Source organism: Pseudoxanthomonas sp. SE1 (assembly GCF_029542205.1).
GTDB lineage: Bacteria > Pseudomonadota > Gammaproteobacteria > Xanthomonadales > Xanthomonadaceae > Pseudoxanthomonas_A.
This window is the reverse complement of sequence record NZ_CP113783.1, coordinates 1,395,189-1,506,115: the sequence shown is the minus strand read 5'-3', so window position 1 is coordinate 1,506,115 and position 110,927 is coordinate 1,395,189. Positions and strand designations below refer to the sequence as shown.

At 66.3% G+C, this 110,927-nt stretch carries 131 protein-coding genes and 7 tRNA genes (2 of these 138 cut by a window edge); 86 read left to right on the top strand and 52 right to left on the bottom strand.

Translation table 11 applies throughout. The features are described from left to right. From OY559_RS07130 to OY559_RS07090, 9 genes are all read right to left on the bottom strand, one after another. Nucleotides 1–1,425: the 5' portion of a peptidyl-prolyl cis-trans isomerase gene (locus tag OY559_RS07130; RefSeq protein WP_277729358.1), read on the bottom strand. The gene continues 552 nt to the left of window position 1, outside the view; 1,425 of the gene's 1,977 nt are visible here — the first part of the coding sequence; the start codon lies at nt 1,423–1,425; its stop codon lies off the left edge, out of view. A gap of 167 nt (nt 1,426–1,592) precedes the next feature. Next, nucleotides 1,593–1,669 (bottom strand) — tRNA-Asp (locus OY559_RS07125). A gap of 84 nt (nt 1,670–1,753) precedes the next feature. Then, a tRNA-Val gene (locus tag OY559_RS07120) sits at nt 1,754–1,828 on the bottom strand. Nucleotides 1,829–1,866: 38 nt separating this feature from the next. Further along, a complete protein-coding gene (locus OY559_RS07115; protein WP_142123983.1) occupies nt 1,867–2,139 on the bottom strand; it encodes a non-specific DNA-binding protein Hbs in 273 nt (90 codons plus the stop codon). A 217-nt stretch (nt 2,140–2,356) separates the two neighbouring features. Next, complete coding sequence (lon, locus tag OY559_RS07110; protein WP_343228773.1) at nt 2,357–4,813, bottom strand: endopeptidase La; 2,457 nt, start codon at nt 4,811–4,813, stop codon at nt 2,357–2,359. A gap of 183 nt (nt 4,814–4,996) precedes the next feature. Then, complete coding sequence (gene clpX / locus OY559_RS07105) at nt 4,997–6,280, bottom strand: ATP-dependent Clp protease ATP-binding subunit ClpX (RefSeq protein WP_277729357.1); 1,284 nt, start codon at nt 6,278–6,280, stop codon at nt 4,997–4,999. Between the two features lie 127 nt (nt 6,281–6,407). Beyond that, a complete protein-coding gene (clpP, locus tag OY559_RS07100) occupies nt 6,408–7,034 on the bottom strand; it encodes an ATP-dependent Clp endopeptidase proteolytic subunit ClpP (RefSeq protein ID WP_277729356.1) in 627 nt (208 codons plus the stop codon). A gap of 76 nt (nt 7,035–7,110) precedes the next feature. Continuing rightward, nucleotides 7,111–8,403, bottom strand: coding sequence for a trigger factor (gene tig, locus OY559_RS07095; protein WP_277729355.1), 1,293 nt, complete (start codon nt 8,401–8,403; stop codon nt 7,111–7,113). A gap of 239 nt (nt 8,404–8,642) precedes the next feature. Further along, nucleotides 8,643–8,728, bottom strand: a tRNA-Leu gene (locus tag OY559_RS07090). 318 nt (nt 8,729–9,046) lie between these two features. On the opposite strand from OY559_RS07090, the gene OY559_RS07085 reads away from it, so the two are divergent. The 3 genes from OY559_RS07085 to OY559_RS07075 are packed head-to-tail and all read left to right on the top strand — an operon-like array spanning nt 9,047 to nt 10,915. Next, nucleotides 9,047–9,604, top strand: a complete 558-nt coding sequence (locus OY559_RS07085; RefSeq protein WP_277729354.1) for a hypothetical protein — start codon at nt 9,047–9,049, stop codon at nt 9,602–9,604. 35 nt (nt 9,605–9,639) lie between these two features. Next, nucleotides 9,640–9,885, top strand: coding sequence for a hypothetical protein (locus OY559_RS07080; RefSeq protein WP_277729353.1), 246 nt, complete (start codon nt 9,640–9,642; stop codon nt 9,883–9,885). 19 nt (nt 9,886–9,904) lie between these two features. Beyond that, nucleotides 9,905–10,915, top strand: a complete 1,011-nt coding sequence (locus OY559_RS07075; protein ID WP_277729352.1) for an SOS response-associated peptidase family protein — start codon at nt 9,905–9,907, stop codon at nt 10,913–10,915. 11 nt (nt 10,916–10,926) lie between these two features. On the opposite strand, the gene OY559_RS19740 is transcribed toward OY559_RS07075, so the two are convergent. From OY559_RS19740 to OY559_RS06920, 31 genes are all read right to left on the bottom strand, one after another. After that, nucleotides 10,927–11,733, bottom strand: a complete 807-nt coding sequence (locus tag OY559_RS19740; RefSeq protein ID WP_343228772.1) for a glycine-rich domain-containing protein — start codon at nt 11,731–11,733, stop codon at nt 10,927–10,929. A gap of 11 nt (nt 11,734–11,744) precedes the next feature. Continuing rightward, nucleotides 11,745–12,548, bottom strand: coding sequence for a hypothetical protein (locus OY559_RS07065; RefSeq protein ID WP_277729350.1), 804 nt, complete (start codon nt 12,546–12,548; stop codon nt 11,745–11,747). A gap of 4 nt (nt 12,549–12,552) precedes the next feature. Next, nucleotides 12,553–15,225, bottom strand: coding sequence for a hypothetical protein (locus OY559_RS07060; RefSeq protein ID WP_277729349.1), 2,673 nt, complete (start codon nt 15,223–15,225; stop codon nt 12,553–12,555). Next, nucleotides 15,212–15,421, bottom strand: coding sequence for a hypothetical protein (locus OY559_RS07055; RefSeq protein WP_277729348.1), 210 nt, complete (start codon nt 15,419–15,421; stop codon nt 15,212–15,214). Before OY559_RS07055 ends, OY559_RS07060 begins: the two co-directional genes overlap by 14 nt. 13 nt (nt 15,422–15,434) lie before the next feature. Further along, on the bottom strand, nt 15,435–16,004 hold the full coding sequence (locus tag OY559_RS07050) for a hypothetical protein (RefSeq protein ID WP_277729347.1): 570 nt from the start codon (nt 16,002–16,004) through the stop codon (nt 15,435–15,437). 20 nt (nt 16,005–16,024) lie between these two features. Then, on the bottom strand, nt 16,025–17,101 hold the full coding sequence (locus OY559_RS07045; RefSeq protein ID WP_277729346.1) for a phage BR0599 family protein: 1,077 nt from the start codon (nt 17,099–17,101) through the stop codon (nt 16,025–16,027). Next, a complete protein-coding gene (locus OY559_RS07040) occupies nt 17,091–18,269 on the bottom strand; it encodes a hypothetical protein (RefSeq protein WP_277729345.1) in 1,179 nt (392 codons plus the stop codon). The genes OY559_RS07045 and OY559_RS07040 overlap by 11 nt, the downstream gene beginning before the upstream one ends. Beyond that, nucleotides 18,266–20,845 (bottom strand): tape measure protein, encoded by a 2,580-nt coding sequence (locus tag OY559_RS07035; RefSeq protein ID WP_277729344.1) that lies wholly within the window; start codon nt 20,843–20,845, stop codon nt 18,266–18,268. The genes OY559_RS07040 and OY559_RS07035 overlap by 4 nt, the downstream gene beginning before the upstream one ends. Further along, nucleotides 20,845–21,009: a hypothetical protein gene (locus tag OY559_RS07030; RefSeq protein WP_277729343.1), complete on the bottom strand. Its 165-nt coding sequence runs from the start codon at nt 21,007–21,009 to the stop codon at nt 20,845–20,847. The genes OY559_RS07035 and OY559_RS07030 overlap by 1 nt, the downstream gene beginning before the upstream one ends. Nucleotides 21,010–21,023: 14 nt before the next feature. Then, nucleotides 21,024–21,440: a DUF6631 family protein gene (locus OY559_RS07025; protein WP_277729342.1), complete on the bottom strand. Its 417-nt coding sequence runs from the start codon at nt 21,438–21,440 to the stop codon at nt 21,024–21,026. Next, the gene (locus tag OY559_RS07020) at nt 21,440–22,186 is read right to left on the bottom strand and encodes a phage tail tube protein (protein ID WP_277729341.1); all 747 of its coding nucleotides are present in this window, start codon (nt 22,184–22,186) and stop codon (nt 21,440–21,442) included. The genes OY559_RS07025 and OY559_RS07020 overlap by 1 nt, the downstream gene beginning before the upstream one ends. Before the next feature lie 35 nt (nt 22,187–22,221). Next, nucleotides 22,222–22,617, bottom strand: coding sequence for a hypothetical protein (locus tag OY559_RS07015; RefSeq protein ID WP_277729340.1), 396 nt, complete (start codon nt 22,615–22,617; stop codon nt 22,222–22,224). A gap of 37 nt (nt 22,618–22,654) precedes the next feature. Further along, nucleotides 22,655–22,981, bottom strand: coding sequence for a hypothetical protein (locus OY559_RS07010; RefSeq protein ID WP_277729339.1), 327 nt, complete (start codon nt 22,979–22,981; stop codon nt 22,655–22,657). Continuing rightward, nucleotides 22,978–23,769: a hypothetical protein gene (locus OY559_RS07005; RefSeq protein WP_277729338.1), complete on the bottom strand. Its 792-nt coding sequence runs from the start codon at nt 23,767–23,769 to the stop codon at nt 22,978–22,980. The genes OY559_RS07010 and OY559_RS07005 overlap by 4 nt, the downstream gene beginning before the upstream one ends. Beyond that, complete coding sequence (locus OY559_RS07000; protein WP_277729337.1) at nt 23,766–24,059, bottom strand: hypothetical protein; 294 nt, start codon at nt 24,057–24,059, stop codon at nt 23,766–23,768. Before OY559_RS07000 ends, OY559_RS07005 begins: the two co-directional genes overlap by 4 nt. Further along, nucleotides 24,059–24,505 carry a hypothetical protein gene (locus OY559_RS06995; RefSeq protein ID WP_277729336.1) on the bottom strand — a complete coding sequence of 149 codons (447 nt, stop codon included), beginning with the start codon at nt 24,503–24,505 and terminating at the stop codon, nt 24,059–24,061. Before OY559_RS06995 ends, OY559_RS07000 begins: the two co-directional genes overlap by 1 nt. A 9-nt stretch (nt 24,506–24,514) precedes the next feature. Then, a complete protein-coding gene (locus tag OY559_RS06990) occupies nt 24,515–24,859 on the bottom strand; it encodes a hypothetical protein (protein WP_277729335.1) in 345 nt (114 codons plus the stop codon). Between the two features lie 9 nt (nt 24,860–24,868). Next, nucleotides 24,869–25,393, bottom strand: coding sequence for a glycoside hydrolase family 108 protein (locus OY559_RS06985; protein WP_277729334.1), 525 nt, complete (start codon nt 25,391–25,393; stop codon nt 24,869–24,871). Continuing rightward, a complete protein-coding gene (locus OY559_RS06980) occupies nt 25,390–25,680 on the bottom strand; it encodes a hypothetical protein (protein ID WP_277729333.1) in 291 nt (96 codons plus the stop codon). Before OY559_RS06980 ends, OY559_RS06985 begins: the two co-directional genes overlap by 4 nt. 79 nt (nt 25,681–25,759) lie before the next feature. After that, entirely contained in the window at nt 25,760–26,116 is a 357-nt protein-coding gene (locus OY559_RS06975; protein WP_277729332.1) for a DUF2190 family protein, read from the bottom strand. A gap of 60 nt (nt 26,117–26,176) precedes the next feature. Next, nucleotides 26,177–28,459: a ClpP-like prohead protease/major capsid protein fusion protein gene (locus tag OY559_RS06970; RefSeq protein ID WP_277729331.1), complete on the bottom strand. Its 2,283-nt coding sequence runs from the start codon at nt 28,457–28,459 to the stop codon at nt 26,177–26,179. Continuing rightward, nucleotides 28,456–29,997, bottom strand: a complete 1,542-nt coding sequence (locus tag OY559_RS06965) for a phage portal protein (protein WP_277729330.1) — start codon at nt 29,995–29,997, stop codon at nt 28,456–28,458. The genes OY559_RS06970 and OY559_RS06965 overlap by 4 nt, the downstream gene beginning before the upstream one ends. A gap of 38 nt (nt 29,998–30,035) precedes the next feature. Beyond that, entirely contained in the window at nt 30,036–30,260 is a 225-nt protein-coding gene (locus OY559_RS06960) for a DUF6148 family protein (RefSeq protein ID WP_277729329.1), read from the bottom strand. A 62-nt stretch (nt 30,261–30,322) separates the two neighbouring features. After that, nucleotides 30,323–30,619, bottom strand: a complete 297-nt coding sequence (locus tag OY559_RS06955; RefSeq protein ID WP_277729328.1) for a Mor transcription activator family protein — start codon at nt 30,617–30,619, stop codon at nt 30,323–30,325. Further along, the gene (locus tag OY559_RS06950) at nt 30,616–32,712 is read right to left on the bottom strand and encodes a phage terminase large subunit family protein (protein WP_277729327.1); all 2,097 of its coding nucleotides are present in this window, start codon (nt 32,710–32,712) and stop codon (nt 30,616–30,618) included. Before OY559_RS06950 ends, OY559_RS06955 begins: the two co-directional genes overlap by 4 nt. Next, nucleotides 32,709–33,227: a terminase small subunit gene (locus OY559_RS06945; RefSeq protein WP_277729326.1), complete on the bottom strand. Its 519-nt coding sequence runs from the start codon at nt 33,225–33,227 to the stop codon at nt 32,709–32,711. The genes OY559_RS06950 and OY559_RS06945 overlap by 4 nt, the downstream gene beginning before the upstream one ends. Before the next feature lie 398 nt (nt 33,228–33,625). Continuing rightward, nucleotides 33,626–35,032, bottom strand: a complete 1,407-nt coding sequence (locus tag OY559_RS06940; protein ID WP_343228781.1) for a virulence-associated E family protein — start codon at nt 35,030–35,032, stop codon at nt 33,626–33,628. Continuing rightward, a complete protein-coding gene (locus tag OY559_RS06935) occupies nt 35,029–36,033 on the bottom strand; it encodes a CHC2 zinc finger domain-containing protein (protein WP_277729324.1) in 1,005 nt (334 codons plus the stop codon). Before OY559_RS06935 ends, OY559_RS06940 begins: the two co-directional genes overlap by 4 nt. 68 nt (nt 36,034–36,101) lie before the next feature. Further along, nucleotides 36,102–36,287 (bottom strand): hypothetical protein, encoded by a 186-nt coding sequence (locus OY559_RS06930; protein ID WP_277729323.1) that lies wholly within the window; start codon nt 36,285–36,287, stop codon nt 36,102–36,104. 246 nt (nt 36,288–36,533) lie between these two features. Beyond that, nucleotides 36,534–37,100 (bottom strand): DUF8585 domain-containing protein, encoded by a 567-nt coding sequence (locus OY559_RS06925; RefSeq protein ID WP_277729322.1) that lies wholly within the window; start codon nt 37,098–37,100, stop codon nt 36,534–36,536. Then, a complete protein-coding gene (locus OY559_RS06920; protein ID WP_277729321.1) occupies nt 37,097–37,447 on the bottom strand; it encodes a hypothetical protein in 351 nt (116 codons plus the stop codon). Before OY559_RS06920 ends, OY559_RS06925 begins: the two co-directional genes overlap by 4 nt. A 270-nt stretch (nt 37,448–37,717) precedes the next feature. Between OY559_RS06920 and OY559_RS06915 the strand changes: the two genes are divergently transcribed. The 22 genes from OY559_RS06915 to OY559_RS06810 all read left to right on the top strand — a co-directional run bounded on the left by OY559_RS06915 (nt 37,718) and on the right by OY559_RS06810 (nt 50,111). Continuing rightward, the gene (locus OY559_RS06915) at nt 37,718–38,464 is read left to right on the top strand and encodes a LexA family transcriptional regulator (RefSeq protein ID WP_277729320.1); all 747 of its coding nucleotides are present in this window, start codon (nt 37,718–37,720) and stop codon (nt 38,462–38,464) included. Nucleotides 38,465–38,489: 25 nt separating this feature from the next. After that, a complete protein-coding gene (locus OY559_RS06910; protein WP_277729319.1) occupies nt 38,490–39,140 on the top strand; it encodes a hypothetical protein in 651 nt (216 codons plus the stop codon). A gap of 195 nt (nt 39,141–39,335) precedes the next feature. After that, entirely contained in the window at nt 39,336–39,740 is a 405-nt protein-coding gene (locus OY559_RS06905) for an Lcl C-terminal domain-containing protein (RefSeq protein ID WP_277729318.1), read from the top strand. 35 nt (nt 39,741–39,775) lie between these two features. Beyond that, on the top strand, nt 39,776–39,994 hold the full coding sequence (locus OY559_RS06900; protein WP_277729317.1) for a hypothetical protein: 219 nt from the start codon (nt 39,776–39,778) through the stop codon (nt 39,992–39,994). Next, nucleotides 39,994–40,194: a hypothetical protein gene (locus tag OY559_RS06895; RefSeq protein WP_277729316.1), complete on the top strand. Its 201-nt coding sequence runs from the start codon at nt 39,994–39,996 to the stop codon at nt 40,192–40,194. The genes OY559_RS06900 and OY559_RS06895 overlap by 1 nt, the downstream gene beginning before the upstream one ends. Then, nucleotides 40,191–40,460, top strand: coding sequence for a hypothetical protein (locus OY559_RS06890; RefSeq protein WP_277729315.1), 270 nt, complete (start codon nt 40,191–40,193; stop codon nt 40,458–40,460). The genes OY559_RS06895 and OY559_RS06890 overlap by 4 nt, the downstream gene beginning before the upstream one ends. 270 nt (nt 40,461–40,730) lie before the next feature. Beyond that, a complete protein-coding gene (locus OY559_RS06885) occupies nt 40,731–40,925 on the top strand; it encodes a hypothetical protein (protein ID WP_277729314.1) in 195 nt (64 codons plus the stop codon). Continuing rightward, nucleotides 40,922–41,221: a hypothetical protein gene (locus OY559_RS06880; protein ID WP_277729313.1), complete on the top strand. Its 300-nt coding sequence runs from the start codon at nt 40,922–40,924 to the stop codon at nt 41,219–41,221. Before OY559_RS06885 ends, OY559_RS06880 begins: the two co-directional genes overlap by 4 nt. Beyond that, a complete protein-coding gene (locus tag OY559_RS06875; RefSeq protein WP_277729312.1) occupies nt 41,218–41,385 on the top strand; it encodes a hypothetical protein in 168 nt (55 codons plus the stop codon). The genes OY559_RS06880 and OY559_RS06875 overlap by 4 nt, the downstream gene beginning before the upstream one ends. 1 nt (nt 41,386) lies before the next feature. Beyond that, nucleotides 41,387–41,668: a hypothetical protein gene (locus OY559_RS06870; protein WP_277729311.1), complete on the top strand. Its 282-nt coding sequence runs from the start codon at nt 41,387–41,389 to the stop codon at nt 41,666–41,668. Beyond that, a complete protein-coding gene (locus OY559_RS06865; RefSeq protein ID WP_277729310.1) occupies nt 41,665–42,225 on the top strand; it encodes a nucleoside triphosphate pyrophosphohydrolase family protein in 561 nt (186 codons plus the stop codon). The genes OY559_RS06870 and OY559_RS06865 overlap by 4 nt, the downstream gene beginning before the upstream one ends. 241 nt (nt 42,226–42,466) lie before the next feature. Next, the gene (locus tag OY559_RS06860) at nt 42,467–42,691 is read left to right on the top strand and encodes a hypothetical protein (RefSeq protein WP_277729309.1); all 225 of its coding nucleotides are present in this window, start codon (nt 42,467–42,469) and stop codon (nt 42,689–42,691) included. Beyond that, nucleotides 42,688–42,876, top strand: a complete 189-nt coding sequence (locus tag OY559_RS06855; RefSeq protein WP_277729308.1) for a hypothetical protein — start codon at nt 42,688–42,690, stop codon at nt 42,874–42,876. The genes OY559_RS06860 and OY559_RS06855 overlap by 4 nt, the downstream gene beginning before the upstream one ends. After that, nucleotides 42,861–43,088, top strand: a complete 228-nt coding sequence (locus OY559_RS06850) for a hypothetical protein (protein WP_277729307.1) — start codon at nt 42,861–42,863, stop codon at nt 43,086–43,088. The genes OY559_RS06855 and OY559_RS06850 overlap by 16 nt, the downstream gene beginning before the upstream one ends. A 10-nt stretch (nt 43,089–43,098) precedes the next feature. Continuing rightward, entirely contained in the window at nt 43,099–43,707 is a 609-nt protein-coding gene (locus tag OY559_RS06845; RefSeq protein ID WP_277729306.1) for an Lcl C-terminal domain-containing protein, read from the top strand. 36 nt (nt 43,708–43,743) lie between these two features. Further along, the gene (locus OY559_RS06840; protein ID WP_277729305.1) at nt 43,744–44,169 is read left to right on the top strand and encodes an Lcl C-terminal domain-containing protein; all 426 of its coding nucleotides are present in this window, start codon (nt 43,744–43,746) and stop codon (nt 44,167–44,169) included. Between the two features lie 26 nt (nt 44,170–44,195). Beyond that, nucleotides 44,196–44,636, top strand: a complete 441-nt coding sequence (locus OY559_RS06835; protein WP_277729304.1) for a four helix bundle protein — start codon at nt 44,196–44,198, stop codon at nt 44,634–44,636. 29 nt (nt 44,637–44,665) lie between these two features. Further along, nucleotides 44,666–45,994, top strand: coding sequence for an RNA-directed DNA polymerase (locus OY559_RS06830; protein WP_277729303.1), 1,329 nt, complete (start codon nt 44,666–44,668; stop codon nt 45,992–45,994). Next, on the top strand, nt 45,991–48,000 hold the full coding sequence (locus OY559_RS06825) for a ParB/RepB/Spo0J family partition protein (RefSeq protein WP_277729302.1): 2,010 nt from the start codon (nt 45,991–45,993) through the stop codon (nt 47,998–48,000). The genes OY559_RS06830 and OY559_RS06825 overlap by 4 nt, the downstream gene beginning before the upstream one ends. Before the next feature lie 99 nt (nt 48,001–48,099). Continuing rightward, nucleotides 48,100–48,540 carry a hypothetical protein gene (locus OY559_RS06820; RefSeq protein WP_277729301.1) on the top strand — a complete coding sequence of 147 codons (441 nt, stop codon included), beginning with the start codon at nt 48,100–48,102 and terminating at the stop codon, nt 48,538–48,540. A 216-nt stretch (nt 48,541–48,756) separates the two neighbouring features. Next, on the top strand, nt 48,757–48,963 hold the full coding sequence (locus tag OY559_RS06815) for a hypothetical protein (protein WP_277729300.1): 207 nt from the start codon (nt 48,757–48,759) through the stop codon (nt 48,961–48,963). Further along, nucleotides 48,960–50,111 carry a site-specific integrase gene (locus OY559_RS06810; RefSeq protein WP_277729299.1) on the top strand — a complete coding sequence of 384 codons (1,152 nt, stop codon included), beginning with the start codon at nt 48,960–48,962 and terminating at the stop codon, nt 50,109–50,111. The genes OY559_RS06815 and OY559_RS06810 overlap by 4 nt, the downstream gene beginning before the upstream one ends. On the opposite strand, the gene OY559_RS06805 is transcribed toward OY559_RS06810, so the two are convergent. The 3 genes from OY559_RS06805 to OY559_RS06795 form a co-directional block, all read right to left on the bottom strand. Further along, nucleotides 50,112–51,014 carry an AbiTii domain-containing protein gene (locus tag OY559_RS06805; RefSeq protein WP_277729298.1) on the bottom strand — a complete coding sequence of 301 codons (903 nt, stop codon included), beginning with the start codon at nt 51,012–51,014 and terminating at the stop codon, nt 50,112–50,114. A 115-nt stretch (nt 51,015–51,129) separates the two neighbouring features. Beyond that, nucleotides 51,130–51,205 (bottom strand) — tRNA-Lys (locus OY559_RS06800). A gap of 162 nt (nt 51,206–51,367) precedes the next feature. Further along, nucleotides 51,368–52,087 carry a hypothetical protein gene (locus OY559_RS06795; protein WP_277729297.1) on the bottom strand — a complete coding sequence of 240 codons (720 nt, stop codon included), beginning with the start codon at nt 52,085–52,087 and terminating at the stop codon, nt 51,368–51,370. A gap of 207 nt (nt 52,088–52,294) precedes the next feature. Between OY559_RS06795 and OY559_RS06790 the strand changes: the two genes are divergently transcribed. The 50 genes from OY559_RS06790 (at nt 52,295) to OY559_RS06545 (ending at nt 89,952) form a co-directional block, all read left to right on the top strand. Continuing rightward, nucleotides 52,295–52,492: a hypothetical protein gene (locus tag OY559_RS06790; protein ID WP_277729296.1), complete on the top strand. Its 198-nt coding sequence runs from the start codon at nt 52,295–52,297 to the stop codon at nt 52,490–52,492. Nucleotides 52,493–52,834: 342 nt separating this feature from the next. Continuing rightward, on the top strand, nt 52,835–53,299 hold the full coding sequence (locus OY559_RS06785) for a phage regulatory CII family protein (RefSeq protein WP_277729295.1): 465 nt from the start codon (nt 52,835–52,837) through the stop codon (nt 53,297–53,299). Then, nucleotides 53,296–53,490 (top strand): hypothetical protein, encoded by a 195-nt coding sequence (locus OY559_RS06780; protein WP_277729294.1) that lies wholly within the window; start codon nt 53,296–53,298, stop codon nt 53,488–53,490. Before OY559_RS06785 ends, OY559_RS06780 begins: the two co-directional genes overlap by 4 nt. Beyond that, entirely contained in the window at nt 53,487–53,840 is a 354-nt protein-coding gene (locus OY559_RS06775; protein WP_277729293.1) for a hypothetical protein, read from the top strand. Before OY559_RS06780 ends, OY559_RS06775 begins: the two co-directional genes overlap by 4 nt. A gap of 5 nt (nt 53,841–53,845) precedes the next feature. Next, nucleotides 53,846–54,475 (top strand): tyrosine-type recombinase/integrase, encoded by a 630-nt coding sequence (locus OY559_RS06770; RefSeq protein ID WP_277729292.1) that lies wholly within the window; start codon nt 53,846–53,848, stop codon nt 54,473–54,475. Next, entirely contained in the window at nt 54,472–54,699 is a 228-nt protein-coding gene (locus OY559_RS06765; RefSeq protein ID WP_277729291.1) for a hypothetical protein, read from the top strand. Before OY559_RS06770 ends, OY559_RS06765 begins: the two co-directional genes overlap by 4 nt. 22 nt (nt 54,700–54,721) lie before the next feature. After that, the gene (locus OY559_RS06760) at nt 54,722–54,979 is read left to right on the top strand and encodes a hypothetical protein (RefSeq protein WP_277729290.1); all 258 of its coding nucleotides are present in this window, start codon (nt 54,722–54,724) and stop codon (nt 54,977–54,979) included. Nucleotides 54,980–54,981: 2 nt separating this feature from the next. Then, the gene (locus tag OY559_RS06755) at nt 54,982–55,182 is read left to right on the top strand and encodes a hypothetical protein (RefSeq protein WP_277729289.1); all 201 of its coding nucleotides are present in this window, start codon (nt 54,982–54,984) and stop codon (nt 55,180–55,182) included. Continuing rightward, nucleotides 55,179–55,397, top strand: a complete 219-nt coding sequence (locus OY559_RS06750; protein ID WP_277729288.1) for a hypothetical protein — start codon at nt 55,179–55,181, stop codon at nt 55,395–55,397. Before OY559_RS06755 ends, OY559_RS06750 begins: the two co-directional genes overlap by 4 nt. A gap of 1 nt (nt 55,398) precedes the next feature. Continuing rightward, on the top strand, nt 55,399–56,064 hold the full coding sequence (locus OY559_RS06745; RefSeq protein WP_277729287.1) for a J domain-containing protein: 666 nt from the start codon (nt 55,399–55,401) through the stop codon (nt 56,062–56,064). Then, nucleotides 56,064–56,420 carry a hypothetical protein gene (locus tag OY559_RS06740; RefSeq protein ID WP_277729286.1) on the top strand — a complete coding sequence of 119 codons (357 nt, stop codon included), beginning with the start codon at nt 56,064–56,066 and terminating at the stop codon, nt 56,418–56,420. The genes OY559_RS06745 and OY559_RS06740 overlap by 1 nt, the downstream gene beginning before the upstream one ends. Continuing rightward, nucleotides 56,404–56,754 carry a hypothetical protein gene (locus tag OY559_RS06735; protein ID WP_277729285.1) on the top strand — a complete coding sequence of 117 codons (351 nt, stop codon included), beginning with the start codon at nt 56,404–56,406 and terminating at the stop codon, nt 56,752–56,754. The genes OY559_RS06740 and OY559_RS06735 overlap by 17 nt, the downstream gene beginning before the upstream one ends. Nucleotides 56,755–56,756: 2 nt before the next feature. Continuing rightward, nucleotides 56,757–57,032 (top strand): hypothetical protein, encoded by a 276-nt coding sequence (locus tag OY559_RS06730; protein ID WP_277729284.1) that lies wholly within the window; start codon nt 56,757–56,759, stop codon nt 57,030–57,032. Between the two features lie 125 nt (nt 57,033–57,157). After that, nucleotides 57,158–57,796, top strand: coding sequence for an ASCH domain-containing protein (locus tag OY559_RS06725; protein ID WP_277729283.1), 639 nt, complete (start codon nt 57,158–57,160; stop codon nt 57,794–57,796). Then, the gene (locus tag OY559_RS06720; protein ID WP_277729282.1) at nt 57,793–58,080 is read left to right on the top strand and encodes a hypothetical protein; all 288 of its coding nucleotides are present in this window, start codon (nt 57,793–57,795) and stop codon (nt 58,078–58,080) included. Before OY559_RS06725 ends, OY559_RS06720 begins: the two co-directional genes overlap by 4 nt. A 135-nt stretch (nt 58,081–58,215) precedes the next feature. Next, nucleotides 58,216–61,020 carry a toprim domain-containing protein gene (locus OY559_RS06715; protein WP_277729281.1) on the top strand — a complete coding sequence of 935 codons (2,805 nt, stop codon included), beginning with the start codon at nt 58,216–58,218 and terminating at the stop codon, nt 61,018–61,020. After that, the gene (locus OY559_RS06710) at nt 61,013–61,276 is read left to right on the top strand and encodes a hypothetical protein (RefSeq protein ID WP_277729280.1); all 264 of its coding nucleotides are present in this window, start codon (nt 61,013–61,015) and stop codon (nt 61,274–61,276) included. Before OY559_RS06715 ends, OY559_RS06710 begins: the two co-directional genes overlap by 8 nt. Further along, nucleotides 61,273–61,980 (top strand): HNH endonuclease family protein, encoded by a 708-nt coding sequence (locus OY559_RS06705; RefSeq protein ID WP_277729279.1) that lies wholly within the window; start codon nt 61,273–61,275, stop codon nt 61,978–61,980. The genes OY559_RS06710 and OY559_RS06705 overlap by 4 nt, the downstream gene beginning before the upstream one ends. After that, nucleotides 61,977–62,303 carry a hypothetical protein gene (locus OY559_RS06700; RefSeq protein ID WP_277729278.1) on the top strand — a complete coding sequence of 109 codons (327 nt, stop codon included), beginning with the start codon at nt 61,977–61,979 and terminating at the stop codon, nt 62,301–62,303. The genes OY559_RS06705 and OY559_RS06700 overlap by 4 nt, the downstream gene beginning before the upstream one ends. A gap of 10 nt (nt 62,304–62,313) precedes the next feature. After that, complete coding sequence (locus OY559_RS06695; RefSeq protein ID WP_277729277.1) at nt 62,314–62,658, top strand: DUF4031 domain-containing protein; 345 nt, start codon at nt 62,314–62,316, stop codon at nt 62,656–62,658. Next, on the top strand, nt 62,655–62,942 hold the full coding sequence (locus OY559_RS06690) for a hypothetical protein (protein ID WP_277729276.1): 288 nt from the start codon (nt 62,655–62,657) through the stop codon (nt 62,940–62,942). The genes OY559_RS06695 and OY559_RS06690 overlap by 4 nt, the downstream gene beginning before the upstream one ends. 9 nt (nt 62,943–62,951) lie before the next feature. Beyond that, nucleotides 62,952–63,290 (top strand): hypothetical protein, encoded by a 339-nt coding sequence (locus OY559_RS06685; protein ID WP_277729275.1) that lies wholly within the window; start codon nt 62,952–62,954, stop codon nt 63,288–63,290. A 42-nt stretch (nt 63,291–63,332) separates the two neighbouring features. Next, the gene (locus OY559_RS06680; protein WP_277729274.1) at nt 63,333–64,280 is read left to right on the top strand and encodes a hypothetical protein; all 948 of its coding nucleotides are present in this window, start codon (nt 63,333–63,335) and stop codon (nt 64,278–64,280) included. Further along, nucleotides 64,273–65,847 carry a hypothetical protein gene (locus OY559_RS06675; RefSeq protein ID WP_277729273.1) on the top strand — a complete coding sequence of 525 codons (1,575 nt, stop codon included), beginning with the start codon at nt 64,273–64,275 and terminating at the stop codon, nt 65,845–65,847. Before OY559_RS06680 ends, OY559_RS06675 begins: the two co-directional genes overlap by 8 nt. Before the next feature lie 9 nt (nt 65,848–65,856). Then, nucleotides 65,857–67,263, top strand: coding sequence for a hypothetical protein (locus tag OY559_RS06670; RefSeq protein ID WP_277729272.1), 1,407 nt, complete (start codon nt 65,857–65,859; stop codon nt 67,261–67,263). A gap of 6 nt (nt 67,264–67,269) precedes the next feature. Then, nucleotides 67,270–67,509, top strand: coding sequence for a hypothetical protein (locus tag OY559_RS06665; RefSeq protein ID WP_277729271.1), 240 nt, complete (start codon nt 67,270–67,272; stop codon nt 67,507–67,509). A gap of 1 nt (nt 67,510) precedes the next feature. Further along, the gene (locus tag OY559_RS06660; RefSeq protein ID WP_277729270.1) at nt 67,511–68,554 is read left to right on the top strand and encodes a hypothetical protein; all 1,044 of its coding nucleotides are present in this window, start codon (nt 67,511–67,513) and stop codon (nt 68,552–68,554) included. Between the two features lie 4 nt (nt 68,555–68,558). After that, complete coding sequence (locus OY559_RS06655) at nt 68,559–68,768, top strand: hypothetical protein (RefSeq protein WP_277729269.1); 210 nt, start codon at nt 68,559–68,561, stop codon at nt 68,766–68,768. 11 nt (nt 68,769–68,779) lie between these two features. Further along, the gene (locus OY559_RS06650; protein WP_277729268.1) at nt 68,780–69,163 is read left to right on the top strand and encodes a hypothetical protein; all 384 of its coding nucleotides are present in this window, start codon (nt 68,780–68,782) and stop codon (nt 69,161–69,163) included. A 103-nt stretch (nt 69,164–69,266) separates the two neighbouring features. After that, the gene (locus OY559_RS06645) at nt 69,267–71,867 is read left to right on the top strand and encodes a phage protease (protein WP_277729267.1); all 2,601 of its coding nucleotides are present in this window, start codon (nt 69,267–69,269) and stop codon (nt 71,865–71,867) included. 63 nt (nt 71,868–71,930) lie between these two features. Then, entirely contained in the window at nt 71,931–72,500 is a 570-nt protein-coding gene (locus OY559_RS06640; RefSeq protein ID WP_277729266.1) for a hypothetical protein, read from the top strand. A gap of 8 nt (nt 72,501–72,508) precedes the next feature. Beyond that, nucleotides 72,509–73,141, top strand: coding sequence for a hypothetical protein (locus OY559_RS06635; protein ID WP_277729265.1), 633 nt, complete (start codon nt 72,509–72,511; stop codon nt 73,139–73,141). After that, the gene (locus OY559_RS06630; protein WP_277729264.1) at nt 73,141–73,632 is read left to right on the top strand and encodes a hypothetical protein; all 492 of its coding nucleotides are present in this window, start codon (nt 73,141–73,143) and stop codon (nt 73,630–73,632) included. The genes OY559_RS06635 and OY559_RS06630 overlap by 1 nt, the downstream gene beginning before the upstream one ends. Further along, the gene (locus OY559_RS06625; RefSeq protein ID WP_277729263.1) at nt 73,629–74,084 is read left to right on the top strand and encodes a hypothetical protein; all 456 of its coding nucleotides are present in this window, start codon (nt 73,629–73,631) and stop codon (nt 74,082–74,084) included. Before OY559_RS06630 ends, OY559_RS06625 begins: the two co-directional genes overlap by 4 nt. A gap of 11 nt (nt 74,085–74,095) precedes the next feature. Further along, nucleotides 74,096–74,281 (top strand): hypothetical protein, encoded by a 186-nt coding sequence (locus OY559_RS06620; RefSeq protein WP_277729262.1) that lies wholly within the window; start codon nt 74,096–74,098, stop codon nt 74,279–74,281. Nucleotides 74,282–74,358: 77 nt separating this feature from the next. Beyond that, nucleotides 74,359–75,291, top strand: coding sequence for a hypothetical protein (locus tag OY559_RS06615; protein WP_277729261.1), 933 nt, complete (start codon nt 74,359–74,361; stop codon nt 75,289–75,291). A gap of 85 nt (nt 75,292–75,376) precedes the next feature. Then, nucleotides 75,377–75,748 (top strand): hypothetical protein, encoded by a 372-nt coding sequence (locus OY559_RS06610; protein ID WP_277729260.1) that lies wholly within the window; start codon nt 75,377–75,379, stop codon nt 75,746–75,748. Then, complete coding sequence (locus tag OY559_RS06605) at nt 75,634–76,119, top strand: DUF1799 domain-containing protein (RefSeq protein ID WP_277729259.1); 486 nt, start codon at nt 75,634–75,636, stop codon at nt 76,117–76,119. Before OY559_RS06610 ends, OY559_RS06605 begins: the two co-directional genes overlap by 115 nt. A gap of 3 nt (nt 76,120–76,122) precedes the next feature. Continuing rightward, nucleotides 76,123–80,841: a tape measure protein gene (locus OY559_RS06600; protein ID WP_277729258.1), complete on the top strand. Its 4,719-nt coding sequence runs from the start codon at nt 76,123–76,125 to the stop codon at nt 80,839–80,841. 314 nt (nt 80,842–81,155) lie between these two features. Then, nucleotides 81,156–84,170, top strand: coding sequence for a hypothetical protein (locus OY559_RS06595; RefSeq protein WP_277729257.1), 3,015 nt, complete (start codon nt 81,156–81,158; stop codon nt 84,168–84,170). Nucleotides 84,171–84,180: 10 nt separating this feature from the next. Further along, nucleotides 84,181–84,828, top strand: a complete 648-nt coding sequence (locus OY559_RS06590; RefSeq protein WP_277729256.1) for a hypothetical protein — start codon at nt 84,181–84,183, stop codon at nt 84,826–84,828. Continuing rightward, nucleotides 84,825–85,022, top strand: coding sequence for a hypothetical protein (locus OY559_RS06585; protein ID WP_277729255.1), 198 nt, complete (start codon nt 84,825–84,827; stop codon nt 85,020–85,022). Before OY559_RS06590 ends, OY559_RS06585 begins: the two co-directional genes overlap by 4 nt. 13 nt (nt 85,023–85,035) lie before the next feature. Further along, nucleotides 85,036–85,338, top strand: a complete 303-nt coding sequence (locus tag OY559_RS06580; RefSeq protein WP_277729254.1) for a hypothetical protein — start codon at nt 85,036–85,038, stop codon at nt 85,336–85,338. Next, on the top strand, nt 85,338–87,317 hold the full coding sequence (locus OY559_RS06575; protein WP_277729253.1) for an SPRY domain-containing protein: 1,980 nt from the start codon (nt 85,338–85,340) through the stop codon (nt 87,315–87,317). The genes OY559_RS06580 and OY559_RS06575 overlap by 1 nt, the downstream gene beginning before the upstream one ends. A 2-nt stretch (nt 87,318–87,319) precedes the next feature. Then, the gene (locus OY559_RS06570) at nt 87,320–87,541 is read left to right on the top strand and encodes a hypothetical protein (RefSeq protein ID WP_277729252.1); all 222 of its coding nucleotides are present in this window, start codon (nt 87,320–87,322) and stop codon (nt 87,539–87,541) included. Next, entirely contained in the window at nt 87,535–88,314 is a 780-nt protein-coding gene (locus OY559_RS06565; RefSeq protein ID WP_277729251.1) for a hypothetical protein, read from the top strand. Before OY559_RS06570 ends, OY559_RS06565 begins: the two co-directional genes overlap by 7 nt. 46 nt (nt 88,315–88,360) lie before the next feature. Beyond that, the gene (locus OY559_RS06560; RefSeq protein ID WP_277729250.1) at nt 88,361–88,822 is read left to right on the top strand and encodes an N-acetylmuramoyl-L-alanine amidase; all 462 of its coding nucleotides are present in this window, start codon (nt 88,361–88,363) and stop codon (nt 88,820–88,822) included. A gap of 4 nt (nt 88,823–88,826) precedes the next feature. Beyond that, on the top strand, nt 88,827–89,213 hold the full coding sequence (locus OY559_RS06555; protein WP_277729249.1) for a hypothetical protein: 387 nt from the start codon (nt 88,827–88,829) through the stop codon (nt 89,211–89,213). Between the two features lie 2 nt (nt 89,214–89,215). Next, on the top strand, nt 89,216–89,539 hold the full coding sequence (locus tag OY559_RS06550; RefSeq protein WP_277729248.1) for a hypothetical protein: 324 nt from the start codon (nt 89,216–89,218) through the stop codon (nt 89,537–89,539). Beyond that, nucleotides 89,536–89,952 carry a hypothetical protein gene (locus tag OY559_RS06545; protein ID WP_277729247.1) on the top strand — a complete coding sequence of 139 codons (417 nt, stop codon included), beginning with the start codon at nt 89,536–89,538 and terminating at the stop codon, nt 89,950–89,952. Before OY559_RS06550 ends, OY559_RS06545 begins: the two co-directional genes overlap by 4 nt. A 190-nt stretch (nt 89,953–90,142) precedes the next feature. Here the strand turns inward: OY559_RS06545 and OY559_RS06540 are convergent, their stop codons facing one another. Next, entirely contained in the window at nt 90,143–90,382 is a 240-nt protein-coding gene (locus OY559_RS06540; RefSeq protein WP_277729246.1) for a hypothetical protein, read from the bottom strand. Between the two features lie 558 nt (nt 90,383–90,940). Here OY559_RS06540 and OY559_RS06535 point away from each other — a divergent pair. The 3 genes from OY559_RS06535 (at nt 90,941) to OY559_RS06525 (ending at nt 94,357) form a co-directional block, all read left to right on the top strand. After that, nucleotides 90,941–92,008 carry a tyrosine-type recombinase/integrase gene (locus OY559_RS06535; RefSeq protein WP_277729245.1) on the top strand — a complete coding sequence of 356 codons (1,068 nt, stop codon included), beginning with the start codon at nt 90,941–90,943 and terminating at the stop codon, nt 92,006–92,008. A gap of 448 nt (nt 92,009–92,456) precedes the next feature. Then, nucleotides 92,457–92,789, top strand: coding sequence for a hypothetical protein (locus OY559_RS06530; RefSeq protein ID WP_277729244.1), 333 nt, complete (start codon nt 92,457–92,459; stop codon nt 92,787–92,789). Continuing rightward, the gene (locus OY559_RS06525; protein WP_277729243.1) at nt 92,786–94,357 is read left to right on the top strand and encodes a recombinase family protein; all 1,572 of its coding nucleotides are present in this window, start codon (nt 92,786–92,788) and stop codon (nt 94,355–94,357) included. The genes OY559_RS06530 and OY559_RS06525 overlap by 4 nt, the downstream gene beginning before the upstream one ends. Here OY559_RS06525 and OY559_RS06520 read toward each other — a convergent pair. From OY559_RS06520 to OY559_RS06510, 3 genes are all read right to left on the bottom strand, one after another. Continuing rightward, nucleotides 94,346–94,422 (bottom strand) — tRNA-His (locus OY559_RS06520). The genes OY559_RS06525 and OY559_RS06520 overlap by 12 nt on opposite strands. A 36-nt stretch (nt 94,423–94,458) precedes the next feature. After that, nucleotides 94,459–94,535 (bottom strand) — tRNA-Arg (locus tag OY559_RS06515). A gap of 56 nt (nt 94,536–94,591) precedes the next feature. Further along, nucleotides 94,592–94,668 (bottom strand) — tRNA-Pro (locus tag OY559_RS06510). A 148-nt stretch (nt 94,669–94,816) separates the two neighbouring features. Here OY559_RS06510 and OY559_RS06505 point away from each other — a divergent pair. After that, a complete protein-coding gene (locus tag OY559_RS06505) occupies nt 94,817–95,581 on the top strand; it encodes a Bax inhibitor-1/YccA family protein (protein ID WP_343228770.1) in 765 nt (254 codons plus the stop codon). Nucleotides 95,582–95,626: 45 nt separating this feature from the next. Here the strand turns inward: OY559_RS06505 and OY559_RS06500 are convergent, their stop codons facing one another. The 5 genes from OY559_RS06500 to grxC all read right to left on the bottom strand — a co-directional run bounded on the left by OY559_RS06500 (nt 95,627) and on the right by grxC (nt 101,283). Continuing rightward, nucleotides 95,627–96,970, bottom strand: a complete 1,344-nt coding sequence (locus tag OY559_RS06500) for a Na+/H+ antiporter NhaC family protein (RefSeq protein ID WP_277729242.1) — start codon at nt 96,968–96,970, stop codon at nt 95,627–95,629. A gap of 117 nt (nt 96,971–97,087) precedes the next feature. Continuing rightward, nucleotides 97,088–98,920, bottom strand: coding sequence for a sodium:solute symporter family protein (locus OY559_RS06495; RefSeq protein WP_277729241.1), 1,833 nt, complete (start codon nt 98,918–98,920; stop codon nt 97,088–97,090). Nucleotides 98,921–99,016: 96 nt separating this feature from the next. Continuing rightward, entirely contained in the window at nt 99,017–100,024 is a 1,008-nt protein-coding gene (locus OY559_RS06490; RefSeq protein ID WP_277729240.1) for an isocitrate dehydrogenase, read from the bottom strand. 579 nt (nt 100,025–100,603) lie between these two features. Further along, complete coding sequence (locus tag OY559_RS06485) at nt 100,604–100,996, bottom strand: carboxymuconolactone decarboxylase family protein (protein ID WP_277729239.1); 393 nt, start codon at nt 100,994–100,996, stop codon at nt 100,604–100,606. Continuing rightward, nucleotides 100,993–101,283 (bottom strand): glutaredoxin 3, encoded by a 291-nt coding sequence (gene grxC / locus OY559_RS06480; RefSeq protein ID WP_277729238.1) that lies wholly within the window; start codon nt 101,281–101,283, stop codon nt 100,993–100,995. Before grxC ends, OY559_RS06485 begins: the two co-directional genes overlap by 4 nt. 188 nt (nt 101,284–101,471) lie before the next feature. Between grxC and OY559_RS06475 the strand changes: the two genes are divergently transcribed. From OY559_RS06475 to OY559_RS06445, 7 genes are all read left to right on the top strand, one after another. After that, nucleotides 101,472–103,112, top strand: a complete 1,641-nt coding sequence (locus OY559_RS06475; RefSeq protein WP_277729237.1) for a M48 family metalloprotease — start codon at nt 101,472–101,474, stop codon at nt 103,110–103,112. A gap of 100 nt (nt 103,113–103,212) precedes the next feature. Next, a complete protein-coding gene (gene phoB / locus OY559_RS06470) occupies nt 103,213–103,902 on the top strand; it encodes a phosphate regulon transcriptional regulator PhoB (RefSeq protein WP_277729236.1) in 690 nt (229 codons plus the stop codon). Nucleotides 103,903–104,218: 316 nt separating this feature from the next. After that, nucleotides 104,219–105,559, top strand: coding sequence for a phosphate regulon sensor histidine kinase PhoR (gene phoR / locus OY559_RS06465; RefSeq protein ID WP_277729235.1), 1,341 nt, complete (start codon nt 104,219–104,221; stop codon nt 105,557–105,559). Next, a complete protein-coding gene (gene ppk1, locus OY559_RS06460) occupies nt 105,556–107,643 on the top strand; it encodes a polyphosphate kinase 1 (protein WP_277729234.1) in 2,088 nt (695 codons plus the stop codon). Before phoR ends, ppk1 begins: the two co-directional genes overlap by 4 nt. Nucleotides 107,644–107,714: 71 nt before the next feature. After that, nucleotides 107,715–109,244 (top strand): exopolyphosphatase, encoded by a 1,530-nt coding sequence (ppx, locus tag OY559_RS06455; RefSeq protein ID WP_343228769.1) that lies wholly within the window; start codon nt 107,715–107,717, stop codon nt 109,242–109,244. Between the two features lie 167 nt (nt 109,245–109,411). Further along, complete coding sequence (locus OY559_RS06450) at nt 109,412–110,668, top strand: sensor domain-containing phosphodiesterase (RefSeq protein WP_277729233.1); 1,257 nt, start codon at nt 109,412–109,414, stop codon at nt 110,666–110,668. 51 nt (nt 110,669–110,719) lie between these two features. Further along, a protein-coding gene (locus OY559_RS06445) for an aldo/keto reductase (protein ID WP_277729232.1) crosses the window boundary here: on the top strand, nt 110,720–110,927 show its 5' end (the start). The gene runs 761 nt beyond the window's last position; the window shows 208 of its 969 coding nt (coding positions 1–208); it begins with the start codon at nt 110,720–110,722; its stop codon lies off the right edge, out of view.

Below are 110,927 nucleotides of genomic sequence, written 5' to 3'. Positions count from 1 at the left end.
CGTGTCCGAGAAGGCGGCACGGAGCACTGCCGGTACGGTCGCGATGCCCTGGGGATCGGTGCGGGAGAACGGACCGACCTTCTGCAGCGGCAGCCCCGTGGCCTGCGCGGCGGGGGCGAGCGCGGTCGGATTCTTCAGCGTTTCATTGACCACGCGGCCCGCCAGGTCGTTGAACGCGCGATCGCGCTCACTGCTGGCTTCTTCAGCCGCCAGTTCGTCGCGCACTTCCTCGAAGCTGCGTCCGGTACCGCCCGTGACCTGCTTCAACTGCAGCACGTGGTAACCGAAATCGCTCTTCACCGGCCCGCGAATCTCACCGGCCTGCATGGCGAACGCGGCATCCTCGAAGGGCTTCACCATCGAACCGTCCTTCGCGAACGGCGGCAGTTCGCCCCCCATGTCCTTCGAACCCGGGTCCTCGGAATTGGCGCGCGCCAGCGCCGCGAAGTCGGCGCCCTCACGCGCCTGCTTGGCCAGCGCAGCCGCCTTCTCTTCCGCCTTCTTCTGCGTAGCCGCATCGGCAGTCGCGTCGGCCGCAATCAGGATGTGGGCGACCACGCGCTGCTCGGGCGAAACGAAACGCGACTTCTCCGCGTCGTAGCGCTTGCGCAACGCGGCCTCGTCGGCCACCGTCGCGACCGGCAGCGCGGCACCATTGATTTCCAGATACTCCAGCGAGACCTGCTCCGGCTGCTTGAAGTCGTCCTTGTGCCCGTCGTACCAGGCCTTGATATCCGCATCGCTGACGGGCGTGGCGTCCTCGGCCGCCGGCGGCAACAGGGCAATGCCGATGTCGCGCGTTTCGCCCAGCAACTTCCACATGCGCTCCTGTTCGCCCTCGGTGACGAAGTCGGAATCGCTGATCGCCTGGGGCACCAGCATCATGCGCAGCCGTTCGCGCTGGTCTTCCTGGAACTTCAGCGGGGAGATCGCAGGCACCTGCGACGACAGCAGCATCTGGTACTGCTCCTGGCTGAACTTGCCGTCGATCTGGAACGCGGGCTCGCTCAGGATCATCTTCTGCACGGCTGCATCGCCCACGACGATGCCGGCGCGCTTCGACGCCAGCGCCAGCACCTTCTGGTCGATCAGTTGCTCAAGCACCTTGCGCTTGTTGTCGACGCTCTCGAATTCGCGCGGATCGAACGCCTCACCCTGGGCCTGGCGCTGCTGCTGGCGCGCCTGCTCGAATGCGGCGCGGAACTCGTCCTGGGTGACTTCCTCGCGCTGCCACAGCATCGAAACCGGCCACCATTGCGGTGCCGTCTCCCACCATGTCGGCGGTGCTTCGACCAAGGCCACGTCGCTGGCGGTGCCACCGGTCATGTACTCGTTCACGCCGACGAAGGCGAACGGAATGATCAGCAGACCCAGGATCAGGCTGGCGACCCAGCCGGTGGTTTTGTCGCGGAGTTTCTGCAGCATGTGTGCACGGGGCTCGGATTCTTTCAGCCGCGAAGTTTAGCGTGCCGGGACAACGGCGTCTCGCCACCTGGCGGATCCCCCCGCCGGGGGAGCACCTTCCCGGCCACACTGCGGCGTGACATGTACAGAAAGCAGAAAGCCCGCTTTCGCGGGCTTTCCGGGTGTAATGGCGGAGTGGACGGGACTCGAACCCGCGACCTCCGGCGTGACAGGCCAGCATTCTAACCGACTGAACTACCACTCCGCGCTGAGAGGAACATTGTAAGACGATTTGCGCAGTTTCCGCTAGACCGTCCTGCAAATTTTTTAACCTTGCATCGCCCCGAAGTGGTGGGTGCTGAGGGTTTCGAACCCCCGACCCTCTCCGTGTAAGGGAGACGCTCTACCGCTGAGCTAAGCACCCCAGGTGCATCACGCACCCTGCCATCGGCAGCGAGTCGATTAGTTTACGGCATCCTTCAGGGCTTTGCCAGCCTTGAAGGCCGGGTTCTTGGACGCCTTGATCTTGATGGTGTCGCCGGTCTTCGGGTTGCGGCCCGTGCGTGCTGCGCGCTTGCGGACCTGGAAGGTGCCGAAGCCGACCAGCGTCACGGTGTCGCCCTTCTTGAGGGCCTTGGTGATGCTGGAGATGACGGCGTCGACGGCACGGCCAGCTTCGGCCTTGGACACTTCGGCTTCGTCGGCGACGGCATCGATCAATTCGGTTTTGTTCATTGAGTAACTCCCTTTGCGGCACAACCGCGGAATGAGTAACCGGAACCTCGGGGCTCGCTCGCCGCACGGGAACCGGTCGTTATATCCACACGCAGTAAGGCATCGCCCCATGCGCGCGGGTGTCGTCGTTATACCAGTGCAAAAAAAGCCACGCAACCGGAAAACCCAGTAATGACGCGGGTTTCGGGGCGATTCGAGCAGCCATCCGTCGCGTCGTTCAGTGCTTCACGTCCGGTTGTTGCGACCCCTTGCCGCTTTCCTTCTCGGCCGTCGGCACCGTGCGCTCGCCGCCGCCATCGGCCGGGACCGGCGCCAGCGGGCGCTCCAGCGCCAGGTCCAGCACTTCGTCGATCCACTTCACCGGCACGATCTTCATGCCCTCGGTGACGTTGGCGGGGATATCCGCGAGGTCCTTCTTGTTCTCGTCCGGAATGATCACGGTGGTGATGCCGCCACGCAGCGCCGCGAGCAACTTCTCCTTCAGGCCGCCGATCGCGGTGACGCGTCCGCGCAGCGTGATCTCGCCGGTCATGGCGACGTTGGCGCGGACCGGATTCTTGGTCAGCGCGGACACCAGCGCGGTCGCCATCGCGATGCCGGCGCTGGGTCCGTCTTTCGGCGTGGCGCCATCCGGCACATGCAGGTGCACGTCGTGCTTCTGCAGGAATTCCGCATCCACTCCCAGGCTGGCGGCGCGACTGCGCACCACCGACAACGCGGCGGAACCCGACTCCTTCATCACGTCGCCAAGCTGGCCGGTCAGCATCATGCCGCCCTTGCCAGGCACCAGCGCAACCTCGATCTGGAGCAGGTCGCCACCGACTTCAGTCCAGGCCAGGCCAGTCACCAGGCCGATCTCGTTCTGCTCTTCCGCGCGCCCGAAATCGTAGCGGCGCACGCCGGAGTACTTTTCCAGGTTCTTCGACGCGACCTGCACCGTCGCCACTTTCGTCGGCTTCTTCTTCGCCAGCGCCTTGGCCCCGCCCAGTGCGATCTCCTTCACCACCTTGCGGCAGATCTTGGCGACTTCGCGCTCCAGGTTGCGCACGCCCGATTCGCGGGTGTAATAGCGGACCAGATCGCGGATCGCGCTTTCGGCGATCTTCAGCTCGTCCGCTTTCAGGCCGTTGGCCTTCAGCTGCTTCGGGACAAGGTAACGCTGCGCGATGTTGACCTTCTCATCCTCGGTGTATCCCGGGATGCGGATCACTTCCATGCGGTCCAGCAACGGGCCGGGGATGTTCAGCGAGTTCGACGTGGCGACGAACATCACCTCGGACAGATCCAGGTCCACTTCCAGGTAATGATCGTTGAACGCGTTGTTCTGCTCGGGATCGAGCACCTCAAGCAGGGCCGACGAAGGATCGCCGCGGAAGTCCATCGACATCTTGTCGATCTCGTCCAGCACGAACAGCGGATTCTTGCTGCCGGTCTTGTTGAGGTTCTGCACGATGCGGCCCGGCATCGACCCCACGTAGGTGCGGCGATGCCCGCGGATCTCGGCCTCGTCGCGCACGCCGCCCAGCGACATGCGGACGAACTTGCGATTGGTCGCCTTCGCGATGCTCTGGCCCAGCGAGGTCTTGCCCACGCCCGGCGGGCCGACCAGGCACAGGATCGGGCCGCGCAGCTTCTTCACCCGCGACTGCACCGCGAGGTACTCGAGGATCCGCTCCTTGACCTTCTCCAGACCGTAGTGGTCGGCGTCCAACGTGTCCTGTGCGACCTTCAGGTCCTTGCGCACCTTGGTGCGCTTGTTCCACGGCACGCCCAGCACCCAGTCCAGGTAGTTGCGCACGACGGCGGCTTCGGCCGACATCGGCGACATCTGCTTGAGCTTGTTGAGTTCGTTGCGCGCCTTGGTCTCCACCGGCTTGGGCATGCCCGCCTCGGCGATCCGTCGCGCCAGGTCCTCCAGTTCGTTGGGCGCTTCGTCCAGCTCGCCCAGCTCCTTCTGGATGGCCTTCATCTGTTCGTTGAGGTAGTACTCACGCTGGCTCTTCTCCATCTGCGACTTCACGCGGCCGCGGATGCGCTTCTCCAACTGCTGCACGTCGATCTCGCCGTCGACGAAACCGACCAGCAGTTCGAGCCGTTCACCGACCTCGATGGTTTCCAGCAATCGCTGCTTGTCGCTGAGACGCACACCCAGGTGCGCGGCGATGGTATCGGCCAGCCGACTGGGTTCGTCGATGCCTGCCAGCGTCTGCAGCAGTTCGGGCGGCAGCTTGCGGTTGGTCTTCACGTACTGCTCGAACAGGCCCATCAGCGAACGCGCGACCGCCTCGATCTCGCGCGGCTCGCGCCCGTCGGTGGAGTCGATCTCCTCGCCCTGTCCGTACAGCGCGCCGTCGCGTTCGTCCACGTTGGAAACGCTGATGCGCGCCGTGCCCTCGACCAGCACCTTGATCGTGCCGTCGGGCAGCTTCAGCAGTTGCAGCACCTGTGCCAGGGTGCCGACCGTGTACAGGTCGGCGGCAGCGGGATCGTCGGTTTCTGCGGACTTCTGCGCGAGCAGGATGATGCGTTTGTCGGCTTCCATCGCCTGTTCCAGCGCACGCATGGATTTGTCGCGCCCGACGAACAGCGGGATGACCATGTGCGGAAACACCACCACGTCGCGTAGCGGCAGGACCGGCAGGTCGAGGGTTTCAGTCTGGGGATGGCGGGGCATGGGGGCTCCAGCGAAGTGCGGAATACGGGGCGTCGAAACACCAATGGGGCCGTTATGGGGCCATCGGCATCGGGATGCAATAGCGGGCCGGAAACCGCAACAAAAGCAGTGGGTTGGAATCGGGGCGCGAAAAATGAACAGGCGCCACGAGGGCGCCTGTCGTCGACCGCATCGCGGGGCCGGTCACTCGGCCGCCGCGACCTTCGCTGCGGGCGGATTCTGGTAGATCAGGTACGGCTCGGACTTGTGCTCGATGACCGATTCGTCCACGACCACCTTGCTGACGTTCTCCAGCGACGGCAGTTCGTACATCGTATCCAGCAGCACCGATTCGACGATGGTGCGCAGGCCGCGCGCACCGGTCTTTCGCTTGAGCGCCTTGCGAGCGATGGCGGACAGGGCGTCCGCGCGGAATTCCAGCTCCACGCCTTCCATCTCGAACAGTTTCTTGAACTGCTTGGTGATGGCGTTCTTCGGCTCGGTCAGGATCTTGACCAACGCGGTCTCGTCCAGTTCCTCCAGCGTCGCGACCACCGGCAGACGGCCCACGAATTCGGGAATCAGGCCGAACTTGATCAGGTCTTCCGGCTCGACCTCCGACAGCACCTTGCCGATTTCCGGCTTCTTCTCCGAGCTCTTCACCTTGGCGCCGAAGCCGATGCCGCTGGCCTCGGTGCTGCGCTGCTGGATGATCTTGTCCAGACCGGCGAACGCGCCGCCGCAGATGAACAGGATGTTCTTCGTATCGACCTGCAGGAATTCCTGCTGCGGATGCTTGCGCCCGCCCTGTGGCGGAACGCTGGCCACGGTACCTTCGATGAGCTTCAGCAGCGCCTGCTGTACGCCCTCACCCGATACATCGCGGGTGATCGACGGGTTCTCGCTCTTGCGCGAAATCTTGTCGATTTCGTCGATGTAGACGATGCCCTGCTGCGCCTTGTCGACATCGTAGTCGCACTTCTGCAACAGCTTCTGGATGATGTTCTCCACGTCCTCGCCCACGTAACCGGCTTCGGTCAGGGTGGTGGCGTCGGCGATGGTGAACGGCACGTTGAGCAGGCGCGCCAGCGTCTCGGCCAGCAGGGTCTTGCCGGAACCCGTCGGGCCGGCCAGCAGGATGTTCGACTTGGCCAGTTCGACCTCATCGTTCTTGCTGCGGCTCTCGATGCGCTTGTAGTGGTTGTAGACCGCCACCGCCAGCGTGCGCTTGGCGCGGTTCTGGCCGATCACGTACTGATCCAGGACTTCCAGGATCTCGCGCGGTTTGGGCAGGTGGCTGCGGGCCGACTGCGCCTTCTCCTCCAGCTCCTCGCGGATGATGTCGTTGCACAGTTCCACGCATTCATCGCAGATGAACACGCTGGGACCCGCGATCAGCTTGCGCACCTCGTGCTGGCTCTTGCCGCAGAACGAGCAGTACAGGATTTTGGTGCTGTCGCCGGAACGGCCCTGACGATCTTCGCTCATGCTGGTAATACTCGGTCGCTCAACCTGCCCTCGGGGGCTTGCGGTCGGAGAATAGCACACGGCCCAGGCGTGTCAGCCGGGCCCGTGAACAGGGGATTCGTGCCGTAAAAGCGGGCAATCCGGGGAATCAGGCCGACTGGATGGAGTCGTCCGGGCGACGCTCCAGCACCTGGTCGACCAATCCGTAGGCCTGGGCATCGGCCGCGCTCTTGAAGTTGTCGCGCTCGGTGTCGCGCTCGATCGTCTCCAGCGACTGCCCGGTGTGCTTGGCCAGGATTTCGTTCAGCCGGGCACGCAGGGTCAGGATCTCGCGGGCATGGATGTCGATGTCCGTCGCCTGGCCCTGGAAGCCACCCAGCGGCTGATGGATCATCACCCGCGAGTTCGGCAGCGCATACCGCTTGCCCTTCGCGCCCGACGCCAGCAGCAGCGCGCCCATGCTGGCCGCCTGGCCCACGCAGATGGTGCTGACGTCCGGCTTGATGTACTGCATGGTGTCGTAGATCGCCATGCCCGCCGTCACCACGCCGCCCGGCGAATTGATGTACAGGCTGATGTCCTTCTCGGGATTCTCCGCCTCGAGGAAGAGCATCTGGGCCAAGATGACGTTCGCCACGTGGTCATCCACGCCGCCGACAAGGAAGATGACGCGTTCCTTCAGCAGGCGGGAGTAGATGTCGTAGGCGCGCTCGCCGCGGCTGGTCTGTTCGACCACCATCGGCACCAGGTTGAGGGCTTTGGTTTGGATGCTCATTCGGTTATCGCGCCTGTCGTTCGTGGAAAGGTCCGGCCTAGGATAGCCGGACCTTCTGTCCGGACGGGTGCCCGGCTCAGTTGCGGATGGCTTCCTGGAAGGAAAGCGTCTGCTCGGTGTGCTGGGCGCGTTCGGCGATCCAGTCGATCACCTGCTCTTCCATCACACGGCCCTGCAGACTGTTCATCAGTTGGGGATCGTTGCGGTACAACTCAATGACCTGCTCCGGCTCCTCGTAGGTCGAGGCGATCAGGCGCAGCGTCTCGTTCAGGCGCTTGGGGTCCAGGCGCAGCTGGTTGCGGCGGGCCACCTCGCCCACCAGCAGGCCAACCAGCACGCGCTTGCGCGCTGCATCCAGGAAGCCTTCGTGTGCGTTGTCGGGGACCTGCACCTGCTGGCCCTGGCGGCGAGCCTGCTCGGCCGCCTGCTGGACCATCGCGCGCGCCTCGTTCTCGACCAGGCGCGGCGGCATTTCGACGTGCGAGTAGACGGCGATCAGCTGCTCGCCGACCTCGCGGCGCAGGCGGGTCATCAGGGCACCCTTGAGTTCGCGCTCCAGGTTGCTGCGGATATCGGCGCGGAACTGCTCGGCATCGCCGCTCTTCACGCCAAAGCTGCGGATGAACTCGCGATCCACCTCGGGCAGTACCGACTCGGCCACCTCGGTGACCTTGACATGTACGTCGACCTGCTTGCCCGCCAGCGGCGGTACGCGCCAGTCGGCGGGGAACGTGACCGACACCGTCTTCTCGTCGCCCTTGGCAAGGCCCACGAGCGCCTGCTCGATCTCGCCGAACATCACGCCCGACCCGATCAGGGTGGCACCCTTCTCGATGCCCTCTGCCGGCATGCGCTCGTCACCGGCCTGCGACCAGGTTTCCAGCGCCACGCGATCGCCTTCCTTCGCGCCGCGCTCGACCACCTGGAACGTGCGCCGCTGCATGCGCAGGTTGTCGACCATCTGGTCGATGTCGGCGTCGGTCACTTCGGCGGCATGGCGGATCACGGTCAGCTTGGAGACGTCGACGTCGCCGAAGTCCGGCACCACTTCGAACGTGGCCACGAAATCCAGCTCGCCCTCGCCCTGCTTCTCGATGCGCGGATTGCCGGCCAGCTGCAGTTCCTGTTCGCGCACGGCGTTATTGAACGTCTCGCGGAGCAGGCCGTCGAGGGCCTCGGCGCGGACCTGGTCGCCATAACGCTGCTCGATGACCTTGGCAGGCACCTTGCCGGGACGGAAACCCTTGATGCGCGCGGTGCGCGACAGTTCGCGCAGGCGGCCGCCGATGTGGGTGTCCAGGCGCTCAGCCGGCAGGCTGAAGCTCATGCGGCGTTCGAGGTTGCCGACCGATTCGACCGAAACTTGCATACTCACTGACTCCTGCGGCCACGGCACAGCCGGGGCGATGTTGATAATCCGGGACGCCAGGGACAAGAACGCAAGGCCCGCCCGGCGGAACTTCATAGTTTCGCTGATTCCGGGGCAGGCTGCCAGCGGGGCGGGCGTTTCCGTGCTGAAGACGCGGTTCGGCCGAACGGCCCCAGGCGGGGCGACGGCACGACAGGGGCCGGCAGGTGACCGCCCCTGCCTTCGAGAGGGGCGGCGCATGGTGCGAAAGGAGGGACTCGAACCCTCACGGGGGTTACCCGCTGGAACCTAAATCCAGTGCGTCTACCAATTCCGCCACTTTCGCAGGTCGGTGCATTGTAGCCGGCACCCTGCTCACGCCGGCAACAAAAAAGCGCCCGGGGTGACCGGGCGCTTCGGGTTTGGTGGGCCGTCAAGGATTCGAACCGCGCCACCGTATCCCCGAACCGCCATGATCCGCGAACGCGCCGCAGCGCGCCCGGACGCCTGGCATTACGAAAAAGAAAACGCCCGGCGTAGGCCGGGCGCTTTCGGGTTTGGTGGGCCGTCAAGGATTCGAACCTTGGACCTATTGATTAAGAGTCCGCCGCGCTCACCCGGCAGTTCAAGGACTTGCGGGCACTACTTTTACGGATATGGCTCCGTGGAACGCCTGCTGTGGCGGCATCCGCTGACAACTTTTACGGAGGCCAGCGGGCCACCACATTCCGACCTGGGCACACTTGTGCCCAATCCGGGTATGGTCCCCGCCATGGACCGAGACCCCCCAAACCCCTACCGCGACATGACCCTGCGGGAGCTCCACCAGGTCATGAACGAGCGCGCCGGCGAGCTACTCAAGGGCGCTAACGTTAGCAGGCGGGACCTCGCCTACCTGCTGCTCGCCGCGGCCTTCCCGCTGGCGACGGGGGAGAACCGGCCGGGGTCACCTGCGCACCGGGTCCGCCAGGGCGCCGACATCGCCGATGCCTTCTGGCCCGAGCTCCAACAGGACTTTCGGGCGGTGATGCACTTGACCTTTGAGCATGCGCGGGAGGCCGCCCAGCTCACCTGGGAGGATCTGCACCGGTACGGGGAGACGCTCTTGGCCCAAGGCGCCCCGAGTTACTGGGGCACGGAGACGGAAGAAGATCTCCGCCGCTCCCTGCAGCAGCTGCAGGCCGCTAAGGCGCTGAAGGCAAACCTCTGGCGGGCGCCTTGACGCCATGCCCACCGCCCGCCGGTATAGTCCGCGCCATGGACATCCAGAGCATCGTGGACGAGCGCCTGAACGGGCCCGAGTGGCTGGCCTTCCTTGAAGGGTTGTGCATCGCGATCGCCGACGTTTCTGCAGGGGCGCCGGCCTTCCAGCGCGCCGTCGACATCGCCAAGGCGCCTCTGTTCGAAGGCGTGACAGAAGAGGACGGCGAATTGCTCGAGGCGGCGGTGATGGCCGAGCTCGAAGCACGGAACGTGCTGGACGAATACACCAGGGAGCTGTGACCCCATGTGCTATTCCGCCATGATCCAGGCCGACTACGACAAGTTCTGCCGCCATCACGGGGCGATCATGAGCCTGGAGGACTTCGCGGCGAACGTGTGGGCTGCGCCTGACCGGCAGCGCAAACGGACGACCCGCCGCCGGATGCCCAAGGCGATTGAGGACTGGTTCCTGCGGCCCCAGCGCGAGGGCCTGGGACAGGAGATCGGCTTGGCAATCCGCGACGCGCGTGCAGAGGAGATGGCTGAACACGCCACCGACCTCGCTGGCCAGCGCGAGCGCCTGGCCATCAACGAAGCGAAGCTGGCGACCAAGCCGACGAAGACAGCCTCTGAGGAGGTCCGGAAGGCCAGCAACAAGATCGCGCAGATCGAACGCTGGATCACCGACGCCGAGCGCGTGCAGCAGCTGCCGCGCGATTTCCGGTTCTTCCCGCAGTGGTGGGTGCCGGTGATGGTCATGGAGGACGATCAGCTCGTGGTGAAGCCCATGCGCTACCAGCTCCGCAAGCCGGGCCTGCCGGCCTCGGCCGACTGGATCGAGGGCAAGACGCTGCCTAGCGGCAAGAAGTCCCCCCGGCGGCTCAGCGGTACGTACAACGCCAGGCGCGACAACCTCACGCGCTACTGGAAGAGCCAGTTCGGCCATAAGCACGGCGTCCTGGTCATCGACAGCTTCTTCGAGAATGTCTCGCTGCACAAAGCCGAGGGGCGCCCACTGGCGCCAGGGGAACCCCACCTAGGCGTCGAGATCCAATTCACGCCCGAGCCCCGCGAGCCGATGCTGATCGCCTGCATCTGGGATCACTGGCAGGGTGCCGAAGAAGCCCCCTTCGACAGCTTCGCCTTCATCACGGATGACCCGCCGCCAGAGGTGGCCGCCGCCGGTCACGACCGCATTCCGATCCGCCTGCAGATGGACAACTTGATGGCGTGGTTGACGCCACAGGGGCGGTCCCTGGAAGAGCTACAGGCCATCCTCGACAATCGCCCCGAGGCGTTCTACGGCCACACGATACCGAAGGCTGCTTGATACGGCTTCGGTTAAGACCACCGCACGATGACGATGCCGGATGCCCCGTTGCCCCCGCGCGTGCCGCCACCGCCGGAGCCACCGCCACCACCGCCGGTGTTCGCAGTGGCATCACCGCCGTTGCCTGAAATCGAGCCACTCCCGCCACCACCCAGGCCGCCGACACCTGCCACGCCGCCATTGCGGCCACCTCCTCCGCCACCACCAACCGCCGCGGGTGCTCCGACGGCAATGGCGTCACCCCAGCCGGCCGTCACCAGGTCAAGGCCAGCGCCACCGGCTCCACCATTGCTATTCCCGGTAGTGTCAGCGCCCACCCCCAACTTGCCGCCGCCCCCCGCGCCTGGCCGATTGGCCTGTCCGTTGGCTGCCACGCCCCCCGCGTTTCCTTCTCCGGGCGTGCCCGCACCGCCACCGAGGACGCCACCACCATAGGCTGCAGTGCCGCCACCAGACCCGCCGTTCCGGCCAGATTGCCCGCCTCCTGCTCCGCCGCCGGTGGCGCTCTGGGCCCCGAAACTACTGGCGCCCCCGTCACCGGTGACTCCGGTGATACCCGTCGAGCCAGCCCCACCAGCGCCCACGGTGATCGAGACGTTACCGGACACTGCCAACGCCAGAACCTCGCGCACGCCACCTGCACCACCCCCGCCACCACCGTTGGGAGAGATGTGGCCACCACCACCTCCGCCCGCCACCAGGAGCACATCAACAGTCGAGGGCGAGCCCGCTGCCGCCCAGTTCCATGTCCCTGATGCAGTGAAGACTTGATAGTTGGTCAACGGCGGATCCACCGACACGGCCGATGCCCCGAACATGCCGGCAAGCATCACGCAGCCTCCATCTTTCCGATCAGGCGCCACGTGTTCGTAGCCACCTTGCGCAAGCTGCAGCCGGCATTCTGTCCCTTCAACTTCAGCGTGTCGTCAGCGTCGTAGAGGATCGTGACGCCTGAATCCGCCACGATCGTGGTCTGTCCCGCCCCCTGTTGCCAGACCTCCAGCGCGATGCCAACCGGAAACGCCACGGAACTGTTCGGTGGCACGGTGAAGTTGTTGGCGGAGGCAACATCCATCTGGACCACCCTGTCCTCCAGCACTGGCGTATAGCTGGCAGATTCGGTCCTGATGGCAGGAATGTGTTCACCGCTTGTGACATCGGCTTGCTGGATGGTTACGACCACCGCAGCGTCGTCTGAGAACGTGCCAGCGCTCGCGAAATGGCTCACCGAGATCTTGCCGTAGCCGGCCGCATCCACTGCCCCCAGGACGTCCCATTCTTGCCACACATCAAGGTCGCCAGCGTCATACAGGTACAGCTTCCCGCCGGCCGACAGCGTCGTCCACAGCGCACTGTGATCACCGCTATCGACATCGACATCGTCGATGAAGATCATCGTGGAATCTGCCTGGATCGCATTGTTCCAACGCAAAACCCCCGCGCCCGGATCCGCGTCACTGGTAGATCCAATGTCTGCAATGAAAGAGGCCAGCGACAGCGCGATTGCACCGCGCGGCAGGTTGCCCAGGTGAGAGAGGGGCAGGCGGGCATTGGCACCCTGCGCGTTGACTACGGGCAACATCCACCAGGGGCGCACAGTGCCTGGGCGGGGTAGCTCTGAGATTTTTGTCATGTCGTTATCCCAAAATGAAAGCGGTGCCGGTCTCGGCGTGAAGCAGTTCACCGCTTTCCAACTGCAATGGCTCTGCAGCTGCAGTCGTGTACGTGAACTGGCGAACGTGCATTTGATAGCTGGCCAGGCCCTCGCGCTCGGATTCGAGCTCAAGACGAACAATCCCATCGCCGCTCGGCGTGACCGCTATGGATCCACTCGCAAACCCTGATTGCGTGTCATCCAGGACGCCATTGAGGTAGGTGCGCAGGGTGTACGTCGTGCCTGGCTCAGGCCCGATGCCCGCCGCCTCACTGTCGATCAGTTGATCGGCCTGCAGCAGCCGGTCGCGATCCACGAAGGTCACTGTCAGTTCGCCGAACAGGTAAGTCGGCGCAACCTCCGCATTCACCCGGAACTGCGCTGGTGGGTACGGCCTATGGACCCGGCCCGCCACGGTGCAGGTCAGCGTGGGCGCTTGCGCAGGCGGCTGCACCTGGGTGGATGTCCGTGTCAGCAACTTGGCGTTGACGGTTTCTCCGTCCGCGTAGGCACGCCCGTCGACCGCATGCCACTGATCGTATCCATACAGCATGGTGCCGGCCGCATGGGGCACTGGGACGGTGTCGGCCACACCCCGCGCCAGTGTGATCTGCCCCGTCTCCGGATCAAGCGCGTCAAGGCGGCACTCCTCGTTCTCCCACAGCAGGCGCTGCCCGACCTCCAGTAGCGCCAGCCGTGCGCCAGCTGCCACGGTGAACGTGGTATCGAGGTAGCCCGCCGCCTCTTCAAGCGTGAATCCGGGACACCAGTTGCCGAAGGTTCCTTCGCCGTAATCTTCGCCGACGGCCCGCGTGTAGAGGGCGAAGTCCAGCCCGACACTGGGCGGCGTAGCGAAAGCACCGATATAGCCGATGCCATCTGGCAGAGCCTGCATGTCGGCATTCGATAGTGTGGCCACCAACTCCACATAGGGCAGCTCGATGAGCCGTTGCTGCGGTGATCCGCGTGGTGCGGGATCCGGATCGATCGGTGGCTGCGGCAAGATGTAGGACGTCCCCGGCATCGCGTAGACGTCCTGGACCGACACCAGTCGGATGGCACCGGAGCGCAACGTTCCGGCATCAATGTCACCCACCATGCACACCATGTCCGCAATTCCTCGGCGAGGCGCCTGCAGCCGGAAACGGCCACCAATGCGCCACGCATAGGGCGTGCGGTTGCATACCAGCCGGTGGCGCTTTGGCAGCTGGGCTTTCGCATCCAGTTCGCGCTGAGCAACGCGCAGGGCGAGCGCCTCGACTGGGATCTCAGGAAACTGGAAAGTCTCGGAGTTGACGGCACCGACGGCATGGATGGCTCCCTGTGCTTCCACCGGCGCCGTGCTACGCGTCTCCTTCCGCACCGGATCAAACCACGCCACGCTGACCTGATTGGTGGCGTCGTCAAGCGTCCCCGGCTCCTCCTCGAACTCCAGGATATCGTCATCGGTCAGGACAGGCAGATCGCCCAGAACGTAATCATCACGGATGATGTCCAGGTACCACAGGCCATCGACCCGGCTTCGGGAGCATCGAGCGCCGATCACATTGCAGATGCGCTGGCGAAACTCCTCGATCGTTTCCCGGTCCACGTTGTACTTCGTGCACAAGCCGAAGCCTTCATCGAACAGCCGATCCGCAGAAGCAACGAAGCTGGCTTCGTTGATGGTCTCCGGCGGCTCGCCCTGCATGCTACTGGCCACCAGACTGTCATAGATGATGTGGGCTGGATTCATGCCCCAGAAGCGGCTGTCGGCTGGCGGCACGAAGAGTTCAACGCTGAAAGCATCTCCCTCGCTGTGAAGCAGGGCCAGCCACTTGTCGGTCCTGATCGCCTCAAGCTCGCCGGGAAGCACGATGACATCATCGAGCGTGGCGCGATCACGGATGGGGCCTTGCAGATCAGTGCGACCGGATGCGACAAGCAGGGCATCGAGGGCCGCCTGGTCCGCGGGATTGCCGACCCAACCGGCATCGTGCACCAAGTCACCCCCCGGATGCGTTAGCCGCCACCTGGACGGATTGGTGGCGGGCACCAGTGCCCCATCCCCGGGAACCACCCGCATGTGGATGACGCCGGACACCGGTCGCAGCGTCGACGAGATGGCGATCGGAAGATGCCACAGGGATGGCGGACTTGCGCCCAGCGTGAAGCCATGATGGAAGACGATCTCCTCCGGTAAAGACTCACCATCCATCAGGATCGGCGCCTTTTCCGGATACCAGCAATCCCCTTCGGACCCATCGCCAACGGTGTTGTCCCAACCGCGGAGGATTCGCCGAACTTTGAATGAAGCGGGCTTTGGGTAGGGATTCATCGCGCCGTAGCGCCCACCCTTGAACAGGAGGGACGCCAGCCCACGCCATGCCGGCTGCATCGGACCCAGATGCTTGGCCAAGTAGGCACTCGGCTGCTGGGCAGGCTCACCCATCATCACATCGCAGTGACCGGCAATGCCGCCTTCGGACTTCTCTCCGCCCCAGAGATTCATGGCGTCGACGTAGATCTGGCCGGATTCGGTCTGCTGGCCGCGCCACGCCGTTCGGTCGCCGCCCCGGAACTCCAGGAACGCGTCGAGCGGGCCCTGGCCCAGCGCGAAGTGCATCAGAGGTCGGTACCAATAGCCGATCGTTTGTGGCTTCTTACTGCTGCTCACGAGCGACCTCCTCGCGGGCCCAGCGCGCCAGTGCCTGCGCCATGCCGCAGCCGGTGCCCTCGAAGATCGAGGCAGGCAACCCGCTTCGAACAAACGCGCGGAAATCCAGCCCGTGGCGCTCAAACCAGAGGCGCGCTCCCGGCGCACAGAAGCCTGCACTGCGCGTGAAGTACGGCACGCTGCGCAGGTGCGCCATGGTCACGATGACGTCAGGGGCTGTCGGGATCAAATTCGCCCTCATCCGGATAGTGGTTGCCGCCGCCGAGCGGATCGTCGACGTCGTTCAGGCCCGACAGATTCCATTCGTCGTCGAGCCAGGATTCGATGGGATTGGTAGTGCCGGGCAGCAGGCCTGGCTTCCACTTTTTGCTGCCCTTGCTCTTGATGGCCTCAGTGCCGAGGTTCTTCCAGCCCAGGATGAAGCTGTCATCGACCCAGACTTCACCGTAGATGCGGTCGTAGGCTGTGCCGTCTTCGACGTCGGGCACCTTGCCTTCCTGCGGCTTTGCCTGCTCGACTTTCGGCCGCATGGCATAGCTGATCGCCAGCGACACCACAAAAATGATGATCTGAATGATGATCGTCGCGCCGCCGTCAGCACGCACGGTGTCGCCATATGCATCCGAGGAGGCGTACCGCGTGGCGGTGTGCACGAGCACGGCACCGATCGCCACGGAGATGGAACAGGCAATGAAGAAGACGTACCAGCGCAACTGGTCGTGGTACTTGTCCATCACCCAATAGCGCATCAGCCAGCCAGCGTGACTCAGGCGGCTCATGCAATGACGAGCAGGCCGACTTACCATACCGGCATGCCCCCCATCGGGTTCTTCACCGGTTTGTAGGGTGCGCCACCGTAGTTCTCTTCATTTCCAAAGAGCTCGCAAGCCGCCCAGTTGTGAGCGCAACCGACGTATGCGGTCCCCTGCAGGCCATCGACGAAGTCAAGGGACCCATACAGCACAGTGATGCTGTCGGCGCTCCACGCCTTGATCGAACGCCGCTCGAGCAGGCCGTCCTCGTTCGTCCACTCGAACCAGCCACCGCGCAGTGAGAAACCCTCGGGGACGTCCGCTCCGAATGCGTCCGCCGTCAGGGTGGTGCCGCTGGCGGCGGTCAGCGTCGCGGGATAGCCCCAGCGCGGCAGCGTGGTCACGACGACCTCCGTGTCCACCGGCATGTCGGCCGTACCATCGAGCGTCAGTACGGTGCCGGCCTGCGACAGCACGGGGATGACGTGAAGTTCGTCCTCCTCGTCGGTCCACTCCAACTGCACGATCGGGCGCTCCGGGTCGGCGAACTCCGGAGCCGTCACGGTGTCGCCCGCGACGGCGGTGAGGGTGGCAGTGATCCGCATCGGGCCCATGTGCAGGTTGCACATGCCCAGGCCCATGGAGCCCAGCGCCTTCCAGCAGGCACGCTGCCCGCGCTTCTGCATCCCCGTGCGGCGGCCCGAGCTGCGCGTCGGCTCGCACAGCAGCTCCAGCGTGGTGCCGTTGAACTTCGGCGAGACCACGCGTCCGGTCCACTCCACGATCGGCGCATCGTCGCCACGGTGCATCGCCAGGCAGCTGACGAAGATCCGATCACTGGGCGGGAACGGGCGCCATGTGCTTCCGAAGTCCTGCGTGACCGGATACTCGTCGGCTTCCGGATCCAGCAGGTACGGCATCGTGATGGTCACGTTGTTGCGCGGGGACTCGGAGCTGTCGCGCAAAGCGGTGCGCGAGATCGGGACCGCCTGGAACGTCTCGCCGCCGATGACCTCGTCGCGCTCGAGATTGCCGAAGCGCCAGATCAAACCCTGTCGCTGGAAGATGAAGAGGTGGAACGGCTTGCCGGTCCAGCGGCCGCGCTCGAGCAGGTCAAAGGGCATGGACTTCACCCCGGAACGTCAGCTCGCACTGGACGGTCTGCCAGTCGAAGTGCCGCAGTACGTTGATGTCCGCGTCCTGCCGGCTGAGCACCAGGTACGACACCAGGGCCACCGCGCTCGCGGTGAAGCCGGTGGCAATGGGTGCGTCCAGGGTGAGGCGGTCCACGGTTGGGGTGTGGGCCACCGCCGCCGTGATACGCCGGTACAGCACGCTGCCGTCGACCAGCTCGATGCGGAGGTCGCGGCGATTGCTGGCCAGCGGGAACGCGGACGGCAGCGGGCCCTCCACGTCCAACGTCGTGGCGCCGTTGGCGACACTGGCAACCACGCGCAGATCCTGCGCCCACGTCGGCACCCAGATGGGCGCCCAGCGGCCACCCAGCGCGTACAGCAGCGCACGGAAGGCCACCACCTCGTCGGCGTCGGTCAGGGCGAACTGCAGCACTTGACGGTCCCGGGCTTGGCCCACCAGATCCGCGACGGCCGGGGGCGCCACCCCCTCATCGAAGGCGACCAGCGCATGTTCCGGCGACCACGTGGGATCGGCGGTCCATACCGGCCGCCACTCCAGCACCGGATACCCACGGTAGACCGCATCCCCGAAGTCCGCCTCCCCATCCAACGGCTCATCGAGCCGGAACTGCACCTGGTAGAGCCCGGTGGCGTCAGCCGTGAAGCGGCCCAGACCCACCGCGCCCGTCAGACGCCCCAACCGGACAGGCGTGATGCGCGTGCCGGTGGGCCAGGCGCGCTCCGTGGGCTCTGCCAGGCCGATCGTGTCGCCCACGGCTGAAGCCACCTGCACGACCTCGATGTCGCGCACGCCCTCGCCCTGCAGCAAGGCGTAGCCACCCTCCGCATAGCGCGCATGCGCCGTGGGCGCCTCCAAGGCCTCGGCGCCCATCACTGCATCCGCCGTGGTGCGCGCCGCATCGTTCGGCAGTGGCACGTACCAGCGGCCTCCTCCGTGGTGCCAGAGCATGCTCTCCAGCCAGCGGCGCGCTTCGCCCGCCTCCAGACCCTCGAACCGCAACAGCACGCGCGGGAAGGCGCGCAGGCGCCGTGTCTGGTCCGGACCGGTCTCGGCAGACAGTGCGTCGGTCTCCCACTCCAACTGCTCGGCCATCTCGCCGCCGACGGGAAACGCCCAGGCCACCGGATCGGTCACGTGGTGCCTCCCTGATTCAGGCCGCCCCAGTGATCGCGCACGATGGTCAGCACCGCCTGCGTGCCGGCCGCCGACTGCAGCGCATCCGCGATCGCGTTGTCCCCGATCGCCACGATGGGCGTGGTGACCAAGCCTTGGCGGTTGCCGGAACGGGCGGCGTCGAGTTGTGCAGTCAGCGCCGACTCCTGCGCCTTCGTGCGGATGGTCTCGCCACGCTCAAGGATGGCCGGGATCTCGTTGTTGGCCAGGCCTGCGACGCCACCGCCGTGGTACCGCGGAGCATGGCCGAAGACCATCGGATTGATGTTGTTCCGCGTCATCTGGAGGCGCCCGGCGATACCTCCCCCGTGCGCCGCGGGTGCGGAGCCACTGGCACCACCGAAGGCCGACAGCGCGGCGCGGATGGCGCGCAGGGCCAGCTCCTGGGCGATCATCTGGGCCACGCCGGCGGCGAAGCTGCGCACCATGTCCGCGAAGGCCTCTTTGAACGACTTCGTGCCCTCCACGAGGTCGCTGATGAACTGGCCGAACGAGCTCTCCGCCTGGTCTTCCATCTTCATGCGGAATTCCTGCATGGACATGGTGACGTCGGCGATGTTGCCGTCCAGGCTGGTCAGGAACGCCAGCACGCTGGGATCCTTCGTTTTTTCGTAGAAGGCAGCCACGGCGGCACGCAGCTGGGTCAGCTGCTCGAGTGACTTTGCGCGCACGGCCTGCAGACGCCGCTCGCCCTCGGCCGCGCCCAGCGTGCGGGCATCGACCTGCGCGGAGACCGAGCCTTCGGTGGCCTGCAGGTTGCCCAGCACGTCCGAGGCGCGGGTGCGGAAGTCATCCAGTTGCGCTTTGGTGACGTTGCGCTCGATCAGGTTGCGGACGATCGCTTTGCCGGATTCGTCGCTGGCCGCCTCCAGGCGCTTGAACAGGTCCTTGTATTCCTGCTCCAGCCGGAGCCGCGCCGCCTCGCCGGTCTTGCCGTCGAGCTCGAGCAGTTCCAGCTTCACGGCCTCCAGCTGCTTGGCGAGATCGGCCTCGGCGGCCGCCTGCTCGCGTGCCGTTGTGGTGCCCAGCGCGGCGCGATCGCGCTGCAGCTTGACGATTTGCTCCTCAAGGTTGCGGCGCTGGCCAGCATCCTTCGTGACCGCCATTTCGTTGCGGGCCTGCTGGATCTCCAGATCGATCGCCTGCTCCTGCAGGCGCTGGCGCTCAGCGAAGTAGTCCTTCAAGCCGACTTCGTGGCCGGCATAGAGGCGGTCCAGTTCGGCCAGGGCGCGGGTGACCGAGTCACGCAACAACGCGTTTGATTCAGCAATCCGCTTTTCTGTGCCGCCGCCGTCGCGCCCAGCCGTCGTAGTGCTCACCTCCCCCGTGGGGCGATACCGGCGGCCATTGCCGGGGCTGGAGCTGCCGTTCTCACGGATGTCCAGAATCCCTTGGATCCTTCGCGCTTCGTCGACCATCTGGTCGTAAGCGCGCGTGTCACGTCCGCCACTGAGGCGCTCCAGGATGTTGCCCTGCTCCTTCCGCCATTCCTTGCCCGCATCGATATTGGCCTGCAGCTGCGTCAGGCGCTCCCGAAGACCAGCGTCCGACGCCCGATCGAGGGTGACGCTACCGCTCGCGATTCGCGCAGTCTCGATCAAGTCACCAACGCGGGCCGCCGCCTTCACGCCAGCGCCGGCGATCCTGGTAAGCAGCGTGATGAAGCCTTGGAAAGCTTGCACGGTGGCCGGATCGCTAAGCGTACCGGCCAAGCCGCTGATGGCGTTGGCCAGGTCACCAGAGGCGCCGGTAGCTTCATCGGCACCCCCAACGAGGGCGAGCAGCGAAGTCTTGAGCTGCTGTGTCGCGCGCGAGACCGTGAGTGGTAGGCGCGTGAACTCCTCTTGGATCGCATCGGCGCTCTTTTCCAGCGCATCTAGGAGGTCCTGCGTCGATACCTTGCCGTCGTTGACGAGCTTGCGGACTTTGCCGAACGACACCCCAAAATGATCGGCCAGTGCCTGCACTAGGCGTGGTGCCGTCTCGATAAGCGTGTTGAACTCTTCAGCGCGCAGCACGCCGCCTGCGATGGCTTGCGTCAACTGGGTGATGCCTCGGTCGGCCTCCTGAGCGCCAGCGCCTGAGACCTGAAACGTTTGGCCGATCGTCTCAGTCAATGCGAGAATCTGATTCTGTCCAAGACTGGTCGACTGGGACAGGCGAGCGTAGAGTCCTGCAACGGAATTCCACTCGGAAGACGTCCGTTGCGCGATCTCGTAGGTGCCGCGGTACGCGCCCTCGAAGGCCTGCTGGTCTTTCGTTGCCAGGCGCAGGCGAGCGGAGAGGTTGGCCGCCTGATCGGCAAGCTCGGCGTACGTCTTTACCGCGCGAAGCGCGCCGTAGACCGTAACGATGCCGGCCAGCTGGTTCCGCACCGACTTGAGCCCGGATGCCCAGCGCGAGTCGTCCGGGGCAGCGCGAGCGCTGGCCTTCTGCACCTTCGCGAGTTCGCCCCGGAGTAGTGCCATCCCCTGCTTCAGGTCTGCCAGATCGGCGGATACCCTGACTCGCAACGATGCGCCCGAATTGGTTGCCATCACCCCTCCAGCTGCTTCATGAACGCGCCGAAGCTGTTCTTGTCATAGGTGGTTGCGCGCATCACATTCCCCATGTCGACCAGCTGTCGACGATGGGCGCGCTGCGCGGCGTCGCTGAACTTGCGGAACTGTCCGAGCGTGTAGCCCCGGATCTCGCCCAGCACGTGACCGTGCTGGATCAGGAGTTGGAAGGCGTCGGCCCAGCCCCAAGGGATGTCGCCCACCGGCCGCCCAGGAGCGGCACGATTCGATGGGTAAAAAAATCGCGGTTGACCTCCAGCACCTTCGCCGCGAGATCGAAGAACTCCGCCACGTTTCCGCCCCGCACCCAGTCGGCCTCGCGATCGATGCACACCGCGACCGCCCGGCAGGCGGATTCGGCGTGTTCTTCCACGAGGCTGAGCACGCCCTCCAGGAAGGCCACCTCGGCGCCCTCCCCGCTCAACCACGGCGCGTCCAGCAACGCATTGATCACCGGTCGCGCCTCACGTACCAGGCGAGGCACCGCGCCGATGGTGAGCGGTCGCACTTGCAGCCGCTCACCCCGGTAGGCCACCTCGACAGCCGCAGGCTCCAGTACGTCAAGGTCATCCATCAGAGGGACACCGCTTCCCACGTGAAGTACTGCGACAGGCCCACGCCCTTCGTGGTATCGGCCAGCAGCGCACCGCCCGCCGTGCCTGCGCCGTACTCCTCACCGAGCAGACCCAGCTGCTCCAGCACGCCACCGCTGACGCGGTGCGCGCGCACACGCACGGGCTTGCCGCTCTGCGCCTCATTCAGGCCGAGGAACAGCATCTCGTACTGCTTGGCGGAATTGACGAAGGCCTGGGTGACTTCCTGCGCCACGTTGGTGTACGTGACCTGGATGTTCGCCGCACCGGCCACCGGTGCCGGGATGGTGCTGCCGGTCGGAATGAAGATGCCGCCGTCCTGGAAGGTGTAGTCGGTGTCCTCGACGTAGGCAGTGCCGCCGCCGGCCGGCTCAACCGTCGTCAATGCCGAGGCGATCTTCTCGAACGGCGTGAAGCCGCCCTTGTAGGCCACCAGCTCCTCGTCGGTGACAGTGCCGGCCGCTACGCTGGAGGTGCTGCCGCGCAGGAAGCGCGCGAAGTTGGCCGCGGCGAAGTCGTGGAAGGTCAGGCTCATCTGCGTCTCGGTGACGCGGTCCACACGGTTGCGGGTGCCGCCGCCGGGCTTCGTGAAGTCCTGCAGGCTCAGCGTGTTGACCTGCGGGCTGAAACTCAGGGCCGAGCAGTTGCCGATCTCTTCGAACGGAGCGGACGCGCCGTACTCGCGGATGAGGATCTTGCCGCTGCCCAGGTAGCTGTGGTCTTGCATGTCGGATTCTCCGGGTGATGCCGCGGGGCGGCGGGTTACTTGATGGGGATGTTGCTGGTGTAGGTCAGGGCGACGCCCACATAGCCGGCCTCGACGGCACCGGCCAGCGGCTCGGACGAGACGAAGGTCGGCGCACTGAATGTGGCCGGCCATCGGGTCGGCCGACGATCAAGCGCCTGCTCGATATCGCTGGCCATGGCATCGATGCGCTCCTGCGCATCCGTCATGTCAGCGGGCAACTTGCCGATGACGCGAAAGGTGGTCTTGCGGTGCGTGCGCGCGACGGCCGCCTCGTCCGGACGCTCCTGGCGCTCCCACACGACAGCGAGGAACGGGTCGGGCTTTTCCGACGCCGCAGCCGGCGCGGGCTCCAGGGTCACGTCCTGCCCGGCATCCGTCCGGTAGCCGTCGGCCTGGGCGATCTCGGCCAAGCAGTCGCGCACCGCAGCGAGGAGGAGCTGACGCGGACTAGCCATGGCGTGCCACCCACTGGCTGCGTGATTCGTCGCAACGCTCGGTGCGCTTCACCAGCCGGTACGTATCGCCGTCGACGAGGACCATGCCACCGGTCTCCGGCGACACCTCGGCCAGGAACAGCGACACGAGCGCCTTCTCGTAGGACACCTGCCCGTCGTCGTCACCGAAGAAGTCCACGGCGGGATCGACCAGCACATGGACGCCAGAGGTCACCGTGCCCGTGGGCGAGGTGTAGGTGCCGGTGACGCCGCCAACGGCGCCGCCCCAAGCCTGCAGGAATGCGTCGTCGAAGGAACGCCGGAATGCAGCCTCGCTCACGAGCGCCCCCGGTACTTGCTGGTATCCAGGGCCTTCTGCAGCTCGCGGTTGAAGTAGAACGGCATCAGCTTGTCCCAGGTGCGCTGGGCCAGCCCGAAGATGTCGTAGCGCTTCCGGTAGGCCACGCTGCGCACGAAGATGAAGATGCTGAAGATGCGGCTGGTCGCCCCGATCGCGCGGCGCGCTGCATCACCGGCGGCCATCTCGCGACGCTGGTAGATGCCGGGCAGCAGGTTGCCCTTCTTTCTATTGAGGGCGAAGAAGTCAGCCACACCACGGCGGCGACGCCGACGCCGGCTCACTTCGGTCTCGTTCTGCAGCGGATCGTTCCGCGCCTGCAGCTGCGATAGGATCTGGTTCACCTGGCCGCGCTTGATGTTGCCGTAGCCATCGAGCTGCGCGCCTTTACCAGGCACGGCGAACATGCCGGCCGGCATGGCGCCCTTGGCCTGCAGCAGCTTCTCCATTCCCTTCGTCCGGCGGCCACCCCCTTCCACCTGCGGCAGCAGGTAGCGGGCCGGCGGGGTGCCGTTGAGGGCCTCATCGCGCAGCTTCACCACCGCGTAGGGCTTCTGCTTCGTGGCCTTCTCGTACTGCGACGCACGTACCGTCAGCGCCGTGGGACGATCGAAGACGCGTCCGGCGGTCTGGGCCCAGCGGTTCCGCATCTCGAATGCGGTGGCGTTACAGGCCTGCACGACAGCGCGAGGCAGGTTCTGGCGCTCCAATTCTGTGAACTGGCGGGCAAGCACATTGTCGGCGTCGACCTCGATGCGGACCAGGCTCACGGCTTGACCTCCGTGCCCTGGATCTCGGCAATCGCCTTCAGCCGGGCGTTCTGCCCGACGATGACGGCGCGGCGCTTGGCACCCACGTCGAAGCACTGCGTGATGGAGCCCTCGGGGACGGGCTCCTGACGCGTCAGGTGGGCAGGTACTGGCACGTAGACCAGGCGATCCACGTAGAGCACCTTGGGCTGGACGGCTCCACTGCCCGCCGGAAGGTCGGGCTGCAACTTGCCGCAGCCGCCCCATCCCGTGAGCAGCAACACCGACAACAGGAACAGAAGGATGCGCATCAGTAGCCCTCCAACGCCGGGCAGAAGCGAGCGACGGACGCCATGGCGCTGGCGCAGTCCGGCGCACGGATCTGTGCCGCGTAGCGATCCATGAAGGCACTCAAGGTGCGATCCGCATCCGCCTGGGCAGCTTCAGCCGCCGCGATCGCGGCGGCGCCATCACGCTGCAGGCGCAGGTTCTCGGCCTGCGCCGCTTTCAGCTCGCCAGCCAGATCCGCGAACGCGCTGTCGTACGCGACATTGGCCGCCTTGAGTTCGCCTGCGCGACCTTTCCAGGCATCCCGCTCCGTCGTGACGGTGGTGACCGCAGCCCGCGCAGAAGAGGCCGATGCCTTCAGCGTGGCGGCGTATGCCCACCAGCCGCCGTTGCTGGCGAGCAGCAGCGCGCCCGCGATCGCCAGTGCGATCGCGAACGGCTTCACGGCGGCAGTGCCGAGGATCGACATGGCTGGCGGTCAGCCCTTGTTGTCCGGCACGGGAGGCAGCCGGAACGACGGGAAGCCCTGCCCCTTCATGCGCAGCAGGAAGAAGATCGCGCTGACGATCTGCAGGGCCTGACCCGCCGAGTCGGACGACAGCAACTCACCGAACTGCGCGCGGAACGGATCCCAGATGCCCGCCAGCCATGCCAGCCCCTCGACGATGAACTGGCCGAGGACCGCGCCACATGCGCTCGCCCAGACGACGAAGCTGCGCCAGGCGATGGGCAGTGCCACCGTGCCGTTCTTGGTGAAGTATTTGAAGAACAGGAGCGCCGCCAGGATGACGGCGACAAGGATCAGGGTGAAGAAGAGGTTCATGTCGGGATCTCAGTTGTCGAGGGCAGCGAAGCGGAGGTTTTGCGCGATGCGCCGCATCCAGCCGGCGCCATGGACGGCCCAGTTCTTCAGGCGCGTCATGAACTCGATCCGGTCCGCGTTGAAGCGGAACACCAGGTCGTTGGGATCGGTCGCCTTGATGGCGGCCAGCGAAACGGGGCCGATCATTCCGTCGTCGGCGGTACCGGCTGCACGCTGTAGCCAGCGCGAGGCCTGGGCGATCCCGCTGTTGACCGCACCGTCGAGCAGTTGGTACGCGACGGCCGGCGGCAGGCGATCAAGCCGCCCCCGATCCCAGAAATCGCGGCGGTAGAGCGCCACCGCCTGCCCACGCGTCAGGTTCTTGATGTCGAGCGTGGGATACGTGTTGGCAGCGATGCCGAACTTCGTGCCCTTGAGCAGACCGACGCCGACCTTGCCGCCCGTCCAGTTGCCCGGATCGCGGCGGTCATCGGTGAACCCGCCCTCATGCGAGAGAAGGCGGTCGATGAAGACGGGGAAACGATCGATGATCATGGGGTCTTGGTTGCCTGTTCGACGGAATTGAGCCGGCGCTCCAGCTCGGTGATGCGCCAGATGACGCCGTTATCCAGCTTTGCGTTGAGCACCTGCACATCGCCGGTGACCTGCTGCAGCTTTTCCGCCTGCTTGACCTGGAGCTGCTTGATCTCGCCCAGCTGCGAGCTGATGTAGAACGCACCGAACGCGATGGCGAACGGCGCGAGGAAGACGAAGATCCGCACTGCAACCTTCGCCACCTTGTTGTCCATGGCATCTTCGAGATGCATGTTCTTTTCGCTCATCGCCCCTGTCCGACGTCGGGTGAAAGGCCCCGCCGTCGCGCACGCCACCCGGGCTTCTGTGCGCGACGGCGGTCCAGGCTTAGGCTTGCAGGCTGCCCGCGCCGGGCAGCAGCTTCACCTTGACGGTCGTCGCGCTCGATCCGGCCGTTTCGACCGCGATCGCGCCACCGACGAGATCGCCGGTCGAAGCACCACTGGCAATGAAGGCGCCAGTGGCAACGTCCCAGATCGGCTTGGACCAGGCGTTGATGGCTGCGCCGGTTGCCTTCGGCATTTCCCAGACGCCCTCGACACCGGCTTCGCCGGAATTCCCGTTGGCGATGGTGGTGAGCGCCACGCCGAGCAATGTGCCGAGCAGCACACCGCTACCGGAGGGGGTATCGGCGGCAGCGGTGAACGTCAGGTGCTCGCCGGGCTTGATGTAGTTCTTGGCCATGTTCGTATCCTCGATTCAGGGCTCACGCGCGGGCCTGCGCGCGAGCAAGGTGGATGGCGGTTACTCGCCGGCGTTGCGATGTGCGCCGCGGAAGCCGACCGCGCCCACGCCGTAGCGGTGAACGACCTTCCAGCTCACGCCATCGGTCCGGAAGTTCACTTCCTGCTCGAGCGTCGGGGTCTGCACACCGTTGAGGAAAGCGACTTCGATGACGGGCTCCACGTTCGGATCGGCGAGCATCAGCCACGCCAGGCCACTGAGACGCGGCGAATCGACCACGTCGGCGAACAGGCCGCGCACCACGTTGGGCTTCTTCTGCTGGCGCTGCGCTTCGTCGTTGTATTCCTGCGCGTTGAGCTCGCGTGCCGTACTGCCGAGCGACAACGGGCCCAGGAAGATCGCGGGCAGGATGTCCAGGTAGTCATTGCCACCCACATCCTTCTGCTGCGCCATCTGCTGCCGGCCGGCATCGATGCGGGCGATGGTGGGTGCGCCGGCCGAGGTCGCGATGTTGCCGTGGTCGGCGTGGAAGAGCGTCAGGCCGTCGCTCATCAGAGGACCCATGCCGGCGTTCTGGCCCAGCAGCGCGTACACGTCCTTCTCGATGGTGCGTGCCGCCGCCTGGCCGAGGAACGTGGTGGGGCGGGAGAAGGCGCCCAGGTCATCGTTGACCAGGACTTCCGGGGTGATCTGCAGGATGCGGCCCTTGCGACTGCCCTGGATGGTCTCCTTGGCCGCGTCGGACAGGATGCCGTTCTCGTACTCGCCCTCCTCGTTCACCGGCTTGAGGTCGGAGAAGGAGCCCATGTGGTAACGGTTGTGCGGACGGTAGTCCGTCAGCGAGCCAGTCGCGCAGAAGCGGGACCAGGTGAACTGCTGCAGGCGATAGGCCGTCAGCAGCATGCGATGCAAGACGTTCTCCAGAATCAGCGGAAAGTCACCGGTGCTCTGCGCCAGCGCCATACGCGAGATCTGGTCGCGATCCATCGTTCGGGTGTTGACGCCCGCAGTGATCAAGGACTGTTCCGCCAGCACGAACAGCGGTTGGTGTGCGGCGGGGTTGTCCTGCCGTGCCGCCGTGGCGGCCTCACCCGTCAGGATGCCGGCACGCGCGAGGATGCCGTCCGCCACACGCTGACGGCGCGTTTCGTTCTCGTCGCCGATCACGCGACTTTCTCCGCTGCGCGCCGGCGCGGCCGCCAGCGGCGTGGCGCCATTCGGCAGGCGCTGGAGCAGGCGCGCCTGGGCTTGCTCGACCGTCATGCGCGGATCGGCCAGGCAGGTGGATTCCAGCTCGCGCACGCCGGGTACATCATGGAACGCGGCGAATACGCCACGGATGCTCTCGTTACGCGCGGCGAGCTGGGCGATCGGATCGTCGGTAGCGACGATGGGAGCCGGAGTAGGGACCGGCGCAGGTGCTACGGCAACCGCAGGGGCCGGGGTGGGATTGTTGCCCTGCGAGGACGGCTGGTTGCCGGCCTGCGCGAGGATCAGGTTGCACTGGTGCTTCATGGTCGAGTCCTCGATGTGGGCGAACACCGCCCTCTGGTGAGCTCCGCTGAGCGCGGCGAAGGCAGACGCGGTGACTGTCGTCTGGATGTACTGGCGCAGCGATGCCGTGACATCGCTGCGCTCGGAAGTGGAGATGGCCTGGACGTAGGACAGCAGGGCCGCCGCAGCCGCCTCGTCGCTGGGCGCAGGCGAAACGTTGGCCTCGATGATCTCGTCGGCGAGACCCGCGGCGACCATCTGCTCCGCCGTGTACCAGTGGTCACGGCGGTCCCTCAACTGAGCTTCGATGTCCGCAGGCGTGGTTGCCCGGGCGGTGTAGCCGCTCAGCATCGAGGTGGTGATGGTGTCCAGCATCGCTGCCGCATCGCGCAGGTCGTCCGCATAGCCCCAGCGGCCGCTTTGCGGGCCGTGCAGCATCATGGTGGCGTTGCGATGAACCTTGCGGGTCGTGCCCACCTGTGCGATGAGGCTGGCGATCGACGCTGCCACACCATCGATGGTCACGCTTACGGTGGCTGGGTGGGCCGCGAGCGCATTGAAGATCGCCAAGCCATCGCTGACGACACCGCCATCCGAGTTGATGCGCACGTTGATGGTGCCGGCGGTCACCTGCCCCAGCTGCTCGACGATACTGGCAGCGGTGATGCCGTCTGCCCAGAAGTAGTCGCCGATCGGCCCGTAGATCAGCAGGTCCACCTGCGTGGTGCTGACCGTATTGAGCGCAAGCACCGAACGGCCTCGCGCGTCGGGTGCGATCTGGTCGAGGCCGACGTTGTCGAGCGCGTAAATAGCGCCCAGGATGCAGGTGGCGAGCACACAGGTCTTCATGGCGTTTTTTCCTGTTCGATGGTTTCCGTCGGCAGACGTGGACCGGGCGCGCGGGCTTGCATCAGGCCAGCGGCGGAAACCTGCCGCGGATCCGTGTCAAGCACGATTCCCAGGTCCTCGGCCCAGCGCCGTTCGAGGGCAATCTGTTCGAGGGTGTCGTACATGCGGTCGCCGCGTTCGGCGATGACGCGAGACAAGGACTTCACGCCGCCACGCACCGCCATGGTGATGCCTTCCATCTCGTGAACCGGGTTGATCCACGGCATGGGCGGCGGCAGGTAGTCCGCGCCGATGGCGCTCGCCAAGGTGACGCCAGGCGGAAGCACGAGCTCGCCGGAAACGACCGCCATGGCGATGAGGCGCTCGTACACAGGGCGCACCATCTGGGAAACGAACTCGTAAGCGAGCACGCCGTAGGCACCGTACTGCTCGACCAGCTCCTGCCGCTGGGCGCTGTAGGTGCCGTTGTAGTTCTTCGACAGCGAGGAGAACGAAATGCGCATCGGCGCGGCAATCGCGCGCAGCTGCCCGTTTCGGTACGGCTCCAGGTTCGGGTTCGGTCGCTTGCTGTCGATCGACTGGACCGACTCACCCGGCCGGAGGTCGTCGAAGACCATGCCGGGCTGGAATCGCATCTTGCGCTTACCGGCGTTCGCGAATCCTTCCGTGTCGTACAGGGTCGGGTCACCCTTGATGATGACCGCCGCCATGCTGGCGGCGATCTTCGCTGCGATGCGCTCGGATTCCTCGTAGTCCTTCAGGTCCTCGATACGCGTGAAGGTCGACGCGAGGATGGACACGCCACGCACCTGGCCGATGCGATCGATGGTGCGCACGTGGCGGATCAGGTCCGCCGACACGCGCTTTGTCTCCGGGCGGAACACGGCTGCGTCGCCCGGATGCTGCTTGTACACATGGAACGCGACCGCCCTGCCCCACGCATTGCGCTCCACGCCCTGGAGGATCCGCCGTGCGCTGTCGTCCAGGTCCAGGGGGACGAGATCTGGCTCCATCAGCTCAAGGGAGAACGGGACGGCGGAACCGTGCTCGAGGAAAGGAACAAACCCGCGCAGCTCCTGCGCGAAGGCTTCCCCGTCACGAAGCCAGGTGCGCGCGAGCAGGCGCTGCACGCTCGCCCAGTCGTGCATCCAGGTGACTTCGGGCCGCTTCGCCCATGCCTGGTACAGCGGCATGATCTGGTCGACGACGGACTCGACGACGTTGCCGTCGGCATCGCGCGGGGTGGGCACAATGTTGATGCCGCTCGGCCCGATGATGTTCTGCACCAGCGTGGACAGGCCACCGCTGATAATGTCGTGGTTGCGATCGAGGTGACGCGCCTGGTTCCGCAGCGCGGTGCCGGTCAGGGAGACGATCGCATTGCCGCTGCCGGCTTCGCGCGCCTGTCCACGAAGGTGAGTCGCTTCGGCCGCTTCATAGGCCTGCCGATAGGCGACGGCCCGGATGCGGTGCTGCGCCCGCGACGCCGCCCAACCTGGCGCCCACTGCAAGAGTGCGCGGTCGAAAGCGGCCGCCATTCGGGACAGCTGTGGCATGCGCCTCGCGACAGGCGTGCTCAACGGCGGCACCCGCTGAAATCGGCGATGGCGACGCCCGCCGTTCCGCCAGCGGAGGTGACCTGCTCCGCGTTGGCGCGGCGCATCCACTTGTCGAGCTCCGCGCTGATCCAGTTCGCGTCAGCGCGTGTCAGCTGGCGCTCGCCCAGTCGCACCGCCTGACCAGACACGACCTTTCGGTAGGCGTCCTGCAACAGGGCAACTTGTTCGGTGGCGAAGCTCATGGGCGGCTAGGTTGCCGAACCGAGTGCGCACAATCTCGGGGAAACGTACGCACCCCGCGTGATCACACCTCGCTGTCGAGCAGCCGGTAGACGGTCTGGCGGCTGATGCGGTACTTGCGGCACAGCGCCCGCATGGACATGGTCTTGAAGTCGGCGCGGATCTCATCCACCGGGTACGTCACAGCCGACGGGATGTAGAGATCCTGGGATGGATACTCCTCAACTAGGTAGGCCACGACAGCGTCGACGATGGCCTTGATCTGGTCGGCGTCCGTCCGCAGACGGATGGCGGCGCCGATGGCGAGCTCGTCGGACAACTGATCGATGCGGGCTCTTGCGCGGGCAGTGTTGCGACTCACAGGCGGCTGCTCCACCGGCCCGAGCCGAAGTCATCTTCCTTGCGCGGTGTTTCACGGGAATCCACGCGCGTCGGGGCAGAGGCTAACGGCTCAGGAATTTGAGGAGGCGCCATCCGTGTCGTGGCCGGCTTGGAGACGGGAGGTGTTTCACGGGAATCCATTGAATAGGAGAACAAGTCATCCTCCGGTTGGACCTGCACTTCCAGCTCGTCCCACCACCGGTTCTTTCGCGGCGCCCAGAGATCAAGGCGCTCTTCGAGCCAAATGGTGTACGTGAGGCAATCCTTCACCTCGATGCGCTTGCGCGTCGGCGTCCAGCGGGTTTCCGTTCCATGGGCCATGCGGCGCGTTGCGCGGATCTCGCCCGCCAGCTGCTTGAACCACTCTGCGGAAAGATCAGCCGACAGGTGGACGTAGCCAGGTCCCGGGGCAGCCACTTCGAGCCGGCTCTGGAAGCGATCCTTGGCTAGGTTCGTACCCACGTGCCACAGCACCGGGCCGAGCTTCTCAATCTTGCCATTCCACCTGTAGCTGACACGGCTGTTGCCATTCTCGATGGAGCGCTCGCGGCCGCTGGCGCCCTTTACCGCATGCACCCGCAGCGCCTTGAGCCGGTGCGCGAAGGCGTACACCGCATCGGCGTGGTGGCCGCCGGAGTCGATCGCCGTCGCGTAGATCCGCTGAGGCCTGCCGCTGGCGTGGCTGTACTCCTGCGTGCGCAGGAACTCCTCGACCTCCATCCAGATGTCCTGCTGCGCCGGATTGCCGAAGAAGACACGGTGGTCGATCGTCCACATACGACCGCCGCGCCCGTAGCCCCACACGGCGAGCTCCAGCCGGTTGTCCTGGGTGTCGATGGCGCACAGCAGCAGCAGGCAGTCCCGCGGCATGTGCTTCAGCGGGAACGGCTCGGCTCGCTGCTTCAGTTCTTCCGCGTCTGTGCGCTCGACCTCGCCTTCCCAGGCGTTGCCCAAGGTCGTATTGACCCAAGCCTTCATCTTCGTGTCGTCACCCTCGAGCTGCTTGGCGTAAGCAGCCAGGAACTCGTTGACGATCTGCTGCCAAGACACGGCGGGGCTGTACGCGGTCCAGACGTGGAGGGCAATGTGGCGCGGTGCCGGCAGCGACTCACCTGCGGGCGTAGTGAACTTGCCGTCCGCGCGCAGCCACGTGTCGCCCCGCTCGTTGACGTATTCCCCTGCCTCAGCTGCAGCCAAGTAGCCCGATTGGGCGAGTGGGAACGTGCAGTGAGGGCACATATGGAACACGGTGAGGACGTTGCCGGCGTCGTCGCGCTCGAATTTGAATCCGTGCGGCTCGTCCTTTCCACCCCAACTCAGTGCGTGCCGCACGCCACACTGCGGACATGGAATCTGGAACGTGAAGCGCTCGTCCGCCAGGGTGAAGCGTGTGTCGATCAGACTGAAGCCCTTGAGCTTCGGCGTGCTGCCGCAGATGAACTTCGGGAACGTGGCGCCTTCCAGGCGCTTGAACGCCAAGGAGTCCGGTGCGCCCTCCTTCTCGATGTCGTTGTCGAAGGCGTCTAGCTCGTCGAGGTAGCCGACGTCGATCGAGATGCGGCGGTAGTTCTTCGAGGCTTTACCGCCGCGCACGCGCACCATCGAGCCGATGAACTTCTTCTGCTGGAGCGTGTTGTCCTTGTGCCGCGCCAGGTAGGACGGGAATACCGCGCGCATCGCCTCGACGTCGCGCAACATCGGGTCGAGCTCAGATTTGACGAAGTCCTCGGCGTCGTCGTCGGTCGGCTGCCAGACGCACTGGTTGCGCCGCCGATGCTCGGCGTTGTAGCCCACCGAGGCCAGCAGCATCTTCGTGTAGCCGATGCGCGCAGACTTCTTGAGGTCGACGGCCACAACATCGTCGTTGCTCATGACGGCGAGGACGGCTCTCTGGAACGGCCATGGCGTCCAGCTCTGCTCGACGTAGCTCGACTCTGCGGACAGGTAGAAGTTGTCTCGTGCCCACTGCTCCAGCGTGAGCGGCTCCTTCACCGACCACGCCTCCAGTCCCTTCTGCAGGTGGCGCTCGACGGCCTCGAGCTGCGATGGATCGATACCGCGCAGGATGCTCATTCGCCAGCGACCTCGGCGGCCAGGTCGACGGTATCGCTCGTGTCGTCGTCGGCGTCCACGTCGGCCAGGCGCATCTTGGCAGCGATGTTGCGCGCCTTCACTACTACCAGCGTGACGGCGGCGATGTCATCGGACGTGAGTCCCGGCAGTCGACGGCGAAGAAGACCCGGGATCGTCTCCAGGATTCTCCCCGCGCGAGCGCCAGCTTTCGCGAGCACCTCCTCCAGCAGATGCGCAGGCGCCAGCTCTCCGCGGGTCACTGCATTCTGCATAGCGACCTTGTCGGCCTGCTCCCGCGCCAGTCGCGCGCGCTCCGTGGCCAGCACCAGGCTGCCTTCGCCACCGCGACCGGCGGCCATCTCGCGCAGATGATCGGTGTACGCCAGCAGCCACTCGCGCAGCGGTGCGCCTTCGCGCAGGACTTCGCGGTACAGCAGGTTGCTGACAGCAGGCTGGGAGATGCCGACGAGCTCGCCGAACGAGATCTGGGTGGACGGGGCATCCAGATCAATCACCATAACCCCCTAGGAAAGCCCCTGTGACTAGGGAGCAACCGGGGTCCGAATTACCCGTGACGGCACCCTCTGGGGAGGACCCGTGGCCGAACCTGAACAACCTGAACGAGGCGAGCCCCGCGGCCGCAGCGCGCTGGATTCCCGTGGAACACGACGCTTGCCCAACCTGTCCGACCTCATCGCCGAGGTTGGGACACCCGAAACCCTTGCGCCACAAAGACTGCCCCAACCTGACCAACCTGCCTGACCTGTTTGAGTTGTTAGGATTGAAGGAATGGCTGTGCAATCCCCATGCGTGCACGCGAGAAAGGTTGGGCAGGTTGGGCAACGCCCACGGCACAACGCCCGAGGTTGGGACACGAGGTTGGGCAGGTTGGGACAGATCGCAGGAGGTTGGGTCAGAAGTCGGGCGCATCCTCACCTCCCTGGACAGGCTTGCCCCGCTGGTCAGCGATCCAGGTCTTGACGTCTACGCTGGCGCGAAACCAGCGCCTCTCACGTCCGCCATCCGGCCATCGCTCACGGTGGTGCTCGAACCCCAGTGACCGCATGATGTTGGCTACGCGCATCTGCTCTGGCCGGCCGTGCTTGGCTGCATCCATGCCGATGGCATGGCACAGGATCTCGTCGGTCGTCACCCACTCGGGCTTACCCGCGTTGAATTTGAGTCGCGTGGGATATCGCTCCTCGGCCGCGCGGCCATCGACCCAGCGCTCGACCCGATCTTCCCAGCTGTCGCCCACATAGCGCGCCGCCTGTTCGTCCGCGGCGTCTGCCGGAAGGTCCCACCATGCCGTCCCCTCATCGAAGAGGTGGACCGCCTCAGCCCATAGCTGGTCGCGTTGCCGCGAGATCTCGTCGATCAATACCTCGCCGTCGGTTCGCACAGGCAGGAAGCGTCGCCCACCGGTCGGATCGCGCAGGTACTGGTGCTCGTTGGTCGTTCCGGCGAACACACATTCACGCCGATAGGATCGCGGCACACGCTCATACGGCGCACGGAACTTGTCCACCCGTCGGGTGATGGCGGTCTTGACGCTGGTCACGTCGGCCTTCGAGAAGCTGTCCATCTCGCCGATCTCGACACCCCAGCATCCCTGGATGACCTGGTAGAAATCCTTGCCGCTGGGAGACTCCGATGTCTCCACGAACCAGTTGCTTCCGAACAGGGCCCGCAGTGCGCTCGACTTGCGCTTGCCCTGCTCGCCTTCCAGCACCAGCATGAAGTCCACCTGCGCCCCCACGAAGGGCTGCTTGGCGTCGAGCCACAGCACGCGCGCGATGGCGCCCACCATGAAACATCGGGCTGCGCCGTGGCTGTAGGCGTTGTCCGGCGCACCGAACAGATCCACCAGCATGCGCTCGACGCGCGGCTGGCCATCCCACTTCAAGCCCGTCAGGTACTCGCGAATGGGATGCCGCCGGTGTCGACGCGCCACGGCGATCACCGCCTTGAGCACGGTCTCATCGCCGCATTTCACCCAGTAGGTGTCAGGGTCCTGCAACCAGGCCGCCAGCTCGCAGCTGTCGGCGTCGGTGAACTCGTCGCGGTTACCCCCCTTCCAGGGCGGGTCGCGTGATAGCACCACCTGATTGCTGGATTCGTTGAGCCACCACAACCCGGCCAAGCGCTCGTCGTTCTCCAGGATCAGCAGCAGGTTGTGCAGAGTGCCCTCGACGTTGCCGTCACGGTTTCGCGTGAGCTGCTGCACCCATGCATTCGGGTCTGGTGCACCGCCGTCCGGTGGGCCACTGCCCTTTCCGCCGTCGATGACCGTCATGGATTTACGTGCCGCCAATGTCATGCCTGCCCTGCTGACGGCTGCGCGCCAGGGCGCACCACGTTGAGTTCGATCACACGACCGGCGGCCCACGCCGCCAGCTGACGTGGCGTCCATCCCTCAACTTCGAGCGCGTCGGCGACGTCCCAGCCGTGCGGCCGGCCGGCCGTATCGATCATGCGAATGGAACGAGCGCCCACCCGCGCCGCAAGCTGCGCGATGCCTGGCTGATAGGCGCCGCCATCGTTGCTCCAGCCACGCATGGCCTTGTCGCCGGCGGCATCCGCATCGGGCCACAGCACGACATCGCGACCCGCCAACGGGGACCAGTCCGCCTTGGTAACGCCATGACTCCCGCCTGGCCAGCTGATCACCGCGTATTGCGGCCACGCGTCAGCGCCAGCCGCGCGACATTTCTCGCCCTCCACGACCAACACGGGCGCTTGCGGTCGCGCCGCCAGGGCGTCGAGGCCAAGCAGCGGCCGAGGGCGCGGGAAGTGCTGCAGGCACCACTGACGCTTCCCGTCTGGCCCCACGCACCACGTCACCTGCGGCGTCCACTTCTTCGTCTTTCCGGTGGCGCAATCGACAATGTCGGCGCGCAGCACGTAGCCCAGCAGCTCGCCGCTGGCATCGCGGTACGCATCCAACCGGGTGGGCTTGAGGCGCGTCACGCGTCCTCGCTTCGGATTCCAGATCGGCACCGTCCAGCCACCGGTCGACATGATCTCCGGGGCATCCTCAGGCACTGGCATCAGCGGCACCCAGGTCACGTCGAGGGGCTCTTCGACCTCAATCCGCACACCATCGCGCGCCGACGAGAACTCCCGCGCGCCGAGCTGTACGCACGCCTCCTTGAAGTCGCATCCCGTGATGTGCATCAGGAAGCCGATCACGTCGTGATGTGCCCCGCAGCCGAAGCAATGCACGAAGCCCTTGCCGGGGTTGACGGTGAAAGACGGGCTGTTCTCGGCGTGGAACGGACATAGGCCGGCGTACTCACGTCCCTGCTTTCGCAGCTGCACGTAGCGCCCGACTACGGCGACCAGGTCGACGCCGGCCTTGAGTGCTTCGACGTCCAGATCTTGCCGGCTCACGTGCGCACCGTCCCGCGACGGTTGGCGTCGCGCCTGGACTGCATGCGGTACTGGGTTCGCAGGTAGTCGCGTACGCGCTCCCTGCACCCCTTTCCACCCGTGCAGTCGGTGTTCGGGCAGATCTCGGGGAGCTTCTCGCTCGCCTCACCCCAGTCGGCTCGCGGCTGCTGGGCGATTGCCATGGCGTGGTGCATGCAACGGCTCACGCTCACGCGCTACCCCGCAACGGCAAGACGCCTTGTGCTGAGCGCCGCGCTTCATCCTCGCATCGAATCCGCTCGCGCTCGGCAAGCGCCTCTTCGTGCGACAGGACGGGCAACGTGTCGCCATACAGCGCAGCCATCGCTGCCAGAAGTCCAGGCGCACAGCGGCGTGCATTCGGCAAGCCCGGTACGAGCGGGCGGTAGTGACTCCCCCTGTGCATGCGTCTATGCCCCCGGAAGGATGTTCTGTACCTGTCGCCGCACGCTCAGCACGGCGCTGATCAGGTCGTCGGATTCGTTGAGGATGCGGCGCGCGAACTGCGCGTCGGCTTCACTGATGCGGCCATCTGCGAGCGCGGGGCCAAGGGCCTCGACGAACTGCCCGAACTCCAGCAGCAGCCGCGCAAGACCCACCGCCTCCCCCGCCTCGTCGGTCTGCAGTTGATGCACGACCAACAGGCCACGTCGCCGCGACAGGTCACGTTCGCACTCACCGCGATAGGGCTCCGGCAATGCCATCACCCACGCGTCTTCCAGGTCTGCGGGCAGCGCCTTGACCGTGCCATCGAGATAGCGGCGCAGAATCTGTGCGTTGTGCTTCATGTCGGCGGAGGGGTCATCGCCAAGGCGGAATGGCACGCCGCGCACGTCCGGCGCCACACTGCTCAGATAGCTGTCGGCCAACGCCATGGCGAAGGACTGATAGTTGGTCGCGGTCTGGTCGAGCATGCGACGCGTGTGTCCGTAGACAACGGACTGGCGCGGGGGCAGGAACTGACGCACGGGCTTCATGCGCTACCCCCAGGCGGCGCAGCAGACTGCGCGCCATGCCCAACATCCTTCCCTTCCCCACGCGGTTCGTGTGCACCACCCTGCGCGCATTCCATGCCCGCACCGGTGTGGGTGCGATCGCCGCAGTGTTCTTCGGCCCAGCCCAGCGCTTCCCACAGGAACGTGCCGGCCAAGCCGACCACACACAGTCCCAGGACGAGCCACAGGAACATCGCCGTGGGCGCGACTGAGTCCATGCGCCTGTCGTGTTCGGGTGGCCACTCGCCGCGCAGGCGCTTAGCTGCGCTGGTGCTCAGCTGCATGGACAGGATCTCGGCATCGGTCAGCGTGCGTCGCGCCCCGGGCATGTCAGTGCTGCCTTTCGCCGACCGGCTGAAGACAATCCACTTGGAACGCTTCGGGCCGCAGGAGTTGGAGGAATTGCCGCCGCGCCGGTGGTATCCCGTTCTGACGCCACTCACTCACAGAGGGCGGCTTGACTTGGCAGAGACGGGCAACTTCGGCCGTACCACCCAAGCGATCGATGATGTCGGAGTCTGTCATGGCCACAGAGTATTAGGCATGCCTTACAGAAATGCAATAGGCACCCCTAATTCGGCTGGCATTAGGCTTCCCTAATGGAATCAGCACCTGACACCGCAGCGTCATCCGCGCCGACACCCCTGGCGCGGCGACTGCATATTGCACTCAGTGAACTCCTCGACCCGCCGAAGCCAGCCGAGTTGGCAAGGCTTGCAGGGGTAAAGCCGCCGAGCGTCCATGGATGGTTCAACGGATCCACCAAGTCCCTTGGAAAGGCGCTGCTGCCTATCTCGCAGGCGTTAGGCGTTCGACCGGAGTGGCTCAACACTGGGCGCGGGCCGATGCGGCCTGGCGGCAATGCGTCGCGCGAGATCTATAAGGTCTTCGAGCCCGACAATTCTGACTGGGAGTACGCGCGCGACGCCTACGGCCCGATTCACATGATCGACGCGTACGGCTCTTGCGGAGGCGGGGCAGTCGCATGGGAACTCGAACCCCGCGCACCCCTCATTAAAGAGGCTGCGTGGTTCAAACGGTATGGCGTGCAGTCCGACGACGTCATCGGCGTGTTCGCTGATGGCGACAGCATGGCTGACTTCATAGTTGACGGCGACATAGTGCTGTTCAACAGCAGGAAGACCACGCCAAAATCTGGGGCAATCTTTTTGATCGATCATCCAGATGGCATGAAGATCAAACGACTTAGGCGCGATATCGATGGCAGCTGGATACTCGAGAGCAATAATCCTGACAAGCGTCGTTTCCCGGACGAGCGCATAAGCCCTGAACACGCAGACCTCCTAAGGATCCGGGGCGAGTTCATTTACCGACAGGGCGGGTAGAACACTAACTCAAGGGAGAGATTCGATGCTTAGGTTTGCCAGCGCCCCCCTACTCTTACTGCTTGCCGGCGCCGCCACGGCACAAGACGGCAGCTTCGCAGTATTTGGGATCCCCTTTGGGGTTCCGCTCACGGTCCCCGAATGCACTTGGCGAGAAGGTCGTGACTACATGAGCGCAGATCGGCGCGCGACCAAACGCGAGTACAAGAATGCCATGTGGTCCGACGAAAGCGGCCCCTGTTTCATACAAAGCCTTAGGAACATCGGGAAGCCCATCGAGGAAGGTGAGAGCGTCTCAATATTGTTCCCGCTGCAGGAACGACCCTCTATGTCGAAGAGAGGTAGCCTCGGTGTAAGGATCGTCGATGGAAAGGCAGACTACATGACGGTTCATACATTGGGGTTGGCTGGTCAGACTCACGACCTTGCCGAGCTTACGGAGAAATTCGGTACGCCAACCTCCATCGAACATCCGAAAGCCCAGAACCGGATGGGCGCTACGTTTGAGACTACTGAGGCAACCTGGTCGCTGAAGGGTGGTGTTTCCGTTACCTATCACAGCGCCCTATCGACGACTGACGAGGGGCTGATCGTCATTACGACCACCAAGGGCGCCCTCGCCGAAAAACGAGCAATGGACGACTTCGAAAAACAGTTCGGCGGTCGGGATTTGTAAGTTCGGCCTAAAAATACATTAGGCACACCTATTGACAATCGAGTTAGGTGCGCCTAACTTCTGCTCGCCAGCCCACCAGCTGGCGGGCGACCGGCGGGTCGCCACCCTGCCGGACCCCCTTCCGGCCGCTGACAGGCCGCACCCCTCGGCCCCAGCACTGACCCGCCGGCGCCCTCCCTTCATCCGGAGAGCGCCATGTCCAATGCCGAAGCCCGCTTCACCTACCCCACCGGCGATGCCGCCACCAGCCTGACCGTCGTCGACACGACCACCGGCCTGGAGTGGCTGCGCACGCCGCTGGCCGGTCGCTACGAACACCAGCAGGCGATCGACGCCTGCGCCGCAGTCGAGCACGACGGCGGCGGCTTCCGCCTGCCCACCCGCGCCGAGCTGCTCACCCTGGTCGACATCACCCGCTTCGACCCGGCCATCGACACCAACGCCTTCCCCGAAATCAAGGGCGGCTGGTTCTGGAGCAGTGACCTGTGCGCCTGGTCCTCGGCGTCCGCGTGGCTCGTCCTCTTCTACGACGGCTACGTCTCCGACGGCCGCCGCACCAACGGCGGGTTCGCGTTGGCCGTGCGCCGCGTCGGTCAGTAATCGGCCCCTTTGCCTACCTGACCGGAGACGCTGCCATGTTCGACGCCTGCACCATGTCCGACGACCAGCAGACCGACACGCTGGTCCCGCTTCCGCACGCCGCTGCGCGCTGCCTGCGCACCTGCAGCAACCACGACCACGCGCACGCCGAACAGCTGCGCGCGGGCCACAACCGCCGTCATGTGCCGCGCCTGCACGTACGCAGCGAGCGCGAGGAAGTGCGCGCCCGCGAGCTGGCCAGGGAGGCACGCTGATGGCCACCTTCGCGATCGACCTGGAGGCCGTGCGCCGTGCCCACCGCGAGCTGGACCGCGCCGGCCTGCCCAACCTGCGCCGCGATGCCACGCGCTTGGTGATCTCCGAGAACCAGCACGGCCGCACCGGCAACTACGTGGCCAGCCACATCCGGCTGCTGCGCAGGCAGGCCGAGCGCGCCCAAGGAGGTGCGGCATGAACGCCACCGTAGACATCGCCGGGACTCTGGAGCGCGCCGGCGCCGATGCGGACGCGCCCGAGGGCTCGCAGGCGTGGGCGCTGGCGCAGGTTGGCGCTGCTGTCGCCGAGCTGATCGAGGCATGCCGCGAGCGCGACAGTGCGCAGACGGCATGGGCTAGCTCGGACGAACGCCAACGCCAAGAGCCTGGCCCGCTCTACCAGCGCAGTCGCGAGGCCGACGCGCGGTACGCCGCCGCCCTCGCCCGCTTCGGGGGTGCGAAGTGATCGTGTCGACGGAATGCCCGGGCGTGCCTGCGTGCCCGCTCTACGTGACGTCCCACGCCGCCAACACGGGCGGTTGCGTAGATGACGCGGCGCAACCCTGCCGCGTCGCTCGCGGCGAGGTCACGTTCGCACAAGCCTACGACGAAGCCTGCGATGTCGCGATCCGCGCCGGCAAGACGAGGCGCGCATGAGTCCGGCCACGCTGCTCTGCATGCTCTTGGTGATCGGCCTGCTGATCGCCGAGGCGCGCCTCACCCGGAGGCCGCGTGCATGAACGAAGCCCCCGCCTTCGACCGCCGCCGCGACGTGGCCAACGCCACGCTGCCGCCCTACTTGCACCTGCAGGACCACAGCGCCTGCGACCACCACCCGTGCTCGGCCTGCATCGGCGTGCGCATCGTCAAAGGCAACCGCGACATCGAGCCCAGCAGTTGGTGGGCCCTCGCACCCAGGAGCCACGCATGACCACCGTCATCCTTGCCGCGACCGTCGTCGCGCTGCACATCTTGCTCGTCGTGCTGGTCACCCGCCGCCACGAGCGCGAGCTGGCCGACGCCGAGGCCCGCGCCGCCGACCACAGCATCACCCTGCAGCAGCGAGCCGATGCCGTCGCCATCGCCCACCAGGCATCGCTCGACAACCTCAAGCGGCTGCGTCTGGTGCGCGACGAAGACCGCAAGCGCCTCTGGCTGAGCGTGCGCGAAGCCTGCGACGCCGAGATTCAGGATGTGCACGCCGCCCTGCAGGCAGGTGTCGCATGAAGCGCACGCCGTTCCTGGGCGCGCTGGAGAGCATCCAGCACACCACGCCCGACTTCACCCCGCCCACCCGCATGCGCCTGCGCGCGGCCGGCGTCATCGGGTGGCTGCTGCTGGCCACCCTGATCGTCCTCACCCTGGCCGCCGCCGGCGGCCGCTGGAGCTGACATGCCCGAGTTGCAGCCCAAGATGCGCGACGCCCTGCTCGCAGCCATCGCCACCCCCAGCCACACGCTGCAGCGCGCCTGCGGCGGCTACGTCGCCCTGGGCACGTCCACCGTGCGCCACAGCGGCCCCAAGCTGTTCCAAGCCTTCACCCGCCGCACGGTCAACCGCCTGCTCGATGCCGGCCTGGTCACGTTCGACGAACCCGAATTTCCCACTCGCATCACGCTGACCGAGGCCGGCGTGCGGAGTGCGCAGGAGCTGGAACAGGCGGGTGCGAAGTGATCGCCGGTGCCAGCGAAATCCTTCAGCAGTTGGATCACCTGCTCGCAGCCCAGGGCCGCTTGTTGTTTCAGAAGGAGCAGTACGACGAGCAGGCCGCCACGCAGTTCGGCGTTGAGCTCTTGGACTTCATGCGCCTGCGTGGCGTCGAGCTGCGCGCACTGGTTGCCACCGCGACCCCGGGACCGCTGACAGGAAAGTACGCCGATGTGCTTCGACCCTTCCTCCGAGCCATGGAGAGCGAGCTGCATGCGAACGCGGGGAAAGGCGACCGCCAAGGGTGGCTGACGATGTCTCCCGAGTTCGCGCTTCTCGAAATCTACTACCACTTGGCCAAGCTCCAGAAGGCTGTCCGTGACGACAACGGTCCCGGCATTCGCGAGTACGCCGCTGACGTGGCCAACATGGCGATGATGCTGCTCGACATCTGCGGTGGACTCAGTGTCATCGACCTCCTCGACCGCGGCGCCTGTTCTCACCCGGGCTGCACGCAGAGCGACGGGGCGCCGTGCGCGTACCCGGAGTGCCCCCAGCGAAGCGCAAGCGAGGTGTCACCGTGAGCGCGTATCAGGAGCTCAAGCGCGACCTCTTCTGGTGCGTAGCTGTCTACTTCCTGCTCAGCGCGCTGTTTTCGTGGTTGCGAATCGGCTTCGACGAAACCGACAACCATGACGCACGCGAGCGATCCGGACTTGGGCTGCACGTCGATCAGGCAACGGGTTGCCAATACCTCTCGACCGCAATGGGCGGCATCACACCACGGCTAGATGCCACGGGTCGACACTTATGCGGGAGGCGGCCGTGATCCTGCCGCCCCGCAGCCGCCAGAAACAGGCCGAGAGCGACGCGATCGCCGGCGATCTACAGCGCTTTCTCAAGAAGAAGGGCAACACCATCGAGGTGCTCGGCAACACGCCCATCCGCGAGGGCAAATCGATGAAGGCCATCGAGCGCGCCAAGTTGCTGCTGATCAAGCGGCAGAACCGCGAACGCAAGCGACGGCGGCTGTCAGACGAAGAGGAATGACCGCGCCGTCCGCCCCGCGCCTGGGCAAGCAACTGAGGCGTGCCAACCAGCTGCTGCGAGACGCCGAGCGCGTCTTCCACGACCTACCCGACCACCACTGCCCTCGCCTGCTGCTGGAACGCATCCAGCTGCACCTGGCGAAGGACCAACCACCGCCTGGAGAACCCGAATGCCCAAAGAACTGACCGGACCCGACGCCCTCGGTGCGCTTGCGAACGCCGCCGAAGGCAAAGGCCTGCCCATCGACGCCAACCACTTCGAGCGCCTTGAAAAGCAGTGGCGTGCCGACCAGCAGTACATCGAGGCGCTGGAGACGCAGCTCGCCGACCAGGGCAAGCCGATCCCTGACCGCGCCATGCCCCAGCACGCCATCACGCCGACCGACCGGCGCCACTGAGGATCACGCCATGGACAACATCACCATCCACACCGAGCACGTGACGCTCAACCTGTACCCGCAGCCCGAAGCCAACTCCGCCCGCCCGGTCGTGGCTCCGCTGGAGGTGAACGTCGACCGCAACGCCGTCGCTGAACTCGTAAACGAGGCGGTGACCCAAGCCAAGGCGCAGGCCACCGCCGCGCGCTTCAGCAAGGTCCTCGCCGACGGCACAGAAGTATCCGCCGAGGATCCGCGTGACACCCATGTCGCGGTGATCGATCACCATGCGGGCCTGATGTGGTCCGTCGAGTCGTTGGGCGATCCGAACGACGAAGACAGTGGCATGTCGCATGACAAGTGCGTCGAGCTGGCAAGGGAATACACGCTGCTGGGCTACGAGGACTGGTTCCTGCCCACGCGCGCACAGCTGGCCAGCCTGGTCGACGACGCGCGCCACGAGCCCGCCATCGACACCAACCTCTTCCCGCGCGTGAAGCCGCGCTGGCACTGGACCAGCACGCCTTGCGCCTGGTCCTCGGCGTCCGCGTGGGGCGTCGACTTCAGCCTCGGCCGCATCAACAACCTCCACCGCTACGACCTCGGGTTCGCGTTGGCCGTGCGCCGCGTCGGTCAGTAGTTGGCCCCTTTGCCCTTCCATCCAGGAGCACACACCATGAAAAAGCCCACCCTCATCAAGCTGGCCGCCGATGGCCAGGAACTGCCCGCCGACGCGACCGACTGGGTCGCCGTGAAGTTGCCCGAGCACGGCCTGATCTTCACCGCCACACAGATCAACGAGGAAGAGGCCGACCAGGAGTCTCTGCAAGCGCAGGCCGTGGCGCTGGACCTGCTCGGCGCCACCGATTGGGATCTCCCGACCATCGACGAGCTGCAGCTGCTGGTCGACCGCGAGCGCTACAACCCGGCCATCGACACCGTGTTCTTCCGCGACATCCAGAACGACTGGTACTGGAGCAAGACGCCCGCCGCCTGGTCCTCGGCGTCCGCGTGGAGCGTCAGCTTCAGCCTCGGCGGCGTCAACGCCTACCTCCGCAGCAACGGCGGGTTCGCGTTGGCCGTGCGCCGCGTCGGTCAGTAATTGGCCCCTTTGACCTGATCTGACCGATGACGTCCCGCTACCAGCCGCCGCCGATCATCAAGGCCGCACAGCGCCTGCTCGTGGACATCGAGCAGTTCGTGCGCGGCTTCGATCGCTACCACAAGTACCAGATCGGCAGTGACCTGCGCCGCGCCGCCAGCACCGTGGTGCAGCTGGCCTCGCGCGCATGGCGCGACCAGGCGCACCGCCGCCGGTGGGTCGGTCAGCTGGTGTGGGCCGTCGACGAGCTCAAGCAGCACATGCAGACGGCCAAGCTGATCAAGGCCTTCCGCAGCTTCCGTCACTTCGAGCACCTCGCACGCCAGGCTGAAGAGCTCGGCGCGCAGGTCGGCGGGTGGAACCGCCAGCCTTCCCCTCAAGCCCAGAATGCGGGCGGCTGTCGTGCCGCCCCGCAGCGTGGCCAGAAACTGAGTACCCATACCGCCTCTGCGGGGGCCAATCGATGACGAAGCCACGCTACCCACATCCGAGCTGCGTGGCCTGGTCGCAAGTGTATGGGGAGGCGGCCGCCTGGTCCTCGGCGTCCGCGTGGAACGTCAACTTCAACAACGGCAACGTCAACAACAACCACCGCAACAACAACGGGTTCGCGTTGGCCGTGCGCCGCGTCGGTGAGTTTCAAGGGGAACGGAAGCCCTCGCTGCTGCAGGGGCTGTACTACGCATGGAAGCGCGCACGCCGGCAGAAGGTGCCCAGCCAAAACCAGCTGCGCTTCGATGACCGGTGGATGGGCGGGCTGCTCCAGATCGAACGCGAGATCCTCACGGGCACATGGTCGCCACGCCCATCCACCTGCTTCATCGCCACACGCCCGAAGGCGCGCGAGATCCACGCGCCGGACTTCGCTGATCGCGTCGTGCACCACTGGCTGGTGCCGGAGTTGGAGGCGATCTACGAACCGCGTTTCATCCATGACAGCTTCGCCAACCGGCGCGGCAAGGGCACGCACGCGGCGGTGCGGCGGGCGCAGGCCTTCGCCCGGCAGGTGCACAGCGGCCAGGGCGGCGGCTACTACCTGCAGCTGGACATCCACAACTTCTTCAACAGCATCCACCGCCCGACCTTGTGGCGCATGCTCAAGCCGCGCCTGCAGCGCGCCGGCCTGCCCGATCAAGCGCTGCGCGTGACCCATGCGTTGCTGCGCCACGACCCGGGCAAGGCGGGCGTGCAGGTGCGTGCGACAGCCGACGAGCTGGCGCAGGTGCCGCCCCACAAGCGGCTCGCCAATGCGCGGCCGGGCTGCGGCCTGCCCATCGGCAATCTGTCGTCCCAGTTCTTCGCCAACGTGTACCTGGACGCACTGGACCAGTTCGCCAAGCACGTGCTCAAGGCCAAGCGCTACCTGCGTTACGTCGACGACTTCGTGCTCTTCCACCACGACCGTGAGCAGTTGGAGCGCTGGCAGGCGCAGATCGTGGAGTTCCTCGCCACCGAGCTGCGGCTCTCACTCAAGCCGGAGATCCGCCTGCGCCGCCTGACCGATGGTCTGGACTTCCTGGGCTACGTGATCTACCCCACGCACACGCTGGCGCGACCGCGCGTCATCGCGCACCTGCGCAAGGCGCTGGCCGAGTGGGAAGGCGTCCACGTCGCCGGCGGCCGCATCCGCGCCACTCCCAACGATCTCGCCCGCATCCGCTGCGTGGTGTCCAGCTACGCCGGGCACCTGCAGCACGCCAACACCCACCGCCTGCGCGCGGCCATCCGCCGACGCTTCGCCTGGCTTCGTACCGCCGCGGCACCGCGCCGCTTCCATCACCGCCTGTCTGCCAGGCGCATCACTCTGAGGATCCGCACCGCATGACCAACATCCAGACCATTCCGCTGGCGCAGCTGCGCCTGTCCCCCCGCAACGTGCGCAAGACCGGCGCAACCGCCGTTGACGAGCTGGCCGCCAGCATCGCGGCCGAGGGCGTGCTCAACAACCTGGTCGTGACCGCAGCCAACGACGGCCTGTTCGAAGTCGAGGACGGCGGCCGCCGCCTGCAGGCGCTCCAGCTGCTGCAGAACGAGGGTCGCCTGACTGATGCACTCAGCAATGTGCCGTGCCACGTAGTCGAAGCCGAGCGCGGTACCGAGGCGGGCCTGACAGCCAACCTGATGCGCCAAGCCATGCACCCGGCCGACGAGTTCGTCGCCTTCCAGCAGCTGGTCACCGAGGGCAAGGCGATCGGCGAGATCGCCGTGCGCTTCGGCAAGACAGCGCGCCACATCGAGCAGCGCCTGCGCCTGGCCAACGTGCGCCCCGACCTGTTCGAGATCTACCGCGCCGGCGGCATGAACATCGACCAGCTGACAGCCCTGGCCACCACCGACAACCACGAGCTGCAGCGCCAAGCGTGGGAGACGGCGCGCGGCGAGTACGAGCGCTCGCCCACCCACCTGCGTGACTTCATCACGCGCGAGTCGGTGCGCAGCGACAGCCCGCTGCCGCAGTTCGTCAGCCTGGACGCCTACGAGCAGGCAGGAGGCCGCGTTCGAACGGATCTGTTCTCCGAGCACGTGTACCTGCTCGACCTGCCCTTGCTGGACTCCCTTGCCCTGGATCGTCTCGAGGCGATTGCAGAGCAGCTGCGTGCAGACGGATGGGCATGGGTCGAGGCCCGCGTGAGCATGAGCCACCAGGAGCGCCATGCGTTCGGCGACCACGCGCGCCACTATTCGGCCAAGGGTGACGACCAGTTCGCGTCGCCGCAGGACGAGGCGCGCCACGCCGAGATCTCCGCCAGGCTGGATGCGATCGACGACATCGATGTGGACGAGCTGGACCTGGACGCCCAGCGCGACCTGCAGGACGAGCAGGATCGTCTGTACGAGGAGCGCGATGTCATCGACGCCCGCTGCATCGCCTCGTATCCGGCCGACGTGAAGGCTGAGTCCGGCGTGCTCGTCTACCTGAGCGATGGCGGCAACCTGGAATACCAGTGGGCGAAACTCCGCCCGTCGCCGAGGACAGCGAGTGCAGGCGCCACCCCGAGCGAAGAGCCGAGGGCTCCCAAGCCGGCGAAGAAGCCCGAACTGTCCGAGGCAATGCGCGTAACGCTCTCGGCACACCGGAGTGCGGCCGCGGCGATGCAGCTGGCCAAGGATTCGACCCTGGCGCACTGCGTGCTGCTGGAGCGTCTGCTGATGTCGCACTGGCCCAACAGCTACGGCAACAACGGGCTGCACCTGTCGTTCGGCAACAGCGGCCCGCGTACCGAGGCCGACATCCACAAGGCCGTCAGCGCCGCCATCGCGGAGCGCCTGCAGATCATCAAGCAGGTTCCCCGCAAGGACACGCTCGCGTTCCTGCTGCGGCAGACCGATGCATGGCGTCTCGACCTGCAGGCCGCGCTGGTGGTCGCCCACTTCGACGGCGGGACCGGCAGCGATCGCGGCCACGACGGCGTCGACGCGATCCACCAGGTGACCGACTTCAACATGGCCGACCACTGGTCACCTGAGGTGGACAACTTCGCCGGCCGGATCCATGCCGACCTGCTTACCCAGGCGGTCACCGAGGCCAAGGGGGAGGAAGCAGCGGCCACGCTGCTCGGCCTGAAGAAGGACGAACGCGCTGCGCTGGGCGCGAAGCTGCTGGCCGGCACCGGCTGGCTGCCGAAGCTGCTGCGCGGCCCGTCGTACGGCAATAAGCTCGAGCAGACCAACGCGCAGGACGAGCCCGCCGCCAAGCCCAAGAAGGCCGCGAAGAAGGCGGCCGCCAAAAAGACACCGGCGAAGAAGACCCCTGCCAAGAAGTCGCCCGCCAAGAAAGCGGCCAAGAAGGCAGCGGCACCGAAGGCCAAGCCGGCAAAGAAGAAGCCGTAGCGCGCCGTGGACGCCTTCCGCCCCACCCTCACGGGCCTCGTGCCCGCCTTCCACCCAGAGGCGCCGCCGCCGGCGCCTCTCACGCAGGAGACCATCGACGTGGCCACCACCCAGACCAATGCCGAACGGATCGTCGCCATCCTTCGCGATGCAGGCGGCAGCATGCCCGGCGCCGACTTGCGCGCCGCCCTGGCCGACCTCGATCAGCCCGAGCGCGCAAAGGCCGTCGGCATGCTGCGCAACCAGGGCAGGCTTCGCTCCGAAGGATCCACCCTCCAGATCACCTACCACCTCGGGGCGCGAAGGGGGGGAAAGCGGGCAGAGCGTTCGGCCGCGATACCCGATCGCGGCCCACGTCACGCGGCGGCCGCGCCTGCAGGGGTTGCAGATGACGCGGCTACGGCAACCCTGAGTCTTGAGCTGCAGTTCCTGGCCTGCCTCGAGCAGATCGCGGATGACCCCGACTTCGCGGTCCTGCCCGATTCGGCGAAGCTGCGCGCCGCGGAATGGCTGGTCAGCCGCCTGCGAGACGCTCTCTGACGTGATCGGCCCCGTTCTCGAGTTCTCCGACCTGCAGCAGATCAGCGGCTACACCCGGCGCGCTGACGTGGAGCAGTGGGCAGAGAAGGCGGGCGTGCCAGTCAAGCCCTGTCGTGGCGGCGTCTGGACTACCCTAGATGCGCTGAACCGTGCCCTTGGCCTATCGCCTGCAAACGAAGACCCCCACAGCCCTTACCCACCGGACATCATCTGATCATGAGCAACTGGCATCCCAGGACACAGTTGGTCCGCTTGGCGCAAATCGACATTGAACGCGCCGTGCTTGAGGTGGCCGAACGCAACGGCCTCACCTATGTCGAAACGATGCAGGGCTTGGCGCGTGCCATGGAGTCATTCTCCAAGCATGCATTGCGCAGCGAGCGCCACCCGGATGATCCCGACAAAGGTGCGGACGAACCGTGAGTCCACGCGGCCGCGAGCGCAAATTCAACCCCACCATCCCGGCGCACATCGACCAGAAAGCGCTGCCAGCCGGCGTGTACTGGGATGCGTCTGGCCGCGGCCGCTGGTACGTGTTCATCCAGAAGGAAGGCCGGCCCGCCCGCGAAACTATCGCCGGTCCCACGGCCAAGCTGTCGGACCTGCACCGCCTGGTCGAGGAAGGCAAAGGCGGACCCACCCACGGCACGATCGCCTGGATGCTGGCCGCCTTTCATGACAGCACCAAGTTCAAGACGCTGGCCAAGGCCACCCAGCGCGACTACACCGTGTGCCGGAAGATCATCGAGGAGTTCCCCATCACAGGTGGCGGCAAGTTCGGCACCCTCATGGCTGGCCGGCTCACCCAGACCAACGTGCAGCGCCTGGTCGAGAAGATCGTCCGCCAAGGTCACCCGTCCAAGGCCAACCACGTGCTGCGGTATCTGCGCCGGGTCTACAAATGGGCCGGCCCGCACCTGGGACTGAAGGAGAACCCCGCCAAGGGCATCGAGCAGGCCCAGGAGCGTAGGCGCCGCCGCCTCCCGCCACAGACCGTCTACGACGCCGTGCTGGCCTTCTCACGCGATCGCGGCGCCCTGAAGCCCCACACGAAGGGCTCCCAGCCGCCGTACCTCTGGATGGTGGCCGAGCTCAGCTACCTGTGCCGCCTGCGCGGCATCGAGACCAACACGCTCGTGGAAGCCCAGGGCGAGGCAGAGGGCCTGCGCACCGATCGCCGCAAGGGCAGCCGCAACAACATCGTGGAGTGGTCCCCTCGGCTGCGCGCGGCGTGGGACGCGGCGCTGGCACACCGGCGTGGCGTGATCGCCCGCCGCGGCCAACCGGAGCAGCTGCGCCCGGAGAATCGCTTCGTGTTCCTGTCCGAGGATGGCGAGCCGCTGACGAAGGACGGCTTGGACAGCGCCTGGCAGCGCCTGATCCTGAAGGCGATTGAGGCCGGCGTTATCACCGAAGAGCAACGCTTCAGCCTGCACGACCTCAAGCGCAAGGGCGTCACCGACACCAAGGGCACCAAGCGCGACAAGCAAGATGCCGCCGGCCTGACCGAGCCGATGATGAACGTCTACGACCTGAGCGTGCCGCTGGTTAAGCCAGCGGACGCCCCCTGACTAACCTGCAAGGGCCGCGATCATTGGCCCTAGACTCACCAAATAGGGAGCCAACTTGTTCTTGACCTCGTCAGCTAGAAGCGTGCCCGTAGCGTTCTCCATTATCGACCTCAGAGACTCCAGGCAGGCTCGCACAACGCCCTCTTTCGGCTTGCCGGAGTTGATCTGCGCCAACACCGTCTGGGCGTCCGCCTGAGCCTCGGCGGCCGCTGGTCCAAGCTCGTTCACGCGTCCAAGGACTTCCACCATGAGTGCCGACAGCGTCTGGAAGTCTGGCCCCAGATCCATCGCTTGATCACCATCGCCACCCTGCTGGATATGCGGCTGCAACATCACGCCATGGTTGATGAGCGTGTTTGTGATGTGGGGCGCAGCCCGTCGTTCCTTGCTAGAGAACGTCAAACCGTCACCCGCTACGCCGCTGGCCTCCAGCTTCAGGGCCCAATCAAGAACGATGGACCTGCTGCGCTGAAGGCTTTGGACTACCGCGGATTTGGTGACGAACTGCGCGAAAGTCACGTCGCTCTCGGCGCTGAACATCTTCCTGAGCAATTGCTGCTGGCCAGGGCCAGGGATCACCTGAACCATCCCCGCTCCGGAGGTCGAGATAAGGTCCTCCATCTCGGCAACGCCTTCGCTGAACTTGGTCACCAGAAGGAACCCCAGGTCATCCGTGGAGATCGGGGCCACCTCCCAACCTGAGTATGGCGTTCTCGCCTTAAGTTGCCCCCGCAGCTTTCGGTGGTCTGGGAGATCTGATCCCTGATAGCCGTTGAGCTCCTTGGACGCGAACTCCACCATTGAGGCATCGCCCAACCGCGTCGCCGCAATTAGTGCCTTGTTGAGCAGCTCAGTCGTGCTGCTATCGAGTCCGGCCGAAATAATGTCGGTAATCAGTCCCATGCCCCAGTCTCCTTACGCCCCGTGAAACATAGTAGGGCAACTCGACTTTTACGGAAGATCTTTACGGAGGCAAAGAAAAAGGGGTCACGCTTTTGGCGTAACCCCTTGTTCTATTTGGTGGGCCGTCAAGGATTCGAACCTTGGACCTATTGATTAAGAGTCAACTGCTCTACCAACTGAGCTAACGGCCCCGAAAAACTGGCTGCGTAGTGTAACCGCATCTTCTTTTTCTGTGAACCCCCGCAGTGCGGAGATCCTCGATCAGTGGGGTGCCGTACCCGGCGCCCTATTAACCAAACGGCTCGCGGCAAGTCTACCCCAAGCCGCATGGTCAACGGAACTACGGCGTGCTGCTAGGGCCCGTGTGCAGCGTATCCAGTAGAGACGGCAAGCGGGTCGACACGCGCCCGAGCCCGCTCAATGAGAGGTTCCACAAGCACCCCGACCGCCTGACGCTCCGAGTCGGTGAAGCGAGCCCAGGCGTGCACCAGGCGACTGAGTGCGGCCGGCACGCCGTCTTCCGGCGCGGGGTCAAATTCGGCGCATGCGCCGGCTTCTATTCGAAAGGCCGCGAGCCGCTCAGCGCTCAGGTCATCCGCCAACCCCTTCAGATCGAGCAGCCCAGGAACACCATGGCCACCAATCAGCTGAAAGGATCCCACCCCCTCCCGGTAGATCGTTTGCATCTGGTCCCGCGTCAGCTTCACCAGCTGGCCAACGTTTTCCGGGGAGCCGATGGCCAGAACCGCCGCCGTTCGCTCGCCCACCGGACCACAGATCACTTCTACGGCGAAGTAATCGATGCGCGCCGCCTTGTCGATAAAGCACGCGGGCTGCGTCAGTACCACCGCGCACGCATCACCATCCGAAAGCACATGGATGCGCCAGCCAGGTTCATCGGTAACGCGGATCTCGACTTCTTCGGCCGTCGCCGCGTCGCTGGTGGTGGCCGTGTAGAGGTACGCGGGACAGTTCGCGCCCAGCAGCCAGGACAAGCTGACGTTTTCGGTGCGCATCATCTTTGAGAGCGTTTCGTAGGTCGGAGGGATCCCCTCCCGAAACATGCGGGTCATGGTCCCGGACGGGATCTTTAAGGCCGTCGCCCAGGGGGTCATCCGGCGCGGGCCTAGCAACAGTTTCAGCCGTGTGGGAAAGGCGTCCGCTGCGGATGGTGGGTTCATACGCAAATATCCGAATAAAAATGGTTGACACAGTTCGGATATGCGAGTAGCTTCCGTCCCTGTTACGCAAATATCCGAACAATTCGGAACTTTTCAGACATGACAAACGGTCGCAGTGTGCCACAGCGCAAACCCAAGAGCGTCAAAGAATCGACGGCCAAGGCGTCGATCCTGGTCCCTACCCGCTTTCTTCGGAAAGTCGAACGAATGGCCCAACAGGAAGGCCGCAGCTTTTCGAAGCAAGCGGTGATGCTGATGGAACGCGGCTACGAAGCCGCACAAGGCCAAGCCGCATAGACATTCGCGCGTCGCCCCTCCCCAGGGACGCGTGACGGCTGACGCCTGCCCCCCAGGCGTCAGCCAGTAGGCCGGTGCAGCGGCCTATCCGATCGGGCACCCCCTGCCCCTGTTCGGAAAACTTCGGACTGCACGTTTCAAGTGCCCGCCGCGAGCGTTGCCGCGCGAATGGTGGGAGTTGGTCCGGGCGGGATTGCCGTCCCGCCCGGACCGGTGAGGGCTCGGCTTGTCGACCATTGTCCCTCGCGGTGATTGTAACCATGCCGCGGGTCATGCTCCCCGAGCCCCTCGCTTTTCAACAGTGAAAAGTGGCTGAGGGTTCACATGACAACCGAAGATGAGTTGTTCGGTCCGCTGGACGTTGCTGTCTACGCGACCGTGCACGAGTTCAGCGACGCCCGCGCACGAAAGCGCGGTGCCGTCGCCCTGGCGCCACGCATTGGCATGCCAGCCGGCACGCTCAGCAACAAGGCCAATCCGACCATGCCCGACCACAAGTTGGGCTTGGCCGAAGCCGTGGCCATCATGCTGACCACCGACGATTTCCGGATCCTGCACGCGGTCAATCAGTTGACCGGTCACTGCAGCTACCGCCTTCCCCTTCATGCGGACGCCGGTGACGTCGAAATTCTGGACGCCTACGCCGCGGCGCACGAAATGACGGGCGAGAAAGCGGCAGCGATCCGCGAGGCGTTGCGCGATGGCCGGGTGACCCCTGAAGAGATCGCCCAGGTGCGCGCGTGCTTCGACAAAGAAGTGCGTGCCGGATTGGAATTGATGTCGCGGCTGGAGGCGCTCGCCCAATGAGCCGCACAGTCCGCCATGCCGCCCCGGCCAATCTGCTGAAAAAAGGCTTCACCCACGCCACTGAAACGGCTCCCCTGAACGTCGACTTCCGCGTGAAGGGCGCCGGCACGAAGTTGGCGCTGCTGTTCCGCGAAGAACTGCTGCAACGCCTGGCCAACAAAGCCGCCCAGGCAAAGGCGGGTGCGCCGTGAGCGACCGCATCCAGCCCATCAGCACGCTGACCGTTTATCTGTCTTCCCATCCGGATACGCCGGTGCACGGCTTCCGTGACGACAACGGCGACCTGCACGTGGGCCAGTACTTCGGGGATGGATCCCGCGTCCTGGACCCGGAAGAGATCCACCGCACCGCCGGCGAACGCGCGGTGGAGGAATACAAGCCGCTACCCATCAGCCGGGAACAACTGCAGCAGGAGAACCGCGTGATGGCGCTGTGCGTCTTGATCGCGCTGATCGCCTTCGGGTTGCGTTGTGGGCTGTTCGAACGCGCCAGCCAATTCATCACTGCGGCGCCGTCGGCCGCATCGTCCATCCGGGGGTAACTATCGTGAACACCTTCCTGACCGCCGCCGCGCCGCGTGCGGTCTTCGAACGCTACCTGACGCGTTCCGAGGAAAAGCGCCTGCTGGCGCACATCGGCCGGCATGCCGGCATGTATGCCAAGCGTGACCACGCTTGGATCCGCCTGATCCGCCACTGCGGCCTGCGCCTGGGCAGCCTGCGCGGTCTGACAGTCGGCGACGCCCGCACCGCGCTGCGCACGCGCCGCATCCATGCCGGCGACGATCACGCCAAGGGTGGCCGCGGCTACGACACGCCGCTGAATTCCGGCGCCGAACAGGCCCTGCGCGATCTGCTGGCTGTACGTCGTGCGATGCGCTGCCCGGATGACGATGACGCACCCCTGATCTGCAGCCGGCTGGGCAGGGCCATGTCTGAACGGTCCTTCCAGCACCGCCTGCAGGCGTGGCGCCAGTCCGCCGGCCTGCAGGTGGAAGTCAGCCCGCACTGGCTGCGCCACACCTACGCCCAGCGGGTCATCGCCACCACCGAAGCCCGCGACCCGCTAGCCGTCGTCCAGGTCCTGCTGGGCCATGCGAGCCGCGCCAGTACCACCGTCTACACCCTGCCCACGCGCGAAGACATCGAACGCGCCGCCGAGGAAGCCTGCCGATGATGCAACAGCTGAACACCGTCGCCCTTGTCGCCATCGCCATCATCGTGGTGATGCTCTACGCCAGCATCGGGTCCTTCGTCCTGATGGTGATGGACGCCAACGGCCGCTACCACGCTGTGATGAAGCGCTGGGCGCAGTGGCAGGAATACGCCGCGGTGATCTTCTGGCCGCTGGTGGTGCTGTACGTGCTGCGGAGGGCCGAACGCCGTGGCCGTCCCTTCTAGCAATCGCTGCCTGACCGCCCCGATGGCGCGCCCGCAGCCGGCGCGCGAACTGGACGACGGCGATCGCCGTTTCCTGGAAACCGTCGACCGCCAGGTGCCGGCATCCGCGCTCAGCCAGGCCGACAAAAACGCGGTGTGGCGCGAAATCAAAGCGCACCACCCCGACCGCGTTGCCTTTTTCGAAGACCCCCAGGTGAAGGCCCTGCTGGCTGCCGGCGCTGTGCCGTGCTTCCCGCCGGAACTGGTCCTGGCCGCCCGCAAGAACGCATCCACGAGGTAACTATGAGCACGCACGCATCACCCCCGCCTTCCTTCCCCAGCACGCCACCGAAGACGCTGGAGGGCATCAAGAAGCTGGCCAAGAAGATCAAAAAGGCCCGGGAAATCACCCACACCGCCGCACTGCATGAAGCGGCGAAGGTATCCGGCTACGACAACTATCAGCATGCCCTTAACGTCCTGGGCAAGGCGGTGCGCGCATGACCCTGGACGATGTCGTGACCTGTGCAAGGTTCGCACGCCAGAACGATGGCACCGGCCCGCTCAGCACCGGCGAAAGCCTGATCGCCGCCGTGGTCCTGAATCGCGCCGACTGGCTGCAGAACATGGGCTACACGATCCTGGAAGCCCTGGTGCGCATCGGTTCGGATGCCAAGCACCTGGTGCAGGCCGAACGCATCGTGCGGGGGGACGGCTGACATGGCCACCATTCCTTCCGATGCCTACCCCCTGACGTGGCCGGCGCATGTCATGCGCACGCCGCCGGCGGAACGCAAGCGCGCGAAGTTTGGCAAGCGCGAGCCGGGCACGAACTGGTCATCGCTGCGCCAGGTGACCATCAGCAACGCCACCGCGCGCCTGATGGCCGAGATCAGCGCGTTCACCCGCGCCGGCAAGCCCTGGCGCATCGACCCGAAGCTGGTGGTGATCAGCAGCGACATGCAGCTTCGCCGCGACGGCCTGCCCTACAGCGGCCGCGGCTTGCCCACGGATCCCGGCGTGGCCGTCTACTTCGAACTGGACGGTGTGCCGCACTGCATGCCGTGCGACCGCTGGGACCGCATGCCGGACAACCTGGCCGCGATCGCGGCGCACATCGGCGCGCTGCGCGCCATAGAGCGCTGGGGCGTCGGCGACATTCGCCAGGCCTTCGCCGGCTTCGTGGCCCTGCCCGCGCCTAGCGCGCACGCTACGGCTCACTGGACCGACGTGCTGGGCGTCCCCGCGGACGCCGACCTGGCCACGATCCAGGACGCGCACCGTCGCCTTCGCAGCACCTTCCACCCTGACCGGTTGACCGGCGACGCCGAGCGCTTCCACCAGGTCAATCAGGCCTTCGAACAGGCCCGGGCGGGGTTCCGCTGATGGCCGGGCCCATCGTCACCGTCGACGTGCCCATGCCGGCCCACCTGGCGCCGCACCTGCCGGCGGATCCGCGCGGGCTGATCGCCTTGGCCAGCTTCTTCGACGCGCAAGGTTACGCCCGCCTGGCCAGCTATCTGCGCAGCTGCGCCGACCACATCGCCATGGGCGCGGCCCCTCCTGTCACCGCGGCAGTCCTCAACGCCGAGGGTTACCACGCGCGGGGGGCCACGGGCGTCCGGGTCTACCTGGGCGGCGACCAGGACCAGGTCCACGCCATCCGCCTGGGCGAGTCCTACGCCCTGATCCACATCCCCCGTCCCGAGCCCCAGGAGGCCGGAAATGCGCACGGAGAGTAGCCGCCCCATGCAGTCCACCCTGTTCGGCGCCGCAGAGCCGGCGCGCCGCCAGAGCGCGCACAGCGCGTTCCCGGCACCCGCTGGCCACGCCGCCCCGCCAGGCAGCGGCCCGGCCGGCGAAACCTGCAGCACCTGCGACCACTGCCGCGTGCGCACGGTGCGCAGCAAGGGCCGCGATCGCCGGTTCTACAAGTGCGCCCTGATGACCCGCGCCTGGTCCGACAGTCGCGCGACCGACGTGCTGGCGAGCTCGCCCGCCTGCCGGATGTTCAAACCCGGCGAACCGCACGCGACCACGGTGCAAAACATCCGCCACCACGACGGGGACGCCTGACCATGGAACAAGCCCTGGAAATCACCGAACGCCTGGCGCAGACGCGCAACACGGTGCGCGCGCACCTGCGCGAGAACTACGCCGCGAAGATGGCCGACATGGGCGGCGTCATCCGCCGTGTGTCCGAGAAAACCGGCCTGTCCCTGCTGGCGACCGGCACCGAAATCGCCAAGCACGCCGACGAAGCGGGCGAAGGCTACACCGCCATGCTGCTGCTGGCCGCTACGGTCGAACTGGTGGACCCAACGCCGGCGCCGGCCGCCCAGGTACACGCGTGAGCGCCCGCCGCTGTCGCGTCTGCGGCTGCACAGATAGTCGCGCCTGCTGGGGTGGCTGCTGGTGGGTTGCAGAAGATCTCTGCAGCACTTGCCAGACGGAACTTCCGATCCTGTTCAATACCGAAATGGTGCGCAGGATCCAGAGCGGACTGAAAACCCAGACGCGCCGCCGCATCAAGTTCGTGGAGGAAGACGGACAGCAGCGCCTTATGCAGTTGGAGCGTCACCGCCGGCGCGCGGGCCCTGTCGGCCACCTGGTCAACTATGGCAATGCAGTCACCAGCGGCGCGGACACGGGCCGCCAGCACAACCCAACGCTGTACGCCGGCGACACTGGCTGGTGGCCCTGGTGTCCCTATGGCGGGCCCGGCGGCCAGCTTTGGGTGAAAGAGACCTTCCGCATTCGCGGCGGCCGGCGCCACCCGCTGAGCAGCTACGAAAAGCACGATGTTCAGTATCGCGCCGATCGGGACGAGACCTACATCGATAAGTACGAATCGCCGCTACACATGCCGAAAGCGCTTTCGCGCTTCACGCTGGAAATTACAGAGGTGCGCGTGCAGCGGCTGCTAGACATCAGCGACGCCGACTGCATGGCCGAGGGCGTGCGCCCCACCGTCGACGGCACCGCCGCCGACTGGCGCCACGACGAAACAGGCGCGCGCCGCACGTTCCGCCAGCTGTGGCAATCGATCAATGGCCCCGCTTCCTGGGATGCAAACCCGTGGGTATGGGCGATCACTTTCAAGAAGGTTTCCGGATGACCACCGACAGCATCATCACCGTGCGCACCAATGCGCCGGACATCGTGGCGCGCATCTTCTTCGCCGGCACCGTCGTGGTGGTCGGTACCGCCCACGCGCCCAACGAAAGCACGAAGCCTGTCGACCTGACGGCGTTCGCTTGCCCGCCCGACAAGATCAAGTTCAGCGATCGCAGCCTGCTGCTGGACGGCAACCACGTCTACCTCCCCGCCGATTCGCTGGGCCGCGCTGTGGCCTTCCTGCGCGAACACGGCATCAACGCAGGGCGCTGGGTATGCGACTGACGCGCCGCCGCCGCAAGAGGTTCACGCCCCGCACGCTGCCCGAAAAGCTGTTGTAGCGCGTAACCCGACGCCGCCAGGGGGCGGTTTTCTCCACCGGCACAGCCGCCGGTGGACGGCTTCACTTCGGGGAACAGCATGGAATTCAAAGATCAACTGAAGCGGCACATCGACCGCTTGAATCAGGTCATCAACCTGGAAGACGTGGCCACGCGCCACGGACTGAAACGCCCAGGCGGTTCGAAGGGCAACTGGTGCGCACCGCACCACGCAGACAAGAACCCGTCCCTGTCCATCTATCAGAAACAGGGCAAGTGGCTGTTCAAGGATTTCAGCGCATCCGCCAGCGACAACGGCGCGTCGGGCGATGCCATCGCCTTCCTGCAGTACATCGGCGCCGCTTCGACGCCGGTGGAGGCTGTGAAGCTGCTGGGCGACGACTACGGCCTGCCGTTCGAACCCGAACGCGAGCAGCAGGCGCCGCGCGAGCGCAGTCAGATGGAATGGATGTCGGACGAAGTGCTGAAGGCACCGGATCCGGCCGTGGAGTACCTGACCGGCCGCGGTGTGCCCCAAGAGACGGTGCGCCAGGCCATCAGGCTGAAGGCGTTGGGCTTCAGCACCTGGACAAGCACCAGGCAGGAACCCAACACGGTCGGCCATGGCGGCCCGGCCGTCGCCTTCATCTGCCGGGACCTGGCCACGAACCTGCCGATGGCCGTGGATAAGCGGTTCATCGATCCAGGCCTGAACGGTGACGTGAAGACGCAGACCCATGGCGAGAAGGCCGGCTATCCGTGGGTGATGAGCCGCGGCAACCTGTCGTCGGCGCGCACGGTGTACGTGGTGGAAAGCGCGATCAATGCGCTGTGCGTGGAGGCCTGCAAGATGCCATTCACCGCAGCGCTGGCCGTGCGAGGTACCGGCAACGTCCCGAACATCGACTGGCGCCTGCTGATCGGCAAGCGGGTGATCCTCGCCTTCGATGCCGACAAGCCCAACGACAAGGGCGAGCGCCCCGGCGACATGGCCGCGTGGGCCGCATACGAAGCGCTGGTGGCGCTGAACGTCGCGGTGCAGATGGTCGACACATCCACGTGGTACGGCGACGAATGCAACGACGTGGCCGACATCGCCAGCAAGTTCGGCATCGAGACGCTGAAGGAACGTCTGCAGGTCATCGAGCCCTGGGCCATCGCCGGCCTGCCTGGCAAGGATGGCCCCGGCGGCAAGTCCCGTGTTTTCCTGCCGCCGCACGACTTTTCCATCTATTGGCGCTACCGCTGCAAACCGGACTTCACCACCTACGTGGACAAGGTGGAAGAGGATCCGGACGGCGGCCAGGACAAGATGAAGTTCAGCGACGTGGCAGGCTTCCGCGTCGCCTCGCTGTCCCGCGTCACCATCGCCAGCGCCACCAGCACGATGACCGGCGAGGTCGACGCCATGCCGGCGACCGTGTTCGCTGTCAGCGTGCAGACCGCGCGCCACGGCCAGCGACTGCAGCGCCGCGTGCTGGAGGACGAACGCCTGCACAACGTCGACCAGTGGAAGAAGCTGGGCCCGATCTACCACCAGCAGAAGTTCAGCCGCCTGCTGAACATCCTGGAGCGCACCGCCGACTGCGGCGCCCGCGATGCGGTCAACTTCGTGGGTCTGGCCTGGCGCGACGGCAAGCCGATCGTGAACGAAGGCCCGGATTGCTACTTCACCGAACCGGACAAGCAGTGCCCCTATCACCTGCTGACCTTCAACAGCGGCCGCCGCGAGGATGCCGCCAAGATCATCACCGCCTACCAGGAGACCTACGGCAAAAACGCCATGACGCAGGCGCTGGTGTGGGCGCTGGGTGGCCACCTGAAGGCCTTCACCGGCTTCTGGCCGCACATGGTGATGCAGGCCGACAAGGGCAGCGGCAAGTCGACGCAGATCAAACGCCTGGAACGCACCCTGTCCTTCACCATGTTTTCGGGCCAGTCGTTGCAGACCGAATTCCGCCTGATCACCAGCATCAGCGGCACCAGCCACGTGGTGGGCTGGGAAGAACTGTCCGCACGTAAGCAGGACATCATCGACAAGGCGGTGGCCATCCTGCAGGAGAGCTATCAGCATTCGGTGACGCGCCGCGGTTCGGACATGACCGAATACCTGCTGTGCGCCCCGGTGCTGCTGGCCGGCGAAGACGTCCCGGTGCGTGCCCTGACCGGCAAGGTGGTGCGCTGCAGCCTGCACGCCGCCCACATGGGCAAGCTGCCGTCCGATTCGCTGCCGCGCTTCCCCATGCGCCAGTGGCTGGACTTCCTTGCCACCCTGCGCCGCGAGCGCGTGGAGGAAGTGCAGGAGGCCTCGCGCACCTGGCTGATGCAGGCGTTCCGGGCAGCGCCCAGCGACACCGGCGCCAAGCGCATGCTGACGAACTACGCCGCGGTGCTGACAGCCTGGGCCCTGCTGTGCGAGTTCGCCGGTATCTCACGCGGCACCGGCAACTTCCCGCAGGACCTGCGCGCCGAAATGAACGCGCACATCAAGGAAACCGAAGCCGAGCGCGACCCCTTCGTGCAGATCCTGGAAGTGCTGGCCAGCGAAATAGAGAACCGCGAATTCAAGTTCCCGTGGAAGGTGGACGCGGTCGACGGCAAGGCCGCGCTGCTGGTGCGCCCGAAGGACGTCATGTCCCACATCCAGACATCGATGCGCCTGCGCGATATCTGGAACAGCCTGACGGTGAAGACGGCCCGCGTCTTCGCCAGCCAGCTGGAGAAAGCGGACCTGGTGGTGAAGTCGGGCCTGGACAAGATCATTCACGGGCGCCGCACGGGCCACCTGTACGCACTGGACATGGTCCGCCTTCAGGAGCTTGGCGTTTACGTGTCGATCAGCGAGGAAACCGACCAGTCGCTGGGCAACCAGGGCGTGGTCCTGCCGGCGGCAAACGATGGCTGACGGCGGCGGCCAGCACCCGATCTGCGCGGTAACCGGGAAGCGCATTTTCAAGCGCCACCAGGCCGCCGCGAAGGCTGTCGGGAAGATGCAGAAGACGGCACGCGGCGCCGCCGCGACGCCCAACAGCATCTACCAGTGCGACCACTGCGGCCGCTGGCACCTGACCAGCTACAGCCCCGAACTGACCCGCGCCATCCAGCACGACCGGCGCGAACGCAAGAAGACGTCCAGGAAACGCCGGAGGCCATCGACATGACCGCATCGAAAGGGATCCTGGCGCCGCGCAGGCGCTGGACCGCCGACGAAGACGAAACGCTGCGCATCAACTTCCCCCACTTCCCTGCCTTCCTGGTCGCCTATGTACTCGGCCGGACGAAGTTCCAGGTCTACAACCGGGCACACGCGCTGCGCCTGCAGAAATCGCCGGACTACACGAAGCATCCGCTGGCGCACCTGTGGAACGGCACGGAACACCCCAACACCGTCGCCAACCGGATCAAGCCGGGCAACGTCCCTGCAAACAAGGGAAAGCGTCGGCCTGGCTGGGCAGTGGGCCGCATGGCCGAAACGCAGTTCAAGAAGGGCCGCCCCGCGCATCTGGCGCGCAACTACGTGCCGATCGGCACGGAGAAGTACGACCCGAAGCGCAAGGTGGTGGTGCGCAAGATCACCGATGACCCCAGCGTGTTCCCCGTGATGCGTTGGCGGCCGGTGCACGTGCTGGTTTGGGAAGCCGCCCACGGCCCTATCCCTGAAGGGCATATCTGCATCTTCAAACCCGGCATGAAGACGCTGGACGTGGCGCAGATCACCGCTGACCGGCTGGAAGTGGTGACGCTGGCCGAGAACATGCGCCGCAACACGCTGCACAACTACCCGAAAGACATCGCGCGCGCCATCCAGACGCGTGCGGTTTTGACCCGTGCCATCAACCGAACCCTGAAGGAACAATCCCAATGAGCTACGACGTCAATTCCCTGCGCCAGGACCTGGCCGAAACCATCCGCGCCCTGCGCAGCGGCGACGCCAGCATGACGGTGGAGAAAGCCAAGGCGATCAGCGAGCTAGGCCAGACCATCATCAACAGCGCCAAGGTGGAAGTGGACATGCTGCGCGCGGTCGGTACCCGCGTGATGAACCCCACCGGCTTCGTCCCGCTGGCCAGCAAGGGCGACACGCTGGATCACCAGGATGGCGAGCGGCGCCAGCAGCTGGAGGGCCCGAAGCCGCGGCCGCATATCCGCGAGCCGATGGGCGCTTCGCCCCGCGGCAGCCTGCGCTGAGTTCGCAGCCGTGACTGTCTACGTGGACGACATGCGGGCGAAGTTCGGCCGGATGGTCATGTGCCACATGGTGGCCGACACCGACGACGAACTGCATGCCATGGCCGCCCGCATCGGGGTGGCCAGGCGCTGGCACCAGGCGCCGCCGAAGGCCAGCAGCAGCCACTACGACATAGCGCAGAGCAAGCGCGCCCTGGCCCTGCAGGCGGGTGCCGTGGCCATCACCTGGAAACAAACCAGCGCCATGGCGCTGCGTCGCCGGGTGACGGGCCAGCTGGGCCTTCCGGTCGACGCCGAAGCCTGGGCGCGCGGCTACCTGCAGCAGCGCGCCGCAGAGCGCGCAGGCGCGCCGTGAAGCGACACGCCGGCCCGCGCTGGACCGTGAATTGGGTTGGAGACGACGCGCCCGCTGCGGGCCAGCTGGTGCGTCGCGTGGTGGGCGAGACCGTGCGGGGCTACTACCGAGTGGACGACGTGCGTCTGGTCCGGAACCGCAAGCCGCTGCCGGAGGGCTGCAACGCCCGCTACACGGTGCTGGTCACCTTCATCAGCGATACCCGACCCGGGCCGGTGGACTGGACGTGCCACTGGAAGCGCAGACCGCGGCGGCCGCCCGACCGGTTCAGCCCCCTGCTGTAGCATCGCCGGGTGGACGCCCTGCCCGCCGGCTTCGAATTCCGCGACTACCTGGACGGGCCCGGGCTTTACCTGGGCAGTGAACTGCTGGCGAATGCCTGCCCCGCCAACAGTGACCCCGGCGCTCCCTGGCGCCTGTGCATTTCGCCGCGGCGGCCGCCGCGCTACGAATTCCTGGCGGATGAGGCTGCCTGCCGGCGCTACATGGCCAGGTGGGCATGCCTGTGGGAAGCGGAGATCCGCGAACGCATCGGGCAATCGCGGCCGCCCTTCGTGAATCCCGTCAGCGGTACGGGACCGGAGACGCGCCACCCGCGACCGCGATCGCGGCGCCACGTGCGCATCGAGTAGCAGCCCGTAGCCCCGCCGCGCTGCGGGGTTTCCAATCGCAGGATGGGAAAAGTCCGCGACCAGCTAGACGAAGTCAATTTTCACTGCCTTGCCTGCGATCACCGGTTCGACAAGAAGCCGGACCGCATCGAAGACGCGCCCGAGGATGCTTGGCATCCGTGGCGCTACTACGCCCGATGCCGCGAGTGCGGGGGAGAAGCCACGCAGGCCAAGCAGGCGCGCCATCTGCTGAAAATGTGGGCCAGCGCCACCGGCCCGACCACGCCCGCCGGCAAGGCCGCCAGTGCCGCGAACCTGCATGGCCATCCGACGCCCGAAGAGGCACAACGCACACGCTTCAACGCGCTGAAGCATGGACTGAACGCACGCACCGCGACCTATTGGCCTGCACGCCCGGGCGGTTACCCCCAGTGCGAATCCTGCGAACTGCTATGGAATGGATGCACCACCGGCCAGGCCTGCACAAAGAAGACCGAACTGTTCCTGCGTCACCACATCGCCTTTGAGACCGGCGACCCCAAGCTGCTGGGCGAACTGCGCGCCGATCTGCACGCCAACCTGACCGCGATCATCAATGACCTGATCCTGTCGGTGATCGGCCGCGGCGCCGAGCTGCGGACGCCCGAGTGGTATTACGACCGCGAAGGCGTGTTCCACCTGGCGAAATACAACGACCCGGAATCCGGCCAGCTGGTGCAGTTGTTCAAGATCGAGATCCACCCGGCGATCAAGATCATCAAGGAACTGGTGGTGTCGCTGGGCCTGGACTTGAACAGCCAGGGCATGACACCGAAGGCTCAGGACGATGCCGACGTGCTGCGTGGCCACCTGGCGCAAGCCGAAGCCGCGGAGGGGTCGCAGCTACTGTTCCAGGAACGCCAGACGAAGGCACTGGAAGCGCTGGGCGCGATGATCGAGCGCAGCCGCGAGGCGACGAAGCGCGACCCGGTGCTGATCGAACACCAGCGCGGAGAAGCCGACGATGCCTGAGCGGCTTTCCCGGGCCCAGCGCGATGGCCTGCGCAGCGTGGCGGAAGTGGAGATCATGCGATACGCGCACGACCATGCGCTGTGGCATAAGCACATCCACAACGTGACGCTGGACCCGGTGCAGGTGCTGAAGTGCATCGAGATGGACCGGTACCCGAACACGATCGACTTCAGCTGCCGCCGTACCGGCAAGACCGCGATCAAAGAGCTTTACCAGCTGAAGCGTAACGCGACGACAGCGGACCAGGAATTGGGCATCGTGGGCCCGCGCGAAGCCCAGGCGATCGTTAACCTGAACTATCACCTGGAAGCGATTCGCCGCAGCCCGATCCTGACCGCCTTCATCGGCCAGCGCGGCAATCGCCCATTGCTGGCGGACACCTACTACCAGTTCGCCAACCGGAGCCGCGCGAAGGCCTACGGCATCATGGCCAACGTCGACGGCGGCGACATGACCGCGGCGAGCTTGGAGGAAGTGGACGACATGCCGCGGGACCGGCTCTACAGCCGCTTCCTGCTGATGATGGGTTCGACGCGCCGCCTGGGCGCGTCCGAAGCATCGGAGAACCGGCCAGAGATCCGCGTGACTGGCGTATTCAAGGGCGCAGACACGCTCAGCGAGATGATCGCCGGCGGCCAGTACCAGGCCCTGACCACCATCGACGTGAACCTGGGCATTGAGCTGGGCATTTTGAACGCCGCGTTCATGGCGCAGATGCGGGAAGAATTGGATGCCGATGAGTACATCCGGCAGCTGCTGTGCATCAACGTCAGCAGCAAGAATCACATCCACGAACGCAAGCTGCGCGAGGCCATTCAGATCGGCCTGCGCGCCGGCTTCGAACTGGCCGGCCCGCTGCCTGGCACGCGCTACAAGCGCCGCGGCCTGATCGGGTTCGGATACGACGCCGGTGGCCACGGCGAGAACCCATCAGCGTCGCGCCACTGCCTGGTGGTGGCCGAGATGATCGGGAACTGGATCTTCTTCCCCTTCGTGCGTGCCTGGCCCGCCGGTACCGACGAAAGCGTGGTGCGCGCCGACCTGCTGGAACTGTGGAAGTACTTCCGCCCCGACACGGCCCTGGGCGACGCCTACGGCGTGGGCATGATCGCGCCGCTGAACGATGACCTGTTCCGCGAACGCCTGACCGACATCGATCGCCGCGCGATCGGCGACGGGGAAAGCACGGCCAGCACCTGGCCGGAATGGGCGTTCAGCCCGATCCGCTTCGAAGGCATGGTGAAGCATCAGATGGCCATGGCCCTGCGCGGCGTGTTCCACAACGGCCACGCCATCGTCCCGTACTTCGATGACCAGGACATGCGGGATCCGCAGCTGGCGGAACTGCGCACCTTCATTCGCCAGCTTGGCAACGTGAAGAGCAAGGCCAGCAAGGCGGCCTATCCCAGCTATGTCATGGCCGACCCGAAGAAGGGCGATGACTACTTCGATGCCGCGTGCGCCGCGGTGTGGTCGCTCGCCGCCCGTAGCACTGCGCACCAGCCCACCGTAATCCTGACCAGTCAGCGAGACCGCGCGCAGCTGCTGCCCGCGGGCGCGCTATAGGAGCCCGTGATGCGTTTCTTCCAATCCCTGCGCGATCGCCTGTCCTTCCTGCCGCGTACCGATCGCACCGGCACCCCCCGCGCCCCCGGCGAGACCACCCGCGGCAGCAGCGAGACCGGCTCGCGCCGCAGCTGGGACGACGTCCAGCGCCTGCGGGCCCGGTGGTGGGTGGATCCCAAGCACCTGCAGACCGTGCGCGACATCCGGCGGATGGACGAAATGGACGGGCGGGTGAAGAAGATCCACAGCCGCAGCGCCCGGACGGCGGCGAAGGGCGGCGTGCGGCTGATCGCCACCGGCCAGCCCCGACTGGAACGCGAGTGGCGCGAGTTCGTCACCCGCACGAAGATCAACAACCCGCAGAAGCTGCAGAGCGACCTGCGCGCCATCCTGATGGAAGGCAATCTGGCCATGCAGTGGGTGCTGGATCCCACTGAGCGAGTCGCCGCGGCGATCCGCATGCCGTCCGAAACGATCATCCCGAACGTCGGCGACAACGGCATCTTCAACGACACGGCGCACGCCTACGATCAGATCGATGTCGAACAGGGCCGATCCCTCGCGCAGTTCGCGCTGTGGCAGATGACCCTGGGCAGGCTGGATCCCAGCAACTTCGACGATTGGGGTTCGATGGGGCGCCCGTACCTGGACGCCACGCGCACTGTGTGGCGCAAGCTGGACCTGACCGAAGAAGACCTGGTGATTCGCCGGCACATGCGCGCGCCCATGCGCATGTCGCACATCCTGGAGGGCGCCACGCCCGAAGAGGTCAGCGCGTACCGCGCGGGCGTGGAAGCCGACCAGGCCAGCGGTTCGGTGCGCGACTACTACAGCAACAAGAAGGGCGCGGTGAATCCGGTGCAGGGCGATGCCCAGCTGGATCAGATCGCCGACGTTGTGCACCTGCTGGATACGTTCGCCGCCGGCACACCCATGCCCCAGGGCCTGTTCGGCTACATCGGCGACCTGAGCCGCGATGTCCTCGAAGACCTGAAAAAAGACTGGTACGAAGAACTGGCCGCGATCCAGACCGTGGCCGCCAGCGTTTACCTGGAGGGCTTCCGCCTGCAGCTGCTGCTGAAGGGCATCAACCCTGACGGCTACGACTTCAACGTGGGCTTCGAAGAGCGGCTGACCGACACGCCGAACCAGCGCGCCGACCACGCGCTGAAGGTCCAGGCCCTGGGTGCCAGCCAGGAAACCGTCTTCGAAACGGCTGGCCTGAATGCTGCGACGGAGCGCGAGGCGCTGAAGCGCGAGCGTGCGGAACTGGATCCGTATCCCGAGGACATGGACGAAATCGACCCCGCCACGGGCCAGCCCATCGTGCCGCGCAGCGGCTCCGGCCCGCGCGTGTCGATCACACCGAACAACGCGCCCAAGGGCGAGAGCGCCACCGCCATCACCAACCACTGAGGCCACATGAAGACACGATGCTTCAAGCTGGGCAGGCTGCGCCTGGCCATCGCCGATTTCACATCGCCGGCCTTTGGCACCGCGCACGGCCCGCGTCGCCTTCCCTGGTGGAAGCCTGTCGTGGTGAAGGCTGTGCCGACGAACCCGGACCTGCCGCACCGCAACCCGCTGTCCTGGAACGTCTGGATCTATTCGCGCTGGGGCACGGTCTGCAATCACGTCGCCATCGCACCCAAGGCCAGGTAGCGTGGCCACCACCGCCGAGCGCAGGGAGCGCATCCGGCGCGCCATGGCCGCGGCGCGGGTCGAGGCCATCAGGCGCCGCGAGAGCGCCACAGCGGCCGTCCAGGGCGTCTACGGGCGCCTGGCGGACCAGCTGGCCGACTGGCTGGCCGATCGAGCCCTGGAGGACGGCAGCGTGCCCCCTGAAGCCCTGGCCGCCTTCGAACCGGTCCTGGACCAGCTGCTGGCTGAGCATGCCCGCCGCTGGGGTCGGGAACTGGACCAGGCCCTGGCCGGCGTGCTGGACCTGACGCGCCCGCTGCGGGCGGATCCGCTGGCGCCCAACCACGTCGAACGGACGCTGCGGTGGCTGTTCGACTACACCGGCAACGACGGCCTGCAGCTGTCCGATCGGATCTGGAGGGTCAACAAGGCTACGAAGGACACCATCACCCGCACGATCCAGAACGCCATCATCCGCGGCGACACCGCCCGCCAGGCGGCGCAGCGCCTGATCGCCGAAGGCAAGGCGGTACCGGCGGACATCAAGGTGACGATCCGAAACGCGGCCGGCCAAGTGATCAGCCGGCACACCCGCGAAGCGCTGATGGCCGGGGAAGGCAACCCGCTGCGCAACGCGCTGCGCGTGATGCGCACGGAAATCAATCGGGCGTTCACCGAATCCTTCGTGTCCAGCGTGTTCGAACAGGAGGACGTGGCCGCGGTGAAGTTCAACCTGTCGCCGTTGCATCCGCGCTTCGACGTCTGCGACCTGCACGCGCGGGCCAACCTGCACGGCCTGGGCCCGGGCGTGTACCCGCAGGGCAAGCATCCCTACCCTGCCCACCCTGAAACGCTGAGCTTCCTGACCGTCGTGTTCAACGACGAAATCACGGAGGAAGACCGCGCAGGCCTGCAGACGTCGGCGGACTGGCTACGTGGCCAGCCGGCGCAGCAACAGGACGCCATCCTGGGAAAGAACAAGGGCGCGCTATTCCGCGACGGCCGCCTGCAGGAATCCGAACTGTTTGCCACCTGGGCGCAGGTGCGCGCCCGCATTGGAGAGTGATTGCATGTCCACGCTGAGCTTGCGCCCCGCGCGTTCCGTCCACCCGGCCGACATCCACTGCCCGACCTGCAAAAAGCTGATCTGGGCCGCCGGCGATCGCATGCTGCTGGCCAGGGTGACCCGCTTCCCCGACAAGGGGCCGGCCGAGGCCTGCTGCAAGATCTGCAAGACGTGGGTTATCGTCCCGATCCAAGTGGCGGGGGGCGCCACGTGATGGAGGAAGTCATGGGCACGAAGTCCGTGCTGTTGTGCGTTGCGCTGGCCCTGGCCGGCTGTGCGGTATCGGAAGAAGAGCGGTTCCAGGACCAGGCACAGCGGGACATCCGCGCCAGCCTGAAGGATCCGAAGAGTGCCGAGTTCCGGAACCTGAGCGTCAACCCCGGGCTGTCCGGGGTGCGGGTGGTCTGCGGCGAGGTCAACTCGCGCAATTCCTTCGGTGGCTACACCGGCTTCCGCCCGTTCGTGTACTGGCCGGGCGAACTGGCCATCTCCCAAGGCGACGGCGATCGCTTCGTGAATGAAGCCATCCTGGGCATCTGCACGGGCGACGAAACACTGCTGAAGCGCCAGCCCGCCATCGCGCAGCTGCTGGCCAAGGCGAAGAAATAGCGGGACGCGTTCCCGTAAACACGCGGGGGATGAGGCTTTAGTTTCGTCGCATCCCACAAGGCACTAAGCCGGGCATCCGTTAAAAACGGGCCCGGCTTTTTTTATGCAGCGAATCAACGCATCCGGCATCGCACCCGCATCGGCCAAGTTCGCGCGCATGGTCGGCAGCCGCATCTTCTTCCTGGGCGAAGACGACCCGACCGGTACGCGCCGCTGCATGTCCAACACGGTCGAACTGGCGGAAGGCGTCGAGCGCTCCTGGGTGACGATCACGCGCACCGGTAGCTTCACGGACCCGCGGTATGGCCGTTTCGAAATCACGCCCACGATGCTGGCGCAGATGGTGCGCAACTTCGACTCGCGCGTGCTGGGCCAGGACATCTTCCTGGACGTAGACCACAAGCCCGGCGACGGCGCCGCGGCCAAGATCCTGGCGCTGAAGGTCGACAACGGCCGTTTGCGCGCACAGGTCGAATGGACCGACTTCGGCACCGATGCCGTGCGCAAGCGCGGGTTCCGCTACCTGTCGGCCGAATTCCACGAAGCTTTCCGCGATAACGAACAGGGCAACGAGCACGGGTGCGTACTGCTGGGCGCGGGTCTGACGATCCGTCCCGTCATCAAGCGCCTGGACCCCGTGACCCTGTCCGTCACCGCATCCACTTCCGGCCCTGTGTTTGTTCATCCGGGGCTCGCGCGCCAACTCACCGAATCCCTGGAGACAATCGCAATGAACCGTTGGGAAAAATTCCTCGCCCACCTGAAGGCCCGCGGCATCGTGCTGTCGGAAGCCCAGCTGGCCGGCATCAAAGAATCCTTCAACATGGGCGCGCGCGCCCTGGCCGACGACGCAGACGATGCGGCGTTCCTCACGCAGTGGGAAGGCATCGCCAAGGCCCTGGCCGCCGCCGGCAGCAATGCCGTCGTGCAGCTGTCCGTGACCAACCCGGTCGAACAGGCCACGCCGGAAGCGATCGCCGCCGCCGTGCAGAAGGCCCTGGCCGACCAGGCCACCGCCGCGCAGCAGGCCGCCACCAACACCAGCGCCCGGCAGAAGCTGTTCACCGACACCCTGGCAGCCGCCACCACCCTGAGCGAGCAGACCCGCACGCAGCTGTCGGGCGTCCTGCCGGTGATCACTGGCGCGTGGACCGAAGACCAGGTGCGCGAACTGGCCGCCAAGCAGATCGCCATCGGCGAGCAGATGGAGGCCAACCGCAAGCTGGCGCAGATGGGCTACTCCGCCGGAGGCTCGCCGCGCATCAGCGTGGACGACAGCAACACCATCAAGTCGCTGGCCCAGGCGGTGCACAACGGCTTGCGCAGCACCATGCTGGGCCACCAGCTGCGCCTGCCGGACGAAGACAAGCAGACGCCCTTCCAGAAGAAGCTGCTGGCCGCCTTCGATGAAGCCAACGCCCAGCGCCTGCACGACGAAAGCAAGCGCCTGGCCGGTGGTCCGGTCGAGTCCGGCGACCTGAGCCTGCCGGCCAGCTACCAGCGCGCCGTGCTGCTGGAAGCCACGTCCGACAACCGCGTGCTGGACCTGGTCGCCACCAACGTCGACCTGACCGCCGCCCCGACCCACTCCATCCCCTACGAGAAGCGCGACATCAGCGCCCTGCGCAACGATGGCGTGGTGTACGAAGGCCAGGAGATCCCGCCGGGCGGCGTGTCGATCGAAAACGACTACGCCTATATCGTCCCGATGAAGATCAGCCTGGACGTGACCAACGAAGCGGCGTATTTCAGCCTGCGCAACAGCCTGATCAACTACGACGCGTGGGCGCGCGCCCTGGTCAGCAACTCGCGCGTGATGCGCGAGAACGTCGGCCGTCGCATCGCCAACCACATGCAGCGCGAGTCCGCCGCCTACGGCGCCGTGGTCCGCAACGCTGTGGCGTTGACCGAATCGGCGGGCAACCCGGGCACCTACCGCGTGCCGGCCGATCGCTTCCCGATCGTCCGTCCGTGGCAGCCGCGCGACCTGAAGGGCACGGCGATCGGCAGCGAACAGCAGCCGATGGTGGTCCGCGTCGGCGGCACCGCGCGTCCGCGCTACGACGGCAGCGGCACGCAGGCCGCCGGCAACTACTACCGGGTGGTGAACTACAACCTGGGCCTGGTGCAGATCGTCAACCAGGCGGGCGTGCCGCAGACGGGCCTGACCATCACCGCCGACTTCTACCAGGAAACGAACATCGTACTGTTCGACCTGGACGTGCCGAACGGCGTGGAGAAGGTCAAGCACCTGAACGGCCTGATCCAGGCCTTCGGCGATCGCAAGGCGCGTCTGGCGCAGGATCGCTTCGTGCAGCCCGACTTCGCCCTGATGGCCTACACCCTCAACGACGAAGCGACCAACGCCGAGCAGTACACCGCCGCCGGCAAGCGCGCCGATTCGTCCGTGACGGTCAGCGGTGACCTGGCCGACATCAAGGGCGTGGGCTGCTGGTCCACCAACGCGCCGGGCATCGACCTGGGCGAAGAGCGGATCATCATGGGCCAGCGTGGCGCGACGGCGTACACCATCGCCAAGCCGTTCGGCTTCGGTGCGCCGTTCGAAGCGGTGGGCCCGAACGGTCGCCCGACCGGCCGCAAGCTGTCCTACGGCGAAGAGTTCAGCAGCATCCACGTGCCGACGGAGTACCGCGCCCGCTTCACCAGCGTGGTGGCTTACAGCGCCACCGGCCGCGCTGCCTAACCCTCCCCGCAGTCAGCGCAAGGCGGGCCCGCAATGGGCCCGCCCCTTTCTGGAGTGAACCCCATGCAACGCATCCCCTACACGAACACCGGCAAGACCGGCGTGTATATCGGCGGCACGTACATCAAGCCCGGCGAGACCCGCCCGGTGGATCCGACGCTGATCCCCGCGCCGCCGGCGGAAGAAGAAACGATCGTGCCCGTCGACCTGGTGGCGTACCTGGAAAAGACCAGCGTGGCCAAGGTAGTCGAATCGCTGAAGGATCGGCCGGCCGAAGAGATCGACCAGCTGCTGGAGGCCGAGCGCGGCCGCGGCGACAAGGCGCGCAGCACGCTGATCCAGGCCCTGGAGCTCGAGCGACTGGACCGCTTGGACCAGGCCACCGAAGCCGAGCGCGACCGTGCGCGCGCGAAGGAACATCTGGCGGATATGGACGAAGCCACGCTGCTGGCGAACCTGTCGAACGTCGACCACAGCGAGACCCCGCGCGAGGACCTGGAACGGATCCTGGCCAGCTACCGCCTGGGCGCCGAGGTCGAGCGCGAGAACCAGAACCGTGAAGCGGTCATCGTGGCGTTCGAAAAGGCTGCGCAGGAAGCCGAAGCCATCCTGGCCGAAGGCGCGAAGGAGTAATCGCGGCCGTGGGCGTCCCGTACACCACCGCGGAACTGATCGCCCAGCACAAGGCCTCGCTGATGGATTCAGCGGGGCTTTTCGTCGCGCCCAACGATGCGGACTTCCTGCGGCATCTGCGCATCGCTGGTCGCGCGGTGGGCGTGCGCAAGCGTCCCCGGACGCATGCGGGCCAGCTACAACTGGAAGCCGGCCAGGTGGCCTATCCGGCGCCGGCGGATCTGATCCAGGTGAAGGGCTCGCCCTGGGGCGTCCAGGAGCTGCAGACGGCGCCCTGGAACATGCCGCGCGGTCCGTTGCCCACGCTGCGCCTCGTGGCCGCCGGTACCGCCCAGGAACTGCATCTATCCCCACCGCCGAACGCAGCGCAGATCGCGGCCTTCGGTGCTGTCTTCCCGTTCTACTACTTCGCCGCGCACACCCTTCCGGATGACCCCGGCGAGGCCACCAGCGTGACGGACATCGAACTGGACCTGGTGCTGTTGCGCGCGAAGGCGGAAGCCATGCGTGAACTGACGATCCGGAACCACAGCAAGCCCATCACCCTGCGCGCTGGCCAGGGCGGCGAAAGCCAGCCCAAGAACATGACCGCGGCCGCGCTCTACCAGGCATTTCTGGACGAATTCAACAAGGCCGAGTGATGGAACTGCGCATCAGCCACAACGCCCAGGCGATCGCAGCCGCGATCCTGGGCCGTGATCGCGCGGTGCTGCAGCGCGTGGGCAGCGCACTGTGGCGCGGCGCCCTGGAAACGTCGAACGAAGCCAAACAGCGCGCCCCGAAGTTCCGCAGCGAGATCGTGACATCCGTGGGCGTGAGCCACCCGGCGCCGCTGGAACAGCACATCACCTTTCCGAAGCGGCACGCGTACTACCAGGAGAAGGGCACCGGCCCCGGTGGCCGGCCGCCGCTGGCGGAAATGGTCGACTGGATCCGCATGAAGGGCATCACCCCCCGCACCCCCGGCATGACGCGCCTGCAGCTGGCGCATCTGTTCCGCCGCACGATCGCCCAGCGCGGCGTGCCGGCGCAGCCGTTCGCCGAACCTGCGCTGGAGGCCAAGCGCGATCGCATCAATGCCCTGATCCGCGCTGCAGTCGGTGAAGGCCTGGCACAAGGCGGACCCGCATGAGTACCCGATACCTGCCCATCCTGCAGGCCATCACCGAACGCTTGGGCGAGATCAACCCTGACCGCCTGGTAACGCGCGAATGGAAGGACTTCGCCCTGCGCCAGGATCCTGACCTGCGCCGCGGCGTCTGGATGGTGCTGTTCGGCGGCATCACCCGCTACCCCTACGAAACCAGCGACAACGGCATGGATACCGACGTGCTGCGGGCGTCGGAGAACGGCCGCGTGCGCATCAGCATCGTGGGCCAGGTGCTGCTGGAAACCGGCGCCACCGGCCTGGACGTCGAGGAAGCCGAATTCGTGCTGATACACGAACTGGAACAGCTGGCCGATGAAGCCATGGCCACCGAACCCCTGCAGGCGCTGGTGCTGCAGTCGGTAGTCAACAGCCAGCAGATCGAAACCCCCTATGCCTGGGTGGTCAGCACCTGGGAAGTGTTCGAAGTCAACTGACGGAGCCCGCAATGAACCAGAAGCCCACCCCCACCGATGTCGGCGCCGCCGGCGAAACCACCACCGCAGCACCCGCTGCTGCGCAAGCCAAGAAGGTCGATCCTGCCGTGCAGGCGATCCGCCAGGACCGCATCAAGCAGGCGAACACCGAAACCCGTTTCGACGCGACGCGGTTCAAGCGAAAAGAGCAGAAGTAATCGCGCGTGCGCGCGGCTACACACCCCGATTGAAAACGCCCCACGACGGTCTCAGGCCGGGGCACTAGGAGACCGACATGGCCAAGCTTTTTTTCAAGAAGAAGGCGCTGCTGGCGAAGATCGAAGCCACCTATGGCGTCGACGCCGCGCCCACCGGCGCGCTGAATGCAATCCAGACCCGGAACCTTTCCATCTCGCCGCTGGAAGGCGACCAGCTGGAATTCGACGTAGACACCGAACTGTTCGGCGCCAAGGCCGCCACGATGGTCGGCAAGCACGTGAAGATCACCGGCGAAGTCGCGCTGGCCGGCAGTGGCGACCCGGGCGTGGCCCCTGCCTGGGGCGTGCTGATGCTGGGCTGTGGCCACACCGAAACCATCCTGGCCGACACCAGCGTGACCTACGAACCCAAGGACCAGGACACCAACAGTCTGACCATGTGGGTGCTGGTCGGTCGCACGCTGCACAAGGTCACCGGCGCGCGCGGCACGGTGAAGATGAGCAGCCGCAAGCGGGAATACCCGTGGCTGCAGTTCGAATTCACCGGCCTGTTCGGTCCGGTGGTCGACCAGCCCACCGCCCTGGGAACTGTGCTGTCTGCCTTCGTCAAGCCTCAGGCCTTCCGTGCTGAAACGGTGGAGTTCGAAGTGGGCAGCTACCTGGCCGGCCTGCACGAACTGTCCGTGGACTTCGGCCAGCGCGTCGAGTTCTACGAACATTCGGAAGAAGAGCAGGTGCAGCAGGTCGATCGCATGGCGACCTGGCAGGGCACGGTGGAAGAGCCCGACGTGGGCACGCACAACTTCTACAACGACGTGAACGCCGAAACCCTGATGGCCTTCAGCTACATCCACGGCACGGTCCCCGGCAACATCGTGGAGATCACCGCGCCGAAGACGCAGCTGCTGTCGCCCCAACGCCAGGAAGTGCAGAACATCGCCGCCCTGCAGCTGCAGGGCCCGTTCGTGCAGGACGGCAGCGGCCCCGAATACAGCGTGATCGTGCGCTGATCCCACGCGGCCGGCCGCTGCCCGCGGTCGGCCGCTCTAACGCCAACGCCAAGGCCGCAGCGCCAACGGCAAGGAGACGAAGCACATGGGCGGCATCAATATCGAGCAGTACGAAGAGAGCGTGGAAATCGAAGTGCTGGTGTCTTTCGGCACGACCCGCGGCACGAAGGTGCAGGGTTCCTTCTTCGGCAGGTTCAAGCGTCCCACGCAGGACGAACTGACGGATCTGCTGGATCCGGAAAACGACTACAGCAACGGCGAACTGTTGGACAAGTACCTGGAAAGCGTCCGCGGCATCGGCAAGGGCGGTAACCAGGAACTGGATGCGGCCGAACAGCTGGCATGGGTGAAGAAGTCGCCCGAGTGCGTTGCGGCGGGGGCGGTCGCTTTTTTAAAGGCTTTTCGTCCCGAGCGCTACGACGAGAAAACCTCGCGTCGGCAGCGCTCGCGTGGCTAGACGCGCTGCCTGACGAAGGCAGCGATGACGAGTTCGCCGAAGAACTGGCGGAGATGGGGGTAAGCCAGGACGCGATCGATGACGCGCGCGACCTGGCCGACCAGGTCAACAGCAACGACGGCGAACGCGTGGTGACGCTGTGGAAGGAGAACGTCCCCGCCTACAGCGTCTTTACCCACTGCCGATGGCGCACGCAGATGGTCGCGGGCGCCGCCGGCGCGGTGCGGATCTACGAAGGCATCGATGCCGCGGAGATCGCCAGCGTGTGCGACCTGCTGGGCATCGACATGAAGCTGCGTCCGGACGTGCTTTGGGGCGTCCGCGTCATGGAGGAAGTCGCCGCACCCGTCTTTAACCGCCGAATGGAGTAGCCCGTGGCCAACGCGACCGAAACCCTGACCATCGTCCTGAAGGCGGACGGCACGGGCCTGACCGGTACGCTGACCACGGGCGCCGGCAACGTCCGCAAGTTCGGCGACGCGCTGGACCGCACGGGCAAGCAGGCGACGGAGACAGGGCAGCGCACGCGCAAGGCGGGCGGGGACGTGGACGAATACGCCCGCGCCGCTGGCCGGGCGAAGCGCGAGACCGAAGGCATGGAACGGTCCATGGGCGGCCTGCGCGCCACCCTCGCCGGCCTGGGCATCACCCTTTCCGTGCGCGAGCTCGGCCGCATGGCCGATACCTACACCGACATCCGCGGCAAGATCAGCCAGGTCACGCAGGGCCTGGACGAACAGCGCCGTGTGGGCCAGCAGCTGCTGCAGATCTCCAACCAGACCTACCAGGACCTGGACGCCACGGTGACGCTGTACAACCGCGGCTATGCGGCCCTGGAGCGCTACGGCGTCAGCCAGGCCAAGGTCGCGGAACTGACCCGCACCATCAACCAGGGCCTGCTGGTCTCCCGTGCAACCACCGCGGAGAGCGCCAGCGCGGTCCTGCAACTGTCCCAGGCGCTGGGCGCCGGCGCGCTGCGGGGCGAAGAGTTCAACGCCGTGAACGAAGCCGCGCCCCGCCTGATGAAGGCGCTGGCCGAATCGATCGGCGTACCACGCGGGGAACTGAAGAAGCTGGCCGAGGAAGGCGCTCTGACCACCGACGTGCTGCTGCGCGCGTGGACCGGCGACAACGCCCGCCGCATCGCCGACGAAGCGTCGCAGGTGCCGCTGACGATCAGCCGCGCCTGGCAGGTGCTGCGCAACAACCTGATGGTGTACGTGGGTGAAGCCGATCAGGCAGCCGGCGCGTCGCGCCTGATCGCGGTTTCCCTGGGCACGCTGGCCGAAAACCTGGGCACGGTCATCGGCCTGGTGGTCAAGTTCGCCGCCGTCGCCGCCGTCTTCTACGCCGGCGGCAAGCTGCAGGCGGGGCTGAAGTTCCTGCAGGCGCTGTGGATCGCGCAAAGCACCGTGGTGAACACGGCCATGATCAGCGTCGTTGGCCTGCAGGGTGCCACCACCCGCCTGACGGTCGCGCAGACCGCTGCCGCGATCGCATCGCGTGGCCTGGCCGCCGCCCTCACCTTCCTGTCCGCCAACCCCATCCTGCTGCTGGTGTCGGCCGTGACGCTGCTGGTGGCCTGGCTGTGGCAGAGCGATGACGCCGCCAAGGCCGCCACGGATTCGCTGCGCCAGGGCTTCAGCGAGGCGCGCCGTTCGCTCGAGGAGTTCAACCGCGCGCCGTCCATCGATGCGGCCCTGTCGCTGTCGGAAGCCAAGGTGGGCGAAGCGATCGATGGCATCAAGGCCAAGCTGGCCGAGCTCGCCGACGCGCAGCAGGACCTGTCAGACCGCAGCATGCGTTCCGTTGCGCGCTTCGGCTTCGCGGATCCGTCCATCGCCGCGGAAGTGGCGCGCAACGCGTCCGCCATCGAGAGCTACAACCGCCAGCTGACCGAACTGCAGCTGGGCAGCGACCTGGCCGCGAAGAACGTCACCGGGCTGGTGCTGGCCAGCGCCGACCTTACGGCTGCATCCCCCAAACTGCGCGCCGAACTGATGGGCGTTTCCCAGCAGCTGAGCGAAGGCCGGATCCTGCTGGTCGACGCGATTCCGCAGTGGCAGTCGATCATCGAACGGTTCTATGGCGCCGAAGTCGCCGCGCGCGTGGCCGCCAGCAGCATCCGCGAAGTCGGCGCGTCTGCGGCCGAATCGGCCAAGCTGGTCGACCAGGCCACGAAGAACATCCAGAACGCCTACATCCAGCTGGCCGGAGTGCAGGGCGGCGAGGAAGCCGCCATCCGCCGCCGCGTCGGGTATCAGATCACCAACCAGGCCGCCACCGGCAAGCCATTCGACCAGCAGCAGCTGGCCGAGATCGGCCGCGCGATGCAGGCCGAGATCGAAGTGACGAAACAGCTGGCCAAGGCGCGCGAAGCGGCCGCCGAAGCCCGCAAGCAGGAGACCGGCGCGGTGCGCGACGCGGCCAGGGTGACGCGCGAGAAAACCCGCGACGACGCCGCGGCCGCCCAGGCCACGCGTGCCCTGAATGACCTGGTGCGCGACCAGCAGGCGGTCTATGCCGGGCCGGTCCAGAAGGCGGCCAACGAATACGCCGCCGCCCTGGAGCGCATCGACAAGGTCCAGGCGGATCTGATCAAGCACAACCGCCTGGACGCGGACGCCCAGCGCCAGCTGCAGGCGGCGCGCGAGGAAGCGAAGGTGGCGCACGAACGGCGCCTGGAGATGGCGCAGCGCGAGCAGGCGGCCATCGATCGCAACGTGGACGTGGTGGGTTCCCTGGTCGAGGAATACCAGCGTGAGACGCGCGCCGTTGGCCTGAGCGCGCGCGAACGCGCGATCGCCGAAGGCATGCTGAAGGCCGAGACCCGGGCCCGCGAGCTCCACGCCCAGGGCCTGCGCGACACCATCGACCTGACCGAACAGGAGCGCGCCCAGCTGCGCGAGCTCTACGGCTCGGCGGTCGACGCGCGCAACTGGCTGGAACTGCAGAAGGACATTTCCGACGAATACCGCAACGCCTGGCTGCGGTCGATCGAATCGGTGGCCGACGCGTTCACCGACTTCATCATGTCGGGCATGCGCGACTTCAAGTCGCTGGGCGCTTCGCTGAAGAACATCGCCAAGCAGCTGGTGGGCGACCTGGTGCGCACCTTCCTGCAGCAGAAGATCGTGATCCCGATCCAGGCGCAGATCTCCCAGGCCTTCGCCAACGGCAACAACGGCACCGGCGGCTTCCTGCAGTCGATCATGGGCATGTTCGGCGGCGGCAACCAGGGCGGCGGCAACATGCTGCAGTCGATCATGGGCATGTTCGGCGGTAATGGCTTTTCCGCCGGCGGAAAGGGCAACTGGCTGTCGAACATCGGCAGCCTGTTCGGCGGCGGCAGCGCCCAGGGCGGCGGCAACTGGATGTCGGCCATCGGCAGCCTGTTCGGCGGATCCGGCGCAGCGAGCGCGGCCAGCACGGCGGGCGGCACGTGGGGCGGCCTGGTCGGCATGGCGAACGCTTCCACGGGCGTCAGCGGCGCCAGCGGCGCGGCCGCCGGCGGCGCCAGCGGCATGGCGTCCGCCATCCCGATCATCGGCTGGATCATCGCCGGCATGATGAAGAACGCCGAACTGTTCGATCAGGGCTGGGATATCAACAACGGCGAAAGCTGGGCGGGCAAGGTGGCCACGCTGGGCGCTGTCGGCAACGCCGATAAGCTGTTCCGCTCGCTGGGGTTCAGCGACAAGATTTCGTCCATCCTTTCGGGTTCGTCCATTCACGCCAAGCTGTTCGGCCGGAAGAAGCCGCAGATCCAGGCCCAGGGCATCACCGGCAGCTACGGCTTCGACGGCTTCAGTGGCCAGGCCTACGCCGACATCAAGCAAAAGGGCGGACTCTTCCGCTCTTCGAAGTACTGGACCGAATACGCCGGCCTGGACAATGAAGTGGATCGCGCCTTCGACGGCGCCATTCGCGCGGTGAAGGGCGGCGCGCTGTCGGTGGCCAAGCAGCTGGGCGTGGACATCAGCAAGCAGCTGGCGGGCGTGCGGGTGAACATCGGCAAGATCAAGCTGGACGCGGATCCGGAGAAGGCTCAGCAGCAGATCGAAGCCGAGATCGCCAAGATGGTGGAAAGCCTGTCCGCGTCGTCGGTGCGCGCCCTGGGCTTCGGCCGCCTGCTGGACAACGAAAACAAGGCCAGCGACATCATGACCGCACTGTCTGCGGCCATCACCCTGGTGACCGGCAGCGCGGAAGAATTGGGGCGTTCCCTGCAGGGCTGGGAAATGGAGAACGTGGCCCGGGCGGTGGAGTACTTCAAGAAGCTGGCCGCGGAGAACGGCACCAGCCTGGGCAGCGAGATCGAGCGCGTGACCACGCTGCTGGGCAACTACGCCGGACTGATGTCGGGGGTCGAAACCGAACTGCGCACGTCCGGCTTGAACAACTGGCAGCGCGCTGCGCTGGATATCGAACTGACCTACCGCGATCAGATCAAGGCGGCCAACGATTACGCCCGCGCCCTGGGCCTGTCGGGCGCCCGTGCCGAAGACCTGGCCAAGATCGAACAACTGCGCGCCATGAACATGGCTGGCCTGCAGCGGCAGATGGAGGAAGAGCGCAACAGCCTACTGGGCGATCTATCGCTGAGCCAGTACTCCCCGATGACGGACGCCGAAAAGCTGCAGGAGGCCATGCAGCAGCTGCAGGCGGCGGCCGCCGCCGGCGATATGTCCAAGGTGTCGTCCCTGTCGCAGACCGCGCTGGGCCTGGGCCGCAACCTGTACGCGAGTGGCGCCGACTACAACGCGCTCTATAGCCAGGTAACTGGCCTGATCGAAGGCATGGGCGTGCCCGAACTGGACATGGACGACGGCACCACCATGGGCGACCTGGCGGACGAACTGCGCGCCCTTCCTGATGGCATCGCTGCAGCGCTGTTCGCGCTGCTATACAACCCGGTGGCGCCGGCGCCGCCGACTGGTGGCAACGCGCCAGTGTCCAACACCACGGGCAACCCGAACGCGGGCAACGGCGGGACCAACACGGTCACAAACGACCTGCTGCGCGACATCCGTGATCGCCTTGGCGGCGGGCTTACGCGCAACGAATTGGGCCTGCTGGAGATGTTGCGCTGATGGGCAAGGTCCTGCTGCTGGAGATCGGCGCCGGCGACTTGCCAGCGTTGACGCCCACCACCGCGCCAGGCGGCACCTGGATGCCGATCCCCTACCAGGCACCACCACCGGCGGCGCCTGGCGGGTTCGCCGTCACCGCGCAGCTGGGCGGCGTGAAGGCCAGCTGGAACGCCAGCAGTGAGCCGCGCGCAATCTACGAAGTGGAGCGCGCCCCCGACGTCGCCGGCACCCCCGGCACGTCCAAGGTGGTCTACAGCGGCACGGACCTGGTCTACAACAGCAACGAATCGGCGCGCACGCATTGGCGCGTGCGGGTGAAGGTGCGCGGCCTGGTCGGCACCTGGTCGGCGTGGGTGGTGCAGTCGCCGGACGATCCGCTGAACTACGTGGGCGGCAGTGGCGTGAACCTGCTGCCGGACCAGTTCAGCACGCTGGAAAGCGCCACGCTTCCCGTCACGACCAACTACGGCCTGACGATCTCGCGCATCACCGGCGCGGGAAATACGAAGGTCGGATCCGGTGGCGCTTGGCGCCTGACGCGCAGCGGCGGCGGTTCCACTGAAGGCTACCTGTACCTGGGCAACGGCCTGAACGTGCCCCGCACCCCAGGGAAGCGGTACCTGGTTTCATTCTGGTACAAGACCAGCGCCGCCAGCTTCGCCAAAACGCACGATCTGTTCGTGTGGGACGGCGTGAGCCCCCACATCGGCACGTCTGGCTGGGCCTGCGTGGCAGATGGAACCTGGCGCCGCGTGGTCGTCATGGTAGACCCAACGGCCTACACGTCGCCGTCGATGATGTTCCGCATCGATTTCGACACGACGACGCTAGGCGACACGATCGACATCGACGGCATCATGGTCGAGCCTATGGACGGCAACCTGGTGCAGGCGTCCACGTATTGCCGCGGCACGGCGAACGGCATTTCCTTGGCGGCGCTGATCGCTGCGCAGAATGCGCAGGCTACCGCTGATGGGCAGATCGACATCTACCGTCAGCCGACCGCGCCAGCGATCGGCGGCGCCGGCGCAAAGCTTGGCGACTACTGGCAGGACAGCGATGACGGCCGCTGGTGGTACTGCAACGGATCGTCGTGGGTCGAGTCGCCGGACAATCGCTTGCCGCAGGCGATCATCGACGCGGCGGCCGCGCAGAGTTCGGCCAACACGGCGCAGTCCACAGCGAACGCGCGCATTCGGCTGTTCGTCCAGGACGCATCGCCCGCCGGCGGTTCCTACATCGTCGGCGATATGTGGTACCGCCCCAGCTACCGGGAAACCTTCTACTGGAACGGCACGGGCTGGTCGAAGAATGCGGACGACTTCGCATCGGCGACGGACTCGCTGGTGTTCAACCCGAGCTTTGAACAAGCGGATCTGTACTGGTCGCGCGACCCGGGCATGTACACCGAGACGAACCCGGCCGCCATCAGCGGTTCGCAGGTCATGGTCTTCAGCGCAAGCTTCGGCGTTCCGAATGCCCGCTGCGTCAACGCCAAGTCGATCCAGGTGCGGCCCGGCCAGGTGTTGTCCGTCATCGGGTGCGTCGGCAGGTGGCAGAACATCGCCAACGGTGAAGGCGCCATTGGCTTAGTGTTCTACAACAAAGACGGCGCGTTCATCGGCGAAAAGAACATCGCCTGGTCCACGGCCCCTTCGACCGGCCAGCAGGCAAACGCGTACTGGCGCACGGTGACCGGCCGCATCACCGTGCCCTATGGCGCGGTGAAGGCGCACGCGAACCTGATCGTTACCGGCTGCACATCCGGCTTCTGGGTGTTCGACAACATCCGCCTGGCCTTCACGGATGACCAGCCTCGCGCCGTCAGCACCGGCGAAAGCTTCGTGCCCAACGGGAATTTTGGCCAGAACAAGGGCCAGTTCCCCGTTGCGCAATACCAGCCGATCCAGGGCGAGTTCATCGCCGATGGCTGGATGAATGACAGCGTGGGCGGCGCATACACCAGCGCCGTATCTGTTGGGCTGGAAGCGTTCGCGTCCGGCAATCAGATGCAGCTGTTCATCGGCGACGCCGGCGGCACGGCCAGCCCGGGTTCCAACCAGGTCTACGTTCGCACCGGTGACCGCTTCGCGGTAGAGCCGGGCGAAAAGTTCATCGTGCGATCGGAAGGTGTCGTGGACATCGGTACGCCGCGCCCGGCCGGCATCGACATCTTCACCTACGTGGGCCTGAATTTTTACAACAAGGATGGCGCCGATATCGGCTATGGCGGCCGGCAGGCGATCAATCACGCGGGCTACTGGCTGGCTGAAAACCTGGTTGAGATCCCAGCGGGCACAGCCTACGTCCGCCCGATTGTTGGCGTGCAGTGGAACAACACCACCGGCGCGAACGTAACGATGCCCTGGGCAACGCACCACGCACGCTTCCGCCAGTGCAACATCCGCCGCCAGACCACGCTTGACCAAAACGTCATCACCGACGGCACGACCTACGGCCGCACGGGCAACATCGACTTGGCTATGGACGGGGGCGTGCGCCGCATCGGGCTCAATGTCCGAGGCAGCCGCATCATGCTCGCCGGCGCACGCAATAGCCGCGCCTCCCTGGTCGCAGGCATCGCATCAGTTCGCAATGCCACCGCTCTATCGGCGAATAGCTCCGGCCAAGTCACCGTGAACGCGCACACGACGAACGTCAGTGGCGAATCGGTTACCTACAACGCGGTGACGAACGCGGTCACGGGCCTCACCCAAGGCGTGACCTACATCATCTTCACACTGGATCCCTTCCTGGACGGTGGCACCCGCACCTACTACGCGCAGACCAATGTCCTGAACGCCCAACAGGCGGGTGAAGGCGCGATCATCATCGGCAACATCACGATTCCCACCAGCGGCACCGGTACCGGTGGCGGGCCGGGCACCGGCAACCCGGGCGACTGGTGCGTGGACTTCGATACCGTGCTGCCTGACGGCCGGCTGGTGCGCGATCTGCAGCCCGGCGACATGGTGCCGTGCATCAACGTGCGTGTGCCAGGTGCGCGCGTCGAAGAGCATGCGGTGCGCGCCATCGCGATCGGCGCCGAGGACTGCTACCGCCTGGTGACCACGTCCGGCGCCAGCGTCGTGCAGAGCGCATCGACACCCATGGATTTGCCGGACGGTCGTGTGAAACATACACCGCAGATGTTGGGCCAGCTGGTGCTAGTGCAGCGCGGCGACCGTCTTTCGCTGGAACTGGTCAGCGATCTGCAGTTCATGGGTCGACGCCAGGTAGTCAAAGTCGACTTGGGCAATCGCATGTTCCTGGCGGGCGAGTCCGCCGGCGTCGCGATCGCCACCCACAACGCGCAGTACAAACCGTGAGGAATACGCAGTGAACCTTGTGCAGATCCAACTTCCCGGCTACCCCACCGGCCTGCCAGAGAACGTCGAGGTGCGCGACTTCCACGAACAGGACAGCGGCGTATTCATGCGCGTTGTGATGGAAGTGGACCTGAGCGTGAAGGCCGACCACTACCACATGACCGCCCAGGCCTGGGAGATGAGCGAAGACGGCACATTCAAGCAAGCGCCGAACGGCTACGCCAGCCGCAGCAACACCACCACGCACACCGTTCACCAGGACAGCATCGGCGACACGATCGAAATGGACGATGCATGGGTGCGCCACACCGGCGAAGTCACCGCGGAAGATCTGATGACGATGGCCCGCTTCGATGGCCGCCCGAACTGGAAGGGCGAAAGCTACGGCGACCTGGTATGGGATCCGACCGCGCAAAAAGGCGCTGGCCAGGCGTGGCGCTGGCAGGAGGGCTTCGCGGATGGTACGGCGCGGGCGAAGGTCGAAAACCTGCTGCGTGTCCTGAACACCAGCGACCTGCGTTCCGGCTTCGCCTTCCGCAAGAAGGAGGATCCGCAGTGGGCAGAGAAGCCGGCCGACCTGACACCACCGCCGCCGGCGCCCACGTTGCCGACGTCGCCGGCGGATCCGCCGGAAGACGCGACGGTGATCGAAGCATGAGCGCGGCATGCGTGCTAATCGCCGCCGCTGCGATTGCTGCCCTGGCGCTGCTGTGGCGCCGCGTCCGGCGCCTGGAAAAGCGCCTGCAGATCCCGCGCCCCTCCGCGCCTACACCCACCAGTGTGGAGACGCGACTGATGGCGCTCGAGCGCGACGAACGCCTGCGCAAGCAGCGCGAAGCCGAATCACGATAGGAGCCCCACAGCCATGATCAGCTACGAAGATTTCCTGACCAACGCCGAGCCGGAAGACATCCGTGTGATGAACCTTCTGTCGCAGGGCCAGACCATCAGTTTCGAAGACAGCAGCGAGGCCGAAGCGATGTTCCAGCGCATTGCCCGCCTGGATGGCGCTGGCTTCGTGTTGCGCGCCTCGCGCCACTATGAGCGTGTGGACGGCGTTCTATGGCAGCGGTTCGAAGGCCTGATTGATCCGGTGGCTGCCAACTATCTGGCCCGCGCCGCCAGCGAACGCGTGCAGCTGAGCCGCGAACCGCTTCCGGAGGCCTGATGCCTCAGGCCTATGCCCGCTTCGCCGCGGCGCCGATCGGCCCGGCGATGGCGGCCCGCGACGGTGGCCAGACGGTGGTCACCACTGCCGACGGGATAAACGGTTCGCGTAATGCACGCAGCGACGTGGGGCATTCCACCGGCGTGCGCGGTGCCGAATTCACCCTGTGGGGCGATGCAGCCGTTTTCGGTGATATCGGCGTCGTGCAGGCAGGCGCCGCCTACAACAGCGCCGTGGGAAACGCCGGCGTGGCCTGGGCGCTTCACGATGGCCAGGTGTGGGTGAACGGTGTGCAGGTGGCCGCAGGGCTGCCGGCGATCGCCAAGGGGGACATCGTCGGCGTTGCCATCGACCTGGTCAGCGCGACGCCCACGATCGCCTTCTACAAGGGCGCGACGCTGGTGCACGCCCGCAACCTGCCGGCGGGCACAACCTGGCATTTCGCTGTGTCGATCGCACCGCCAACCGCCGGCGGCCTGGTGTGCGCCGTGAACGCTGGCCAGTGGCCTGCAGCAGGCCCTGCAGCAGCTGCAGGCTGGCCAGCCGTTGCCGCGGCCAGCGCCAGCGCCAGGCTGGCCGATTGGGACTTCCTGAGCGACGCCGGCGATGCGCCCGCGCATGCGCGCTACGAAGGGTTGCTGTTGTCGGGCGTCACCACCGCCGCGGAGATCGGCTTCTGGCCCTGGTCGGGAGATCCACCGACCCGCGCCGGCAGCGCGACGGCGGACATCGTGGATCCGGACGGCCTGCTGGACAGCATGGCGCTGGAAGATCTTCGTGGCACGCCGGTGGCCATCCGCCTGGCTGACCGCGGCGGCAGCGTCGCCGGCGCCGTCACGGTCGGCCGCTACGTGGTGGAGCGCATCGAGCTGCAGAGCGACAGCAGCAAGAAGCTGATGCTGAGCGACGCGCACGACGACCTGGACCAATCCCTGGCCCGCGGCGTCTTCCTGGGCAACCTGCCCGCCTTGGCGTGGACGCCCCAGCCGGTGGTGATCGGTGCCGTGGCCAGCGTGCCCGCGTTGCCGGCAAACAGCGACGGCACGGTGCTGTACGTCGCGGACGCGCCGCTGGCGCACGTGGCCACGGTGATGGACCGCGGCGACATCATGGAGGCCGGCACGTACACCGTGACGCCTGACGCGCAGCAGCTGGCCATGACCAGCCCGCCGGTGGGGCCCGTCGTCTGCGACGTGTCCAGCATCGGCGCCGGCATGCAGCCGGCGACGCTGCTGCAGTTCCTGCAGGGCGTGTTCGGCCGCGTCCGGAAATCTGCCTGGTCCAGTGCGGACGCCAGTGCGATCGACGCAGCAACCGGCTACGCCGGCATCGGCTACTACACCAGGGAATCCGGCGAGGGCGGCTGGGCGCGCGCGGCGCTGGCGCGGGCTTTGCCCAGCTGGGGCGCCTGGTGGTGGCAGGACGATGACGGCGTGCTGCGCTTTTCCCGCATCATCGCGCCGGACACCTACGGCGGCACGCTGGCCTTCGACCTGACGCGCGCGGATCTCGACAGCGATCTGATCTGCACGCCAGACCTGGCGCCCGGCCTGACGCGTCGCATGGCCTACCGGCCCAACGCCCAGGCGCTGGGCGCCGGCGAACTGGTCACGGACATGGTCGACCTGCCGCAGCCGCGGCGCGATGAACTGATGGGGCTGTGGCGCGGCCAGGTGTATGGCGGCGGCCCACTGCCGCGCCGCTATCAGCATGCCGACTCAGCCGAACCGATCGTGTCGCTCTTCTGGCGTGCCCAGGACGCGCAGACGGAAATCGATCGCGTTGTGGCCATGTATGGCACGCCGCGCTTCACGATGGTGCTGCGCCTGAAAGGCGGATCCGATTTCAATCCGAAGCCTGGCCAGGTCGGCCGCATCACGCATCCGCGCTACGGCCTGGCCAGCGGCAAGAAGGTGCTGGTGCGCAGCCGCCTGCGCAACCCGGCGAACGGCGACACCACCCTGATCCTGTGGGGTTAGCCGTGCCGATCACCGAACAATTCCAGCGCGTCCAGGCAACATTCCAGCCGCGGCGGACCGATGACCTTGCGCCAGGCGTGGCCACGCTGATCGGCCGACCTTCAGAGTGGGTCGCAGCCTGGAGGATTGAGCGCGGCCCTTACGCCGGCGAATGGGCGATGCAACCCCTTGCGCCGGAATTCCACGTGTTCGGCTGGGCGCCGGAAGGAGATCTGCAGTGTTGATCGGGTACAGCATGCCGGCGGTGAACGCCGTTTCCCTCGCCGCCGGCGCTTCCTGGCTGACCACCGACGCCGGCGCGGCCATGTTCGACGGCAAGCCTGCGCGTGCCACGCGGATCCAGCGCACCAGCGGCAGCCCGACGATCAACATCACGCTGGCCAGCGCGATCGTGGTCCGCGTGATCGCGCTGCTGGGCCTGAATCTTCCCGAGGGCGTCACCGTTGCGGCCGCCGGCGCCAGCGGCGTCACGCGCCGCCTGCAGGACGGATCCGTGGCGTGCTGGCTGGTGGTACCTGCAGCAGCTGCGACGGCCAGCGTCAGCGTGGTGATCACGACGACGCAGGGCGTGATCGAGATCGGCGAACTGGTGGTGATGCCGGCGGTATCCGTGCGCATCGATGCGGGCTGGAAGATCTCCCTGGTGGATCCCACCGTGGTGTCCGAAACCGTGGGCATGCAGATCTTCGCCGACGAACGCCGGCCGTATCGCCGCCTCCCTGTGACCCTCAGCATGGACACGGAAGCCCGCGTGCGCGGCGGTGGCCTGGCCAACGGCATGGATTGGGCGCGTTTGCGGTATGCGCTGACGCGGGCCGCGCGTTGCGTGGCCATCCCACGATGGGAGACCGCCGCCGGCAGTGGCGTGGTCGACGCGGCGAAGCTGCACGAATCCGCGGTGTACGGCTACACCGACGTGCTGGGCGACATCGAGCAGGTGCGCGGTCCCTGGTGGCGCTGGTCGCCGGCATTCCGCGAGATCCCGCCGGCGACGTGACTGCATCCCGTGGCTGCGCGTCGCCGGCGTCGGCGATCGTGGCGACATGCGAAAGATCAACCTAGTTCTGGTCCACTGTTCGGCCACGCCCGCTGCGATGGACGTCGGTGTGCGCGAGATCCGCGCCTGGCACACGCTGCCGCCACCGAAGGGCAACGGATGGGCCGATATCGGCTATCACTTCGTGATCCGCCGCGACGGCACGGTGGAGACCGGCCGCCCGATCGCGCAGGCCGGTGCGCACGCTGCAGGCCACAACGCACATTCGATCGGCGTCTGCCTGGTCGGCGGCGTCGACACCGGCGGGCCGAAAGGCCTGGCGGTGAACAACTTCACCGCGGCGCAGTTCAAGTCGCTGAAGAAGCTGCTGGTGCAGCTGCAGAAGGACCATCCCGGCGTCACGCGGATCCTGGGCCACCGTGACGTGCAGCCCGGCAAGGCATGCCCTTCCTTCAGCGTGCGCGATTGGCTGGCCGCCAATGGCTTCGGCACGCCGGCGTGGACCTGATCCGATGAAGTTCGAAACCCTCCTGGGCGTGCTGCTGGCCAACGCACCGTCGACCATCAGCAAGGGCGTGGCCACCGCCGGCGTCAGCGCCGCCGCCTACACGTTCTCCCCCTGGGCGTGGGCGGCCGCGCTGGCCGGCGCGGCCATGTCCTTCTACTTCGAACCCGAGAAGCAGCCGAAGGAAGTCCGCAAGGTCATCTACGGGATCCTGGCCATGGGTTTCGCTGCGGCCGTCGTCGCCGCAGTCGTGCCGCACATTCCGTTGCTGCAGTGGACCGGCAACATCGAACTGTGGGCGCGTGCCGCCGTCCTGGGGCTCAGCATCCGCTTCCTATGGGAACAGGGGAAACGCATCGCTTCGGGGTGGAAGCGAACTGACGGAGCCCGCTGACCATGTCCCTGACCTTCGCACTGCTGGCGCTCGCCGGCCTGTTCGTCACCATCTGCGCCACGGTCGCCGCGGATCTTCTACGCGGCCGCCCCACCGAACTGCGCTGGCACGTTCGCCGCCTGGCCAGGGCCGGCATGGTGGCCGGCTGCCTCTTCATGATCGCTCGCATCCTGAGCCGCCAGCAGCTGACGGCCGAACCCGAACTGGCGCTGCTTGCCTTATCGCTGGCCGTGGTCATGGCGCTGCGCGCCCATTCGGAGATCCGCCGGCAGCGCGAAGCGGAGCGCCAGGCCGAACAGCAAGCCGTGGAGGACCCCACGCCGTGACCATTCCCGTCCCCGTACCCCCGAACCCGATCGACACCGCCAAGGCGATCGCGCGCACCGTGCTGTGGGGCCTGCTGGTGCTGATCTTCCTGGTCGCCCTGGGCTACGCCGCATATCTGCACTGGCGCGCTGGCCAGGCGGCGGACGCGATCGCCGCGGCCAAGACCGCCCAGGCAAACGCCGCCAGCGGCGACGTCGGCGCCGCCAACGCCACCACCACCCGCGCTTCGATGGACTCGGCAACCATCGACCTGCGCGTGACCACCGAAGCCGCCGCCGGGAGAATCGAACATGCGAGCCATCCTGCTGACGATCAGCCTGGTGCTGGTGACGACGTCGTGCGCGAGCTGGAGGACGCCGAAGGCGGCTATCGAGCCGCCGCGGATCGACTGCAGCGAGCGCGCGGCCGCTGAGCCCGCGCCGGCCGCCCGCGGCCTGCAGGAGCCCACCACCGCCGACTGGCGCGCCTGGCGAGCGTATGCACGCCGCTGGGCCGCCTATGCGCGGCGCTGGGCCGGCGTGGCCACGATCGAGGTCACGAAGCGCGGCGAAGTGGCGGATTGTCTGGACCGCGAGCGCGCGGCCGGCCGCATCCGTTGACGGCTAGTCCGCCGGCAGACGCCGGCGGCGGGCTTCCTCGAGCACCAGGCGTTCCAGTAGCGGCCCGCGATCGCCAGGCGCCGCCATCCGCTGGAGCGCGCGCCACGCGCTGCGATTGAGGTTCACGGCGAGCCTGTGGCCACCGCTGCGCTTCAGATCCTGCTGCCACAGGTCCGCGCGATCGCTGGGCGACAGGCCCGCCGGATGGATGCGCGGGCGTCCGCGGCGTGCAGGTTCGGTCATGGCGGCGTCGGGATCCAGGTGTGCGGTTCCCCGCATTGTATAGGCACATACGAAATCCCCAGCGACCGCCCCTTCCGGCCCACCTGGTCACCACGGGCACGGGCCCGACCTTCGCCCGACGACGGCCCCGGACCCCACCGCGAGAAAGCCGCCGGCACCGTCCGAAAAGCGCACCGGAAGGGGGAGGGGCGGCGCAGCAGCGTGGGACGAAGCGATAGAATCCGTCTATCTGATTGATTCCGAATGAATCAGGGTCACACGTCCGCGCTGAAAATCCCCACGTTTCAACCCAAAACTCCCACCATGCGAAATCGACGCCGGGCCCTCTATATCTCTCTCTTCTTCTTCAATTTGAGAGAGAGAGAGAAGAGAAAGGGCGCGGGAGGCGGTCACACGCGGGATGGGCGAATCCCCACGAATCAAACAATCGTTTGAAAACACGTCCCACGTTTTGAATTGCGGCAAACCCGTAAACGTGGGGGAACGTGGGACGGTAAGTTGCTGATTGCCTTCACCTTCTGATCACAATCCGCAACCTCCCACGCTCCCACGCCAGAAATGCCCGACCCCTCCCTGAAAGCGTTCAACGAAGCCCTGGACCGCTGGTGCACCTGGCTGCAGATGAACAACGGCCGGTCGAAAGCGACCGTCACGAAGTACCGCTGTTTCCTCGAGCGATACGCCGCGTGGGTCACCGAACCGCCGAAGGATCCCAAGCTGGCGCCCGAAGACACGGTGGATCCGATGCGGCCCACGCTGGCCGACCTGGAACTGTTCGCTGGTCTCTACTCGCATTCGCTGAAGCTGACGCCGCGCGCGCGTCGCCCGCTGGTGTCCGCACTGCGCGGCTTCTTCGCCTGGGCGAGCTCCACACAGCCAGGCGTGGCCAACGCCGCGGCCGCCCTGGTGCAACCGCGTGCGGGTCGACCGCTGCCGAAGGCCATGCAGCTGCACCATGCGGAAAAGCTGCTGATGACGCCCGACATCAGCACCTGGCTGGGCGTGCGCGATAGCTGCATCCTGATGCTGTTCATGGGCTGCGGCTTCCGCCTCAGTGGCCTGCGATCGCTCAACGAATCGGCCCTGGTGTGGCACACCGACGACAAGCGACGCGAAGCCCTGGCCATCCGAGTGGTCGAGAAGGGAAACCGCGAACGCCTGCAGCCCGTGCCCAGGGAAGCGGCCATGCTGTTGCGCGCCTACCTTGGCCACGAAGAGATGCGCGCGATACCGCGCACGTTGCCCGATGGCGATCGGGTGCTGTTCGTCACGCAGAACAACAACAGCGTGTCGCCGGCGGACTACTACGGCGAGGCCAGGCGCATCAGCGCCACGTACATCCAGCAGATGGTGAAAGAGCGATGCGCCGAAGCTGGCGTGCCCGTCGACGTCGCGCACCCGCACGCCCTGCGTCACCTCTTCGGTGCTGAGCTTGCGGAGGATGACGTGAGCCAGGTGACGCACCAGACCCTGATGGGCCACGCGTCTGCAGACAGCACAGAGATCTACGCCCACATCGCGGCCCGCAAGCTGCGCCGTGAAGTCGATCGCGCCAACCCGCTGGCCAAGATGAAGGGGCCGCTGCTGGATTCCCTGCGCTCGCTAGATCGCGCGGTGAAGGCGTGAACGCACATGCACGTCCACGCGCCGGCGTGTAGAAATCCGAGACCGCGCGCCCGTGATCTCTCCGAAAGCTAGTGTTGTCGGGCGGGGGTGCAGGTGCCCGGAAACGGCCTTGAAAGCGGGCAAACTATCTGAACGCCTGGGCCTCCCCTGCCCCCTGGTGGAACTGCGGGGTCTGTAGGAACCCGCAATTCAGACGGTCTCTGCTACCCCAGAATGTCGGTGTGCCAAGGGGTTGCCGCTCCGATGTCCATCGAAAACCGCAGTTCGAATCCGGGAATGACCAGGTCCACCGCCCAGGGCGACCCTGCCCCGGGCCTCAGTCCTGCAGGTGACCAGGGGGGGGGCTCGGCAGGGCCTCGCTTGCCCTGGACTCAGGGGGGGGGGTGGGTCTCCAGGCAGTTGCAGTGCTTTTGCTGGCGCCCTTTGGGCGCCGCCGGCGCCGGCGCCAGTGACGCCCGGCGACCGCGACCCCCGGGTGGAAGAACTGCGGCAGATCGGCCTGGGCGCCGTGTGGGTGCGCGTGGCTGACGCAATCGGCTACGAAAACTTCCTGACAGCGTGGGCGGTGATGTCGTCCAACCGCGACTTCATGGATGGCCGCAACCGCACCACCATCCCGGATATTTCGCTGCTGTATCGGTATCAACGCAATCAGCTGGTGCGGTCCCTGGCGGCGCGCGGGCTCAGCAAGAAACAGATCTTCAACGAAGTGGCCAAGCTGACCGGCTTGGCGCTGACCGATCATCAGATTGAACACATCATCAGGGGCGTTTCAGCATGATGGAGACGAAGAAGCGCGCGGTGGTTTACGCGCGTGTGAGCGACAAAAAGCAGGCAGAGGCTGAGGTTTCTATTCCAGCTCAGATCGAGGCCGCACGCCGACGCGCCGAGGATCTTGGCGCGACAATCGATCGCATTTTCCAGGACGAAGGCCGCAGCGCGTTCAAAGCCGGCAACCGGCCTGCCTTCGAAGCCGCCGTGGAATACGCGGTGACGATGGGCGTCGACTACTTCATCACCTGGTCAAGCGCTCGCTTCGCCCGCAACCGGTTCGAAGCCATCCTGTTCAAGGGCCAGCTTGACCGTGCTGGCGTCGGCCTGGTCTACCTGGATATGGCGGTGGATCGCACCACCGATGCCGGCTGGATGATGGACGGCGTGCTGGAACTGTTCGATGAAATGAAGTCACGACAGACCGCAATGGACACGAAGCGTTCGCTGCTGCGGAACGCAGAGCAGGGCTATCACTCCGGGGGCATCTCACCCTACGGATACGTGTCGGTCCCGGCCCCGGACAATCCGAAGCGGCGCAAGCTGGTCCCATTGCCAGAAGAGGCGGTAAACGTGCGGCGCGTGTTCGAAATGAGCAAGGCCGGGCTGGGCGGCAAGTCCATCGCCATGAAGCTAAACGACCTGGGCATTCGGTACCGCGGCAAGCTGTGGAAGAAGGACAATGTGCTGCACATGCTGCGCAACCCTGTAGCGCTGGGGCAGACGGTGTTTAACCGCTTCGATCGTCGCGCCGGCGTGGAGCGCCCGAAAGATGAATGGATCATCGTGGCGGCCCACGAACCGATCATCGACCGCGCCCTGTGGGATGAAGTGCAGGCAAGTCTGGATATCACGGCAGAGAGCAAGAGCGCGCGCGGCACAAGCAGAAGCACCCATGTGTTTTCGGGCCTGTTGCGCTGTGAGAAGTGCGGCGGCTCGCTGGTGGTGGAGATTGGCCGCGGCAATGGCGGCACGTATAGCTATTACACCTGCCGACGCGGGCGCCAGAATGACGCCTGCGACAAGCGCCGGTGGCCAGCCGATTCCCTGGACGCCTTCCTGACGGACGTGGTGTTCAAGCGCATCCTGGACCGGGAATCCCTCGCCGAAATGGCCCGTGGGCTAGTGGAAACGGCCGGCGAGTGGCAGCGGGAACAGCGCCAGCGCCGGCAAGCCCTGGTGGCCCAGCTGACGGACGTGAAGCGCCGCAACGGTCGCCTGTACGACGTCCTGGAAGAGATGGGACGGGATGCCCCCAACCTGGGCGACTTGACCGAACGGCTGCGCGAGAACAACGCCCAGGCCAAGAGCCTGGAAGCGCAGATCGCGGCCCTGGACTCCGAAGAGGCACCCGCCCAGGCGATCGACACCGGCGACCTGGACACCTTGGCGGCCGAAATGCGCAGCCTGTTCACGGAAAGCGGCAGCGCGGCCCGGCTGCGCAATTTCTACCAGTCATTCATCGGGGGGATCGTCGTCCGCGCAGATTCAGCGGCTATCGACTACATCCCCAGCGCAATTGTCGCGGTGGCTGGGGCGGGAACCGTGGTTCATAGAAGAGAAAAATGGGGTGGCTGAGGGGACTCGAACCCCCGACATCTGGAATCACAATCCAGTACTCTAACCAGCTGAGCTACAGCCACCACTGAAACCTGCATCCTTCCGGTCCGCACCGGAAGTGGCGCGCCCGACAGGACTCGAACCTGTAACCGCCGGCTTAGAAGGCCGGTGCTCTATCCGGTTGAGCTACGGGCGCCCGGTCCGGATTGTCGCATCCCCGCCCTGCCGGAACATACTGGCAGCACATCAGACTGGTCGGGGTAGAGGGATTCGAACCCCCGACCCTCTGCTCCCAAAGCAGATGCGCTACCAGACTGCGCTATACCCCGACGAGGGTCCCGGCGTGGCGTCTGGACGCCAACGAGGTCGCGTATTGTCGGAACCTGCGGCCTTGCTGTCAAACGAAACCTGATGATCCATCGCTTGCGATATGCTCAGGCACTGGGGACAGACGTCCGGCAACCACATGAGGGAACGATGATGCGCAGCGGCAATCCGGCATTGAAGGAATCCACCTTCCTCGACCTTGGCAGCGGGACGGTCGTCTCGCGCGACGGCGGGGCGATGACGCTCAACGGCACGATCAACAAGACCGGCATCCTGTTGCTGCTGACCGTGTTGACCGCGGCATTCTCGTGGAACCAGGCGCTCGGTCCGGACGGCCTGCCCGCTCCCGGCTTCGCGGTGTACATGTGGGGTGGCGCCATCGGCGGCCTGGTGCTGGCGCTGATCACCGTCTTCAAGAAGACCTGGTCGCCCGTCACCGCGCCGCTGTATGCGCTGGTCGAAGGATTCTTCCTGGGCGCCATCTCGGCGGTCTACAACGCGCAGTTCGGCGGCATCGTGATGCAGGCGGTGATGCTGACCTTCGGCATCCTGTTCGCGCTGCTGTTCGCCTACCGCAGCGGCCTGATCAAGGCCACCGAGAACTTCAAGCTGGGCGTGGTCGCCGCCACCGGCGGCATCGCACTGGTCTATCTGGCGAGCATCGCGCTGGGCTTCTTCGGCATCAAGATTCCGCTGATCCACGAATCCGGCCTCATCGGCATCGGCTTCAGCCTGTTCGTCGTGGTCATCGCCTCGCTTAACCTGGTGCTGGATTTCGACTTCATCGAAACCGGCGTCGAGCAGGGCGCGCCGAAGTACATGGAGTGGTATGGCGCGTTCGGCCTGATGGTCACGCTGGTGTGGCTGTACCTGGAACTGCTGCGCCTGCTGTCGAAACTGCAATCGCGCGACTGATTCCATTGTTCGCCAAAGAAAAGGGGCGCCTTGGCGCCCCTTTTTTCATGGACCCATCGCTTCATCGCGTGGCGCCGGGTCTGCGACCCCGGCGGCGCGGCGCGTCGACCAGACGATGAACACCAGTGCCGATACTGCCAGCCACCAGCAGTAATGCACGCTGCCGGCCAGCGCCAGTGGCGACACCGCTGCCAGCGAGGCCGCCAGCAGGATCTGTGCGCCGTAGGGCAGTACGCCTTGCACCACACAGGCGAAGATGTCGAGCATGCTCGCCGCCCGCCGGGGACTGATGCCGTGGCGCTGGGCGATGTCCCTGGCCAGGCTCCCGGTGACCAGGATCGCGACGGTGTTGTTCGCCGTCAGCGCGTCGGTGCCCGCTGCGAGCGCCGCGATGCTGATTTCGCCGGACCGGCGCCCCGTATGCCCCCGCGCGAACTTCGCGATAACCTGCGCCAGCCAGTCCAGGCCTCCCGCGGCCTTGATCAGGGCGGCCAGGCCACCGATGAGGATGGACAGCAGCGTGATCTCGACCATGCCCTCGAAGCCCATGTAAATGTCGCCCACGTAGGAAACCGCGTCGTAATCGTCCGCCAGCACGAAACCGAAGACGCCCGCTGCGACCAGCCCGATGGCCAGCACCAGCACCACATCCAGTCCTGCCAGCGCCAACCCGAGGACCAGCACGTAGGGCAACACCAGCCAGGGTGACGCCGCATCGGGCGCAGCCACCGGCGCCACGTCGCCCAGCGTTGCCAGAACCACGAGCGTTGCGATGGCGGCCGGCAATGCGATCTTGAAGTTTTCGCGGAACTTGTCGCGCATCTCCGCGCCTTGGCTGCGCGTGGCGGCGATGGTGGTGTCCGAGATGATCGACAGGTTGTCGCCGAACATGGCGCCACCCAGCACCGCGCCGACCACCAGCACCCGGTCCAGCCCTGCGGCATCGGCGACGCCCAGTGCGATGGGCACCACGGCCGCCACCGTGCCCATCGAGGTACCGATCGACAGCGAGACGAACGCGGCCGCGAGGAACAACCCCGGCAGGATCAGGCTCGCCGGCAAGGCGCCCAGGCCCAGCGCCACCACTGCATCGACCGCGCCGATCGCCTTGGACACCGTGGCGAACGCGCCCGCCAGCAGGAAGATCAGGCACATCAGCATGACGTTGCTGTCGCCCATGCCGGCCAGCAGCGTCTGCTGCGCAGGCAGGCCACGACGACGCGCCAGCCATACGCCGAGCGCCAGCGCCGGCAGGATCGCGACGGGCGCGCGCAGCTGATAGAACCCCATCGCCTCGCCCTGCGCGGTGAAGTACAGGCCCGCACCGAAGAACAATGCGAGGAACAGCAGCAACGGGGTCAGCGCCAGGGCGCTGGGACGGACGGACATGGCGGGGTCTTCTGCGAGGGGCCGCGGATTGTGCGTGCCCGCATCGTACCGGCCAACCTCATGGATGGGACACCGGCCGACAAAAAGGGAACGCTGTGCCCGCGCGCCTCTCCGTGGCTAGTCCAGGCCCGAGGCTTTCCGGTAGCGCCCGCTGCTCCACAACGTGGCCACAAGCGATGCGCCGCCCACGATGATCAGGATTGCGCCGACCGTGGGGGTTCCCAGCAGCAGGGAGCCGATGCCGAACATCAGCGCGAACACGCCGGTATTGCCGGCCAGCCACGCCAGTCCCAACCACGCGAGCGAGCGCCTGGGCGCCGCATCCGGAAGATCGCGCCACCAGCCTGGCGGACGCACGCGTCGCGTGAAAGCGGCGAGGTGTTCCCTGGGCACGGGCGGGGTGAGGAACGTCGCCAGCAGCGCGCTGGAGGTGGAGATGCCTACGATGGCCAGCAGCAGATATTCCGCCCGCACCTGCGGGAAACCACGGTACAGCACCACGGAAGACACCACGGCCGACACGATCCCCGCGATCTCGGTCCATGCGTTGGCCCGCCACCAGAACCAGCGCAACATCGAGGGCAACCCAAGGCCTGCGCCCAGTGCGATGAAGAAGCGCCATGCCTGTTCGATGCTGTCGATCTGGGAGGCCACCAGCACGCCCATGGCCGTCAGCAGCGCGACGGACACGCGACTGACCCACACCAGGCGTGCCTGGCTGGCGTCCGGACGCAGGAAGCGCCGATAGAGATCATGGGTGAGGTAACTGGCGCCCCAGTTGAGGTGCGTATCCACCGTGCTCATGAAGGCCGCCAGCAGCGAGGCGAACAGCAGGCCCAGCGCGCCCGCCGGCAACAGCTGTGCCATCAGCACCGGGTACGCCATCTCGCGATCCCCGGCAACGATCGCCGCCGCGCCCTCGCCTTCCATGCCCAGCGGGAATACCACCAGCGCCACCAGCGCCACCAGTACCCAAGGCCAACTGCGAACCGCGTAGTTCAGCACGGCGAACCACAGCGCGCCGCCCACGGCATGCCGCTCATCGCGCGCGGTGAATATCCGCTGCGCCAGGTAGCCACTGCCGTCGCTATAGTACTGCGCCCACCATTGCACCGCCACATAGACCAGGAACACCTGCACCGGCAGCCACGCGGCATCCGCTGCAGGCACGAACGCAAGCAACTGCGGCACGTCGTAGTGCCGGGCAAGCCCTTCGCGCAGACCTGCGAGTCCACCCACATGGTCCACGGCCAGCCATGCGAACAGCACGCCACCGGCCAGCGCCATGCCGAACTGCAGCAGATCCGTCAGGATCACGCCACGGATGCCGCCCAGGCTTGAATAGGCACCGATCAGGCAGAACAGCACCAGCACCGTGAGCGTGTCGCCCGGCGTGCCGATCAGCAGCGCATCCGGCCAGATCGCGGCGAACGACGCCACTGCATCCGCACCCAACCACGCTGTCCAGTCCACGAACGGCGCCGCGATCTTCACCATCGCGCGCACCACCCAGCCCAGGATGATGGCGTTGATGAGGATCGCGAAGAACGCCGCCTTGAATCCGCGCAACCATGCGCCCGAGCGGCCGCAGTAGCGCAGCTCCAGCAGTTCGGCGTCGGTGAGGACCCGCGAGCGCCGCCACAGCGCGGCGAACACCACCGCGACCGACACGTGCGAAATGGCCCACGACCACCACAACCAGTTGCCTGCCACGCCATGCTTGGCAACCAGGCCTGAAACCACCAGCGGCGTATCGGCGGCGAAGGTGGTCGCGGCCATCGAGGTGCCCAGCCACCACCACGGCAATGCACGGTCGGCCAGGAAGTAGGACTCGAGCGAACGCCCCGCGGACCGGGACACCCACGCTCCCACCAGCAGGGTCGCCACCAGATAGGCGGCGACGATGGTCCAGTCAATGACCGCCAGCGATCCCATCGGGCGCGACGGCAAGCGTCATGAGGAACATGGGGTCGAGGATACCCCAGGGGGGACGATCACCCAACCCGCCTTGCCGCACGCAACCGCGCGGCAAGGCGTCGTAAGCGATCAGACGCGGCTGGCGATCGCCTTGGCGAACGACATCGTGTTGCCCTCGCCGCCCAGGTCCGGGGTCAGCGAATCCTTGGCCTCTAGCGTGGCGATGATGGCCGCACGCAGGCGCTCGGCTTTCTCCGGCTGGCCCAGGTGATCCAGCATCTGCGCGGCACCCAGCAGCAGCGCGCAGGGATTGGCCACGCCCTTGCCGGCGATGTCCGGCGCGGAGCCATGCACGGCTTCGAAGATCGCCGCATCGACACCGATGTTGGCGCCCGGTGCCAGGCCCAGGCCGCCCACGAGGCCGGCGCACAGGTCGGAAATGATGTCGCCGAACAGGTTGGTGGTGACGATGATGTCGAACTGCTCCGGACGCATCACCAGCTGCATGCAGGTGTTGTCCACGATCATCTCGTTGCACTGGATGTCGGGGTACTGCGCGGCCACTTCGCGGGCCACCTTCAGGAACAGGCCCGAGGTGCTCTTCAGGATGTTGGCCTTGTGCACCACGGTGACCTTCTTGCGGCCGGTCTTGCGGGCCAGGTCGAAGGCGTAGCGCACGATGCGCTCGGAGCCCTTGCGGGTGATCTTCTGCGTCAGCAGCGCGGTCTCGCCGTCTTCCGAGATCGACTGCCCTTCACCGATGTACGCGCCTTCGGTGTTCTCGCGCACAGTGATCAGGTCGACGCCGGTCGGGAAGCGCGACTTGGTGTTGGGGAACGACTTGGCCGGACGCACGTTGGCATACAGGTCGAAGTGGCGTCGCAGCGCCACGTTGATCGAACTGAAGCCCTCGCCCACCGGCGTGGTCAGCGGGCTTTTCAGCGCCACGCCGTTCTTGCGGATCGAATCCAGCGTCGCCTGCGGCAGCAGGTCGCCGTGCTTTTCCAGCGCGACCAGGCCGGCATCGGCTTCTTCGTAGGTCAGGCCGACCTTCATCACGTCGAGCACGTGCAGGGTGGCGTCCATGATCTCCGGGCCAATACCGTCGCCGCGGATGACCGTAATCGTCTGGGTCATTGAGTGGGGTTTCCGAACAGGGGCACGCGTCGGGCGGGGCCGCGACGGGCGCGAAAAGGAAGATTTGTCCGCCAATTATGCCCGAACGGCCGGCAAGTCCCCTAATCGACGATGGTCGGAGGCCGGCCTGCCGGGGTATGGCTGCCACGGATCGCCACCGACTGTCTTCCAAGCGAAAGCCGGGATCCTGCGTGCTTCTGCTCGTCCTTCACGCGGCAATGCGGAAGGCGAAGATCAAGATGGGTCCCAGCCTGCGCCGGAGCGACGGTGAAGGACGGACGGACGGACGGACGGACGCAGGCAGGCAGGCAGGCGAGATGCTCGGTGCTCGAGGTGAACCTGTCTGCCTCGCCATCGACACCGGTCGGAGGCCCGGGTCTGCCGAGCATGGGCGGAACGGACCGCCACCGAGCGTCTTCCCAGCGAAGGCTGGGATCCAGCTTGCTGCTGCTCGTCTTTCACGCGGCAAAGCGGAAGGCAAAGATCAAGATGGGTCCCAGCCTTCGCTGGGACGACGGTGGAGGACACAGGCAGGCAGGCGAGGTGGTCGCGGATGGATCTGCGCCGCTTTCGCCGGCTTCAGTGGTCGTGCGCCGACGGCGCGTCAGCCTGCCCGCCTTCCAACTGGTCGAGGAAATCCACCGCCCGGCGCAGGTGCGGGATGACGATGGAGCCCCCCACCACCAGGCCTACCGAGAACGTCTCGAAGAACTCCTCGCGCGTCACCCCGGCCTCCTTGCACTGGGCGACGTGGTAGCTGATGCAATCGTCGCAACGCAGGACCATCGAGGCCACCAGGCCCAGCAGTTCCTTCGTCTTCACATCCAGCGCGCCTGCCTGGTAGGTCTGCGTGTCCAGCGCGAAGAAGCGGCGGACGACCTGGTTGGGTTCGTCCAGGATGCGCTTGTTCATCCGCTGCCGGAACTCCGTGAATGCCTTCACGCGGTCCTGGCTGTCGTCGTCTGCGCTCATGCCGATTCCCCTGCGAGCAGGGCTTCCAGCTTGCCCGCACGGTGCATCGCGATCATGTCGTCGTAGCCACCCACATGGGTTTCGCCGATGAAGATCTGCGGCACGCTGGTGCGCCTGGCCTTGGCGATCATCTTCTCGCGCGCATCCGCGTCCAGGTCGATGCGCACTTCCGTCCAGGTCTGGCCCTTGCTCTTGAGGAAGTTCTTGGCCGCCACGCAGTATGGGCAGATGGCGGTGCTGTAGAGGGTGATCTCGGGCGCGGTGGCGCCCTGCGGGGTGTCGCTCAAGGGAGTTCTCCGGAACGAAAGGGGCATGCTGTGGTCCTGACCGATATCGGGCGCATCGGACCGACTTCCAGTCGGGACCATGGAACAGTGCGGGCCGGTACTGGCCCGGTTAACCACGTATTCACTCGCCCGGATCAGCGACCCGTCATCCTGACCTGGCTGCCCATTATCCGCCACGGAGCCATCGTTTGCGCCCCATCCTGCTTGCCACCGCCCTGACCCTGGCCCTCGCGGCGCCGCTGGCAGCCTCCCAGGACAGCCGCCTGCCGGACATCGGCTCGTCCGCCGGCGAACTGCTCACGCCGGCACGCCAGGCCGAGTACGGCGGCATGATGCTGCGCGAACTGCGCAACTATGGCTATCTGCTGGAAGACCCGCTGATCACGGACTGGCTGCAGACCGTGGGCAGCCGGCTGGGCGCCGACAGCGACAACCCGCAGCAGGCGTACACGTTCTTCATGATGCGCGACCGGCAGATCAATGCCTTCGCCACGCTGGGTGGCTACATCGGCATGAACGCCGGCCTGGTGCTGACGGCGGACCGCGAGGACGAGATGGCGGCCGTGCTCTCCCACGAAATCGCCCATGTGACCCAGCAACATGTGCTGCGGGGCGTGGAACGGGCGCAACGCGATCAGGTTCCGATCCTGCTGGGCATGCTGGGAGCCATCGTGCTGGCCCAGGCGGCGGGCGGAAGTTCCAGCGGCGATGCGTCCCAAGCCGCCATCGCCTCGGCCATGGGCCTGATGCAGCAGCGCCAGATCGACTACACCCGTTCCAACGAATCCGAGGCCGACCGCGTCGGCATCCGCACCCTGTCCCGCGCCGGTTACGACATCGATGCCATGGCCGGCTTCTTCGCCAAGCTCCAGCAGGCCACCCGCGCCAGCCGCGGCAGCGGAAGGGAACAGGTGCCGGACTATCTGCAGACCCATCCGGTCACCACCACCCGCATCAGCGAGGCCCGCCAGCGCGCCGACCAGTTGCGCGGAGACCAGATCACCGCGACCACCCGCGTTCCCGGCGGCGAACACGTCGAACGCTTCGACCGGCGCGGCATAACACTGCCGGAGTCCCGCAGCGACAACCCGTTGCTGCCCATCCCGGTCACCCTGCCCACCCAGGTCTTCCAGCGCGGCGACACCGGCCAGTTCGACTGGGCGCGCGAGCGCCTGCGGGCACTCAGCGCCAGCACGCCCTCAGCCGCCGTACGGGAGTACGAAACGCTGCGCCGGCAGGCCGGCAAGCCGTTGACGGCACCCCAGCGCTACGGACTGGCCATCGCCCATCTGCAGGGCGGCGACAGCAGGACCGCGTTGACGGAGTTGCGCCGCCTGGACGACGAGCATCCCGACAATCTCTGGATAACGCTGGCGTTGGGCGAGGCGGAATCGCGCACCGGCGACCCGGCGGCGGCCAATCGCCGCTTCGACGCCTTGTTGCAGCGATTGCCGCAGAACCGTCCGGCAGTCCTGACCTACGCGAAGGTGCTGAACGAACAGGGCGGGCGCGAGGCCGGGCAGCGCTCGCAAGCCATCCTGCGCCCGCTGATGGCGCGCGCGGGCGACGATCCGGTGTTCCAGCAGCACTTCGCCAGGGCCAACGAACTGGCGGGCGACACCGCCCGCGCCGGTGAAGCCTACGCCGAGGCCGCCTATCTGAATGGCCGGCCGGAACAGGCCTTGATCCAGCTGCAGAATCTCAAGAACCAGGGCGACCTGGACTTCTACGCCCGCGCCAGGATCGACGCCCGCATCGCCACCATCACCCCGGAAGTGCTGGAACTGCGTCGCCAGGGCATCCGCGACCCCGACGTCGAACGCCGCTGAGCCCGCGCCGGCGCGCCTTGTGACACTCCGACGGCATGTCATGTAAACGTCATAAAATTGTCGTCTACTGGCACGGTCCCCCTCGCCCACCGGATCCTGCGTGCAGAAGCACATCCTGATCGTCGACGACGAGCCCGCCATCCGCGACATGGTGGCGTTCGCCCTGCGCAAGGGCGAATACGAACCCATCCATGCCGGTGACGCCCGCGAGGCCCAGAACGCCATCGCCGACCGCGTGCCGGACCTGATCCTGCTGGACTGGATGCTGCCCGGCACCAGCGGGCTGGAACTGGCCCGCCGCTGGCGCAAGGACGCGATGACCCGCGACGTGCCCATCATCATGCTGACCGCCCGCGGCGAAGAGAACGATCGCGTCGGCGGCCTGGAAGCCGGCGTCGACGATTACGTGGTCAAGCCGTTCTCCGCGCGCGAGCTGCTGGCCCGGATCCGCGCGGTGATGCGCCGCTCGCGCGACGACGACGAAGACGGCAGCGTCGCGGTCGGCAAGCTGCGCATCGACGGTGCCGCCCACCGCGTGTTCGCCGGCGACACGCCGGTCGCCATCGGCCCCACCGAATACCGCCTGCTGCACTTCTTCATGACCCACCCCGAGCGCGTCTATTCGCGCACGCAGCTGCTGGACCATGTCTGGGGTGGCAGCGTGTACGTCGAGGAACGCACGGTCGACGTGCATATCCGGCGCCTGCGCAAGACCCTGGAACCGCATGGCCTGGAGAACATGGTGCAGACCGTGCGCGGTTCCGGCTACCGCTTCTCGGCCTCGATGTGAGGATTCCGGCAGGTCCGGACATCCGGTGTGAATGCACCTTCGCCCATCGACGTGGGGATGTGAGGAAGACCCGCCGTCCCGCTTCCGTCGTCCCAGCGAAGGCTGGGAGCCATTTGGCGCTCGCCGTTGTTCCTGCTCTGGAATGACGCAAGCAGCGCCAAAAGCGAAAACAAGGATCCCGGCCTTCACCGGGATGACGACGGACCACTGCCCGCACGGCACATCGCGCCCAGGCTGACCCTCTTCCAATCCCTTTACCCATCACGCCCCTGCAGCCCCATCCCTCCTGTCATACACATCTGCCTACAATCGCCCCATGCCCCACGACATCCGTTCCGCCTGGTTCAAGACGCTCGGCCAGCTGGCGCTGATCCTGGCGCTGGCCGTGGTCGTGGGCCTGCTGGTCGGCCACGTGTGGCCGATCGTGACCGTGGCGGCGCTGGGCGTGGTCGTGTGGCACTACTGGCGCCTGCGCAAGGTGCTGCTGCGGCTGACCGCCCGCCAGCGCCTGGAACCGGCGCAAGGCCGGGGGGTATGGAACGAACTCGACCGCCTGCTGTTCCGCGGCCAGGCCGAGATGCGCACCCGCAAGCGCCGCCTGCTCGACATGCTGCGCGCCTACCGCGCCGCTGCCGCCGCGCTGCCGGATGCGGTCGTGGTGGTGGAACGCAACAGCCAGCGCGTGCAGTGGTTCAACAAGGCCGCCACCAGCCTGCTCGGCCTGCAGTACCCGGCGGACATCGGCGCCCCGGTCGGTGATCGCCTGCAGCCGTTGCCGATGTCGCACTGGCTGGCCGCCGGCCGCAATGCCGAACCGATGCTCGACGCCGCCTCGCCGGTGGACCCGAACCTGCGCCTCAACCTGCGGCTGATCCCCTATTCCGACGAGTACTGGCTGCTGGTGGCGCGCGACGTCAGCAAGATGCTGCGACTGGAGCAGATGCGCCGTGATTTCGTCGCCAACGTTTCGCATGAACTCCGCACGCCGTTGACCGTCGTGCATGGCTACCTGGACATGCTGGAGCCGACCGAGTATCCGGACTGGGCGCCGATGCTGGCCGAAATGCAGAAGCAGTCGCAGCGCATGACGCAGCTGGTGGAAGACCTGCTGACGCTGTCCCGGCTGGAAGCGCAGGACAGCCTGCCCGACGAGAACGTGGCCATGGCGCCGATGCTGGCCACGCTGCGGCGCGAAGCCGAGGCCCTCAGCCAGCGACGCCACACCATCGTCATGCAGGACGAGGCGAACGTCGACCTGTCCGGTTCCAACAAGGAACTGCACAGCGCGTTCTCCAACCTGGTCAGCAACGCAGTGCGCTATACGCCGGTCGGCGGCACGATCACCGTGCGCTTCGCGCGCGAGGGCGACGGCGCCGTGCTGAGCGTGCGCGATACCGGCTACGGCATCCCGACCTCGCACCTGCCGCGCATCACCGAGCGCTTCTACCGCGTGTCCACCAGCCGCTCGCGCGAAAGCGGCGGCACCGGCCTGGGCCTGTCGATCGTCAAGCATGTGCTGAACCTGCACCAGGCGCGCCTCGAAATCGAGAGCGAGGTGGGCCAGGGCAGCCTGTTCTCCATCCACTTCGGCGCCGAACGCGTGGAGCCGCGCCTCGACGCTCCCACCCCCATCATCACGGACAGCCAGACCGCATGAACGCCGCCCTGGACACGACGCCTGCCCCCGCGACCGGCGAAGACGCGCTGCGCGACCCGGCGCTCTACCTCAACCGGGAACTGTCCCAACTGGACTTCAACTTCCGCGTGCTGGCGCAAGCCCAGGATCCGTCGGTGCCGCTGCTGGAGCGCCTGCGGTTCCTGTGCATCTCGTGCACCAACCTGGACGAGTTCTTCGAGATCCGCGCGGCCACCGTGCGCCATGCGCTGGATTTCGGCCTGCCGCCCGGCGCGGATGGCATGAGCCCGGCCACCGTGCTCAACAAGATCCACGACCGCGCCGCCGAACTGGTGGATGCGCAGTACAAGTGCTGGAACGACGTGCTGCGCCCCGGCCTGGCCGAAGCCGGCGTACGCGTGTTCGGTCGCGACAGCTGGAACGCGCGCCAGAAGCGCTGGCTGCGCGCCTATTTCCGCAACGAGATCATGCCGGTGCTGTCGCCACTGGGCCTGGACCCGGCGCATCCGTTCCCCAAGATCCTCAATAAGTCGCTCAACATCGTGGTGGTGCTGAAGGGCAAGGATGCGTTCGGCCGTGCCGGCCACCTCGCCATCGTCCGCGCGCCGCGTTCGCTGCCCCGCATCATCCACCTGCCGCAGCGCGTGTCCGGCGGCGAGAACGACTTCGTCCTGCTGTCGTCGGTGCTGTCGGTGTTCGTCGATGAGCTGTTCCCGGGCATGGAGGTCAAGGGTTCCTACCAGTTCCGCGTGACCCGCAACTCCGAGGTCGTGGTCGACGAAGAGGAAGTGGAGAACCTGGCGCTGGCCCTGCGTGACGAACTGGTGGGCCGCGGCTACCGGCCGGCCGTGCGGCTGGAGATCGCCCATGACTGCCCCAAGCCCATCGTGCGGCAGCTGCTGCAGAACTTCGCCCTGCCGGAACATGCGGTGTACCCGATCAACGGGCCGGTCAACCTCAACCGCGTGATCCAGGTCTACGACCTGGTGCAGCGCCCGGAACTGAAGTATCCGGCCTTCACCCCGCGCACGCTGCGCGACAGCGATGCGATCTTCGAGAAGGTCGCCGATGGCGACGTGCTGCTGCACCACCCGTTCGATTCGTTCGCGGCCGTGCTCGAAGTGGTCAAGCAGGCCGCCGTCGATCCCGATGTGCTGGCCATCAAGCAGACGCTGTACCGCACCGGCAAGGACTCGGCCCTGGTCGAGGCGCTGGTGCAGGCGGCGCGCAATGGCAAGGACGTCACCGTGGTGGTGGAACTGCGTGCGCGCTTCGACGAGGACGCCAACCTCGGCGTGGCGGACAAGCTGCAGGAAGCCGGCGCGCAGGTCGTCTATGGCGTAGTGGGCTACAAGACCCACGCCAAGATGCTGCTGATCGTGCGCCGCGAAGGCCGCAAGCTGCGCCGCTACGTGCACCTGGGCACAGGCAACTACCACAGCGGCACGGCGCGCGCGTATACCGACATCGGCCTGCTGACCAGCGACCCGGATATCGGCACAGACGTGCACCTGCTGTTCCAGCAGCTTTCCGGCCTGGCCCCTACCACCAAGCTCAAGCGCCTGCTGCAATCGCCCTTCACCCTGCACCCGGGCCTTATCAAGAAGATCGAACGCGAGGCCAGGCTCGCAAAGGCCGGCAAGCCTGCGCGCATCATCGCCAAGATCAATGCCATCAACGAACCACGCATCATCCGCGCCCTGTATGCGGCATCGCAGGCGGGCGTGCGGATCGACCTGATCGTGCGCGGCGCCTGCGCCTTGCGCCCCGGCGTGCCCGGCATCTCCGACAACATCCGCGTGCGGTCCATCGTCGGGCGTTTCCTCGAGCACAGCCGCATCTACTGGTTCGGCAACGACGGCGCGCCGGAACTGTACTGCGCCAGCGCCGACTGGCTGGAACGCAACCTGCTGCACCGCGTGGAGACCTGCTTCCCGATCCTCGACAAGGAGCTCGCCGCGCGCGTGTTCAAGGACGGCCTGCAGAACTACCTGGACGACAACTGCAACGCGTGGGAACTGCAGGCGGACGGAAGCTACGTCAAGCTGACACCGGGCGATGAGGCGCCGCACTCGGCACAGGGCACGCTGCTGGCGAAGGTGTGAGGCGACAACGCTCGCCTGCGTCGCACCATCGCGTCGACACATTGCATGCCCGCACCCGTTAAACTGATCGCATGGCGCCCCTGACCTCCTCCACCTCCCCGCCGCTCCAGGACGGGGACCTGCTGGCCGCGATCGACCTGGGCTCCAACAGCTTCCACATGGTGGTGGCGCGCTCACTGCTGGGGCAGCTGCGCGTGGTGGACCGGCTGCGCGAGACCGTGCGCATGGCGGACGGCCTGGACGGGAAGGGCGGACTGTCCGCCGCGGCCCGCCAGCGTGCCCTCGATTGCCTGTCGCGCTTCGGCCAGCGCATCCGCGACATCCCCGCCGCGCGTGTGCGCGCGCTGGCCACCAATACCGTGCGGCAACTGCGCGACCCGCAGGATTTCCTGGTCGCTGCGGAAGCCGCACTCGGCAAACCCATCGAAGTGGTGTCGGGCCGCGAAGAAGCGCGCCTGATCTACCTCGGCGTCGCGCACGCGCAGCCGCCGAAATCCAGCCAGCGCCGGCTGGTGATCGACATCGGCGGTGGCTCGACGGAATTCATCATCGGCCGTGGCTTCGAAACGCTGGAACGCGAAAGCCTCCAGGCGGGCTGCATCGCCAGCACACGGCGCTTCTTCCCCGGTGGCAAGCTGTCGCGCAAGCGCTGGAAGGAAGCGCTCACCGAGATCGGCGCCGAGTTCCAGCAGTTCGCCGGCCTGTACCGCAACCTGGGCTGGCAGGAAGCCATCGGCTCATCCGGCACCAACAAGGCCATCGGCGACATCTGCGCGGCGATGAAGCTGACCAAGGGCGCGGTGACCGCCGAAGCGCTGCCACAGGTGCGCGACAAGCTGCTGCAGGCAGACCGCATCGAGGACATCGACCTGCCCGGCCTGTCCAGCGACCGCCGACCGATCATCGCCGGTGGCGTCCTGGTGCTGGAGGCGGCCTTCGAAGCGCTGGGACTGCAGCGCCTGATGGTCAGCAAGGCCGCCATGCGCGAAGGCATCCTGTTCGACATGCTGGGCCGCGGCAGCGACAACGATCCGCGCGACCTTTCCACGGCGGCGCTGATGCAGCGTTACGGCATCGACGAATTCCAGGCCGCGCGCGTGGAAGCCACCGCGATGCGCCTGTTCGAACAGGTGGAGCAGAGCTGGAGTCTGGACGACGACGACGCGCGGATGCTCGGCTGGGCCGCGCGCCTGCACGAGATCGGCCTGGCCATCGCGCACAGCCAGTACCACGTGCACGGGGCTTACCTGCTGGAGCATTCCGACATCGAAGGCTTCTCGCGCCAGGAGCAGCAGGTGTTGTCCGCGCTGGTGCGCACCCACCGGCGTGGCGTGCCGAAAATGGCCTTCGATGCCCTGCCCGACCGCCTGCTGCTGAGCGCCAAGCGCAAGGCTGCGCTGCTGCGGCTGGCGGTGCTGCTGCATCGCTCGCACGATGCCGAAGCCATCCCGCGCCTGGACCTGACCGCGAACGGCGACCGTCTCGACCTGGTGGTCAGCAAGAAATGGATCGACGCACGCCCGCTGCTGCGCTCGGACCTGGTCGGCGAGCCCGAAGACATGCAGGGCCTGGGCGTGGCGTTCAAGCCCTTCGTGGCGTGAAAGGCCCACGCACCCCTGCCGTGTGACTTGAGGTTACACTCGGACCCGCCCCGGATCCGCGGCGTGGCCCATCCCCACTCCTCCACGCCATCCTCCCGTGCGCCCTTGCGGCGGGAGCGTGTCCGAAGGCCGAGGATTCGTCGCGTACGTGCATTCAGGAGGAAGCCGTGATCGATCGAGGAGTGCCCGAAGCTGCGTTGACGGACGCATGGCTTGAAGGCGGACCGGGAGCCATCGCCATCGGCCGCAATGTGGATCGCCTGCTGGATGCCGTCCGCCGCCACCTCGACATGGACGTGGCCTTCGTCAGCGAGTTCCACGGCAGCCACCGCGTGTTCCGTCATGTCGCCACCCGGCTCGACCGCGCGCCCATCCTGCCCGGCGATTCCAGCCCGCTCGACGAGGGCTACTGCATGCGGGTGGTCGAAGGCAGCATCCCGCAGCTGATTCCCGACACCGCCGCCATTCCCCTGCTGGAACGCGTGCCCGAAACGCGCGACCTTCCGATCGGCGCGCACATCAGCGTCCCCATCCAGCTGCGCGACGGACGCATCTACGGCACCTTCTGCTGCTTCAGCCTGTCGCCCAACCTCTCGCTGGGCCAGCGCGACCTGCACATGATGCGCGCCTTCGCCGACCTGCTGGCCTACCAGATCGACGGCGACCTGCACGCCGTGCAGGAACACGAGGAGAAGGTGGAGCGCATCACCTCGGTGCTGGAGCTGGGCCAACCGCACATGGTGTACCAGCCCATATACCGCAGCAGCGAACGCCGCATCATCGGCGTGGAGTGCCTGTCGCGCTTCGACCTGGAACCGCGCCGCCCGCCGGACGTGTGGTTCGCCGAAGCCAGCGAGATCGGCCTGGGCGTGCGCCTGGAACTGAATGCCATCCTCTCGGCATTGGATGGGCTCCGCGATGTCCAGGGCGATTTCTACGTGGCCTTGAACGTCTCGCCGCAGACCGTCATCAGCGGCGGTATCGACGGCTATATCGACGATCTGGACCCGCATCGCGTGGTGCTGGAAATCACCGAACATTCGCTGGTCGACGACTACACGCTGCTCAACGAACGGCTGGCGCCGCTCCGCGAGGCCGGCGTGCGCGTGGCGGTGGACGACGCCGGCGCGGGCTACGCCAGCATGCGGCACGTGCTGGCCATCCATCCGGACATCATCAAGCTGGACCTGACCCTCACGCGAGGCATCGACACCGATTCACCGCGGCGAGCGCTGGCCGCGGCACTGATCGAGTTCGCACGCCAGACGCAGTCCCGCGTGGTCGCCGAAGGCGTGGAGACGGCCTCGGAACTGGCCGCATTGCAGGCGCTGGGTGTGGATGATGTGCAGGGCTATTACCTGGCGCGACCATTGGAGGTCGAGGCGCTCTCGCAGAAACTCATCGCCGAGCGTCAACGCAACTGAAGCGCGACGACGCTCTGGCATGATGCCGCTTCCCCCCTTCGCACGCACACGATGAAGACCATTTTCCTCGCCCAGGACCTGCCGGTATCCCGCATCGCCTACGGCTGCATGCAGTTGAGTCGTGCGTGGGACAGCACGCCCGTGACCGCCGACGAGCGCCGCCTGGCGCAGCGCCTGGTCGAAACCGCGCTGGCCCATGGCATCACCCTGTTCGACCATGCCGACATCTATGCCCGCGGCAAGTCCGAACAGGTGTTCG

Bases quoted from the DNA above. Each gene is read 5' to 3' on its own strand.
- OY559_RS07020 (WP_277729341.1), bottom strand. From the start codon at position 22,186: ATGCAAGACCACAGCTACCTGGGCAGCGGCAAGATCCTCATCCGCGAG.
- OY559_RS06880 (WP_277729313.1), top strand. From the start codon at position 40,922: ATGACCACCGTCATCCTTGCCGCGACCGTCGTCGCGCTGCACATCTTG.
- OY559_RS06760 (WP_277729290.1), top strand. From the start codon at position 54,722: ATGGCGCGCCCGCAGCCGGCGCGCGAACTGGACGACGGCGATCGCCGT.
- OY559_RS06645 (WP_277729267.1), top strand. From the start codon at position 69,267: ATGCAGCGAATCAACGCATCCGGCATCGCACCCGCATCGGCCAAGTTC.
- OY559_RS06835 (WP_277729304.1), top strand. From the start codon at position 44,196: ATGACGTCCCGCTACCAGCCGCCGCCGATCATCAAGGCCGCACAGCGC.
- OY559_RS06965 (WP_277729330.1), bottom strand. From the start codon at position 29,997: ATGGCGGCCGCTTTCGACCGCGCACTCTTGCAGTGGGCGCCAGGTTGG.
- OY559_RS06825 (WP_277729302.1), top strand. From the start codon at position 45,991: ATGACCAACATCCAGACCATTCCGCTGGCGCAGCTGCGCCTGTCCCCC.
- OY559_RS06680 (WP_277729274.1), top strand. From the start codon at position 63,333: ATGGGAAAAGTCCGCGACCAGCTAGACGAAGTCAATTTTCACTGCCTT.
- OY559_RS06505 (WP_343228770.1), top strand. From the start codon at position 94,817: ATGATGCGCAGCGGCAATCCGGCATTGAAGGAATCCACCTTCCTCGAC.
- OY559_RS06780 (WP_277729294.1), top strand. From the start codon at position 53,296: ATGAGCCGCACAGTCCGCCATGCCGCCCCGGCCAATCTGCTGAAAAAA.
- OY559_RS06765 (WP_277729291.1), top strand. From the start codon at position 54,472: ATGATGCAACAGCTGAACACCGTCGCCCTTGTCGCCATCGCCATCATC.
- OY559_RS06925 (WP_277729322.1), bottom strand. From the start codon at position 37,100: ATGAAGCCCGTGCGTCAGTTCCTGCCCCCGCGCCAGTCCGTTGTCTAC.
- OY559_RS06790 (WP_277729296.1), top strand. From the start codon at position 52,295: ATGACAAACGGTCGCAGTGTGCCACAGCGCAAACCCAAGAGCGTCAAA.
- OY559_RS06990 (WP_277729335.1), bottom strand. From the start codon at position 24,859: ATGAACCTCTTCTTCACCCTGATCCTTGTCGCCGTCATCCTGGCGGCG.
- phoR (WP_277729235.1), top strand. From the start codon at position 104,219: ATGCCCCACGACATCCGTTCCGCCTGGTTCAAGACGCTCGGCCAGCTG.
- OY559_RS06675 (WP_277729273.1), top strand. From the start codon at position 64,273: ATGCCTGAGCGGCTTTCCCGGGCCCAGCGCGATGGCCTGCGCAGCGTG.
- OY559_RS06900 (WP_277729317.1), top strand. From the start codon at position 39,776: ATGTTCGACGCCTGCACCATGTCCGACGACCAGCAGACCGACACGCTG.
- OY559_RS06700 (WP_277729278.1), top strand. From the start codon at position 61,977: ATGAGCTACGACGTCAATTCCCTGCGCCAGGACCTGGCCGAAACCATC.
- ppk1 (WP_277729234.1), top strand. From the start codon at position 105,556: ATGAACGCCGCCCTGGACACGACGCCTGCCCCCGCGACCGGCGAAGAC.
- OY559_RS06500 (WP_277729242.1), bottom strand. From the start codon at position 96,970: ATGTCCGTCCGTCCCAGCGCCCTGGCGCTGACCCCGTTGCTGCTGTTC.
- OY559_RS06985 (WP_277729334.1), bottom strand. From the start codon at position 25,393: ATGATCATCGATCGTTTCCCCGTCTTCATCGACCGCCTTCTCTCGCAT.
- OY559_RS07055 (WP_277729348.1), bottom strand. From the start codon at position 15,421: ATGGCGCACCTGCGCAGCGTGCCGTACTTCACGCGCAGTGCAGGCTTC.
- OY559_RS06895 (WP_277729316.1), top strand. From the start codon at position 39,994: ATGGCCACCTTCGCGATCGACCTGGAGGCCGTGCGCCGTGCCCACCGC.
- OY559_RS06710 (WP_277729280.1), top strand. From the start codon at position 61,013: ATGGCTGACGGCGGCGGCCAGCACCCGATCTGCGCGGTAACCGGGAAG.
- OY559_RS06535 (WP_277729245.1), top strand. From the start codon at position 90,941: ATGCCCGACCCCTCCCTGAAAGCGTTCAACGAAGCCCTGGACCGCTGG.
- OY559_RS07075 (WP_277729352.1), top strand. From the start codon at position 9,905: ATGATCCAGGCCGACTACGACAAGTTCTGCCGCCATCACGGGGCGATC.
- OY559_RS06745 (WP_277729287.1), top strand. From the start codon at position 55,399: ATGGCCACCATTCCTTCCGATGCCTACCCCCTGACGTGGCCGGCGCAT.
- OY559_RS07025 (WP_277729342.1), bottom strand. From the start codon at position 21,440: ATGGATGACCTTGACGTACTGGAGCCTGCGGCTGTCGAGGTGGCCTAC.
- OY559_RS06815 (WP_277729300.1), top strand. From the start codon at position 48,757: ATGAGCAACTGGCATCCCAGGACACAGTTGGTCCGCTTGGCGCAAATC.
- OY559_RS06840 (WP_277729305.1), top strand. From the start codon at position 43,744: ATGAAAAAGCCCACCCTCATCAAGCTGGCCGCCGATGGCCAGGAACTG.
- lon (WP_343228773.1), bottom strand. From the start codon at position 4,813: ATGCCCCGCCATCCCCAGACTGAAACCCTCGACCTGCCGGTCCTGCCG.
- OY559_RS06720 (WP_277729282.1), top strand. From the start codon at position 57,793: ATGACCACCGACAGCATCATCACCGTGCGCACCAATGCGCCGGACATC.
- OY559_RS07080 (WP_277729353.1), top strand. From the start codon at position 9,640: ATGGACATCCAGAGCATCGTGGACGAGCGCCTGAACGGGCCCGAGTGG.
- OY559_RS06555 (WP_277729249.1), top strand. From the start codon at position 88,827: ATGAAGTTCGAAACCCTCCTGGGCGTGCTGCTGGCCAACGCACCGTCG.
- OY559_RS06870 (WP_277729311.1), top strand. From the start codon at position 41,387: ATGCCCGAGTTGCAGCCCAAGATGCGCGACGCCCTGCTCGCAGCCATC.
- clpX (WP_277729357.1), bottom strand. From the start codon at position 6,280: ATGAGCGAAGATCGTCAGGGCCGTTCCGGCGACAGCACCAAAATCCTG.
- OY559_RS06995 (WP_277729336.1), bottom strand. From the start codon at position 24,505: ATGTCGATCCTCGGCACTGCCGCCGTGAAGCCGTTCGCGATCGCACTG.
- OY559_RS06755 (WP_277729289.1), top strand. From the start codon at position 54,982: ATGAGCACGCACGCATCACCCCCGCCTTCCTTCCCCAGCACGCCACCG.
- OY559_RS07000 (WP_277729337.1), bottom strand. From the start codon at position 24,059: ATGCGCATCCTTCTGTTCCTGTTGTCGGTGTTGCTGCTCACGGGATGG.
- OY559_RS06970 (WP_277729331.1), bottom strand. From the start codon at position 28,459: ATGAAGACCTGTGTGCTCGCCACCTGCATCCTGGGCGCTATTTACGCG.
- OY559_RS07065 (WP_277729350.1), bottom strand. From the start codon at position 12,548: ATGACAAAAATCTCAGAGCTACCCCGCCCAGGCACTGTGCGCCCCTGG.
- OY559_RS06850 (WP_277729307.1), top strand. From the start codon at position 42,861: ATGCCCAAAGAACTGACCGGACCCGACGCCCTCGGTGCGCTTGCGAAC.
- OY559_RS06640 (WP_277729266.1), top strand. From the start codon at position 71,931: ATGCAACGCATCCCCTACACGAACACCGGCAAGACCGGCGTGTATATC.
- OY559_RS06630 (WP_277729264.1), top strand. From the start codon at position 73,141: ATGGAACTGCGCATCAGCCACAACGCCCAGGCGATCGCAGCCGCGATC.
- OY559_RS07045 (WP_277729346.1), bottom strand. From the start codon at position 17,101: ATGCCCTTTGACCTGCTCGAGCGCGGCCGCTGGACCGGCAAGCCGTTC.
- OY559_RS06795 (WP_277729297.1), bottom strand. From the start codon at position 52,087: ATGACCCGCATGTTTCGGGAGGGGATCCCTCCGACCTACGAAACGCTC.
- OY559_RS06975 (WP_277729332.1), bottom strand. From the start codon at position 26,116: ATGGCCAAGAACTACATCAAGCCCGGCGAGCACCTGACGTTCACCGCT.
- OY559_RS06740 (WP_277729286.1), top strand. From the start codon at position 56,064: ATGGCCGGGCCCATCGTCACCGTCGACGTGCCCATGCCGGCCCACCTG.
- OY559_RS06890 (WP_277729315.1), top strand. From the start codon at position 40,191: ATGAACGCCACCGTAGACATCGCCGGGACTCTGGAGCGCGCCGGCGCC.
- OY559_RS06560 (WP_277729250.1), top strand. From the start codon at position 88,361: ATGCGAAAGATCAACCTAGTTCTGGTCCACTGTTCGGCCACGCCCGCT.
- OY559_RS06665 (WP_277729271.1), top strand. From the start codon at position 67,270: ATGAAGACACGATGCTTCAAGCTGGGCAGGCTGCGCCTGGCCATCGCC.
- OY559_RS06940 (WP_343228781.1), bottom strand. From the start codon at position 35,032: ATGACATTGGCGGCACGTAAATCCATGACGGTCATCGACGGCGGAAAG.
- OY559_RS06960 (WP_277729329.1), bottom strand. From the start codon at position 30,260: ATGAGCTTCGCCACCGAACAAGTTGCCCTGTTGCAGGACGCCTACCGA.
- OY559_RS06980 (WP_277729333.1), bottom strand. From the start codon at position 25,680: ATGAGCGAAAAGAACATGCATCTCGAAGATGCCATGGACAACAAGGTG.
- OY559_RS06715 (WP_277729281.1), top strand. From the start codon at position 58,216: ATGGAATTCAAAGATCAACTGAAGCGGCACATCGACCGCTTGAATCAG.
- OY559_RS06580 (WP_277729254.1), top strand. From the start codon at position 85,036: ATGATCAGCTACGAAGATTTCCTGACCAACGCCGAGCCGGAAGACATC.
- OY559_RS06920 (WP_277729321.1), bottom strand. From the start codon at position 37,447: ATGCCCGGGGCGCGACGCACGCTGACCGATGCCGAGATCCTGTCCATG.
- OY559_RS19740 (WP_343228772.1), bottom strand. From the start codon at position 11,733: ATGTTCGGGGCATCGGCCGTGTCGGTGGATCCGCCGTTGACCAACTAT.
- OY559_RS06615 (WP_277729261.1), top strand. From the start codon at position 74,359: ATGGCCAAGCTTTTTTTCAAGAAGAAGGCGCTGCTGGCGAAGATCGAA.
- OY559_RS07050 (WP_277729347.1), bottom strand. From the start codon at position 16,004: ATGAGCCGCCTGAGTCACGCTGGCTGGCTGATGCGCTATTGGGTGATG.
- OY559_RS06485 (WP_277729239.1), bottom strand. From the start codon at position 100,996: ATGAGCGCAGACGACGACAGCCAGGACCGCGTGAAGGCATTCACGGAG.
- OY559_RS06905 (WP_277729318.1), top strand. From the start codon at position 39,336: ATGTCCAATGCCGAAGCCCGCTTCACCTACCCCACCGGCGATGCCGCC.
- OY559_RS06730 (WP_277729284.1), top strand. From the start codon at position 56,757: ATGGAACAAGCCCTGGAAATCACCGAACGCCTGGCGCAGACGCGCAAC.
- OY559_RS06725 (WP_277729283.1), top strand. From the start codon at position 57,158: ATGGTGCGCAGGATCCAGAGCGGACTGAAAACCCAGACGCGCCGCCGC.
- OY559_RS06490 (WP_277729240.1), bottom strand. From the start codon at position 100,024: ATGACCCAGACGATTACGGTCATCCGCGGCGACGGTATTGGCCCGGAG.
- OY559_RS06845 (WP_277729306.1), top strand. From the start codon at position 43,099: ATGGACAACATCACCATCCACACCGAGCACGTGACGCTCAACCTGTAC.
- OY559_RS06855 (WP_277729308.1), top strand. From the start codon at position 42,688: ATGACCGCGCCGTCCGCCCCGCGCCTGGGCAAGCAACTGAGGCGTGCC.
- OY559_RS06805 (WP_277729298.1), bottom strand. From the start codon at position 51,014: ATGGGACTGATTACCGACATTATTTCGGCCGGACTCGATAGCAGCACG.
- ppx (WP_343228769.1), top strand. From the start codon at position 107,715: ATGGCGCCCCTGACCTCCTCCACCTCCCCGCCGCTCCAGGACGGGGAC.
- OY559_RS06610 (WP_277729260.1), top strand. From the start codon at position 75,377: ATGGGCGGCATCAATATCGAGCAGTACGAAGAGAGCGTGGAAATCGAA.
- OY559_RS07115 (WP_142123983.1), bottom strand. From the start codon at position 2,139: ATGAACAAAACCGAATTGATCGATGCCGTCGCCGACGAAGCCGAAGTG.
- OY559_RS06585 (WP_277729255.1), top strand. From the start codon at position 84,825: ATGAGCGCGGCATGCGTGCTAATCGCCGCCGCTGCGATTGCTGCCCTG.
- OY559_RS06575 (WP_277729253.1), top strand. From the start codon at position 85,338: ATGCCTCAGGCCTATGCCCGCTTCGCCGCGGCGCCGATCGGCCCGGCG.
- OY559_RS06550 (WP_277729248.1), top strand. From the start codon at position 89,216: ATGTCCCTGACCTTCGCACTGCTGGCGCTCGCCGGCCTGTTCGTCACC.
- OY559_RS06875 (WP_277729312.1), top strand. From the start codon at position 41,218: ATGAAGCGCACGCCGTTCCTGGGCGCGCTGGAGAGCATCCAGCACACC.
- tig (WP_277729355.1), bottom strand. From the start codon at position 8,403: ATGCAAGTTTCGGTCGAATCGGTCGGCAACCTCGAACGCCGCATGAGC.
- OY559_RS06670 (WP_277729272.1), top strand. From the start codon at position 65,857: ATGCGTTTCTTCCAATCCCTGCGCGATCGCCTGTCCTTCCTGCCGCGT.
- OY559_RS06625 (WP_277729263.1), top strand. From the start codon at position 73,629: ATGAGTACCCGATACCTGCCCATCCTGCAGGCCATCACCGAACGCTTG.
- OY559_RS06525 (WP_277729243.1), top strand. From the start codon at position 92,786: ATGATGGAGACGAAGAAGCGCGCGGTGGTTTACGCGCGTGTGAGCGAC.
- OY559_RS06650 (WP_277729268.1), top strand. From the start codon at position 68,780: ATGGGCACGAAGTCCGTGCTGTTGTGCGTTGCGCTGGCCCTGGCCGGC.
- OY559_RS06655 (WP_277729269.1), top strand. From the start codon at position 68,559: ATGTCCACGCTGAGCTTGCGCCCCGCGCGTTCCGTCCACCCGGCCGAC.
- OY559_RS06705 (WP_277729279.1), top strand. From the start codon at position 61,273: ATGACCGCATCGAAAGGGATCCTGGCGCCGCGCAGGCGCTGGACCGCC.
- OY559_RS06605 (WP_277729259.1), top strand. From the start codon at position 75,634: ATGGGTGAAGAAGTCGCCCGAGTGCGTTGCGGCGGGGGCGGTCGCTTT.
- OY559_RS06885 (WP_277729314.1), top strand. From the start codon at position 40,731: ATGAACGAAGCCCCCGCCTTCGACCGCCGCCGCGACGTGGCCAACGCC.
- OY559_RS06750 (WP_277729288.1), top strand. From the start codon at position 55,179: ATGACCCTGGACGATGTCGTGACCTGTGCAAGGTTCGCACGCCAGAAC.
- OY559_RS06910 (WP_277729319.1), top strand. From the start codon at position 38,490: ATGCTTAGGTTTGCCAGCGCCCCCCTACTCTTACTGCTTGCCGGCGCC.
- OY559_RS06620 (WP_277729262.1), top strand. From the start codon at position 74,096: ATGAACCAGAAGCCCACCCCCACCGATGTCGGCGCCGCCGGCGAAACC.
- OY559_RS06915 (WP_277729320.1), top strand. From the start codon at position 37,718: ATGGAATCAGCACCTGACACCGCAGCGTCATCCGCGCCGACACCCCTG.
- clpP (WP_277729356.1), bottom strand. From the start codon at position 7,034: ATGAGCATCCAAACCAAAGCCCTCAACCTGGTGCCGATGGTGGTCGAA.
- OY559_RS06540 (WP_277729246.1), bottom strand. From the start codon at position 90,382: ATGACCGAACCTGCACGCCGCGGACGCCCGCGCATCCATCCGGCGGGC.
- OY559_RS06735 (WP_277729285.1), top strand. From the start codon at position 56,404: ATGCGCACGGAGAGTAGCCGCCCCATGCAGTCCACCCTGTTCGGCGCC.
- OY559_RS07035 (WP_277729344.1), bottom strand. From the start codon at position 20,845: ATGGCAACCAATTCGGGCGCATCGTTGCGAGTCAGGGTATCCGCCGAT.
- OY559_RS06950 (WP_277729327.1), bottom strand. From the start codon at position 32,712: ATGAGCATCCTGCGCGGTATCGATCCATCGCAGCTCGAGGCCGTCGAG.
- OY559_RS06930 (WP_277729323.1), bottom strand. From the start codon at position 36,287: ATGGCAATCGCCCAGCAGCCGCGAGCCGACTGGGGTGAGGCGAGCGAG.